The following is an 86,344-nucleotide window of genomic DNA, read 5'->3' as shown; positions in this document are numbered from 1 at the left end:
TACCCGGAGGTCGCGGTGAGCCCGATGCCGAGCACTGGTGCGACGGACTCCTTCCCGGAGGTCGCGGTGAGCCCGATGCCGAGCACTGGTGCGACGGACTCCTTCCCGGAGGTCGCGGTGAGCCCGATGCCGAGCACTGGTGCGACGGCCTCTTCCCGGAGGTCGCGGTGAGCCCGATGCCGAGCGCGGAACCCGAAACCCGACCGCAGCGGGCGCGGTCGCCACAGCCGGAGCCGAGGCCGCAACCGGAGCTGGGACTGGCGCGGAGGCAGGAGCCGGAGGCGGCGGCGTGGTGGGGCTGGGGTCACCGTCGTGATCGAAGCCGCAGTCGAAGCTGACGCCTCGGCGGCTGCGGGGACCGCGATCCGAGCAGAGGTGGGGGCAGTCGTCCCGCCCGCAGCGGGCGGCGCAGCCCCAGCCGCAGCCAGCGCCACAGCCCGAGGTGCAGCTGGCGGCACAACCCGAGCGGCAGCCAGCGCCACAGCCCGAGGTGCGACCGGCGGCGCAACCCGACTCGCAGTCAGCGACGCAGTCCGAGGGACGGGTGGGGGCGGAGCAGTGGCGGGGTGCGGTACCGACGCCGCAGCGGGATGTGAGAGTGCTGCCGTGGACGGAGGTGGGGCTGTGGGGGCGGCGGCAAGGATGCGGGCGTTGCGGAGGCGGGTCAGTTTCGTGGCGTGGCGGGTGGTCAGGCCGTGGGCGCGGGCTTCGGCGAACTCCGACCTGGCGCGGGAGCGGGCCTCGCGGCGGCGGGCGAACTCGGCTGCGGTGGCGGCGCGGCGGGCGGTGCAGTCCAGCTCGGCGATGGGCAAAGGCGGGCGTGGATCTGGTGCGGACAACGAGAAGTACAGGCGTGGCATTGGCGGCCTCCCCCTGGCCGATGCTTGCCTCAATTCTCCCGGCCGCCCAACCCGGCGTCCAGCGCCCACCGCCACCATGCACGCGTTGTGACGGTCGAAGCACCGACCGTCAGAGGCGGGAGCGGAGGCGGCGGAGCATGCGGGCGTCCTCGAAGCCGGCGGCGCGGGCGGCGGACTCGACGGTGGCGCCGTGGCCGATGAGGTGTTCGGCGCGTTCGACCCGCAGGAGCTGCTGGTAGCGCAGCGGGGTCAGGCCGGTGGCGTCGCCGAAGAGGCGGGTGAGGGTGCGTTCGCTGACGCCGGCCGTGGAGGCGAGGTCGCGGAGCGGGAGGCGGTCGGTGAAGCGGGCGTCGATGACGTCCTGGACGCGGTGGACGACGTCGGAGAGGTGGGCGCGGTGGCGGAGCATGGCGCTGTCCTGCGGGTCGTCGCCGTTGCGCCGGGCGTACACGACCATCTCGCGGGCGATCTGGGCGGCGGTGCCCGGGCCGTGGCGCGTGGCGACGAGGTGGAGCGCGAGGTCGATGCCGCTCGCGATGCCGGCGGAGGTGACGACGCGGTCGTCGATGACGAAGAGGACGTCCTTGAGGACCTTGGCGCGTGGGTACCGCGTAGCCAGCCGGTCCTGCAGCAGATGGTGCGTGGTGCACCGGCGGCCGTCCAGGAGACCGGCCTGGCCGAGGGCGTCGGCGCCGGAGCAGACGCTGGCGCAGGTGCCGCCGGCCGCGTGGTGGGCGGCGAGCCAGGTACGGACGGAAACGCTGAGACGGCCGTTCTGCGGGAAGCCGTGGCTGCGCCAGCCGGGCACCACGACCAGGTCGGACGGTGCCAGCGACGGCAGGCCCGTGGTCCGGCGGACCGGCAGGCCCTGGGCGGAGGGGACGTCGTCCTGCTCGGCCGCGTAGTCCAGCTCGTAGTCCAGGCCGAGGTCGCGGGCCGTGGAGAAGACCTGCGCGGGGCCCGCCAGGTCGAGCAGGTGCAGCTGCGGCACGAGCAGGAACACGACCTTCATCAGCCGATGAGCTCCTTCACCGCCGCGATGGTGGCGAAGCGGCCGGCGAGGGCGTACTCGGTGCGGGCGATGACCTCGTCGGTCCGCAGGGTGCGGGGGCTGGCGAGGATCTCGTCGTAGGGCAGGTCGCGCTCGTCGCGGTGCGGGATCGGGAACGTGGCGGTGGCCTCGGTGACGAACGTGACGTCGTAGCCCAGGTCGCCGGCGACGCGGGTGGTGGTCTCGCAGCACAGCTCGGTCTGGATGCCGGTGACGACGAGGTGGCGGATGCCTTCGGTGGTGAGCAGCTGCTGCAGGCCGGTGGTGGTGAACGCGTTCGCGGACGTCTTGGTGAGGACCGGCTCGTCCGGCAGCGGCTGCAGGCCCTCGATCGGGCGGACGTGGCCGTTGCGCGGGTCGAACACGTTGCCGACCTCGTGGTGCAGGATCCAGATGACGAGGTCGCCGCGGGTACGGGCGGCGTCGATCAACGGGTTGACCGTCGCGACGATGTCGGGGTTGGAGACGGCGGCCCAGCTGGGGCGCTGGCGGAAGGACTCCTGGATGTCGATGACGAGCAGCGCGCTTCTCATGACGACGATCCTGCGCCGCCGGGCGGCTCCGCGACAGGCACGGCCACGCCGGCAACCGGAACGATCTGGTCACGCGAGGAACCGCGCGGAACGGCACCGGACGCTCCGGGCGACGAGAGTCGCAGGGTCAGCCAGTACAGGAGCAGCAACAGCAATGCGAGGGCCAGCAGCGCCGACCCGAGGACGTTGACCCCGGCACGCGCGAGCAGGACGCCGATCGCGGTCGGGACGAGGGCGCCACCGAGCCCGGCGCCGGCGATCTGCAGCCCGATCGCCCGGTCGGCGTGCGCGGCCCCGACGCGGTCGGCGGTGGTGAGCGTGAGCAGCGGGAACACGGGGGCGGCGGCGAAGCCGATGATGCCGAGGCCGGTCGCGGCGAGCCAGCCGGGGCCGGGCAGCGCGACCAGGAACGCACCGGCCGCCATGCCGGCCATGCACCCCACGATGACGCGGTTGACGCCGATCCGGTCGGCGACGGCGCCCTGCACGACGCGGCCGAGGAAGAGCATGGCCCAATAGCCCGACACGCACACGCCGGCGACCGCGTCGCTCACGCCACGGCCCTCGGTGAGCAGCAGGAACGCCCACAGGCCGGCGCCGGCCTCGACCGCGACGTAGACCCCGAACGCGACCACCTGCACCCACACCACTGGCATCCTGAGGGTGTCCCGGCCGCGTTGTGGCGTCTCGTGTACCGGCACCGGGGCCCTCCCCCAGCTGCGGGCCTTGACGACGAACGAGACCGACAGTGCCAGCTGGGCGGTGGCGACCAGTGCGTACCCGAGGCGCCACGGCGAGCCGCCGCTGATCACGGACGTCATGATGAGCGGTCCGATCGCGACACCGAGGCCGAAGCAGGCGTGCAGCCAGTTCATGTGGCGGGCGTTGAAGTTCGCGGCCGCGTAGGCGTTGAGCCCGGCGTCGATCGCACCGCCGCCGAACCCGCCGAGCAGCGCGCACGGCACGACGAACCAGAGGCTGGGGGCGAGGGCGTACCCGGCGAGGGCGAGGCTCGTCGCGGCGGTGCTGCCGGCGAGCAGCCAGCCGACGCCGACCCGCCCGAGCAGGAACCCGGCGGCGACGCTGGAGGTGAGGTAGCCGGTGGTCGCGGCGACGAGCAGGTAGCCGACGGACTCGGTCGACACGTGGAAGGTGCCGGCCATGAACGGCCAGCCGACGCCGAGGAGGCCGTCGGGGAGCCCGAGGCTGATGAACGCGAAGTAGGCCAGCACGAGCAGCGACGTTCTCACTCCGGCGATCTTACGGTGTCCATTGAATGGGAATCGTCTCCCATTATTAGAGACGAGAATATTAGAGTCTGGGACATGGCCAACAACGTCTACACCCATGGACATCACGAGTCGGTCCTGCGCTCCCACCGCTGGCGCACCGCCGCGAACTCCGCCGCATACCTGCTGCCGGTGCTCCGGCCGGGCATGACCCTGCTGGACGTCGGCGCCGGCCCCGGCACGATCACCGCCGACCTGGCTTCGGCGGTGGCGCCCGGAGCGGTGACCGCGCTGGAGGCGACCGCGGAGGCACTGGAGGTCACGAAGGCGGGGGTGCGGGGCGTCTCGTACGTGGTCGGCGACGTCCACGCGCTGGACTTCCCCGACGACAGCTTCGACGTGGTGCACGCCCACCAGGTGCTGCAGCACGTCGCGGACCCCGTGCAGGCACTGCGCGAGATGCGCCGGGTGTGCAAGCCCGGCGGTTACGTGGCCGCCCGGGACAGCGACTACGCGGCGTTCACCTGGTTTCCGCAGCTGCCGGAGCTGGACGAGTGGATGGCGCTGTACCAGCGGATGGCCCGCGCCAACAGCGGCGAGCCCGACGCCGGCCGCCGCCTGCTGTCATGGGCGCGCGCGGCGGGCTTCACCGACGTGACGGCGACAGCTTCGACGTGGTGCTTCGCCGACGACGAGGACCGCTCGTGGTGGGGCGGCATGTGGGCGGACCGGGTCCGCGCCTCGGCGATGGCGACGCAGGCCCTGGCCAGCGGCTCGACCCCATCAGACCTGCAGCGCCTCTCGGACGGCTGGCGCACCTGGGCCGCCTCCCCCGACGGCTGGCTCTCCATCCTGCACGGCGAGATCCTGGCCCGGCCGTAAGCTCTACGGGTGGATCGACCCCTCGTCACCGTGTGCCGCGACTGCTGCTGCGGCTCGCCGCGCAAGCACCCGGACGTCGACCACGCCGGCCAGGTGGCGCGGCTCCGCCAGGCACTCGGGGCGGCGGGGGTCCGGGTCAGCGGCTGCCTGGACGCGTGCGCCCGCTCCAACATCGTCGTCGTGCACCCCACCCCGTCCGCCCGGCGGGCGGGTGCCCGGCCGGTGTGGCTCGGCTACCTGCTCGACGACGCCGTCATCGACGACCTGACCGCCTGGGTCGAGGCCGGCGGCCCGGGGGTGGCCCCGCTGCCCGCGATCCTGGAGCTGTACCTGACGAAGGCACCCGCGGGTCAGGGGTAGCGGCGGGGGGTGAAGACGACGGGGGCGCCGTCGCCGCGGGTCAGGGTGCGGGTCTGGGACGAGCCGACGATGAGCAGGGTTCGCATGTCCACTTCGGACGGGTCCAGGTCAGCGAGGCGCACCACGCGGACGCGCTCCTGCGGGCCGCCGACGTCGCGGCCCAGGACGACCGGGGTTTCCGGGGAGCGGTGGCGCAGCAGCAGGTCGCGGGCGGCCTCGACCTGCCAGGTGCGGCTCTTCGAGCCCGGGTTGTAGATGGCGATGACGAGGTCGGCGCCGGCCGCGGCCTCGAGGCGGGCGGCGATGACGTCCCACGGCTTCAGGCGGTCGGACAGCGACAGCACGCAGAAGTCGTGGCCGAGGGGGGCGCCCGCGCGGCTCGCCACCGCCTGGGCGGCGGTCAGGCCGGGCAGGACGCGCACCGGGACGTCCTTCCAGCGGGGTTCGGCGGCGATCTCCAGTACCGCGGCCGCCATCGCGAACACGCCCGGATCGCCGGACGACACGACGGCGACGCGGCGGCCTTCCTTCGCGAGGGACAGGGCGAACTCGGCGCGCTCCGACTCGACCTTGTTGTCGGAGGCGTGCCGGCGCTGGCGGGGGTTGGACGGGATCCGGGCCAGGTACGGGGCGTAGCCGACGAGGTCGGAGGCGGCCTCGACCGCGGCCAGGGCCTCGGGGGTGAGCCAGTCCCGGCCGGCCGGGCCGAGCCCGACGACGACGACCTCGCCGGCGGCGACCGCGGGCGGCGTGGACCGCAGCGCCGACGCCGTCTCCTCGTGCATGCGGCTCGGCAGCAGGGCGAGGGAGAAGTACGGGACCTCGGCCGGGTCCACAGTGGACAGAGGGGCGACGCGCTCGTTGGCGGTGGTGGCGCGCTCGACGTACCAGGCGTCATCGAGGCGGCCGGCGCGCTCCAGGGCGTCCCGGACGGCCCCGAACGTGCGGCCGAGCTTCATGACGGCGGCGGAGTCGGTGCTGGCGAGCCGCGCGGCCAGGTCGTCGACGGGCAGCGTGCCGGGCAGCACGGTGAGCACCTCGTCGCGCTCGACGAGGGGGCGGCCGAGCACCGCGGACGCGCCCGAGACGGAGGTGACGCCCGGCACGACCTCCGTCGCGTAGGCGTGCGACAGGCGCTTGTGCATGTGCATGTACGAGCCGTAGAAGAACGGGTCGCCCTCACAGAGCACGACCACGTCACGGCCGGCGTCGAGGTGCGCGGCGAGCCGGGCCGCCCACGCGTCGTAGTGCTCCTCGATGAGGGCCCGGTAGTCGCGGACCTCCTCGGTGGTGACCGGGTAGACGAGCGCCTCTTCGATCTGGCCGTCGCGCAGGTACGGCGCGGCGATCGAACGGGCGATGCTGCGCCCGTGGCGGGCGCTGTGGAACGCGACGACGGGTGCGGCGGCGATGAGCCGGGCCGCCTTGACCGTCACGAGCTCCGGGTCGCCGGGGCCGAGTCCTACGCCGTACAACCGACCGGTGTCCACTGTGGTCATTCCTTCTCGTCCGCGATGGCGTTGACGGCGGCGGCCGTCATCGCGCTGCCGCCCCGGCGGCCGTGCACGACCAGGTGCGGCAGGTCCGACGCCGCGAGCGCGACCTTCGACTCGGCCGCGCCGATGAACCCGACGGGGATGCCCAGCACGGCCGCGGGCCGGGGCGCGCCGGCCGCGATCATCTCCAGGAGCCGGAACAGCGCCGTCGGCGCGTTGCCGATGGCGACGACCGCGCCGTCGAGGCGCGGACCCCACAGGTCGAGGGCGGCGGCGCTGCGGGTGGTGCCCAGCTCGTGGGCGAGCGCCGGGACCCGTGGGTCGCGCAGCGTGCACAGGACCTCGTTGTCGCGGGGCAGCCGGGCGCGGGTCACGCCGGAGGCGACCATCTCCGCATCGCACAGGATCGGGGCGCCGTCGCGCAGGGCGGCGCGGGCGAGGCGCACGACGTCCGCGCTGTACCCGACGTCACCGGCGAGGTCGACCATGCCGCACGCGTGGATCATGCGGACGGTGACCTGGGCGACGTCGGCGGGCAGCGCGGACAGGTCGGCCTCGGCGCGGATCGTCGCGAACGACCGCCGGTAGATCTCCGCGCCGTCCTTGACGTAGTCGAAGCCACCGTCCTGGACGGAACCGGAGGCGCCATCAGCGACGGTCTCCTGAGCCGTCATGACAGCACCCGGTAGCCGTCGGCGGTCGCGAGCATCTCCACGTGCCTTCCCTTCGGTGCGCCGCAGCGCCGTTCGCAGCCGACCCAGTGCACCGGCAACGCATGGTCGAGACCGCTGAGGACGGCCGCGCGGGCGTCGGCGCGCACGTCGGCGAGGGCCTTCGCGCAGCCGGGCCGGCCGGCGCACGCCGTGACTCCGGCCCACGGCGTCGCGGGGTCGGTGCCGAGGCCGGCGGTCGTCAGCAGTGACTCGAGACGTCCAGCTTCTTCGACCGGCACGTCGGGCACGACGACGGTCCGCCACGGCGTGACGATGATCTCCCCCGGCGCCGCCGCGACGAGCGCCGCCGACTGCTCCGGTGTCAGCAGCCCGAGTGGTACGACCACCGTCAGCGCGACCAGTCCCCCGACCTGCGGGGCCCGTCCGACCGCCGGCGCAGGCGAGCCTACGAATTGGTCAACGTCTGTACCGGGGGCGAACCCCAGGCGGGCCGCCACCCGGGCCGGGCCGTCGGTCAGCTCGGCCAGCCGCCACGCGGTGCCGCCCTGCGCAGCGCGCTCGTCCAGGAACGCCCGGGACGCCCGGAGCAGCAGCTCAGCGGGGTTGTCACCGCCCCGGCCCGCGGTCGGGAGCCCGGCGAGGAGGAGGCGGTCGCCGTGCAGGCCGACGTCGCCGCCGAGCGGGGACACGTCGCCGCGCCCGTCGTCGATGGTCACCAGGAACCGGCCGGGCAGCGCCGCCAGCGCGGGGTCGGCGCACAGCCCGGCGTCGAACGCGGCCACCACCGGCCGCACGTCCAGCTCGCCGAGGCCGTCGCGGCCGCTGAGCGGGCTGGCGATGATGTTGCGGACCCGCTCGTGGGTGTCCGACGGCAGCAGTCCCGCGGCGGTGAGCCTGGCCGCCAGCTCCGGCGACGCGTCCGGCCGCAGCCCTCTGATCTGCACGTTTCCGCGCGAGGTGAGCTCCAGGGCGGGGTCGCCGAGGTCCGCGGCGGCGGCGCGGAGGACCGCGAGGGCTGGGACGGTCAGCCGCCCGCCGGGCAGTCGGACGCGGGCAAGACCGCCGTCGGCCGCCGCGTGGACCTGCACGGCACCCGGGCACCGGTCCGGAGCGTCACGTCCACTGGCAGCCTGCACGCGCCGGATACTACTGCGCAGCGCCGCCCCCGACCCAAGGAAGCCGACCAAGCGACCCGACCCAGCGGGCCGACCCGGCGGAGGCCGGCCCGGGCGAGCTTGACGCAGGGAAGCCGTGACCGGCAGAGTTGGCGGTGCTGTACGGCGACGTGTGGAGGAAGCCGGTGTGAATCCGGCGCGGTCCCGCCACTGTGACCGGGGAGTGGACCTCCGACGACGGCCACCGGGCCCAGCGCCCAGGGGGCCGGAGACGACGGCCACCGGGTGCGAGCCCGGGAAGGCCGGAGGCGAGCGCCGATCCGGGAGCCAGGAGACTCTCCGCCGCCGGAACCTTTCCCGACCGACTTGGGGCGCGGACCCCGAGGGAGGACCCCGGCGTGATCCTGCTGCTGTCGACGTCCGACACCGACCTGCTCAGCGCCCGTGCGAGCGGCGCGGCGTTCCGGCTGGCCAACCCGTCCCGCCTCACCGTGGAGGAGCTGCCGGCCCTGGCCGACGGCGCCGACCTGGTCGTGGTGCGGTTCCTGGGCGGCTACCGCGACTGGCAGGAGGGGTTCGACACGCTGCTGCGCCTGCCGGCGCCGGTGGTGCTGCTCGGCGGTGAGTCGCTGCCCGACGCGGAGCTGATGCGCCACTCGACGGTGCCCGCCGGCGTCGCCGCGGAGGCCCACGCCTACTTCACCGAGGGCGGCCCCGCCAACCTCGCCGAGCTGCACAACTTCCTCTCCGACACGGTCCTGCTGACCGGCCACGGGTTCGCGCCGCCGGTGCAGACCCCCGCGTGGGGAGAGCTGGACCGGGACTCCACGGCCGACGGCCCGACCGTCGGGATCATCTACTACCGGGCGCACCACCTGGCAGGAAACACCGCGTTCGTGGAGACGCTCTGCGAGGCCGTCGAGGACGCGGGCGGGCGGGCCCTGCCGGTGTTCGCCTCGTCGCTGCGCGCCGCCCCGGCTGAGCTGCTCGACACGCTGCGGCAGGCGGACGCGCTGGTCGTCACGGTCCTCGCCGCGGGCGGCACCCGGCCCGCCGACGCGCAGGCCGGCGGCGAGGACGGGGCGTGGGACGTCGGCGCCCTGGCCGCGCTCGACGTCCCGATCCTGCAGGGGCTGTGCCTCACGAGCTCCCGCGACACCTGGGACGCCAACGACGACGGGCTGTCGCCGCTGGACACCGCGACGCAGGTCGCGATCCCCGAGTTCGACGGCCGGATCATCACGGTGCCGTTCTCGTTCAAGGAGATCGACGCCGACGGCCTCACCGTGTACGTCGCCGACCGGGAGCGGGCCGGCCGGGTCGCCGGGACCGCGGTCGCGCACGCCCGGCTGCGGCACCTGCGGCCCGAGGACCGCAAGATCGTGCTGATGCTCAGCGCGTACCCGACGAAGCACGCGCGGATCGGCAACGCGGTCGGCCTCGACACGCCCGCGAGCGTCGTGCGGCTGCTCGATGCGATGCACGCGCAGGGGTACGTCGGCGCCGACGGCTTCCCGAAGGACGGCGACGCGCTGATGCACACGCTCATCGCCGCCGGCGGGCAGGACGTGAACTGGCTCACCGAGGACCAGCTGCGCGGCAACCCGATCCGGATCTCCGCCGCCCGGTACCGGAGCTGGTTCGACACGCTCCCCGCCGACCTGCGGGAGGACATGGAGCGGCACTGGGGGCCGGCGCCCGGTGAGCTGTTCGTCGACACGTCCCGCGACCCCGGCGGCGAGATCGTCCTCGCCGCGCTGCGCGAGGGCAACGTCGTGGTGATGGTGCAGCCGCCGCGCGGCTTCGGGGAGAACCCCGTCGCGATCTACCACGACCCCGACCTGCCGCCGAGCCACCACTACCTGGCCGCGTACCGGTGGCTCGCCGACGAGTTCGGCGCGCACGCGGTCGTGCACGTCGGCAAGCACGGCAACCTCGAGTGGCTGCCGGGCAAGACGGTCGGGATGTCCGCCTCGTGCGGTGCCGACGCGGCCCTCGGAAACCTGCCGCTGATCTACCCGTTCCTGGTCAACGACCCCGGCGAGGGCACCCAGGCGAAGCGGCGGGCGCACGCCACCCTGGTCGACCACCTGATCCCGCCGATGGCGCGCGCCGAGTCGTACGGTGACATCGCCCGCCTCGAGCAGCTCCTGGACGAGCACTCGACGATCGCGGCCCTCGACCCCGCGAAGCTGCCGGCGATCCGCGGGCAGATCTGGACGCTGCTGCAGGCGGCGCGGCTCGACCACGACCTGGGCCTGGCCGACCGGCCCGGCGACGACGGGTTCGACGAGCTGATCCTGCACATCGACGGCTGGCTCTGCGAGATCAAGGACGTCCAGATCCGCGACGGGCTGCACGTGCTCGGCGTCGCGCCGGCGGGCGAGGCGCGGGTCGACCTGGTCCTCGCCATGCTGCGGGCGCGGCAGCTGTGGGGCGGCACGGTCGCGCTGCCCGGCCTGCGCGAGGCCCTCGGCCTGACCGAGGGCTCGACCGCGCGCGTGTCGGTCGACGAGGCCGAGTCGCAGGCCCGCGCCCTCGTGGCGGAGATGGAGTCACGGGGCTGGCCCATCACCGACATCTCCGACATTTCGGATTTGCAGGATGTGGTACGGGTGCTGGAGTTCGCCGCACGGGAGATCGTGCCGCGGCTGTCCCGTACCGGCGACGAACTGACGATGGTCCTGCATGCGCTGGACGGAGGGTATGTCCCGGCGGGGCCGAGCGGGTCGCCGCTGCGCGGGCTGATCAACGTCCTGCCGACCGGGCGCAACTTCTACTCCGTCGACCCGAAGGCGATCCCGAGCCGGCTCGCGTGGGAGACGGGTCAGGCGATGGCCGACTCGCTGCTCGCCCGCTACAAGGCCGACCACGGTGCGTGGCCGCGCTCCGTCGGCCTGTCGATGTGGGGCACCAGCGCCATGCGCACCGCCGGCGACGACATCGCCGAGGCGCTCGCGCTGCTCGGTGTCCGGCCCGTCTGGGACGACGCGTCCCGCCGGGTGGTCAGCCTCGCCCCCGTCGACCTCGCCGAGCTGGGCCGCCCCCGCATCGACGTCACGATGCGCATCAGCGGCTTCTTCCGCGACGCGTTCCCGCACGTGGTCGCCCTGCTGGACGACGCGGTGCAGCTGGTCGCCGCGCTGGACGAGTCCCCCGACGACAACTACGTCCGCGCCCACGTCGCCGCCGACGTGGCCGCGCACGGCGACGAGCGGCGCGCCACGCTGCGCGTCTTCGGGTCCAAGCCGGGCGCGTACGGCGCCGGCATCCTCCCCCTCATCGACAGCCGCAACTGGCGCGACGACGCCGACCTGGCCGAGGTGTACGCGGTGTGGGGCGGCTACGCGTACGGCCGCGACCTGGACGGCCTGCCCGCCCGGGGCGACATGGAAGGCGCGTACAAGCGGATCAGCGTCGCGGTCAAGAACACCGACACCCGCGAGCACGACATCGCCGACTCCGACGACTACTTCCAGTACCACGGCGGCATGATCGCCACCGTCCGCGCGCTGACGGGCCGCGCCCCGGCCGCGTACGTCGGCGACAGCACCAACCCCGACGCCGTGCGCACCCGCACCCTGAGCGAGGAGACCGCCCGCGTCTTCCGCGCCCGTGTCGTCAACCCCCGCTGGCTCGCCGCCATGCGCCGCCACGGCTACAAGGGCGCCTTCGAGCTCGCCGCCACCGTCGACTACCTGTTCGGCTTCGACGCCACCGCCGGCGTCGTCGCAGACTGGATGTACGAGAAGCTCGCCGAGTCCTACGTCTTCGACCCCGAGAACCGCAAGTTCCTCGACGAGTCCAACCCGTGGGCCCTGCACGGCATCACCGAACGCCTCCTGGAAGCCGCCGACCGCAACCTCTGGGAACACCCGGAACAGTCCACCCTGGACGCCTTGCGCCAGGTGTACCTCGAAACCGAAGGCGACCTCGAGGACGACAACTAGCCCGGCACTGTGCTTCCGCCCCACCGCTGCCGCGGCGGGTCCCGGCGGGGATTCTCACCCGCACCCCAATGCGCCGCTCCGCGGCGCACTGCCTGCGCTCGCGCGGCAGGATGGCGCTCACGCGAGCATCCCGCGGCCAGCCCGACCCCTTCATTGATCCAAGGACGAATCCGGTCGTTCGGGTGACCGTTTCCGTCCTTCGATCATGACGCCGATGGTCTGTGTCGCCGACGTACGTAAGGCTGCGGCGCGAGGGTCAGGGCACGAGGACGGTCTTGCCGCGGATCAGGCCGGACTCGGCGGCGACGTGGACGGCGGGCAGGTCGGTGAGCGGGCGGGTGGCGGTGACGTCCAGGTGGACCGCGCCGGTGTCGATGAGGGCGACCAGCGCGGCGAGCTGCGTGGTGTCGTTGCGTGCGACGAACTGCACGGTGGTCAGCGAGGATCCGGCGGGGACGGGGATCGGCACCGTGGCGGACACCGCGATGCCGCCGGGGCGCAGGAGGGGCAGGAGCGTCGCGGCGGCGTGCTGCGGGTCGAGGGCGACGAGGTTGAGGACGGCGTCGACGGGTTCGTCGAGGGCGGCGGCGAGCGGCGTGGTCGTGTAGTCGATGACCTGGTGGGCGCCGAGGCGGCGGACGGTGGCCGCGCTGCGTGGCCCGGCCGTGGCGATCACGTGCGCGTCGGCGTGCCTGGCGAGCTGGACCGCGAACCCGCCGACGCCGCCGCCCGCGCCGTTGACCAGGACCCGCTGGCCGGGCGTGACGTTCGCGTGGTCGAACACGGCCTGCCAGGCGGTCAGGCCGGCGACGGGGACGGCGGCCGCGTGGGCGAGCGGGACGGTGGCGGGCGCGGCGACGAGCGTATCCGCCGCGGCGGTGACGAACTCCGCTGCCGTGCCGCCGCTGTCGACCCGGCCGATCACCGGGGCGCCGGGGGCGAGGGTGTGCACGCCGTGGCCTACCTCGACGACGGTGCCGGCGACCTCACTGCCGAGCGTGAGCGGCAGGTCGACCGGCAGGACGGACCGCAGCAGCCCGCGGCGCAGGCCCACGTCCGACGGGTTGAACGACGTCGCGGCGACCCGCAGCAGGACCTCACCCGGACCGGCGGACGGGCGGGGCACGTCCTCGGCGCGGATGACCGAAGCGTCGCCGTACACATGGATTCGCATGGCTCTCACCGGTCGAACCTATGGCGAGGAAGCGGGACGAGCCATGCTTGGAACGCCTTGTTTCATGCGTGATCGTCCCGCGCCGGTACGATCGGCGGGATGGACGTGCTCAGCGACGTGATCGCGGTGATGCGGACGGGGCAGCCGCGGTCGGCGCGGGTGGCGTGGCGCGCGCCGTGGGCGCAGGAGTTCGCGCCGGTGCCGGGGTCCGCGGGCTTCCAGGTGATCCTGCAGGGATCGTGCTGGCTCATCAGGCCGCAGGGCGAGCCGGTCGCCCTCGCGCCCGGGGATGTGGTGCTGCGCCCGCACGGGCACGGCCACACGCTCGCGGACGACCCGCGGACACCGCCGGCGCCCGCCTGCGACCCGGCCGACCCCAGGGCGCTCCAGCCGTATGTCGCCGACACCGTCGGCGGTGACGGCCCCGCCACGGTCACGCTGTGCGGCGGATACCAGCTGGACGGGACTCGCGTCCACCCGCTGCTGCGGGACCTGCCGGAGCTCATCCACCTGCCCGCGCACCTGGGCCGGCACCCCGAGCTGCGCGCGACCGTGGACCTGCTCGCCGGTGAGCTGGAGCGCCCCCGCCTCGGCACCGCCGCGATCGTCCCCGCCCTGCTCGACACGCTGCTGCTGCACGTCCTGCGGGCCTGGATCGAGCGGCAGCCCCTCCGTGAGGCCGCCGCCGGGTGGGCGGCGGCGCTCAACGACCCGGCCGTCGCCGCTGCCCTGCAGGCCATGCACCGCGACCCGGGCCGCCCGTGGACCGTCGCCACCCTGGCCGCCGAGGCCGGGCTGTCCCGGACCCCGTTCGCCCGCCGGTTCACCCAGCTCCTCGGCCAGCCGCCGCTGACGTACCTGACGTGGTGGCGGATGACCACCGCCGCGCGGCTGCTGCAGGAGTCCGGCGCGCCGCTGAGCGCCGTCGCGGCCCGCGTCGGCTACTCGTCGGAGTTCGCCTTCGCCGCCGCGTTCAAACGGCAGCACGGCGCCGCCCCCGGCCGGTACCGCAGAAGTCGTGCATGAGCGCACTGAACGGTGACATGTCGACGGCGTCGGGCTCGCACCGACCACCCCACGTCGCCGGCCGGGCTGCCCCGCCCTCATCCGCGACGGCGTGCTCGATCCTCGGCATTCTCTAGCTCTCCCAGGGCGGCCGGGACAGTATGGGACGCATGGAGCAAACCGACTGGCACGGCCCGCTCACCGAGGCGTACGAGCAGGCGACCCGCTTCCTGACCGGTCTCCCGTCCCGCCCGGTCGGCAGCGGCGCCGGCCCGGACGAGCTGCGGGCGGCGCTCGGCGGGCCGCTGCCCGACAAGGGCACCGACGCGCGTGAGGTGATCGCCCGGCTCGCCGCCGCGGCCGATGCCGGGATCGTCGCGTCGCCGAGCGGCCGGTTCTTCGGGTTCGTCATCGGCGGCGCGACACCGGCCGCGCTCGCCGCCGACTGGCTCACCGCGACCTGGGACCAGAACGCGGGCCTCTACGCCGCCGGCCCGTCCGCCGCGGTCGTCGAGGAGGTCGCCGGCGGTTGGCTCCGCGACCTGTTCGGCCTGCCGGCGCACACCTCGGTCGGCTTCGTCACCGGCGCGCAGATGAGCCACGTGACCGCGCTCGCCGCCGCCCGCCACGAGGTCCTGCGCCGCGCCGGCTGGGACGTCGAGGCCGGCGGCCTGCACGGCGCCCCGCGCATCACGGTCGTCGCCGGCGCCGACCGGCACTCGACCATCGACCGCGCGCTGCGGTTCCTCGGCATCGGCACCGCCGCGCTGGTGCCGGTGGACGTCGACGACCAGGGCCGCATGCAGCCGGACGCGCTGCGCACCGCGCTCGACGACATCGACGGCCCGGTCATCGTCTGCGCCCAGCTGGGCAACGTCAACACCGGCGCGTGCGACCCGATCGCCGCCATCTGCGACATCGCGCACGCGTCCGGCGCCTGGGTCCACGTCGACGGCGCCTTCGGCCTGTGGGCCGCGGCCAGCTCCCGCCACCGCCACCTCGTGACGGGCGTCGACCGGGCCGACTCCTGGACCACCGACGCCCACAAGTGGCTCAACGTCCCGTACGACTCCGGCCTCGTCTTCTGCGCCCACCCTCAGGCCCACCGTGCCGCCATGGGCGTCCGCGCCGCCTACCTCGTCCACGCGGGCGGCAACGAACGCGACGCCCTCGACCACAACCCGGAGTTCTCCCGCCGCGCGCGCGGTTTCCCCGTGTACGCGGCCCTGCGCACCCTCGGCCGGAACGGCGTCGAGGCCCTCATCGACCGCACCTGCGAGCTGGCCACCCGCTTCGCCACCCACATGGGCGACGCGGTCCTCAACGAGGTCGTCCTCAACCAGGTCCTGCTCACCTTCGGCCCGCAGACCTTCGACCTCATCACCCGCGTCCGCGAGGAAGGCACCTGCTGGGTCAGCGGCACCACCTGGCAGGGCAGTCCCGCCATGCGCTTCTCCGTCAGCAACCACACCACCGACGAGTCAGACATCGACCGCGCCGCCGAGGTCATCCTCCGCCTCGCCACCTCCTGACCAGCCGCCGCCTTGATCGAAGGACGGAAGCGGCCGTCCCCCGACAACCAGATCCATCCTTGGATCATGCGGTTCGGGGGAGGGTACGGCCTTTCCCCGTGTCAGGACGCACGTAGCGGTCGCATCACGCCGCGGAACCCGGATCGAGCACCTTGCCGCGGGTAGCGCGGTCGCGGGCGGTAGTGCGGGGAACGTCAGGGCTTGATCGAAGGATCGCAGTGGTCGTCATGGGCCGGATTCGTCCTTCGATCTTGCGCGGCGGCGGACAAGTGGGCGTTCCAACCGGAGTTGGACGGGCCGCGGATGCCCGCGCGAGCGGCATCCTGCCGCGCGAGCGCAGGCAGTGCGCCGCGGAGCGGCGCATTGGGGTGCGGGTGAGAATCCCCGCCGGGACCCGCCGCGAAGCGGTGGGGCGGAAACACAGCGCAGTGAGGTGGGACACGATGGTTGTCGGGTGGCATACATCCGGGATTCAACGGCCGGGTGGGGTGCGTAGGTTCATGGGCGTCGCAAGGAAACAACCCCCCGGACACCTTCCCCGCACCACATATATAAGGAAACGAATCCCCATGAAGCGTCTGCTGATCGCGTCCGTTGTCGCCGGTGCCACCCTGCTGCTGACCGCCGCCTGCGGGGGTGATGACAAGAAGGCCGACGACAAGAAGGACGCGCCGGCCGCCGCGGCCTCGACCGTTGCCAGCGGCGCGCCCGCCGGGAGTGGGCAGCCGTCCGGGAGCGCCAGCGCGAAGGCGAGCGGTGCGGCCGGGAAGGGGCTGCAGTACCAGACGGTGGCCAAGCTGACCGGTGACCTGTTCACCAAGGACCCGCTGTGCCCGGTCGGCCAGTGGGACACGAACTCGACGGGCGTGCCCTCGAAGTACCGGTCCGCGGTCGCGAACTTCAAGCAGTTCGACTGCTACAAGAAGAAGGGCGACTTCATGCCGTCGCGGGGGCAGCAGGCGATCTTCGTGGAGTTCAAGGCGGCCAACGCGGCCAAGGCGTACGCGCAGGACGAGGCGAAGATGTACCCGACGCTCATCGTCGGCAACACGGTCGTCGTGGCGGGCACGGGCCTGGAGAACACGGACATGAAGGCCTACCTGGAGGCCGTGAACGAGACGGTCGGCGGCGCGGGCGAGATCCTGGCGAAGGCCTAAATCCGCAGGCCAGCCCCTTAATTCAGGTCGCGTATTGACTAAGGTACCGGGGCGGGAATAGCCTCCGATGGATCTGTAAGGCAACTTCACAGATCTCGGCCTCCGTCGTCACCCACCGGCGTCGGAGGGCGGCTCCCCGCCCGCCCCGGACCTACCCCCGACATGGGTCCCGAGGGCGGGCGAACCGCCCAGAAGGGACCCCCGTGACCCGCATCTCACGACGCAGGATCGGTCTCGCCATCGGCGCGACCGTCCTTGCCGTCACCGGCACCACCGTGGTCGCCATGACCACCGCCTCGGCCGCCGCCACCGGCCAGATCACCGGCTACGGCGGCAAGTGCGTCGACGTCGCCGCCGCCAGCAACGCCAACGGCACCCAGGTCCAGCTGTACACCTGCAACGGCACCGGCGCCCAGCAGTGGACGGTCGGCGACGACGGCACGATCCGCGCCCTCGGCAAGTGCCTCGACGTCAACGCCGCCAGCAACGCCAACGGCACGAAGATCCAGATCTGGGACTGTAACGGGACCACCGCGCAGCAGTGGTCCAAGCAGAGCGACGGCACGCTGCGGTCGCTCGGCAAGTGCCTGGACGCGACCGGCCCCAGCTCCGCCGACGGGACCAAGCTCCAGCTGTGGGACTGCTTCGCGAGCGCCAACCAGCAGTGGACGCTCCCGGGAGGCACCACGAACCCGCCGACCAGCACGCCCCCGAACAACCCGAACAACCCCGACCTCGGCCCGAACGTGTCGGTGTTCGACTCCTCGATGTCGCAGGCGACGATCCAGAACCGGCTCAACACCGTGTTCAACCAGCAGGTGACGAACCAGTTCGGCGACGCCCGGTTCGCGCTGCTGTTCAAGCCCGGCACGTACAACGTCAACGCCAACGTCGGGTTCTTCACCCAGGTCGCCGGCCTCGGGCTGAGCCCGGACTCGGTGGTCATCAACGGCGCCGTGCACGCCGAGGCCGACTGGTGGCCGGACGGCTCGCAGAACGCGACGCAGAACTTCTGGCGCTCCGCGGAGAACCTGTCGGTCACCCCGACCGGCGGGCTCGACCGGTGGGCGGTGTCGCAGGCCGCGCCGTACCGGCGGATGCACGTGCGCGGGAACCTGGCGCTGTCCGACGGCGGCTGGTCCAGCGGTGGCTGGATCTCCGACAGCAAGATCGACGGCCAGATCCAGTCCGGCAGCCAGCAGCAGTGGATCACCCGTAACTCGCAGATCGGCAGCTGGTCCGGCTCCAACTGGAACCAGGTCTTCGTCGGTACCGCCGGCGCGCCCGGCAACAGCTTCCCCAACCCGCCGTACACCACGGTCGGCACCGCGCCGGTCGTGCGGGAGAAGCCGTTCCTGTACGTCGACGGCGCCGGCGCCTACCAGGTGTTCGTGCCGTCGCTGCGGACCAACGCCAGCGGCAACAGCTGGTCCAGCGGCAGCACCGCCGGGTCGAGCCTGCCGATCAGCCAGTTCTACATCGTGAAGGCCGGCGCGACCGCGGCCAGCATCAACGCGGCCCTCGCCGCCGGGCAGAACCTGCTGTTCACCCCCGGCGTGTACCACGTGAACGACACCATCCGGATCACCCGCGCCAACACGGTCGTGCTCGGCCTGGGCCTGGCCACGATCGTGCCCGACAACGGCGTGACCGCGATGACCGTCGCCGACGTCGACGGCGTGAAGGTCGCCGGGGTCCTCTTCGACGCCGGCACCACCAACTCGCAGGTCCTCATGGAGGTCGGCCCGAACGGCTCGACCGCGGACCACTCGGCGAACCCGACGTCGCTGCACGACGTGTTCTTCCGCGTCGGCGGCTCGATCGCCGGCAAGGCGACCGTCAGCCTGCGGGTCAACAGCAACAACGTGATCGGCGACCACATGTGGATCTGGCGCGCCGACCACGGCAACGGCGGCACCGTCGGCTGGAACATCAACACCGGCGCGAACGGCCTCGTCGTCAACGGCAACAACGTCACCATGTACGGCCTGTTCGTCGAGCACTACCAGCAGTACCAGACGATCTGGAACGGCAACGGCGGCCGGACGTACTTCTACCAGAACGAGATCCCGTACGACGTGCCGAACCAGTCCAGCTGGTCCAGCGGCGGCGGGGCGCAGGGCTGGGCCGCGTACAAGGTCGGCGCGAACGTCACCAGTCACGAGGCGTGGGGGCTGGGCAGCTACTGCTTCTTCAGCACCAACCCGAGCGTCGTGCTGGGCCACTCGTTCGAGGTCCCGCAGACCCCGAACGTGAAGTTCCACAACATGGTCACCGTCTCCCTCGGCGGCACCGGCACCATCGCGCACATCATCAACAACACCGGCGGGCCGTCGAACTCCTCGACGAACGTCGCGAACTGGGTCAACTACCCGTAACCACTGCCGATCAGACCGGCGATGCTGTTCGTCGCCGGTCTGCTCGCGGTCTGCGCCGCGGCCCAGGTCGCGGTGGTCCTGGCGCCCACGGCCGGCACGATCGCGACCGTGGGCGCCGCCACGACGCTCCTCGCCCTCGCCACGAACGTGCGGCTCTTCCGCCGTTTCGCCGCCGGCACCGGCAGGGCCAGGGTCGCCTGGTTCTTCGCCGGGCTCGCGTCCAGCGGCTGGACCCTGGCCTGCCTGCTGTACGTCCTGGACGTCGTCGCCGGGCGGGACGGGCCGCCGCCACGGGCCGGGGACTGGGCGTCGCTGCTCGCGGTCGGGCTCGCGCCCGCGGTCCTGCTCAGCGCGCCCGCCGCCCCGCAGTCCCTGGAGCAGCGGGTCCGGCTGGCCCTCGACGGGGTGATGGTCGCGGCGGCGCTGTTCGTGCCGGCCTGGCCGCTGCTGCTGCGCGACACGATGCACGCCATCGGGAGCCTCGGCGGGGTCGTCGCGACCGGCGTGCCGAGCGTGCACATCGCCTGCATCGCGATCGCGATCGTCCTGCTGTCCCGCAGCCGGCTCGGCGGCACGACCGCCGTCACCGTCCTGACCGGCGGGTTCGCCGTGTTCGCCGTCGCCACGCTCGTCTACCTGTGGCTCGGCCGGCACGGCTGGACCTCGACGGGTTCAAGCAGGTCAACGACACGCTCGGGCACCCGGCCGGCGACCGGGTGCTGGTCGAGGCGGCCGGCGCGCTGCGGGCCGCGGTCCGCGCCGGCGACCTGCCCGCCCGGCTCGGCGGCGACGAGTTCGCGGTCCTGCTCGCCGACGTGCGCGACGAGCGGGAGGCGGTCGCGGTCGCCGACCGGATCATCGCCGGGATCGTGGCGCGGGTGGCGTCGTCGGGCTGCCCGGTGCGGGTCGGCGCGAGCGCCGGGGTGGTGGTCCGCACGCCGGGACTGGACGACGAGACGATGTTCCGCCTCGCCGACGCCGCGCTGTACCGCTCGAAGGCGGCCGGGAAGGGACGCGTCGAGCTGCACGTCGCCGCATGACATTCTTGCCGGCGTGCGCACTGTGCTCATCCTCGGCGGGACCGGTGAGGCGAGGCGGCTCGCGGAGGCGCTGACCGGCGGCTGCCGGGTGATCAGCTCCCTCGCCGGGCGGGTCGCGGACCCTGCCCTGCCGCCCGGCGAGGTCCGCGTCGGCGGGTTCGGCGGCCCCGCGGGGCTGGCCTCCTACGTGCGGGCCGAGGCGGTCGACGTGGTCGTCGACGCGACCCATCCGTTCGCGGCGGGGATGAGCGCGTCGGCGGCGGCGGCAGGTGTACCGCTGGTGGTGCTGCGACGCCCGGGTTGGATCGCCGGCGAGGGCGACGAGTGGCACCGGGTACAGGACCTCGATGCCGCGGCGGCGTTCATCGCGGCATCCCCCTACGAGCGGGTGTTCCTCACCACCGGCAGGCAGGGCCTCGGCGCGTTCGCCGCCCTGACGGACCGCTGGTTCCTCGTGCGCAGCGTCGACCCGGTGGCGCCGCCGCACCCGCCGCGGCTGGAGTCGATCCTCGACCGGGGGCCGTTCACCGTCGACGGGGAGACGGCGCTGCTCACCTCGTACGACATCCAGCTCCTCGTGACGAAGGACAGCGGCGGCCCGATGACGGCCGCGAAGCTGGACGCGGCCCGGTCGCTGCGGCTGCCGGTGCTCATGGTCGACCGGCCCCCCGTCACGCCCGGCGTGCCCGTGGTGGCGAGCGTCACCGACGCCCTCACACACCTGCGGGGCCTCGGCATCTCCTGACACGATCACCGGCATGCTCCCCGCGGACCTGCACACGCACACCGAGTTCTCCTGGGACACCGCGACCGGCGACATGGAGGGCTCCTGCGCGCGGGCCGTGGAGCTCGGGCTGCCGGCGATCGCGTTCACCGAGCACACCGACTTCGTCGTCTGGGACGTCGACGCCGTCCCGGGCCGCCGGTTCTCGCACATGACCGACGACAGGAACCTCGCCCCGCCGCCGCTGGACGTGCCCGGCTACCTGGCGGCGATCGACCGGTGCCGGTCGAAGTTCCCGACGTTGAAGATCATCACCGGGGTCGAGCTGGGCGAGCCGCACTGGTTCCCGGCACAGGCGTCCTCGCTGCTGGCCTCGGCGCCGTTCGAGCGGGTCATCGGGTCGCTGCACTCGCTGCGGGTGGACGGCCGGTTCCGCCTCGTCGAGGACGAGTACCCGCTGCGGGGCGTCGCGGACGTGCTGCGCGACTACTTCACCGAGGCGATCCTCATGATCGAGACGGGCCCGCCGTTCTCGGCCCTGACCCACCTCGACTACCCGGTCCGCTACCTGCCGGCCGGCACCACGTTCACCATCGCGGACTTCGAGGAGGAGATCCGGGCGGTGCTGCGCGCCCTCGCCGGCACCGGCCGCGCCCTGGAGGTCAACACCCGCCGCGGCCCCGAACCCGAGTTCGTCACCTGGTGGCGCGACTGCGGCGGGCGCGCCGTGTGCTTCGGCAGCGACGCGCACCGGCCCGACCTGGTCGCGACCGGCTTCGCCGAGGCGGCCGCGATGGTGGAGGCCGCCGGTTTCCGGCCGGGCCGCCACCCGCACGACCACTGGCTGCTCTAGGGTTTCGGGATGGGTTGGAACACGTCGGCGCTGTTCGTGCGGGGCGCCTCGGCGGCGGACGCCGTCGGGCTGCTCGCGTCCCCAGCGGTCGCGGAAGGCGCCCCGGTCCCCGCCGACGAGGCCACGAGCGGGCTCGCCGACGGGGTGCTGTTCGCCGCGGAGACGGGCGGCTGGGCGCAGGTGTGGGACCCGTCGATGGCGCTCGCCCCGGCCTGCGACCCGCCCGGCGACGCGCTGAGCGTCATCTTCTCCAGCGTCGCCAGCACCTACGCGTTCACGCTCTCCAGCGGCGGCGAGGTCGTGCGGCAGCTCGTCCACGCCGACGGGGAGGCGGTCGTCGACGTGGGCGCGCCGCTGCCCGTGGAGGCGACCGTGGAGATCCCGTCCTGGGGGCCCGACGAGGACTTCCTGTGGGCCGTCATCGAGGCCGTGACCGGCACCGGCTACCCGGCGTCGCTGGAGTTCCAGCCGTACTGGCACGGCTGAGGCCTTTCTTCAGTCCGCCGGCCAGCTGTACTCGAACGACAGCGAGAACGTCCGGTCGATCCAGTCGCCGCTCGTCTCGCCCGGCGCCGGCCCCGGGCGGCTGCACGCCTCGCTCAGCCGCCGGCGGACCTCGGCGAGCTCGGCGGAGCGGTCGTGCGCGGCGGTGCGCACCCCGCCGTCGAAGCGCAGCTCGGCGACCCGTTCGTACCCGTACGCCGGCCGGAACCCCATGTGGAGAAACCCGATACCGGCGATCCCGGCGCCGACCAGCAGCCGCCCGGTGAACGCGACCGGGGCGTCGACGTCCGAATAGGACCACCGGCCGCGCAGCCCCTTCGGAAACGCCGAATGCCCCGGCAGGACCCCGAACAGCGGCACCGGCGGCGCCGTCGCGGGCGCGCCGAGCTCGGCGTCCTGGAGCAGCAGGCGGCCGGCGTCCACCCGGTACCGGCACACGAACCCGCGCCAGCACGCCGTGCTCATCGCGGTGACCTCGATGCCGTGGCCGGCCGGGTCGAACAGCCCCGCACCGTCGACCGCGGTCACGGCGTGCCACTCGCCGTCGTGCAGCACCTCGTCAGGCAGCTGTCCCGTCACGCCGCGAGTCTCGCACCCCCGGGACGCGGTCAGGGGGCGCAGACCGCGTAGGCGGTCGCGGACCAGACGCCGGCGTAGCCGTCCTCGTCCTCGGTCGCGGTGATGCGGACCCCGCTGACCTTGTCGTCCTCCTTGACCGCGACGATGCGCACCTGACCGCCGCCGCCGGTGATCTCGCCGCCGACGCCGTGGACCCGCCCGGCCCCCTGGCACGACGCGACGACCGTCTTCGTCGCCGCCGAGTCGACGGCGGTCGTGGCGGACCTGCGGGTCTGCCCGGCGTGCGGCGTGCCGCAGATCGCCTGCGCGGTGACCGCCCACGGTCCGGCGAACCCGTCGTCGTCCTCGGACCCGGCGACGGTCACGGAGCCGAGGTCCGGCGCGATGCGCAGCCGCTCCAGCATGACGTTGCCCAGCCCGCCGGAGACGCCGCCGCCGGCGGTGTAGACCTTCATGCCGGGCCGGCAGGTGGCGGTCGCGGACCGCTGCGCCGAGGAGCTCGCCACGACCTCCCAGTCGACCGGCGGCAGGTGGCAGGCCGAGCTGGTGGTGACCTGCCAGCCGCCGCTGAAGCCGGTGTCGTCCTCGGTCGCCACGACCGTCACCTCCCCGAACGGCGACAAGATCAGGTTGGTGCGGCCGACCTGGGCCCCGCCGTCCTTGACCTCGGCGCTCACCGCGAGCGGGTATTCGTCCGGGCTGTCGCAGCCGCCCGGCTGCGCCTTGTTCAGGCAGTTGGTGTCGGACGTGCGGGCGAAGTGCGACGGCGTGTCCGCGTGCGCAGGCCCGGCGACGAGGGTCACCGCCGCCGCGACCGCGACCGTTGTCCAGGCCGCCTTCACTTCGCGCACACCGCCTGCCCCGCCAGGGTCCAGCTGCCGCCGTAGCCGTTGCCGTCCTCGGTCGCGGTGACCAGCATCGCCGGCCCCTGATCGGTGGCCGCCATGATGGTGGTCAGCCGGCCTGCCCACCCCCACCGGTGATCGCCGCGCCCATGCCCTGCAGGTGCTTGCTCTCCGGGCACCGCACGCCGAGCGCCTTCATCGTGCGGAGCTGGCGGTGACGGTCGCGGTGACCAGCTCGAGCCCGCTCAGCGTCGCGGTGCACACCGCTCTGGCGACGACCCGCCAGCCGCCGCCGAAGCCGTCCTCGTCCTCCACCGCCGTGACGCTGACAGCCTTCAGATCCGCGGTGATCCTCAGGTCGTCGAGCCCCACCTGGGCCTTCCCGCCGACGATCACGGCACCGCCGCTCATCACCCGGCTGCTGCCCGGACAGGTCGCCGTCGCCGCCTGTGTACTGCTGGAGCTCAGCGCCGACTGGCCGGTGACGACCTTCCGGTCGACGGGCGCGACCCCACAGATGAACGACGCGTACAGGCGCCACTGCCCGGCAACCCGTCCTGATCCTCGACCGCGGCGGTGTCGACCCCACTCAGGTCGGCCTTGGGCCCGACCGCCGTCAGGAACACGTCGTCCCCACCCCCGGTGATCGCCGCCCCCGCCCCGATGACGTCCGACGACGAACAGTGGTGGTCCCGCGCCTTCACCGCCGCGCTGTCGAGCGCCGTCGCCACAAACCCGGCCCCGGTGAACCCCGCCCTCGCCGGCGCCGGCACACCCACCAGCTGGGCGGGTCCGCGTCGAACATCAGCCGGATCGAGGTCGGCGACCTGGGCATCAAGAACCGCGACCTGGAGCGGCTGCTCGACTTTCCGCGGCAATCTAGGTCCGGAGTCGGCCGCGGAAGCATCCGGACCTACGAGCTGCGGTTCGTGCCGGGGCTGCTGCAGACGCCGGCGTACGCGAAGGAAATGCGCCGGCTGCGTTCCATCACGAGCCGGAGGAGGCCGAGCGGCGGCTGGCGCTGCGGATGCTCCGGCGGCGGATGCTGTTCGCGCGGGGCACGCCGCTGCTGTGGACGGTCATCGACGAGGCCGCGCTACGCGGTGAGGGTGACCGATCCCGGCCGGCACCGGCAGCGGGCAGCGGCCGTCAGCCGGTGACGTCGCACAGTTGGGGCGGGCCGGCGCCCCCGCAGGTCCACGCAAATGTGGGCACGTCCGATGCGCGGTCCGTTCAGGGGCGGGCCGGTTGAGTGGGCTGGGTGGTCGGGTCGGGGCTGGGCAGGAAGTGCTGGGCGGCGGCGATCGCGGGGTACAGGAGGACGGCGAGCAGAAAGGTCAGCGGGGTCCAGCCGGCGAGGGCGTCGATGGTGAAGGTGGCGAGGACCAGGGCCGTGCCGAGGAGGGCGCCGCCGAGGGCGACGGTCGTGCCGCGGCGGCGGGGGCCGGGGCGGGGTGGGCCGGCGTGGCGGTCCAGGGCGGCGGCGAGGGCGGCGGCGCCGAGGAGGGCCGGGGTGGCGAGGAAGAGCGCGGCGAGGGGGCCGAGGAAGAGGTACAGCGCCAGGCCCAGGCCGGTCACGACAAACGTGAGGGCGAGGCCGAGCAGCAGGGCGAGCCACAGGTGCACGGCGCGGCTGCCGGACGGGGGTGGGGCGGGGACGGCGTCGCGGCGCAGCCAGGTCGTGGCGAGGAGGGCGGCGCCCGCCAGGACCAGCGCCGCCGACACGGCGAGGAGGACCGTTGAGGTGAGGGTCGTGGTCGAGGAGAGGTACTCGAAGGTCTGGCCGTCGTCGCGGACGCAGGTGACGCGGGGCGGGAAGGAGCGCTCGACGGCCGTGAACGTGCGGCTCTCGTCGAAGCGGTAGTGGCACGAGCGCGCCGGGTCGAACTTGGACGGGCCGATGGCCCAGAGCGTGAGCGTGGTGCCGAGTCCGAGCAGGGCGCCCGTGCCGGTGAGCGCCCATCCGCCTGCCAGTGCCTTCATGCGGGACATGATGGCAAGGGGGCGCGAGGCGAACTGTATCGATCTTCGCAGGTCGCGACGCGAGTTTCGGCAAACGGCGGTCAGAAGTGCGACACAGGTCAGGGGCGGGACGCGCGGCGCAGCAGCTCGGCCATCGGCAGGGTGGCCGCGCCGAACGCAACGGCGTCGGGGCCGAGCTCGCACAGCTCGATCGACACCTGGCCGAACGGGTGCTCCAGGGCCTGCTCCCCCGCCGCCGCGCGGATCTGCGGCAGGAAGCGGGCGCCGAGGGCGAGGCCGGCCCAGCCGCCGAGGACGACGCGCTCGGGGTTGAACAGGTTGACCAGGTTGCCGATGCCGGCGCCGAGCATGCCGGCGGTCTCGGCGAGGATGCCCTCGGCCTCGGGCGTGCCGGCCGCGATGAGGGCCGCGACGTCGGCGAGCTCGTCGGCGCTGCGGACCAGGCCGGGGTTGACCTGCTGGTACCGGTCGAGGATGCCCTCGGCGCCGACATAGGCCTCCAGGCAGCCGCGGGCGCCGCACCGGCACTGCCGGCCGCGGTAGACGACCGTGGTGTGGCCCCACTCGCCGGCGCTGCTGCTCGCGCCGCGGTAGAGGGTGCCGTTGGTGATGACGGCGGCGCCGACGCCGGAGCCGACGAGGACGATGACGGCGTCGGCGGCGCCGCGGCCCGCGCCGAACCACATCTCGGCCTGGCCGAGGGACTTCGCGCCGTTCTCGAAGAAGAGCGGGGCGGTGACGCCGCCGTCGCGCAGCAGCCCGTCGAGGGACGTGCCGCGCCAGCCGATGGTCGGGGCGTGCACCCGCACGGGGTCGGACTGCTCGACGGTGCCGGGCACGCCGATGCCGACGCCGATGACGTCGGCCGGGTCGGTGTCGCCGAGGACCTCACGGATGCCGGCGAGCAGCTGCCCGGCGACGGCCTCCGGGGCGGGCCGCGACGACGGCAGCGGCTCGTCGACGGCCGCGAGGCGGGTCATGGACAGGTCGAACAGCTCGACCTTGACGCCGGTCTCGCCGACGTCGGCGCCGACGAGCCGGCCGAAGTCGGGGTTGACGCGCAGCAGCACGCGCGGGCGGCCGCCGTCGGACTCGATCTGGCCGGCCTCGACGATGAGGTGCTCCTGGAGCAGCTCGCCGGTGACGCTGCTGGCGGTCGCGGCGCTCAGGCCGGTGATGCGGCTCAGGTCGTGGCGGCTGAGCGGCCCCCGGAAGAACAGCTCCGAGAGCAGCGTTGACCGGTTGCGCCGGCGCATGTCACGGGTCGTGGCCCGCTCGACCTCGATGCGCACCACCGCCGCGTGCCCCTCCCCCGACTGCTGTTTGTCGGTGAATCGTGTCATGTGAGCGCTCCCGCGTCGACACCGTGGGTGCTCATCGTCGCCTGGCGCGTCGTGCTACGGCCGCGACCAGCATCAACGCGACCACCGTGAAGGCGCCCAGCAGCAGCGGGGCGCGGGTGGACCGCTTCGAGTCGGGCGCCGTCCGGGCCTGCGCCTGGGCCTGGGCCTGGGCGGGCGGGGGCGGTGCGGCGCTGCTCGGCGGGGCCAGTTTCAGGCCGCTCGGGTACCGCAGGATCACGGCCGGACCGTCCTGGTCGGAGACGGTCAGCAGGCTCGCGCCGTCGGCGGTGTAGGCGATCGCCTCCCCCTGCGGCTCGTCGGGCAGCGCGGTCACGGTGGCCTTGCCGGAGGCGATCGCCGCGGCGACGTCGCCGCCCTTGACCTCGAACTCGTAGGCGTCGGCGTAGGTGCGCACCACCGCCTTGGTGCCGTCGGCGGACACGGCGGCGCCGGTGACCCAGGCGATGCCGAGGAACCCCAACGGGTTGGACGTGCCGGTGCGCCGCGGCTCGAACGCGCCGACCTTGGTGAGCCTCGCGCCCTCGGTGTTGTCGGTCGGCAGCGGCGTGTCGAGGCGGAACACCTCACCGTTGGGGTCCTTGGTGACGATCACCGGCCGGCCCTGCCCGTCGATGAGCAGCGCCTCGGCGTCGCGGGGCACCCCGTCCGGATACACCAGGCGGTGGATCTTCAGCTGCTTCGAGCCGGCGGCCATGGTCCACAGCGCGATCGTGCTGCGGCGGTTGCCGGAGCCGCCGGTCAAGGGGCTGTTGTCGCCGATGTCGGCGATCCACAGCGTGCCCTTCCGGTCGACGGCGAGGTCCTCAGGGTCCCGGGCGGTCGTGGGGTACTGGACGTCGCCGGTCACCCTGCACGCCTTGTCGAGCATGAAGACGCGGGTCTTGGCGGGGTCGGGGTTGCTGTCGTTCTCCACGAGGTAGCCCGTGGGGGTGACGGCGAGCCCGGACACCTCGGTCACGGCTGGGTCGGTGATCCGGCACATCTCGACGGGTGCCGCCGGCGCCCTCGCCGGCACGGCGGCGTGACCGGCGGAGGGCATCAGCACGATCAGCACAGCAACCACCGCCGCCCACCGCATGGTTCGAGTTTCCCAGAACCTTGACGATCATGTCCGGACATCCGGTTTGGGTGACCCTGCGTCAACCGTTCGGTTACGGAATGCGGCCGACACGTTGGGGGAAATGCTCGGAGGTTACGGCGTCAATATGACACATTTCGGGCATGAACACATGGGGGAACACGTATGGCGGACGGATGAGCGCCATCCGGCCGGCGGTGCTGGCGGCCGCGGCTATCTGCGCGCTCGGCGGCGCCGGCCCCGCGTCCGCCGCCCCGAGCCGGCCCGCACCCGAGCCGGCCGCCGCCACAGCCGAGACAGCCGCACCGGTCATCGTCGCCCGGTACACCTTCGACACCGCGAGCAAGAGAGCCGGTGGCGCCGTCGTCGAGGACGACTCCGGGCACGGGCACACGCTCACCTCGTCGGCCGGGCACGGCGGCAAGGTCCGGCTCGCCGAGCTGCCCGGAAAGATCACCACCGGCCTGGCGGCAGACTTCCCGACCCGGTGCGCCGGCAAGAAGTGCCCGCACGCGGTGCTGCAGACGCCCGACTCGCCGGAGCTGAACCCCGGCACCGGCCCGATCCGCTACGGCGCGACCGTGCGCCTGCCGAAGAAGGAGACCGGCTCCGGGCAGAACATCGTGCAGAAGGGCTACTCTGCCTCCGGCACCCAGTACAAGCTGCAGATCGACGGCGCGGCGGGCCGGCCGAGCTGCGTCTTCGCCGACGCGGCCGGGCCCGCGATCCACGTGGCCCTGTCGGACGTGTCGGTGTCCGACGGCGCCTGGCACCGCCTGGAGTGCCGCCGCGACGGCACCTCCCTCACCCTGCTCGTCGACGACGTGGTCCACGGCACGGCCACTCTGCCGGCGACACTGTCGGTCGTCAACACCGTGCCGCTCAGCATCGGCGGCAAGGGCAACGGCAAGGACAACGACCAGTTCCACGGCATGCTCGACGACGTCTGGATCGCCCGCGGCTGAGCGGTTCCCGGGTCCCTCAGGCCTTCCGGGCCCGAGGGACCACGGTCGCGATCACCGCGGCGGTGGCGAGCATCGCGGTCAGCACGGCGAAGGCGTACGTGTAGCCCGACTCCAGCGGCAGGCCCGCGGGCGTCGTGTGGGCCGTGATCACGGCGCTGGCCACGGCCGCGCCGAGCGAGCCGCCGATGGTGCGGATGTTGGCGTTCATGCCGCTGGCCACGGCCGTCTGCCCGGCGGGGACGGTCGCCACGATGAGGTTGACCATCGCCGTGAACGTCAGCCCGAGCCCCACCCCGAACGCGCCCGTCGCGACGGCGACCTGCCAGTACGCGTCGTGGAACAGCGTCAGCCCCGCGCACGACACCGCCGCGGTCGCGGTGCCGATCAGCAGCTGGACCTTCGTCGGCACGTACGCGGTCAGCGGGCCGCTCGCAGACCCGGCCACGGCCATCGTGACCAGCATCGGCAGCATGGCGAGACCGGCGCCGGTGACCGTGGTGCCGAACCCGTAGCCGGTCGACCGCGGCGTCTGCAGGAACTGGGGCAGGAACGCGTAGGTCGCGAACATCCCGGCGCCGAACAGCAGCGACACCAGGTTCGTCGTCCACACCGCGGGCAGCCGCATCATCTGCATGTCGATCAGCGGCTCCGCCGAGCGCAGCTCCACCAGTACCCATGCGGCGGCGAGGACGAGGGCGAGCAGCAGCAGCCCGACGACCCGCGCGGACGTCCACCCCCACACCGGGGCCTTGCTCAGCGGCAGGATCAGGGCGACCAGCCACGCGGACAGCAGCACCCCGGCCGGCCAGTTGATCCGGCCCCGGCCCTGACCCGGGTCGCCGACCGGCGACTCGCGGACGAACCGCAGCGTCAGCAGCGCGGTGCCCGCCACGACGACGGCGGGGATCCAGAACAGCGCCCGCCAGTCCAGCGCGCCGACGACCGGGCCGGCGAGGACCACGCCGAGGCCACCGCCGACGGCGATCACCGCGGACAGCCCGCCGATCGCGGACGGGACCCGGGCCGGCGGCAGCTCGTCGCGGAGGATGCCGAACGAGATCGGGAACACCGCCCCGCCGAGGCCCTGCACGACCCGCCCGATGATCAGGACGCCGACGTTGGGCGCCGCGGCGGCGATCAGGCACCCGACCGCGATGGCGGCGAGCGCGACGAGGAGGGTGCGGCGTTTGCCGTACATGTCGCCGATGCGCCCCATGATCGGCGTCGCCACGGCGGCGGACAGCAGCCACGCGGTGAGCACCCAGGTGACCGTGCCCTGGCTGGTGTGCAGGTCGTGCTGGATCTTCGGCAGCACCGGCGTGACCAGCGACTGCAACAGGGAGAACGACGCGGCCGCGGTGGCGAGCGCGACGAAGAGGAACCGGCTCGCCCGCGGCTGGACGGTGGCGAGCGACGGCGGGCTGAGGGTGAGTGCGCGTGTCATCGGATCTTTCCCCCGGACGCGGTACAGTAGTGGAGGTACGCCTCCACATTAGCGGAGGGGTGCCTCCGCTTCTACCTGGTTCCACTATTTCGTTGCGTGCTGGAGATCACCCATGTCGGCCGAGTCCCCTGTCGCCGTCCGGCGCCCGCAGCGCGCCGACGCCCGGCGCAACTTCGACGCGCTCCTCGCCGCGGCCCGTGACGCGTTCGCCGAGCACGGCACCGACGCGTCCCTGGAGGACGTCGCCCGGCGCGCCGGCGTCGGGATCGGGACGCTGTACCGCAACTTCCCCACCCGCCAGGACCTCTTCGAGACCGTCTACCTCGGCGAGATCGAGCAGCTGTGCCAGACCGCCGAGGACGTCGCCGGCCTCCCGCCGTGGGACGCCCTGGAGTCCTGGTTGCGCAGGTTCGTGTCGTACGCGGCGACGAAGCGCGCCATCTACGAGGCGCTCAACCGCGACTCGGCGATGTTCCGCAGCTGCCGCGAGGAGATCTACCGCGTCGGCGAGCCCCTGATGACCCACGCCCAGTCCGCCGGCGCCGTCCGGCCCGACGTCACGTTCGACGACACCGTCCGCATGCTCAGCGGCCTCACCTCGGCCGGCTTCCGCGACGACGCCCAGCGCGACCGGGTGCTGCAGATCGCCCTGGACGGCCTGCGCCCCCGCTGACCGGCGCGGAGATGGACTCCGGGGCTCAACCCACGGGTGGAGACGCGGCCGCTAGGGTCGACCCCGTGACCGACATCGAGCCGCGCCTCGCCAGGATCCGGCGGCTGTTCGCCCGCCTGCACGACCTCGGCTGGACCGAGGCCGCACCCGCCCCGCTGGACCCGTCCACAGTGGAGGGTTTCGAGTCCCGGCACGGGATCCGCCTGCCGGAGAACTACCGCCGCTACCTGCTCGAGTTCGGCGACGCCGACACGGGGCTGCTGGCCCTGGCCGCGTACGGCACGCCACTGTCCAAGCAGGACGAGGCCGAGGACTACTTCCGGTGCAACACGGAGCCGTTCCCGCTGGACCGCGCCTGGGCCGGCACGCCGGATCAGCTGGAGGAGTACCAGGAGGAGATGGGCGAGGACGCGGACCATCTGGACCCGGACGACTTCTACGACATCGACGGCGACCCCCGCGACGGGATGCTGCACCTCGGCGGCACCCGCAGCCAGCTGTACGCGTGGCTGGTCCTCAACGGCCCGTTCGCGGGCACGGTCTGGGTCGACAGCACCGGCTATGCGCCGGACGGCTGGCTCGCCCCGGCGGTGGACATGCTGCAGGAGTTCGTCCCCGAGCAATGGTGGGAGCCGCTGCGCGACGAGCCGTGGTTCCCGGCCGCCGAGGAGCCCGTCGGCGGCCCGGACTTCCTCGACCTGACCGGCGACTGCCTGGCCCGCGTCGTGCTGCGCGCCGAGCTGCGCCGGGCGGTGCCCGCCGACCGCGTCCGCGCCGTCGACGAGCAGCTCACCGGCCTCAGGTACGGCTACCAGTACGACTTCCGGAAGCTCATGCGCATCGACGCCTGACATCCGCCGACTGTCCAATGTAGATGTCCGCTAGCCGACAACCACGCGGCCCTCGGAGACGACAGGATTCCGCGTGTGATGACACGAGCGTTGCTCCCGATCGCCGTCGCGGCGATCGCCCTCGCCGGCTGCTCCTCCGAGGACCCGGCCGACACCACCGCGGCACCCGCATCCACCAGCACCGCTCCGGCCGCCGGCACGTCCAGCGCGGCGGCACCGTCCAGCGCGGCACCGGCCGCGTCCAGCGCGGCGGCGACCGGCGGGGGCTGCCCCGTCGACGCGGCCACGCTGCAGAAGGCGTTCCAGGCCAACGCCGAGGTCGCCGGGGCGATCATCCTCGGCAAGGGCTTCAAGGACATCAGCTGCTACCAGGGGTACGCGACGGCCCTGACGCAGCCGGAGGCGATGGACACGGCCGTCGTCGTGTTCAAGTACGACGGCACGAACAAGGTCTGGAAGGCGCTCATCGGCGGCACCGACAACGTCTGCCAGGACACGGTGCCGGCGTCGATCCGCCCGAAGCTCAAGCACTGCACCTGATTCCATTCCGGGACGCGCAGGGCAACGGGCCGGCCGCGCCTCAGCCGGCCCGTTCGCGGGCCGCGTAGACGCCCGGGGTCTGGCCGGTCGCGCGGCGGAACGTGTCGACGAAGCTGCTCGGCGTCGCGAACCCGCACCGGTGCGCGACCGCCGTGACCGGCAGCCCGCCCGCGAGGAGGATCATCGCGCGGTACACGCGGACGTTGGTGCGCCACTGCGGATACGTCATCCCGAACTCGGCGCGGAACAGCCTTGCCAGGGTCCGCTCGCTCGCGCCGGCCTCCCGGGCCAGCGAGGCCAGGGTCCGCGGCTCGTCGAGGCGGTCCGCGGCGGCCGCGCACGCGGCGGCGAGCCTCCCGTCGCGGGCGGTGGGCAGCGCGACCGGCTCCTGCGGCGCGCGGTGCAGCCGGTCCCGGATCACCGCCCTCAGCCGCGTCTCCTCATCGGCCGGCAGGTCCGCGTCGGTACAGGCGACGAGCAGCTCTCGAAGAAGCGGGCCGACCGCGACGACGGTCGGCGCGCCGGCCGGCAGCGGCGGGTCGTCCTCGTCGGCGAACCCGACGGTGTGGAACGCGCTCGCGCCGTGGAACCGGTGCTCGTGCCAGCAGCCGGCGGGAATCCACACGGCCCGGTCCGCCGCCGCGACCCACCCGCCGGCCTCCGTCTGCACGGCGATGACCCCGCGGCTCACGTACACCAGCTGATGCTGGTCGTGGCGGTGCCGGTCGATGTGGAAGCCGGAGCCGTGCTCGGTGGCTTTCGTCGGCGCGACCGGCATGTGGCGGATGTTCGACATCGATCGGCAGAATACCGGAAGCCCGCACCGTACACCCGCTGCGATCTTGAACGGGTGACTGTTGCAACTGCGATCGCCTCCCCGTGGCGGCGCATGCGGGTGTGGGCGGCGGCGCACGCCGTCGACGACTTCTACCAGGGGCTCGTGCCCGCCGCGGTGCCGTACTTCGTCCTCGACCGCCACTACGGCTACGTCGCCGCCGCGGGGCTCGCCATGGCCGCCGCGCTCGGCAGCTCCCTGCCGCAGCTCGTCTTCGGCGTGCTCGCCGACCGGCGCCGCCTGCCGTGGATGTCGCCGGTGGGGGTGGCCCTGGCCGGCACCGGCGCGGGCCTCGCCGGGGTGGCGCCGTCGTACCCCATGGTCTGGACCCTCCTGCTGCTGTCCGGCCTCGGCGTGGCGATGTTCCACCCGGCGGCGGGGCGCGACGCGCGGCTCGCCGCGGGGTCGAGCGCGACCGCGATGAGCTACTTCGCCGCGGGCGGCAGCGTCGGCTTCTTCGTCGCCCCCGCCCTGGCGACCCCGGCGCTGGACGCGTGGGGCGTCGGCGCCACCGCCCTGTTCATCCCGCCGGCCGTGCTCATGGGCTTCGTCCTGCTCCGCCACCAGCGCCGCACCACGGGCGCCGTCGCCGCGCGGGCCACCGCCGAGGGGCGGGACCGGCCCGCGCAGTTCGCCGTCCTCGCGTCGGTGGAGATCGTCCGCTCGGCCGTGTCGTTCGGCGTCAACACGTTCGTCGCCCTCTACTGGATCGACACCCTCGGCGCCTCCCCCACCCTCGGCGGCGCCGCCCTCGCCCTGCAGCTCGGCGGCGGCGTCCTGGGCACCCTCGCCGGCGGCCGGATCGCCGACCGGATCGGCCTCGTGCGCACCGTTCGCCTGGGGAACCTGCTGCTCGGCCCGGCGATCGCGGTCATGCTCCTGTGCCCGTCGCCCTACCTGGCGCTGCCGCTGGTGCTGCTGGTCGGCCTGGTCACGAACATCCCGTTCGCCGTGCTGGTCAAGCTGGGCCAGGACTACCTGCCGACCCGCCCCGGCACCGCGGCCGGCGTCACCCTGGGCCTGGCCGTCAGCGCCGGCGGCCTGGCGATGCCGCTGCTCGGCCTCATCGCCGACCACCACGGTCCCCGCGGCGCCTTCATCGCCCTCGCCGTCGTGCCCGTGCTGGCGGCCGCCCTGTCCGCCGCCCTGCGCGAACCCGTTCCCGCGCCGGAACCGCACCCGGCGGCGGTCTTGCAGGAGCCGCGCGTCTGACGGCCCGTCAGGCGACGCCGCCGATGACGGTGCGACCCTCGTCGGCGGCGGCGCGGTAGAACGCGGCGATCGCGTGGGAGACGAGCGTGACCGCCTGGCCCGGCCTCCACCAGCCTTCCTCCGCCAGCCCGTCGGCGATCGCCGCGGCCTCCGGTGCCGTCACCACGAACCCGTTGCCGTTGCCGAAGTCGAAGCCGACCACGGCACCGGTGCCGTCGAGCCGGGAGAATGGCGGTGGTCCGCGGCATCGAGGTGCCGTAGGTCAGTGGCCGCTCAGGGAGGCGGGCAGGCCCGCGGCGCACAGGGCGAGGACGTCGGTGGTGGAGCGCAGGGCGGCCAGGACGCCCGGGTCGGGGGTCGCGAACACGGGCTCGTAGTCGCACTCCCCCGCCGCCGGGTCGACGGTGAAGGCCAGCCGCGGGCCGGCGAGCGAGAACTGCGCGTCGACGCCCGGCTTGTTGCCGCGCGGGTCCTGCCGGTGCCACCGGCCGTCGAGGTGCACGGCGACGAGGCCGTGCAGCACGAAGCCGCCGTCGCCGGTCGCGAGGCGCTGGTAGCAGAGGCCGGCCGGCACGCCCTCGGCCCGCAGCAGGGCGGCGAGCAGGTGCGACTTGGCGTAGCACAGCCCGACGCGCTGCTCGAGCACCTCCGCCGCGGTGACCGTCACCCGCGGATCCCCGGCGTCGACCGGGTGCCGCACCTCGTCCCGTACGAACTCGAACGCCACCCGCGCGAAGCCGGTCTCGTCACGCCCACCCCGCAGCGCCGCCGCGGCCGCACGGACGGCCGGGTGGTCCGCCTGCACGACCTCGTCGCCGGCGAGTTACGGGTCGAGGCTCATGAGCGGTGGCGGGTGGTGGAGTACAGGTGGCTGTCGGGGAACTCCTCGGCGGTGAGGACGCGGCCGACGACGATGACGGCGGTGCGCAGGATGCCCGCCTCCTGGACCTTCTGGGCGATGTCGGCGAGGGTACCGCGGAGGATGACCTCGTCGGGGCGGCTGGCGCGGGCGACGACGGCGGCGGGGCAGTCCTCGCCGTACCAGGGGACCAGCTCCTCGACGAGGACGGCGATGCGCTGCACGGCCAGGTGGAGCACGATCGTGGCGCGGCTGGCGGCCAGTGTGGACAGTTCCTCGCCCGGGGGCATCGGGGTGGCGCGGGCGGCGGTGCGGGTGAGGATGAGGGTCTGCGCGACGCCCGGCACGGTCAGCTCGCGGCCCAGGGAGGCGGCCGCGGCGGCGAACGCCGGGACGCCCGGCACGATCTCGTAGGGCACGCCCGCGGCATCGAGGCGGCGCAGCTGCTCGGCCATCGCACTGAAGACCGACGGGTCGCCGGAGTGCAGCCGGGCGACGTCGAGGCCGGCGGCGTGCGCGGTGGTCAGCTCGGCGAGAATCTGGTCGAGGTCGAGGTTCGCGGTGTCGACGAGCCGGGCGCCGGGCGGGCACACGTCGAGGAGCTCGACCGGCACGAGGCTGCCCGCGTACAGGCAGACCGGGGTCCGGGCGAGGACGTCGCGGCCGCGGACCGTGATGAGGTCCGCGGCGCCCGGTCCGGCACCGATGAAGTACACCGTCATTTCCACACCACCCATTGCGTCACCGGCATCATCGGCCGCCAGGCGAGGAACCCGCCGACGGGTGCGGCACGCTGGACCGCGATCCGGGTCAGGGAGCCGCCGTGCGTCTCGTGGAGCTCGGCGACGAGCCGCTCCGAGGCGACGGTGACCGCGTTGACGACGAGCCGGCCGCCGGGGCGCAGCGCCGACCAGCAGCGCTCGAACACCCCTGCCGCGGTGAAGCCGCCGCCGATGAAGACGGCGTCCGGTGCCGCTTCGGACGGGGCGAGGCCGTCGAGCGCGCCGGGCGCGGCACCGACCACTGTGGACAGGTGCGGGACGCCGAGGGTACGGGCGTTGGCGGTGACCCGCTCGGCCCGGACGGGGTCGCGTTCGACGGCGACGGCGCGGCACGAGCGGTGCGCGCGCAGCCACTCGATCGCGATGCTGCCCGAGCCGGCGCCGACGTCCCACAGCAGCTCGCCGGGGCGGGGGCCGAGGGCGGCGAGGGTGACGGCGCGGATCTCGCGCTTGGTGAGCTGGCCGTCGCTGCTGTACGTGTCGTCCGCGAGTCCCGGCGTCAGGGCGGCACCGCTGCCGCGGCAGTCGACGGCGACGACGTTCAGCGGGCCGGCGGCCGTGACGTCGTGGTGGATCCGCTCGTCCGGGCCGCCGAGCGACTCCAGGACGGTGACGGTGCTGTCGCCGAACCCGGTCTCGGCGAGGATCGCGGCCACCGACGGCGGGGTGGCGGTGCCGGAGCTGAGGACGAGCACCCGGCGTCCATTGTGGAGGACGCGGCGCAGCGCGTTGACGGACCGGCCGACGGCGCTGACGACCTCGACGTCGTCCTGGGCCCAGCCGAGCCGCGCGCACGCGAGGGACACCGACGACGGGTGCGGCACCACGTGCACGTGCGCCGCGCCGAGCAGCCTGACGAGGGTGCTGCCGATGCCGTAGTACGTGGGGTCGCCGCTGGCGAGGACCACGACCCGGTCGGCGTGGTGCTCGGCGAGCAGCCGCGGCAGGGCGGGCACGAGCGGCGACGGCCACTCGACCCGCTTCGCGGTGACGGCGGCGAGGTCGAGCTGCCGGCCGCTGCCGAACACGACGGTGGCCTCGGCGATCGCGGCACGCCCGGCCGGCGACACGGACTCCAGGCCGTCGGCGCCGATCCCGACGACGGTCACCTCGGGCGCGACCGCCGCGACGGCGAGGGTCGCGACCGCGGACGACCGCCTGGCGACGACGAGCACCGCCGGTCCATCGAGCGAGGTCGTAGTGACCAACGTCTGTGCGTGGGGTGGCACGTCAGGCCGGCCGGGGACCGTCGCGGCGGACCCAGCCAAGGCCGGTGCGGCGGACCCAGCCGACGGCGGCGCGGCGGACCCAGCCGACGGCGGCGCGGCGGACCCAGCCGACGGCGGCGCGGTGGACCGGCCGGGGAGGGGCTTGGATGCGGCGGCGCGGGCGGTGAGCAGTGCGGCGGCCTCGGCGACGCTCGGGGTGCCGGTGTGGGCGGCGACCCGCGGCGACGGGTTCGGCACCTCGACGGCGGCGAGCGCGGACGCCGGGTGGGTGACGACCTCCCAGCCGTGCCGGGACGCCAGCTCCTCCGCCAGGCCCGCCCGGGTGTCCACGGTGGACAGGGCGAGCACCACGTCGCCGGTGAAGGCGGGCAGGAGGGCCTCGACGTCGGCGGCGGTGGCGGTGGAGCGGGCGCCGAACCCGAGCACTACGCGCATGCCGAGACCAGCCTGTGCGCGAGGTGCGGGGCGCCGGCCCAGTGCAGGTGCAGGTACGACCCGTGCACCGACCCAGCCGCGAACCCCTCCCGGACCGTCCCGCGCTCGCCGTGCCAGGCCCACGCGGGCGTGGCGCCGGAGGACGGGGTGACGGCGGTGCGGTGGAACTCGTGGCCGCTGACCCGGGTGCCGGCGGCGGCGAGGACGCTGTCCGCGACGGCGACGGCGTCGCGGTAGCCGAGGGTCAGCTTCGGGGTCATGGCGGCGTCGACGGGCAGCACCCCGCACATCGGCCGGCCGTCCAGGGTCCGCGCCAGCCACAGCAGCCCGGCGCACTCGGCCGCGATCGGGGCGCCGCGGGCGGCCAGCGCGGCGACCGCCTCGCGGAGCGGCGTGTTGTCGGACAGCTGCTGGGCGTACACCTCGGGGAAACCGCCACCGACGACGAGCCCGCGCGTGCCGGGCGGCAGCGCCTCGTCCCGCAACGGGTCCACGATGGACACCTCGGCGCCGGCGGCGGTGAGCAGCTCGACCGTCTCGGCGTAGCTGAAGGAGAACGCGGGCCCGCCGGCGACCGCGACCACGGGCCGCCCGGCGACGGGCTCACCCACCGACGGCGTCCACGGCGCAGCGGCGAACGAGGGCGCCGAGCGGGCGACGGCGAGGACCGCGTCCAGGTCCACGCCGGAGGCGACCACGGCGGCGAGGGCCCGCACGGACTCGAGGGCCTCGGCGTGGCGTTCGACGACGGGGACGAGGCCGAGGTGCCGGGACGGGGCGGCGACCGCGTCGTGGCGGCGCAGCACCCCGAGGACGGGCGTGCCGACCTCGGCGCACGCGTCGCGGAGGATCTGCTCGTGCCGGTCGGAGCCGACCCGGTTGAGCACCACCCCGGCGATGCGCACGCCGGACCCGAACGACCGGAACCCGTGCACGACCGCGGCGATCGACCGGGCCTGCGCGGTCGCGTCGACCACGAGGACGACGGGCGCGTCGAGCAGCTTCGCGACGTGCGCGGTGGAGCCGAGCTCGCCCGCGCCGGTGCGCCCGTCGAACAGGCCCATGACCCCCTCGACGACCGCGACGTCGGCGCCGGATGAGCCGTGCGCGAACAGCGGGCCGATCCGTTCCTCGCCGACGAGGACCGGGTCGAGGTTGCGGCCGGGGCGGCCGGCGGCGAGCGCGTGGTAGCCGGGGTCGATGTAGTCCGGGCCGACCTTGAACGGCGCCACGCGCAGGCCACGGGCCGCGAACGCGGCGAGGAGCCCGGTCGCCACGGTCGTCTTGCCGTGGCCGGAGGCCGGCGCCGCGACGACGATGCGTGCTACCACTCGATGCCCTGCTGGCCTTTACGCCCCGCGTCCATGGGGTGCTTGACCTTCGTCATGTCGGTGACGAGGTCGGCGATCGCGACGAGGTCGGGGTGCGCGTCGCGGCCGGTGATGACGACGTGCTGGTTGCCGGGCCGGTCCCGCAGGGTGGCGACGACGTCGGCGACGTCGACCCAGCCCCACTTCATCGGGTACGTGAACTCGTCGAGCACGTAGAACCGGTGCGCCTCCGCGGCCAGGTCGCGCTTGATCTGCTCCCAGCCCTCGGCGGCCTCGGCGGCGTGGTCGCGTTCGGTGCCGGGACGCTGGATCCAGGACCAGCCCTCGCCCATCTTCTGCCACACGACGGGGCCGCCTTTGCCGGTCTCACCGAGGGCCTTGAGGGCGGTCTCCTCGCCGACGCGCCACTTGGGGCTCTTCACGAACTGGTAGACGGCGATCGGCCAGCCGGCGCTCCAGGCGCGCAGCGCCATCCCGAACGCGGCCGTCGACTTGCCCTTGCCCTGTCCGGTGTGGACGGCCAGGATGTGCTGCCGGCGGCGCTGGCGGGTGGTGAGCCCGTCGTCCGGCACGCTCTCGACCTTGCCCTGCGGCATGTTCAGCTCCCCGTGTGGATCGCGGCGGTGGACAGTGCCGACAGCGGCAGGCAGTCGGCGGACAGGGCCCGGGCGAGGCGGCCGGCGAGGCCGAGCCGCACGGGGCCGGACTCGCAGTCGACGACGACCGCGGGGATGCCGGCGAGCGCGGGCGCGACGGTCATCGGGTCGGGCCCGCTGGTCGCGCGGCCGTCGGTGACGACGACGAGCAGCGGGCGGCGGTGGGCGTCGCGGCGCTTCTCGCCGTGCAGCGTGCGGGCGGCCTGGCGCAGTCCCGCGGCGAGGGGGGTCCGGCCGCCGGTGCGCAGCTCGGCGAGGCGCAGCACGCCGACCTCGTGGCTGGCGGTCGGCTCGAGGACCGTGGTGGCCTCCGCGCCGCGGAAGGTGATCATGCCGACCTTGTCCCGGCGCTGGTACGCGTCGCGCAGCAGCGACAGCACGGCCGTCTTCACGACGGTCATCCGCTGCCGGGCCGCCATCGACCCGGACGCGTCGACGACGAACAGCACGAGGTTGGCCTCCCGGCCCACCTTGACCGCCTCGCGCAGGTCGCGGGCGTGGACGCGGCGGGACCCGCGCAGCGCGGCGGCGCGCACGGTGTCGGGCAGGTGCAGGCTGACGAGCTTGCCGCTGGGCTGCCGGGACCGCACGACGCGGCCGTGCCGGCCGTGCGCGGGTGAGCGCCGCCCGGCGTGGGAGCCCTGCTGCCGGTTGGCCCTCCCACCGATCTTCAAGAGCCGCGTCTTGTACGGGGCCTGCGCGAACGCGAGGTCCCCGGCCGGGCCCGTGGCGGGACCGGTGTCCCCATCGACGTCCGACGTATTGACCATCGTTTGTTCGAGGGTCGGGCGGCCACCCGGATCGTCGACCGGACCCGACGAGCCGGAAATGTCGGACGAGCCGGTAGAAGCGCTCGGCGGAGGCGGGCCACCGCCGTCAGGGCCGCCGTCGCCAGGGCCGCCGTCGTCAGGGCCGACAGGGCCGCCGCCATCGGGGCCGTCGGTGTCAGGGCCGTCGGTGTCGGAGCCGCCGTCGTCGGAAGCGTCGTCGGGGCCGTTGAGCTCCTGGTCGAGGATCTCCTCCAGGCGCTCCTGGTCCGCGCCCGGCGGGTCCAGAGGGTCGCGGCGGCGCCGGTGCGGCAGCGCGAGCCGGGCCGCGTCCCGCAGGTCGTCCTTCGTCACGACGGTCCGGCCGTGCCAGGCGGCGACGGCGACCGCCGTGCGGGCCACGACGATGTCGGCGCGCAGGCCGTCCACCCGGTACGCGATGCAGATCCGCGCGATCCGGTCCAGCTGCGCGTCCGGCAGCGTGACCCGGGGCAGGATCTGCCTGGCGGCGTCGATCCTGCCCGCCAGGGCCGCGTCCTGCTCGACGTAGCGGGCGGCGAACCCAGCCGGGTCGTTCTCGTACTGCAGCCGCCGCCGCACCACCTCGGCCCGCGGCTCGACCGTGGCGGGCGCGGCCACGCCGACGACCAGGCCGAACCGGTCGACGAGCTGCGGCCGCGGCTCGCCCTCCTCCGGGTTCATGGTGCCGACGAGCAGGAAGCGGGCGGCGTGCTTGACGGAGACCCCGTCGCGCTCGACGTGGGCGCGGCCCATCGCGGCGGCGTCGAGGAGCAGGTCGACGAGGTGGTCGGGCAGCAGGTTGACCTCGTCGACGTAGAGGACGCCCCGGTGCGCGGCGGCGAGCAGGCCGGGCTCATAGGCCTTCACGCCCTCGCCGAGGGCCCGCTGCAGGTCGAGGGTGCCGACGACCCGGTCCTCGGTGGCGCCGACGGGCAGCTCGACCAGCGCGGAGCGGCGCCGGGCGGCGGGCGTGCCGGCGGTGTGCGGGCCGTCGGGGCACGAAGGGTCGGCAGACAGAGGGTCGCAGGCGAAGCGGCAGCCGGCGACGACGTCGACCTCCGGCAGGAGCGCGGCGAGGCCACGCACGACGGTCGACTTGGCGGTGCCCTTCTCACCCCGGACGAGGACCCCACCGATCGCCGGTGACACGGCGGTGAGCAGCAGGGCCAGGCGCAGGTCGGGCAGGCCGACCACGGCCGAGAACGGATACGGCGACGTCACGGGCACATTCCCTTCGGCGGGTCCGCGCCCGCTGGGTCATCACGCACGAGCGGCTGGAGTCTCTGACTCCCGGGTCGCGCCCGCCCCACGAAGGGTGACCGCCCCGGTCACAGTGGCGGGACCGTCCCAGATTCGCACTGGGTTCCTCCCTATGACCGCTCGGGGTTCATCGTGTCCCACGGCTCCCAGTGACGTCAACGTGACCCAAATCCTTCGGGCCGGGCACGACCGGCCGAACAGATGACATGTGGAGGAGCGTCGCGCACGCCGTCCTGTGCGTCGTGTTGACCATGGGTCTGCTCGTCGCGTCGGTACGGCCGCGCCTGCCGCCCCTGGCGCCGGAGACGAGCGTGGCGCCGCCGGGCACCCGGGCCATGTGGCTGTGGGAGCGGGAGCGGCCGGAGGCCGTCGTCGACTGGGCGAAGGCACGCTCGGTGACGACGATCTTCGCGTACTACGACCCGCGCGCCGACGTGACGGAGCTGACCCGGTTGCGTGCGCTGTGTGACGACGCCGGGATCGCCCTCGACGCGCTCGGCGGCGAACCGGCCTGGACGACCGACCACGCGACCGCGCTCGCCTGGGCGCGGGCCGCCGCGGCGTCCGGCCTGTTCCGGGGGCTGCACGTCGACGTCGAGCCCTACCTGCTGCCGGCCTGGGAGGAGCGGCAGGCGGCGCTCGTACCGCAGCTGCTGCGGCTGCTGGACGAGCTGGTGCTGATCGGCCCGCCGGTCGAGCTCGACGTGCCCTTCTGGCTGCCGACGGTCCAGGTCGGCGGGGAGAACCTGGCCGACGCCGTGCTCGCCCGGGTCGACGGCGTCACGGTGATGAGCTACCGCAACACCGCGACCGGCGGCAACTCGATGCTCGGCGTCGCCGACGACCTGCTGCGGCGGGCCGGGAAGGCGGCGAAACCGGCCCGGCTGGGCGCGGAGACGCAGGCGCTCGGTGACTGCGCGTACTGCACGTTCCACGGCGGCACGGACAGCGCCATGCGGGCCACGCTCAGCGACGTCGACCGGGCCGCGCAGCGCTATGCCGCGTTCGAGGGAATCGCGGTGCACCAGTACGACACCTGGATAGCGCTCACCGGCTAGCTCAACCGGCCGCCGGCCCGGCCGATCTGGAATTCGTCATCAGGCAGCCATCATCAACAGAGAAGGACCTCTACCGATGCGCCGTTCAGCCTCGATCGCCCTCGCCTGCGCCGCGGGCGCGGCCGCCATCGTTCCCGCCGCGGCGCCGGCCAGCGCCGCGACCCCGGACCTGGGCCTGGTGGTGCCGCTGCTCGCGCCGATGCTGCCGGGGCAGTCGGGCTGGGTGGGCACACTGTGGGGTGCGGCCGGCGACGTCTGCGACGTGCGGGTCACCGCCTCCGGGGCGGGCCTCACCATCACGTACCCGTCGAACACGCAGAGCTACTCGTCGCTGTCGAAGGGTGACTCGCTCGCCGCCGGGCGCGTGGACTACATCGCGTTCAACATCAGCGTCGCCACGAACAAGCTCGTGTCGCTGAACCCGGTGACGCTGAACTACTCGTACACCGAGAAGGCCGACGGCGCGACCACCTGCACCGGCACGAAGCGCACCGGCTCGCAGGTCGCGACCCTGCCGGTCGTGTCGGTCACCGGGGACGCCGTCACCCAGAAGACCTCGACGGTGACGGTGCCGAAGAAGACCCCGGTCTGGTCGCAGCTGGTGTTCCAGGCGCGCAAGGGCGGCGTCGACGACCTGCGCATCACCGTCTCCGGCGGCCCGACCGGCCTGGTCGTCAGCTACCCGCAGGAGCGCGCGTACACCCAGCCCAACCAGGCCGCGGCGCTGGCCGTCGGCACCGACGACTTCGCCGCCGTGAAGTTCGACGCCACGAACGTGGCGGTGGGCACCTACAAGCTGACGGTCAAGCAGACGTACGGCGGCATCACCGACACCAACGACCTCACGCTGGTCGTCGTCTGAGGAGGACGCTGACATGATCCGCTCGCGTGTGCTGCTCACCATCGCCGCCCTCGCGGTCACCGCCGGCCTGGCGGGCTGCGGCGACGAGGGCTCGAAGACCCCGGCGAAGATCTCCGCACCGTCGACGGCCGGACCGTCCGCCAGTGCGTCGTTGACACCCGAACGGATGGAGACGATCTTCCTGGACACGACCGCGGCGCACCTGTGCTCGGTCCAGTCGCGGGTCTACACCGACCCGGCGGCGATGGCCGACGCGTACGCCAGCAAACCCCTGTACACGGGGCTGGCCGACACGCAGGTCGAGCAGTACCAGCAGCGGGTCATCGCCGACCCGGCCTTCGCCGAGCGGCTCACCGCGCAGATCCAGGCGACCTGCGGCACCACCACCGGCTGACCGGTGCCGTCGCGGCCGTCCTCCTCAGCGGAGGGCGGCCTTGCGGCGTTTCTTCTCCGGCTGCACCGGCGCGCGCCGGGCCGCGAGCCCGATCATGAGGCCGACACCCACGATGAGCAGCGCCGGGATCAGCCAGTCGGTGAGCACGAACGGCGTCTTCACCGGCGCCGGCGCCGACACCGGCGGCTGCGCCTGCTGCGGGCCCTGGGTCGGCCCGACCGCCGCCGGCGGGGTGCCCTCCTTGTTGAGCGCGCGGGTCAGCGCCTCGGACGGGCCGGCGGTCGGCGCGGTCCAGCCCGCCGGCGCCGGCGTCACCGGGCCGCTGTAGGTGAACCGCAGCTGCCCCTTCACGGCCTCCCCGTCGGAGGCGACCGTCTGGTAGGCGGCCGTGTAAAGGCCCTGCTCAGGCCAGTGCGACACCGGGACGAGCGCCGGGAAGCCGGTGTTGTACGACCTGGGCTCGAACTTCCCGTCGACCATGAAGTACTCCTGGACGGGCTTGTCGAGCCGCTTCGGCTCCCCGGTCCGCCAGCCGCCCTCGACCCGCAGCCCGGACGGCGCGGTGACCGTGAACCAGGCGAACGAGGCGGGCTGCTCGGTGAAGTACAGCGCCACCTCGGCGCGCGGCTTGTCGACGGTGCTGTCCTGCACCGGGTCGGACATGGCCAGCTGGCCGTGGGCCGAGGCAGGATGTGCGGGCAGCACGACGCCGAGCACGGCGACGAGCGCCAGCACCGCGATCTTCGACGCACCTACACGGACCGATCGCATCGGCACATGATGCCGGGTTCCCCCATGAGCGACAAGACGCTAAATTCACAGCCCTGACAAACCCCCCGTCGCCTCGGGAGCCTTTCCGTGCCTGCAGCTCGTGCCACCGTCCTCGCCGCCGCGCTCGTCCTGGCCCTCACGGGGTGCTCCGCCGACCCTGCAACACCTGCGCCGGCGCCGTCCACCACGACCGCGACGGCCGCCGCCGCCGGTACCGACGCGCCGTCACCAACGGCGGGAACCTCCTCGGCACCGCCGTCGCCGGTCGCGACCTTCGACAAGGAGATCGTCGTCACCGTCGCGAAGAAGAAGGTGACGCCGCCGACCGGCCGGGTCGAGGTCGCCAAGGGCAACCTGGTGCGGATCACCGTCACCTCCGACGTCGCCGACGAGCTGCACGTCCACGGCTACGACAAGAGCCTGGCGCTGCCGGCCGGGGCGCCCGCGTCGCTCGAGCTGCGGGTCGACCGGACCGGGCTGTTCGAGGTGGAGACGCACGCGTCGCACCTGGTGCTCTTCCAGCTCGTGGTCCGTTGAACACCGACCTCGCGCCGGTCCTGGCCCACGGTGTCGGCGGCCGCCAGGACCTGCCGCTCACGCTGGGCCAGCTGCTCGTCGGCGCCGCCGCCGCGTTGATCGTGTCGTTCGTGGTGCTCGGCGTCGCGTGGCGCGCCCCGCGGCTCGACCCCGCCGCCGGCCGCCCCGTGCGGACCATCCCGGTGCCCGCCGTCATCCCCCGGCTCGTGGGCATCCTGCTGCTGGCCGTCCTGGCGTGGACGTTCACGCTGCCCGACACGGCCGACAACCCGGCGGCCGGCATCGTGTACGTGCTGTTCTGGGTCGGGCTGGTGCCGCTGTCGCTCCTGCTCGGCCCCGTCTGGCGGGCCCTGAACCCGCTGCGCACGCTGTCGCTGGGCTTCAAGCCCCGCCGCCCGCTGCCCGAGGGCCTCGGCTACTGGCCCGCCGCCGCGGGGCTCTTCGCGTTCGCGTGGCTGGAGCTCGTCGCCCCCGACCGGGCGACCCTGCCCGTCATCGGCACCTGGCTGGCCGTGTACGCCGTGGCCATGCTCGCCGGCGCCTTCGTCTACGGCCCCGACTGGCACACCCGTGGCGACGCGTTCGAGGTGCTCAGCGACCTCGCCGGCCGGCTCGCCGTCATCGGCCGCCGCCCCGACGGCACGCTCGCCTGGCGCAACCCCCTCGACGGCATCGCCGGCCTGCGCCCCGCGCCCGGGCTCGTCGCCGTCGCCGTCGTGCTGCTCGGCGCCACCTTCTACGACGCGATGTCCGGCGCGCTCTTCTGGCTGCGGTTCACCCAGGAGAACGGGCTGCCCGCCCCCGTCACCGGCACCCTCGGCCTGCTGGCGGTCATCGGTGCGGTGGCGCTCGCGTACACCGTGGCGACCCGCACCTCGGGCCGGCGCGGCCACACGTCGGCGGAGCGCATGCCGGGCGAGCTGGCCCACTCGATCGTGCCGATCGTCGTCGGCTACGTCGTGGCGCACTACTACTCGCTGTTCGTCCTGGAGGGCCAGCGCACCGTCGCGCTCCTGTTCGACCGGCCGGACTTCGACCCGTGGACCGGCGTGATCACCCCGACGGGCGTCGCCAACGTCCAGATCACCGCGATCATCCTCGGCCACCTCGTCGGCACCGTCCTCGCCCACGACCGGGCCCTGAAGGTCTTCCCCCGCGCCCAGGCCATGACCGGCCAGGTGCCGCTGCTGGGATTGATGGTCGCCTACACCGTCGCGGGCCTGCTGCTGCTCTTCACCGGCTGAACCCCGCGCCGGAATGCTTGGTAGAGCGGCGCGAGGGAGGAGCGCCGCTCTACCGGTCCAGCGATATATGTGTATCGAAGGGGGGCCTTCGAGCTAGTCCGTACGAGGGTCCCGGGGGGTTGGGACCCTTTCGGTTGCCGCTGAGAAGAGCATGCAGGTCGCCACTTGGCGCGGACTTGGCGAACACTTGCGCTGACCTGTCACCCACCCGACACCGTTGCCCGGTATCTCCCACCTTGATCCACCCCTCCGCGGAGGTGTTCAGGCGGACGCCTGCTCGCTGGTGGGCTCCTTGGCGCCGGCGGCGGGATCGCCGGGCTCGATGGGATCGGTGGGCTTGGTGGCGCCGGTGGTGACGAGGAGGAGGGCCGCGGCGGCGGCCATCGTGGTCAGGCCGGCGGTGATGAGGGCGCCGCCGCCGCCGAGCCAGGCGACCAGCGGGGCCGCGGCCGCGGTGCCGCCGCCGATCGCGGTCTGGTTGACGGCGCTGACGGTGGCGAAGAGGCGGCCGTGGCGTTCGGGTGGGGTGCGGGCGGTGATCAGGGCGTTCTGGGCGACGTTGAGGATGCCGTTGCCGGCGCCGCCGAGGGCCGCGGCGGCGTAGGCGAGCAGCAGGCCGGGGGCGAGGCCGATGCCCGCGATGCCGGCGCCCATGGCGAGGCACGCGACGGCGACCGCGACCCGGTGGCTGAGGTGCAGCAGGGGCAGCAGCTGCGAGCCCACGAGGACGCCGACGCCCCAGACGGTGAGGTAGAGGCCGTACTGCGCGGAGGAGGCGCCGAGCTGGTCGACGAACCGGAACGGCGCCGCGACGTTGTCGACGATGGCGGCGCCGACGCTGATCGCGACGCCGAGGACCGCGACGGTCAGGACCCGGTCGGCGAGCAGCAGCCGCAGCCCGCCGGACCGGTCGTCGGCCGCGGCCGAGGGGTCGGGGCGGCGGCGGACGGTGAGCAGCGCGCACGCGCCGGCGAGCAGCGCGAACGTGGCCGCGTCGGCGAGCACCGCGGCCCGCACGCCGAACCAGCCGGTGAACAGCCCGCCGACGGCGGGGCCGAAGATCCAGCCGAGGCCGAAGCCCAGCGACAGCCGGGCGTAGCCGCGCTCCCGCCCGCTGGGCCCGGTGATGGCCGGCACCAGCGAGCTCGTCGCCGGCCGGACGAACGCTGCCAGCGCCGCGAGCGCGGCGAACAGCAGCACCGTCGGCAGCGGGCCGTCCAGCAGCGCGAGCGGCACCGCGACCAGCGCCTGGCCGAGCAGCGCGACGATCAGCACGCCCCGCGTCTCGAGCCGGTCGACGACGCGGCCCACCACCGGGGCCAGCACCACGACCGGCACCAGCTCCGCGGCGAGGAGCGCGGCGACCCACCCGCTGCCCTGCGGCTGGAGGCGCAGCAGCAGCGCGATGAACGCGGCGGCGTCGCCGGCGACCGACACGGCGAGCCCGGCCGTGAGGATCCCGAGGTCCGCACGCCCGCGCCCCGCATCGACGGTCCTCATGGTCGCCATGTCCGCCACCGTACCGCCGCCGCATCCGACCGCAGGGCCCCTGATCCCGTATCCTTCGCGGGTTCAAGGGTGGTGACGGGGGGTTCGCTGTGGTGGTACCGGAGTCCGGGCACGGCTGGCACCCGCCCGACGGACCGCCGCCGGGCGACCCGGAGGAGCGGGGCGCGCCGGCCGACGGGTTCCCGACGCCGCCGGTGTACGGGCCACCGCCGCAGCCGGCACCCGCGCCGTCCTTCGCCCAGGGGGCCCGGCCGTCCGCCGTGGTGGCCCTCGTCCTCGCCGGCGTGGTCAGCCTGGTCGCGTGCGTCTGTGTGTCCGCCTACCTGAACGACAAGCCGGAGCTGCCCCGGTCCGCCGCGCCCACCTACTCCCGGCCCGCCGCGCCGGCCGCCCCGTCGCTGTCGTCGCGGCCGCCCAGCAGCGCTCCGGCGGGTCCGCCGCGGGTGTGGGCGCTCAAGGCCCCGGCGAAGGCGGGCACGATGCGGCGGTCGGACGATCCCCCGCCGGTCCCGGATCCGTACTCGGCGACCTACGAGGATCCGCTCGACCCTCAGTACATGGTGATGCTGACCGGGCAGGTCGGCGCGCGCTTCACGCAGGACGGCCCGCAGGCGGCGGTCGACGCGTGGCTCGCCGCGCAGGACCCGGCCCGCGCGCAGACCACGCTGTGGGCCGAGGAGATGGTGCGGCGCGGCCCGCTCACGATCGGCGGCGTCGCGCTGTGCCGGGACTCCGTCGGGCTCCCCACGCCCGAGGCCTGGTGCGCGTGGGCGTCCGACGGCGTGGTGGTCGAGTTCGTGTTCGTGCGGGTGCCGGCGCCGGTGGCGTGGGACCGGATGGCGGAGATGCTGCCGGCCATCGCCACGTACTCCTGACGCCCGGTCCTGCCCTGCGGGCTCCCGGAACCGCGGAACGCCGGCCGGCCCGAAGGCCGACCGGCGTTCCTAGCGCAGTCGAGACGCACCCGGCGGGTGGTCAGGCGCTGCTGTCGGAGATCTCGTAGTTCGGGCCGTCCATGACGTTCCCGAGGAAGCTCTCGAAGCGCTCCGTGAGCGACATGACGTGCGCGTCCGACGCCTCGGCACCCTCGATCTCGGCCGCACCGAACCCGGCGGAGCCCTCCTGGCCGTACGCGGCGAAGGTGTGCTCCTGCTCGATCTCGGTGTGCTCGTACCGCGTGTACTCGGTCACCTCGTAGTGGTTGCCCGCGGCGTCCGTGTACTCGATGTGCTTGACGTTCTCGTACTCGGTGTGCTCGATGCTCTGGTGGTCGGTCTCGAGGATGCCGTACTGCGAGTTGTAGTCCTGCTCGCCGACACTCGCCTCGTGCGCCTCCGCGAGGCCGCTGTGGCCTTCGCTGGTCTCGATCTCGCCGTACTCGCTCATGGGGGTGGTCCTCTCGGATGCGTCATCTCGGTGTTGCGCTGTTGGACCTAACGGTACGGGCGTCCGCCAGACCCAAAATCCCGGAAACGTGCCACCCGCACATCCCCGGATCGGCCCGTTCTTCAGATGACGTCGCGTTGGGGTAGGGCTCCAGGGTCAGCGTCGCGAACACCTCGGGGGCGCCGCGGGGGTGTCGATGTCCACCGGCTCCATGACACCAACCCACCGGTGTCAATTTCTTGCATTTCACCAATTATTTCTTGCATGTGCGAGTCCGTCCGGGTTCTGGCACACTGCCGCACCATGCTGGAGGAACTGGTGCAGCCCAACGAGACCACCGTGCCGCTGCTGCCGTGCGTGGCCCCCGAGGAGACCGTGGCGTTCTGGCGTTCGCTGGGGTTCGCGGTCACGTACGAGCAGCGCCGGCCCTACCTGTACCTGGCCTTCCAGTGGCGCGGGGTCGGGCTGCACTACAAGCAGCCGCCGGGCGGCATCGACGCGGCACGGGAGGACATCGGCGGCTGCCTGGTGATGGTCGACCTGGTCGCGCCGTATCACGCGGCGTTCACGGAAGCGATGCGGCGCTCGTACGGCAAGATCCTCGCGAAGGGTCTGCCCCGGATCACCCGCTTCCGCCCCGGCGCGTCGCGCTTCACGGTCGTGGACCCGTCCGGCAACTCGATCGTCTTCATCCAGCGCGACGAGCCGGCCGAGCTGGAGTACGGCGGCGCCAAGCACCTGCAGGGCCTGGCCAAGGTCCTCGACAACGCCCGAATCCTGCGCGAGTTCAAGCACGACGACCTGGCCGCGTTCCGCGCCCTGAACTCCGGCCTCCGCCGCCACGCCGACGGCGCCACCACCCTCGAACGCGCGGTGGCCCTGGCCTCGCTCATCGAGCTGGCGACGGCCCTCGACGACCCCGGCCGCGTCCCGGAGTGGGGCGCCCAGCTGCGCAGCCTCCCGCTCACCGCCGAGGAACGCGCCACGGTGCGGGCCGCCGTCGCCGACCCCGCCGTGCTCGAGCCCTGGCTGCCCGCGGACTGACGCGTGAAGCGCGGACAACCCGGTGGATCCGTCGATCCACCGGGTTGTCGAGCGGACGGGTCAGTGCGTCGGGGCGGTCACCTTCCCCGAAGGCTGCGTCGAAGGCGAAGTCTCGGGGGCGGGAGTGTCCAGGTCCAGGGTGGTGCGCAGCGCGGTCGGGCGCATCAGGGCCGCGGCGGCCACGCCGACGAGCGCGATGCCGGCCGAGATGAGGAAGATGTGGCCGGTCGCGTCGCCGTAAGCGGCCCGGACGATGTGCTGCAGGGCGGGCGGGAGGGCGCCGAGGTTGAGGTTGCTGGCGCCGCCGCCGGAGCCGGCGGGGACACCCGCCGCGGCCAGGGAGTGCGTGATGTTGTCGGTGACGCGGCGGGCGAGGACGGCGCCGAGGACGGAGACGCCGATGGTGCCGCCGAGCGAGCGAAAGAAGGCGATCGTCGAGCTCGCCGCGCCGATGTCCTTCAGGGGCACGGTGTTCTGCACGGCGAGGACGAGGTTCTGCATGGAGGAGCCGACGCCGACGCCGACCAGCAGCATGGCCGCGCCGACGAAGACGAGCGACGTCTCGTGGTCGATGGTGGCCAGGGCTGCGAACCCGAGCACGAGGATGACGGTGCCGGCCACGATGTACGGCTTGATGTTGCCCGAGCGGGTGATCAGCCGGCCGACGATGATCGAGGCGCCCAGGACGCCGGCCATCATCGGGATGGTGAGCAGGCCGGCCTCGGTCGGGGTGTAGCCCCGGCCGATCTGGAAGTACTGGCCGAGGAAGACGGCGCCGCCGAACATGGCCATGCCGACGGAGAGGCTCGCGACGATCGACAGGGCGGTGGTGCGCTGCCGGACGATCTGCAGCGGCACGACCGGCTCGGCCGCGCGGGCCTCCACCAGTACCGCGGTGGCGAGAAGGACGAGTCCGGCGCCGACCATCGCGAAGGTCTGCCACGACAGCCACGCGAACGAGCCGTCGACGAACGAGACCCAGATGAGCAGGACGCTGACGCCCGCGGCGATGAGCGAGGCGCCCAGGTAGTCGATCTTGACAGAGCGCTTGACCGTGACCAGGTGCAGGGTCTTCTGCAGCACGAACAGCGCGATCACGGCGATCGGCACGCCGACGAAGAAGCACCAGCGCCAGCCGAGCCACGACGTGTCCACGATGACGCCGCCGAGGAGGGGGCCGCCGACGGTCGCGACGGCCATCACGCCGCCGAGGTAGCCGTTGTACCGTCCGCGCTCCCGCGGCGGGATCATCGCCGCGATGACGACCTGGACGAGCGCCTGCAGGCCGCCCACGCCGATGCCCTGGAAGGCGCGCGCGGCGATCAGCTCACCGGCGTTCTGCGACAGGCCGGACAGGATCGAGCCCACGACGAAGATGACGATGGAGATCTGGACGAGCAGCTTCTTGCTGTACAGGTCGGACAGCTTGCCCCAGATGGGGGTGGAGGCGGTCGCGGTGAGCAGGGTGGCGGTGACGACCCACGTGTACTGGCCCTGGGTGCCGTTGAGCGCCCCGATGATCTTCGGCAGGGCGGTGGAGACGATGGTGGAGCTCACCAGCGCCACGAACAACACGAGCAGCAGCCCGCTCAACGCTTCGAGAATCTGCCGATGCGACATCGGCTTGGCGTGACTCATCGTGTTGCCTCCAGGTGCAGGTCGTTCGCGAAGCGGCGCAGGTAGCCGCTGAAGTGCTCGAGGTCTTCTGGGCTCCAGTCGCGCAGCGCGCCGGCGAGCAGGCCGTCATACCAGGCGACCGCGTCGGCGAGGGTCTGCCGGCCGGCGGGCGTGAGCTCGAGGAGGGTGGCCCGCCCGTCGTGCGGGTCGGGGACGCGCCGGACGAGGCCGGCCTGCGAGACGGCGCTGACCGCCCGGCTGGTCGTCGACTGGTCGAGGGCGCACCGCGCCGCGACCTCCTTCAGGTGCCGGCCGCCGTCCGAGCGGTCGATCGCCTGCAGCAGCCCGACCGTGCCCGACGGCAGGACCGGATGCCGGCGGCGGTGCTTGAGCACGCGAAGGACCTTCATCAGCTCGTACAGATCGTCGCGCAGCATGGACACCTCCCCAATTACTTGCCTTCTACAAGCATCAGAAAAAGTTGCCCAGTGCGCAAGTTTTCTCAGTGAGAAGTGGGTAACATTCGGAACGTGAGCACCGGGCTGCGGGAACGCAAGAAATCCGCCACCCGGCAGGCCCTGCACGAGGCCGCCGTCCGGCTGGCGATCGAGCACGGCCTCGACCGGGTCACCGTCGAGGCGATCGCCGACGCGGCGGACGTGTCCAGGCGGACGTTCTCCAACTACTTCGCCAGCAAGGAGGAGGCGTTCCTCTACGGCGACCACGCCCGCATGTGCGTGCTCATCGACGCGGTGCGGGCCCGGCCCGCCGGCGAGGCGCCGTGGCAGGTGCTGACCGCCGCCGCCGTCGAGGTGTTCCAGGTGCTCGGCGCCCGGGACCCGCGCTGGATCGCCCAGGTGCGGCTCGTCCGCCGGCACCCGGCGCTCGCGGCGCAGCAGGTCACCACGTACACCTCGATGGAGGACGGCCTCACCGCCGAGCTGGTCGCCCGCGGGGTCGAGGGGCCGATCCGCGCCCGTCTGATGGCGGCGGCGTTCATGGCGTCGGTGCGGGTCGCGGTCCAGGCATACCCGGACCGCACCGGGGGCGCCGCGCTGATCGACGTCATGCGAGAAGCCCTCGCCGTGACGGGCGAGGGCTTCCGCGGGTAGGGGGAATCGGGGTCAGCGGCTCCCGTGCGGCGGGGGTCAGCGGCTCCGATGCGGCAGCTGGGTGGCGGGGGTCAGCGGGCGCCGGTCAGCTGCGGGCGGAGCATCAGCAGGACGCCGAGCGTCATGTAGCCGATGAGCAGGTGGCCGCCGCCGACGTAGTCCGCGAGCGGCGAGCCGAAGGTGGCGAAGACCGGGACGGTGACGACGGCCCAGCTCTCCGCGACCACCGGCCAGATCCGCACGACGCCCTTCCACCGGCCGGTGATCGCCAGCTTCACGCCGATGACGGCCATACCGAGCATCGACAGCGGCCAGAAGATGTCCATCGGGACGAGCCAGGCCGCGTCGCGCAGCGCCGGGACGGCGTGCAGGACGCTCCACAGCGTGGCGATCGCCAGCAGCACGTGCTCGACCACGAGCATGCCGCGGGCCACCTTCGTGAGGCCCGTCGCGCGGGTCCGGACCTGGACGGCGAGCAGCGCGAACAGCCCCAGCTGGAACAGTCCGCCGGTGGCGTCGGTGATGGTGAGGCCGAGGGAGTCGGTCGGGTTGTTGCCGACGGTGAACATGCTGGCCGCCCACGCCGCCGTGCCGGCGGTCAGGGCCAGGCCCAGCTTGCGGACGCCACCGACGGTGATGGCGGCGGCGGGCTGCTGGCCGGTGAGGACGTCGGTGCGGGCGGGGACGGGCTCGGTGCGGATCGTCATGGCAGGTTCCTTTATGTGAGGCGGCGGGGCTCGCCGGGTATGCCGAGAATCCTGCGTCCCACCGCGACCCGGGCGGCAGGGCCGCGCGCCCCCGATGGCGTCCCTTCCCGTGTCCCGGCCCGGACGGGACTGCTGTCCCCGGGACCGCGGGACTGCCGGGCTGACACGATGGCCGCATGCGCACGCGGCTCCCCACCATCGCCGGCGGGCTCTTCGTCCTGCTGGCACTCGCCTCGACGATCATCTCGATCGTCCTGGAGACCGCGATCGGCGCCGAGCGCCGCGCCACCGACGGCATCGAGGCGGGCTGGATCTCCGGCCTCGCCGGCCTGGCCCTCGCCGTGCCGGGCGCGCTGCTGGCCCGCAAGGTCCCGCGCAACGCGGTCGCCTGGATCCTGTGCGTCACCGGCCTGCACTGGTCCAGCGACGGCACGTTCGCGTCGTGGGTCGCGTACGCCACCGCCCACGACCCCTGGCTGCCCGGCGTCACCATCTCCTGGTGGCTCTACCAGCGGCTCGGCGCGGCGCTGCTGTTCTCGCTGCCGCTGCTGCTGATCTTCTACCCGGACGGCCGGCCGCCGGAGGGGCGCTGGCGCTGGGCCTCGTTCGTCAGCCTCGGGTTCACCGCGGTCCTGCCGGTCACGCTGCTGTTCGTCCCGACCCGCATCGCCGAGGCGCAGGGCGGCGGCGACGACCCCTCCGCGGCGCTGAAGCTCTCGATCGACCTGCTCACGCTCCCGCTGCCCGACGGCGTCTGGGCCGTCCTGCTCCGCCTCGGCTATGCGGCGCTGCCGTTGAGCTTGCTGGTGCCCTTCGCGGTGGTGTTCCGCCGGTACCGGCAGGCGGAGGGCCTCGCCAAGACCCGCATGCGCTGGCTGGTCTGGGCCGGCGTCGTCGACGTGCTGGTCATGCTCTCCGCGCTGCTGCTGCCCCAGTCGGCGCTGTCGTTCGGCCTGTTCGTGGCGATCGTCGTCACCGGCGGCGCGATCGCGGTCGGCATCCTGCGCCCGCGTCTCGTGGACATCGACCGGCTCCTCGGCGGCACCGTGCTCTACGGCGCCCTGGCCACGCTCGTCGTCGCCGTCGACGCGATCCTGCTCGCCGCGGCGACGACCCTCCTCGGCGAGCAGGGTGCCGCCCTCGCCGGCCTGCTCGTCGTGATGCTCGTGTACGGCCCGCTGCGGCACCGCCTCTGGCAGCTGGTCCAGCGCGTGGTGCTCGGGCGGCGACACGACCCGTACCGTGTCGTCTCCGGCCTCGCCGAGCAGCTCGAACGCACCGACAGCCCCGAGGACCAGCTGCTCGCCGTCGCGCGCAGCGTCGCCGAGGCGTTCAACGCCCCCTACGTCGCCGTCGAGGTCCACCGCGGCGGCGACTCGACCCTGCTCGCCGAGCACGGGCAGCCGGTCCCGGACTGTTCTACGCTGCCCATCACGTACCGCGGCGAAACCGTCGGCAGGCTGATCCTGCCCGCCGGCGGACCCCGCACCGACCTCTCCCCGCGCGACGAGCGGCTCCTCGCCGACGTGGTCCGGCAGGCGGCGGCCGCGGCGCGCTCCAGCCACCTCGCCGCCGAGCTGCAGCTGAGCCGGGAACGCCTGGTCGGGGCCCGCGAGGAGGAGCGCCGCCGGGTGCGCCGCGACCTGCACGACGGGCTCGGCCCGGCGCTCGGCGGGGTGGCGCTGCGCATCGACACCGCCCGCAACCTGCTCAAGTCCTCGCCGTCCAGGGCCGACGACATCCTGCGGCAGGCCCGGGAGGACGTGTCGACCGCGCTCGCCGACGTACGCCGCCTCGTGCACGACCTGCGCCCACCGGCCCTCGACGACGTGGGCCTGATCGGCGCCGTCGACCAGATCGCCGACCGCCTCCGCACGCCCGCCCTCGCGATCCGCGTCGAGGGCGCCCTGCCCTCGGGGCTGCCCGCGGCGGTGGAGGTGGCCGCTTACCGGATCGCCTCGGAGGCCTTGACGAACGTGTCGAAGCACGCGCGGGCGTCGTCGGTTTCCGCTGATTTTTCCGTTGCTTCGGACAGGTTGGTGGTGACGGTGACCGACGACGGCGCCGGGATCGCCGCCGGCACGCCGTCCGGGGTCGGGCTCATCTCGCTGCGGGAACGCGCCTCGGAGCTCGGCGGCAACTGCGAGATCGAGTGCCCGCCGGACGGCGGCACGACCGTGCGCGCCACACTGCCTCTAGGATCTTCACGTCAGGAGGTGGCCGATGGCCGATGAACCGGTCCGGGTCCTGGTCGCCGACGACCACCCGATCTTCCGCGACGGCCTCGCCGTCCTCCTCGGCTCCGTCGACGGCATCGACGTCGTCGGCACCGCCGCCACCGGCGCGGAGGCCGTCGCCCTCGCCGTCGACCTGCTCCCCGACGTGGTCGTCATGGACGTACAGATGCCCGACCTCAACGGCATCGAGGCTACCCGCCGCCTCTCCGCCGAGGCCCCGTCCGTCGGCGTCGTCGTGCTCACCATGTCCGAGGACGACGGCACGGTCTTCAGCGCCGTCCGGGCCGGCGCCCGCGGGTACCTCGTGAAGGGCGCCGAACAGGAGGAGATCGTCCGCGCCATCAACACGGTCGCCTCCGGCGGCGCGGTCTTCGGCGCCACCCTCGCCCGCCGCATCGCCGAGTTCTTCGCCGCCGGCCCCCCGACCGCGACGACGGCCTTCCCCGAGCTCACCGCCCGCGAGCGCGAGATCCTCGAGCTCCTCGCCGCGGGCCGCTCCAACGCACAGATCGCCCAGACCCTCTACCTGTCCCAGAAGACGGTCCGCAACAACGTCTCGAACGTCTTCGCCAAGCTCCAGGTCGCCGACCGCTCCGAGGCCATCGTCCGCGCCCGCGAGGCCGGCCTCGGCCGCCCCCAGTAGCCACACTCCATCAGCACGAATGCCGCAAGCCGAGCATTGACCAACGCCTGTCCCGGGCCGCGCGGGAGCAGCCACGCGGGAGCAGCCACGGAAGACCCGGGGACCAGCGCCACCCGGGAGCACTTCGCGATGGAGCGTCTGAGGCGAGCACGCCTCGGGCGGGACGGGTGGGTCAGCGGGAGGTGATGGAGGAGATCAGGCCGTACTCGACGGCGTCCTCGGCGGACAGGACGCGGCCGGTGGACAGGTCGTCCTCGATGCGGGAGCGGGGCTGGCCGGTCGCGGCGGCGATGCGCAGGACCAGGTCCTCCAGGTCGCGCAGGTAGCGCCCGGCCTCGGCGACGACCTGATCGGCGGTGCCGCCCGGGCTGGTCACCTTCGGCTCCGACAGGCGGAACCTGGCGTGCGCGAACGCCGTGCGGGTCGCCGCGGCGCAGAACACCCCGAGGGCGGCGCCGCCGACCTGGCCGACGGCGGTCGCGTGGACCGGGGCGTGCACGGCATCAAGCGCGTCGACGAGTGTGAACACCGCCGCCAGCTGTCCCTCCTCCGCCGACAGGTGCAGCGTGATCGGATCGGCGCCGATCGCGTCGAGTGCGAGGAGCGTCGCCGCCGCCCTGCCCGCCATCTCGGGCTCGATCACCCCGCGCAGAAACACCATGCGCCGACCGAACAGCTGCTCGTCGAGCCACGGCGCGTGCTGCGCCTGCGGCGGCTGCGGGTCTTCGTCGGGCCGCCACTCGGGCCGGAACCGCAAACTGTGCTCCATACGCCGACCCTAGGCGACCTCGCCCCCACCCGCCGCACCCCGTGTCCCCATTCCGCTGCGGGCGGAAGCCGGGCTCGCCGACCAACCCAGGCAGACCGCGAGATCCCCGCCGTAGGTGGGGAACGGGTGCCGGCCCGCGGCGGCGAGCTCGTGGCCCAGGCGGAGGCGGTCGCCCCAGGTGGGGTTTCTCCGCAGACAGCGCTCCAGGTACGGCTCGACGAGGTCGGGCCGGTCGCGGGCGGCCAGCCACTCGACCAGCGACGACGGCGAGTTGGTGCGGTCGCCGGGCACCGTGACCACGGCCCGGTCCGGGTTGCCCGCCTCGTCGAACCACGGCAGCACCGCGTCGCGCACCACGGCCGCGAAGGTGGCGAGTGCCGCGGGGCGGCGGGCGGGGTCGGTCAGGTCGATCTCGCCGTCGGGGAAGTCGCCGTACACGTAGCCGTTGGCGCGACCGGCCGCGTACCCGAGCGGGTGACCGATCGCCCAGCCGCCCTGGTCCGGGAGCAGGCAGCGGCCGGGGTTGGCCCGCCGCCAGGTGGTCAGGGCCGCGTCGTGCAGGATCAGGACCGTCTGCACGGTGATGGTGCCGGCCGCGCGGTTCATCGACGACGGCTGGAGGGAGACCTCGTGCGTGACGCTTTCGACGGTACGGGTGAGGTTGCGCCGGCGGGTCGACCATGCGAAACCGGTGCCGGTCAGCAGGTCACCCAGATGGTGGCCCGCCGCGGTGACGACGTCCGCCGGCCGCCGCGCCGAAACCAAAGCCGCAACCGAGGTCGGAGCCGGGTGCGCAGGGTCGGTCATGTCACGAGTGGGGGCGGTCGAGGCCGAGGTGGTCGAGCCAGTCGTCGACGGGGTGGCCCAGGTCCTCGGCGGTGTCGAACCAGTGGGCGGCGGTGGCGGCGTCCTCGGGGACGCCCTCGCCGGTCAGGTGCATGTAGCCGAGCATGGCGGCGGCGCGCGGGTTGCCGGCGTCGGCGGCGCGGCGGTAGTAGGCGGCGGCGAGGGTCAGGTCGGCGGGGAAGCCGTCGCCGGTGGCGTGGGCGGCGCCGAGGTTGTACAGCGCCCGTGGCTGGCCGAGGTCGGCGGCGCGCAGCAGCCAGCGGCGGCCGAGGTCCTCGTCGCGGGGGACGCCTTCGCCGGTCGCGTGCAGCACGTACAGCTCGAAGGCGGCGTCGGCGTCGCCCTGCGCGGCGGCCCACTCGTGGTGCGGCACGGCGGCGGCCGGGTCGCCGAGCCACTGCTCCAGCAGGCCCAGCCGGTAGCGGGCGGCGGGGTCGGTGGCGGCGTGCGGGCGCAGGTGCTCGCGGGCCGCCCGCTGCGCGTCGGCCGGGCCGTCGGCGCACGAACGGGCGAAGAGCAGCGCCCCGTCGCGGTCGCCGAGCGCGGCGGCCTCGGCGAAGCACTGCCGGGCCTGGTCCAGCGTGGTCCCGCCGGAGGGGAAGGTGGGGGCGAGCACGGCACCGCTCACGCCGAGGTAGCAGTGGCCGAGCTCGGTCCAGGCGCGGGCGCTGCCCGACCGGCCGGCGGCGCTGAGCCCCGCGACGACCTCCTCGGCCGCCGTGAGCGGCAGGATCCCGATCATCATGTCGCCGCGGTTGATGCGGCCCGCGAGGTCGATGCAGCGTGACTCGTCGAACTCCACCCGCGCAACCTAGCAGCCGCCGGCCCGTGACCGTCCGCGATCGTCTCAGAGTGATTTTCCCGTTTCCCCGGGGCTGCTACTTCCGGCTGTCACCATGCGGGTAACGGGTACAGCTTCCGATGACCTCTGGAGTGCGCATGGTGGACGCCTCGCTCAACGAGTCCGGCCTCGCCGACACAGACCTCGTCGAGATCGTCAACGAGGTCTGGGACGCGTACCTGCAGCAGCCGGACGCCCAGGCGACCGATCACGAGCCGGTGCTGGACATGCGTCCGATCACCGCCGCCGTCTCGATCACCGGTGCCTGGGAGGGTCACGTGCGGGTGCTCGTACCGGCGGCGGCGGCGAACGACATCACCGGCCTGATGCTCGCCATGGAGCCCGACGAGGTCACGGACCAGGACGTCACCGACGCGATGGGTGAGCTGATCAACGTCGTCGGCGGCAACCTGAAGAACCGCGGCGCGCAGCCGGCGAAGCTGGGGCTGCCCGTCGTCGCGACCGGCAAGATGCTGTTCCCGTCGACCCGCGAGACGCACCGGCTCGCCGTCGGCTGGCAGGGCAAGCCGGACGAGCCGATCACGTTCAGCGTGCTGCACGTGCACCGGGACCGGCCGGTCACCACCCGCATGGCGTGACCGTGGCGGTCACCAGGTTCGCTGCCGCACCAGCGCGGCCTCGATGCGTTCCGCCGGTGCCGGCGTGCCGTAGTAGTGGCCCTGGCCGTAGCGGCAGCCCGCGGTCCGCACGACCTGCAGGTGCCGCTCCGCCTCCAGACCGTGGGCGACGACCGTCACGTTGAGCCGCTGCGCGAGGCTCACGACGACGTCGATGATCGGCGCCGCGGCCCCGCCGCCGGCCGGCTGCGCCGCGAAGAGGGCGCCGTCGACCTTCAGCACGTCCGTCGGCAGCCGCCGCAGGTGCGCCAGTGACGTGGCGCCCGTGCCGAAGCCGTCCAGCGCGGTCCGCACCCCGATGGCCCGCACCGTGGCCAGGGGCTCGACGGCCCGGTCGAGGTCCACCCCGAGCTCCCGCTCCGACAGCTCCACGACCAGGTCCGGCGGGTCGATCTGGTGGCTGTCGAGGGCGAGGCTGAGCCGGCCGGCGAACCCTTCGGCGACGAGGTCGTCGATCGCCACGTTGACCGACATCCACAGCTGGTACCCCTCGTGCTGCCACGACGACAGCTGCCGGCACGCCTGGTTGAGCACCCAGTCGTGGATCTCGCCGGTGATCCCGAGCTCCCGCGCCACCTCCAGGGTCTCCCGCGGCGGGACCGTGCCGAGGGTGGGGTGCCGCCAGCGCAGCAGCGCCTCCACGCCGATCGGGTGGCCTTCGACGAGGTCGTAGACCGGGTGGTACGCGAGGTCGAGCTCGCCGCGCTCCGCCGCCTGCGGCAGGTGCTGCTCGAGCGTGGCCCGCCGCACGAAGGCGTCCTCGACGGCGGCGTCGTGCCACTCGACCTTGCCGCGCCCGCCGCGTTTCGCCCGGCGCAGCGCCAGCCCGGCCCGGCGCAGCGACTCCTCGGCGCCGCCGCCGGCCGGGGCGAGCCCGATCCCGGCGGACAGCTGCAGGTCGGCGCCGGGCAGCGGGTACGGCTCGCCGAGGTCGCCGAGCAGCCGCGTCGCGAGCGTGAACGCGTGGACCTTGTCGACCCCGGTGTACACCGCGAACTCGTCGCCGTTGAGCCGCGCCGCGACGTCGCCCTTGCCGATCGCGGCGCGGATGCGGGCGGCGGCCTCGACCAGCATCGCGTCGCCGACGTCGGAGCCGTGCAGGTCGTTGACGCCCGCGAAGCCGTCCAGGCCGATCATCATCAGGTGGCCGGTCTTGTCTTCGAGGTGGGCCAGCAGCGTCCCGCGGTTGGCCAGCCCGGTCAGCGGGTCGGTCCGCTGCGTGCGCTGCAGGCTGCGCTCCAGGTCCTGTTCGGCGGTGACGTCGCGCAGGTGCACGACGACGCCGTCGACCTCGGGGTTGCCGCGTTCGTCGGTGACGCTGACCTCGACCGGCCGCCACGCCCCGAACCCGTCCTGGATCCTGGCCCGCACCGGCTGCGGCGACGTCCGGTCCAGGGCCAGCTCATCGGCGTCGCCGGGATGTACCAGCTGCAGGAACGGCCGGCCGACCACGTCCTGGTCCGACAGCCCGAACCGGCGCGCCGCGGCCGCCGACTGCCACCGCACCGACAGGTCCCGGTCCAGCACCACGATGACGTCGGAGGATCCGGCGACCAGCGTGCGGAAGGTCGCCTCCTGCGCGTCGAGCTGGCCGCTGTACCGGCGTAGCGCGACCGCCTCGAGCAGCTCGCGTACCGCGACGGCCAGCACGGCGAGCGTGCCGATGACCATCGCGGGCGTGCCGAGCTGCCCGCGGCTGACGAGCGCGTACAGCACCGCGGCGGCGCCGGCGAGGACGGGCGCGACGAGCAGCGGGTCGCCGATCAGCGTGCCGTCGGTGGCGGGCCGGACGGGCCGGCGGTCGACGTACACCGACCGGCACGCCCCGGCCCAGACCAGCACCGACCCGAGGACGAGCAGGCCGCCCGCGACGAGCAGCCAGGTGCCGCCGCCGGCGGGCCGCAGCGGCAGCACCGCCAGGCCGAGGACCAGGAGCGCGACGCCCCCGGCGGCGGTGACGGCGGCCCAGCGCGGGAACGGCGCCCGTACGCCGCTGACGACCGCGACCGTGATGCCGACGATCGCGAGCAGGCAGGTGGTGAAGACGGTGGGGCTGGGGTCGCCGTGCTGTTCGAGCACGAGGACGAGCAGGGTCAGGAACTTCCACAGTGCGACGCAGATCCCGTCGAGCGCCCGCCGGAACGCGCCGGGCGTGTCGACGGTGACCCCGGGCAGCTTCAGCAGGCCGGCCACGAGCGCCGCCCCCGCGACCGGCGCGACGTACCCGGCGACGGGCGTGGCCACGGCGGAGACCCCGGCGCCGAAGACTCCCAGAGCGAGCGCCACGAGACTGAACACGGTGCCGCGCGGCAGCGCCTTCGGCGCGGCGGCGACGGCCTCGTCCGCGTGCGGGTGCTGCCGGCCGGCACCGATCGCGAGGCGCAGCAGCCAGGCGGCGTGCAGGGTCACCGCGGCCGCGGCGGCGACGAGGACGGCGACCTCGGCCGGCAGCCCGAGCGGCGGCCCGCCGACGAGGACGGCCGCCGCGACGGTCAGCGTGAGCGGTGCCGAGGCCATGAGCATCCGGCCTCGTGATCTGTGCGCGCCACCGATACCCGGTTTCATCGCGTCGGTCCGTTCGCTCGCTCGGCAGGGGGTCCTAGCTGCCCCCAGCAACGACGAGCGCGGCCCGGGGTGACGTCAAGGTCACCCGATCGGACGAAACTTCGCCCGTTTTGCGATGCTTTGATGGCATACGCCTCGGGGGCGATGTGAGCGGCGCGCCAGGACGGGTAACAGGGCGGGTTTGCCCGCCGCTCGCAGGGGCCCTGCGGGGCGGGTCCGGCATGCCAGGATGAGCCGATGGGGAGCGTCGACGAGGTACGCGCGGTGGCGCTGAGCCTGCCGCGGACGACGGAGCACCTGATCCGCGACCGGGTCAAGTTCCGGGTGGGCAGCATCGTCTATCTGGCGCTGTCACAGGACGAGACGACGCTGGGGTTCGCGTTCCCGAAGGAGGAGCGCGACGCCCTCGTGGCGACCGACCCCGGCCGGTTCTTCCTGCCGCCGCTGTCGGACCTGCGGTTCAACTGGGTCTGCGGCCACCTCGCCGAGCTCGGCGGCGAGGAGCTGCGCGACCTGATCGTCGACGCGTGGCGGATGGTGGTCCCGAAGCGCGTCTACGCCGCCTGGCACCAGAGCCTGTCTTGAGCCTGGCCGTGCCGCCGCTGTTCGCGGCGCTCGCCGGGGCGCGCAGCGTCCTGGTCGCCGGGGCGGGCGGCGGCTTCGACGTGTACGCCGGGCTGCCGCTGGCGCTCGCACTGCGCGCCCAGGGGAAGGTCGGCCTGGCGAGCCGGGTGCTGTACCTGGACACGCTCGAGGACACGGTCAGCATGGAGCAGGTGGTGGCCCGCATCGGGCAGTTCCGCGCCGGCGTCACGCCGCGGCCCGCGCGGCCTTTTCCACACTGACGGGTGCCGGACAGCTGGTAGCCTTGCGGATTCGGCGAGCGGGGTGGAGGTGAGGCGTGAGGACCGCACTGCGCACGACCGCGGTCAGCCTCGCGCTGAGCATCTGCGCCATGCTGCTCGGCCTGACCCAGGCCCACCACACGCTGCCCGGCGACACGTTCCAGGTCGCGCGGACGGCGAGCGTCGCGTCGGCGGCACCGGGCGCGGAGGCGCCCCAGGGGCGCAAGCTCCCCCGCACCGGCGACACCGGCGCCGACGGGGCGCACTGGCTCGTGGTGCTGCCCGCCACCGTCGACGTCACGCCGCCGGCGGCCCGCTGGTCCGCGGCGGCCGGCCCATCCCACGTCCACAGTGGACGATGCGGTGCCACCCCGGGCTGCCGGGGCCCGCCCACTTCCTGAGGTTCCACGCCTTCCACAGCCGTGACCCCGCCGGGGTCGACGGTTTCGTCGCGTTGTCCCTCAGGAGGTTCCGTCATGTACCGCATACCGCAACGCCCGCGTCAGTTCGTCACGCCGCACGGCCCGCCGGGCCGCCGGTGAGCGCCATCGCCGCGATCGTCATCTTCACGGTCGCGTTCGCCCTCATCGCCACCGAAAAGGTCCACCGGGTCGCCGTCGCCCTGTTCGCCGCCGGCATGATGGCCCTGCTGGGCCTGGTGCCCGGCAAGGACGTGTTCTTCTCCGAGCACGCCGGCATCGACTGGAACGTTATCTTCCTGCTGCTCGGCATGATGATCATCGTCGGGGTCATCAAGCAGACCGGCGTCTTCGAGTTCCTCGCCATCTGGGCGGCGAAGCGCTCCGGCGGCCGGCCGTACAAACTCCTCGTGATGCTCATGGTCATCACCGCGGTCGCGTCGCCGTTCCTCGACAACGTCACCACGATCATGCTGGTCGCGCCGGTGACCGTGCTGGTGTGCCGCAAGCTGGGCATCCCGGCCGCGCCGTACCTGATCGCGGAGGCCCTCGCCTCCAACATCGGCGGCGCCGCCACGCTCATCGGCGACCCGCCGAACATCATCATCGGCAGCCGCGCCGGCCTGACGTTCAACGACTTCGTCGTGCACATGGCACCGATCGTCGTCGTCCTGTTCGTGCTGTTCGTGCTGCTGGCGTGGGTCATGTTCCGCAAGCGCTTCGAGTACCACCCGGAGCGCGTCGCCGAGGTCATGGCCATGGACGAGCGCGCGTCGATCACCGACCGGCGGCTGCTGATCCGGTGCCTGGCGGTCCTCGGGCTGGTCGTCACCGGCTTCGCGCTGCACGCCGTCATCCACGTCGAGCCGGCCATCATCGCGCTGCTCGGCGCCGGGCTGATGGTGCTCGTGTCCCAGGTCCCCACCGCCGCCTACCTGGAGGAGGTGGAGTGGTCGACGCTGGTGTTCTTCATGGGCCTGTTCGTGATGGTCGGCGGGCTCGTCGAGACCGGCGTCATCCACCGCATCGGCACCTGGGCGACCGGCCAGGTCGGCGACGACTGGTTCCTCGCCGCGACCGGGCTGCTGTTCGGATCCGCCGTGCTCGGCGCGTTCTTCGACAACATCCCGTACGTGGCGACGATGGCCCCGATCGTGGAGGACATCGTGGCGACCACCCCCGACCCGGCCACCGGCCAGTCGCTGTGGTGGGCGTTCGCCCTCGGCGCCGACTTCGGCGGCAACGGCACCGCCGTCGCCGCCAGCGCCAACGTCGTCGTGCTGGGCATCGCCGCCCGCTCCGGCGAGCCGATCAGCTTCTGGCAGTTCACCCGCTACGGCATCGTCACCACCGTGATGACCACCGTCATCGCCTGGGGTTACGTCTGGTTGCGCTACTTCTCCTGACCCACGCCCCACCGGCCCACACAGGGTGACCGCCCCAGCCACCGGGGCGGTCACCCGCGGCGCGACCAGGTCCGGTCCGGTCCACCGCGCTTCACATTTCTGGGGTTTGTCGGAGCGGCGAAGCGGACGAAACGATGAGATATTCGACGGGTGGACCATTTCACAACGGCTGCGGGGTCGCCGTCGCGGGCCCTTAACATCCGGTCATGAGTGAGGCTGTGCGCCTCGGCGCCGACTTCGCCGACGGTGACCTGGAGCAGTGGCAGCGGCTGGCCCTGGCGGTGCTGCGCAAGACCGGTGCCGCCGACGACGGCACGCCGCCGGAGGCGGTCGCGGAGCTGCTGGGCAGCGCCACCTATGACGGGATCGCGGTCGCGCCGCTGTACACCGCCGCCGACGCGGCCGGGTTGCCGGCGGCCGGGTGGCCGGGTCAGGCGCCGTTCATCCGCGGCGGCAGCGCGCAGCCGCGGCCGTGGGACGTGCGGCAACGGCACGCGGACCCCGACGCGAAGGCGACCCGCGAGGCGATCCTCGCCGACCTGGAGAACGGGGCGACCTCGATCTGGCTCGACGGGATCGCGCCCGGCAGCATCCCCGACGTCCTCGACGGCGTGTACCTCGACCTCGCCCCCGTCGTGCTCGACTGCGGCGCCGCGACGGAGGACGCCGCGCGCGTGTTCCTCGGGCTGCCGGGTGACGACAAGCGCGGCAACCTCGGCGCCGACCCGCTCGGGTGGCAGGCGAAGACCGGGGAGCCCGCCGACCTCGGCCTGCTGGGCCGGCTCGCGAAGCAGGCCCCGCGGCACGTGCCGGTGGCGACGGTCGACGCGACGCCCTACCACGAGGCCGGCGGCAGCGACGCCGAGGAGCTCGGCTTCGCCGCCGCGACCGGGGTCGCGTACCTGCGGGCGTTCGTCGACGCGGGGATGAGCGCCGGCATGGCGCTGCGCCAGCTGGAGTTCCGCTATGCGGCCGGCCAGGACCAGTTCGCGACGATCGCGAAGCTACGGGCGGCGCGGCGGATCTGGTCGAGGATCGCGACCGTCTGCGACGTGCCGCACCTCGGCGCGCAGGTGCAGCACGCGGTGACGAGCGCGGCGATGATGACGGCCCGCGACCCGTGGGTGAACCTGCTGCGCACCACCGTCGCCTGCTTCGCCGCCGGGGTCGGCGGCGCCGACGCGGTGACGGTGCTGCCGTTCGACGCGCGGCTCGGGCTGCCCGACGGCTTCGCCCGGCGGATCGCGCGCAACACCTCGACGCTGCTGGTCGAGGAGGCGCACGTGGCGCGGGTCCTCGACCCGGCCGGCGGCTCATGGTTCGTGGAGTCGCTGACCGACGCGCTCGCGCACGCCGCCTGGGACGTGTTCGTCGAGGTGGAGCGGGCCGGCGGGATGGGCGCCGCGCTCGGCGGCGGGCTCGTCGCCGACCGGGTCGCCGCGACCTGGCAGCGCCGCGCCGACCGGATCGCGCACCGCCTCGACCCGATCACCGGCGTCAGCGAGTTCGCGTCCCTGGAGGAGCGGCGGCCGGTCCGCTCCCCCGCGCCGCAGGCACCTTCGGGTGGGCTGCCGCGGCACCGGTACGCCGAGGCGTTCGAGTCCCTGCGTGACGCCGCCGACGGCTCGGACCAGGTCGTCAGCCTGGTCACGCTCGGCCCGGTCGCGGCGCACACCGCGCGGGCGTCGTTCGCGGCCAACCTGTTCGCCGCCGGCGGCATCCGGACGGTCCACAATGGACCGTCTACGACCGTGGCGTGCATCTGCGGCTCCGACCGTTCCTACGCCGAGGAGGCCGAGGACACCGCCCGCCGGTTGAAGGCCGAGGGCGTCAAGACCGTCTGGCTGGCGGGGAAACCCGCCGGCTACGAGCACGTCGACGACTACCTGTACACCGGCTGCGACGCACTCGCCGTGCTCCGCCGCACACATCTGGACCTGGGACTGGTGGCGCCGTGATCCCCGACTTCACCGAGGTCGCCCTCGGCACCCCCCGCGTCGACGCCACCCCGCCGGAGCCCGCCGAGGCGTGGCCGACCCCGGAGGGCATCGACGTCGCCGGCGTGCACGGCGCACCCGACCTCGACGGGCTCGACTTCCTCGACACGTACCCGGGGATCGCCCCGTTCCTGCGCGGGCCCTACCCGACGATGTACACCACGCAGCCGTGGACGGTCCGCCAGTACGCCGGGTTCTCCACCGCCGAGGAGTCCAACGCCTTCTACCGCCGCAACCTCGCCGGCGGGCAGAAGGGCCTGTCCGTCGCCTTCGACCTCGCCACCCACCGCGGCTACGACTCCGACCACCCGCGGGTCGCCGGCGACGTCGGCATGGCCGGCGTCGCGATCGACTCCATCCTCGACATGCGGCAGCTCTTCGACGGCATCCCGCTGGACAAGATGAGCGTGTCGATGACGATGAACGGGGCGGTGCTCCCCGTGCTCGCCCTCTACATCGTCGCCGCCGAGGAGCAGGGCGTCGCGCCGGAGCAGCTGTCCGGCACGATCCAGAACGACATCCTCAAAGAGTTCATGGTCCGCAACACCTACATCTACCCGCCCGCGCCGTCGATGCGGATCATCAGCGACATCTTCCGGTACACCTCGGAGAAGATGCCGAAGTTCAACTCGATCTCCATCTCCGGCTACCACATCCAGGAGGCCGGCGCGACCGCCGACCTGGAGCTCGCCTACACCCTGGCCGACGGCGTCGAATACCTGCGGGCCGGCCGCGACGCCGGCCTCGACGTCGACGTGTTCGCGCCGCGGCTGTCGTTCTTCTGGGCCATCGGCATGAACTTCTTCATGGAGGTCGCGAAGCTGCGCGCCGGCCGGCTGCTGTGGGCGAAGCTCGTGCGCGAGTTCGGCGCGAAGAACCCCAAGTCGCTGAGCCTGCGCACGCACTGCCAGACGTCCGGCTGGTCGCTGACCGCGCAGGACGTGTTCAACAACGTGGTCCGTACCTGCGTCGAGGCGATGGCCGCCACCCAGGGCCACACCCAGTCGCTGCACACCAACGCCCTCGACGAGGCCCTGGCGCTGCCGACCGACTTCTCCGCCCGCATCGCCCGCAACACGCAGCTGCTGCTGCAGCAGGAGTCCGGCACGAACCGGGTCATCGACCCGTGGGGCGGCAGCGCATACGTGGAGCGCCTCACCCACGACCTCGCGGCCCGCGCCTGGCAGCACATCCAGGAGGTCGAGGCGGCCGGCGGCATGGCCCGCGCCATCGACGAGGGCATCCCGAAGCTGCGCATCGAGGAGGCGGCGGCCCGCACCCAGGCCCGCATCGACTCCGGCCGGCAGCCGGTGATCGGGGTCAACAAGTACCGGCCCGACGCCGACGAGCCGATCGAGGTCCTGAAGGTCGACAACTCCTCCGTCCGCGCCCAGCAGCTGGCGAAGCTCGCGCGCCTGCGCGCCTCCCGCGACTCCGCCGCGACGCAGGCCGCCCTGGACGCGTTGTCGGCCGGCGCCGCGTCGGACGGCAACCTCCTGGAGCTGTCGGTCGCGGCGGCCCGCGCGCACGCCACCGTCGGGGAGATCTCCGACGCCCTGGAGAAGGTGTTCGGGCGGCACACGGCGCAGATCCGTACCATCTCCGGGGTGTACCGCGACGAAGCCGGCAACGACGAGCTCATCGACCGGGTCCGCGCCGCCACCGCCGAGTTCGCCGAGGAGGAGGGGCGCCGCCCCCGTATCCTCGTCGCGAAGATGGGCCAGGACGGCCACGACCGCGGCCAGAAGGTCGTCGCGACCGCGTTCGCCGACCTCGGCTTCGACGTCGACGTCGGCCCGCTCTTCCAGACGCCGGACGAGGTGGCCCGCCAGGCGGTCGAGGCCGACGTGCACATCGTCGGCGTCAACTCCCTCGCCGCCGGGCACCTTACCCTCGTCCCCGCGCTGCGCGACGCCCTCGCCGCCCTCGGCCGCGACGACATCCTCGTCATCGTCGGCGGCGTCATCCCCCAGCAGGACTTCGACGAGCTGCGCGCCGCCGGCGCCGCCGCGATCTTCCCGCCGGGCACGGTGATCGCCTCCGCGGCCCTGGACCTGCTCGCCCAACTGCGCCGGTGACCGCTCTCCTCGAGGGGGTGCTCGCCGGGCACCGCGCGTCGATCGGGCGGGCGATCACCCTCGTGGAGTCGACCCGCCCCGACCACCGCACCCAGGCGCAGGAGCTGCTCGTCGCGCTGACCCCGCACGCGGGCCGGGCCCGCCGCGTCGGCGTCACGGGCGTCCCCGGCGTCGGCAAGTCCACGTTCATCGACACGCTCGGCACGTTCCTCACCGGCGCCGGGCACCGGGTCGCGGTCCTCGCCGTCGACCCGTCCTCGACCCGCACCGGCGGCAGCATCCTCGGCGACAAGACCAGGATGGCCCGCCTCGCCGTCGACGACGCCGCCTTTGTACGGCCGTCGCCCACGTCGGGCACCCTCGGCGGCGTGGCCCGCGCGACCCGCGAGGCGATGACCGTCGTCGAGGCGGCGGGCTACGACGTCGTCCTCGTCGAGACCGTCGGCGTCGGCCAGTCCGAGACCGCCGTCGCCGGGATGGTCGACACGTTCCTGTTGCTGGCGCTCGCCCGTACCGGCGACCAACTGCAGGGCATCAAGAAGGGCGTCCTGGAACTCGCCGACGTCATCGCCGTCAACAAGGCCGACGGCCCGCACGAGCCCGACGCCCGCAAGGCCGCCCGCGAGCTGGCCGGCGCGCTGCGCCTGCTGCACACGTCCGGCGCCCGCGACTGGCAGGTGCCGGTCGTCACCTGCAGCGGCCTCACCGGCGCCGGCCTGCCCGACCTCTGGTCCCGCCTCGAGGCCCACCACGACCACCTGTCGTCGTCGGGCGCCCTCGACCGCCACCGCGAGGCCCAGCGGGTCGCGTGGATCTGGGAGACCGCCCGCGCGACCCTCCTGGACCGGCTGCGCACCGACGCCGACGTGCGGGCCCTCGCCCCCGACCTGGAGGCCCAGGTCCGCGCCGGCACCATGACCCCCGGCCAGGCGGCCGACGCCATCCTCGCCGCCTTCCACCGCTCGGCGTAGCGAACCTCAGGCGGCGCCCTGGTCGGGAGCGCGCTCAGCTCGGCGGAGCCGTGGCGGGCGCCGGCGGCGACCCGGGCGCCCGGGCGACCGCCAGGCCGATGCCCTTGCTCGCGCCGGTCACGACGGCTCGCCGGCCGGTGCGGCCGAGGTTCACAGGGACTGCTGCTTCAGCCAGGCCAGGCAGGTGTCCGCCACCTCGCGCCAGCCGGAGTCGATGGTCAGCGAGTGCGCCCGGTCCGGGAACGTGACGAGGTCGGTGACGGCCTCGGAGTGGCGGTACTGCTTGAGGGTCGCCCGGGTCACCGACTCGGGGACGGTGTGGTCCTTGCCGCTGGCGATCAGCAGCAGCGGGCCGCGGGTCTGGTTGTCGGTGGCGACCTTCGCCGGGGAGTGCGGGTCGAAGTTCGCGGTGGCCGCCTCGAACAGCGGCTTGCCCGGCGCGGGGATCGTCCAGCGCTCGTGGAGCTCGTCGGACTCCTGCTCGGAGACGGTGTTGGCGAAGGCGAACCGGAACTGCTCCGCGGTCAGGGAGACGGCCCGGTGCAGGTTCGCCGGGTTCCTGAAGACCGGCAGCGTGGCCCGCAGCGCCGACAGCGGCACCGGCAGCACGCCCTTGATCTGGGCGGCGTCGATCGCGATGGCGGCGAGGGCACGGTCCTGGCCCAGCAGCTTCTGGGCGATCATCCCGCCGAACGAGTGCCCGATCAGGATCGGCGGCGAGGGCAGCCGATCGATGACGCCGGCGAAGTGCTCGACGACGTCGTCGATGCCGTGGTCGCCGATCGCGTCGGGGTGCTGCCGCGACGCCTCGACCGTGGCGCCGTCACCGGGCCAGCCGGGGGCGTGCGGGTCGTAGCCGGCGTCCCGGAACAGCTGGATCCACGGGTCCCACGACGAGGCGTGCAGCCAGAGGCCATGGATGAAGAGCACGGGCGTGGTCACGGTTCGTCTCCACTCGACGCGGGCAGGTGCAGCGGTCGTGAGCACGGTACGCCGGCGGGCTTCAGTCGCGGCTAGCGTCAGACGACTGAACCTGGTGGGACAGCGCGGCGGCGAGCTGACCGCGGGAGCCGACGCCGAGCTTCGGGAAGATGCGGTACAGGTGTGAGCTGACCGTGCGGTGCGACAGGAACAGCCGCTGGCCGATCTCGCGGTTCGACAGGCCCTGCGCGGCCAGCTCGGCGATCTGGGTCTCCTGCGGCGACAGCCGGTCCCGCGGGTGCGGGGTCGGCTGCCACCCGCGCTCGCCGGTCGCCCGCAGCTCCTGGTCGGCCCGCTGCGCCCACGCGCGGGCGCCGACGGCCTCGAAGGCGGCCCGCGCCGCGCGCAGCGGCTCGCGGGACTCGACGACCCGCCGCCGCCGGCGCAGCCACGAGCCGTAGGCCAGCTCGGCGCGGGCCCGGTGCCAGGGCAGCCGGCGGCTCGCACCGTCCACGGCGAGCTGGAACAGCGTCTCGGCCGACCCGTGGTCCGCCAGCACCGCCCTGGCGTACTCCAGGGCGATCGTCGATCCGGTCGCCGGCGACGACCCCGCGATCCGCTCCATCGCGGCCAGCGCCGACCTCGCCTCGGCGTGCCGGCCGGTGTGGACGGCCGCGTCGGCCAGATAGCCCAGCGTCCACACCTGCTGCACCCGCTGGAAGGCCTGATCCGCGGGCTCGAACACACGGAGCAGCTCGCGGTACGCCGGCTCGGGCCGGTTCGCGCCCAGCTCGGCGATCCCGCGGGCCAGCTGCACACCGGCGAGCAGCGACGACGCCGCGTTCGGGGTCCGCAGCGCCGTGTGCTCGGCCTCCGCGAGCAGGACGTGGTGCGTGTCCCAGCCGCGGCCCACGCCGTCGATCAGGGCCACGGCGATGCGGGCGGTCGCGGCCCACAGCGACTGGCCCGTCTCGTCCGCGAGCCGCATCGCCTCGTCCGCCGAGCTCGCCGCGTCGAACGTGCCCAGGTAGATCTCGGCCCACGCCCGGATCGCGAGCGCCTCGGCGAGCAGGCTCATGCGGCCCTGCGCGCGCAGCTCGTGCACGGGGGTGGACAGGAACGTCACGGCCCGGGGGAAGTCACCGGTGCAGAACGCCGCGATGCCCAGCAGGCCCGCCAGGTCGGGGCGGCCGCCGGCGTCCGCGGGCCACCGCGCGAGCTGCTCGATGACCGCCGGTCCCTGCTCGTGCGACTCCGACAGCGCGTGGATGGCCAGCAGCCGCGGGTCGCCGGCCGGCACGTCCGCCTCCCGGGCGGCCTCGACGATCGCGTGCCGGAGCCGCTCCCCCGGGTCGCGCCACCAGACCCGGCGGGCCGCGCCGACCAGCAGCTGCATGGCGAGCTCGACGTCCCCGCCGGCGGTGGCGTGCCGGGCCTCGTCGACGAGGTGCCGCACCTCTGCCGGCTCGCCCGTGGACCCGTCGTGGAAGACGCCCTCGAGCCAGATCAGCCGCGACCGGTCCCGGGGCCGCAGCGTCACCCCCGCGACCTGCGCCTTGATCTGCTCGACCTGGTCGAAGCGGCCCAGCTGGTAGCCGAGCTCCGCGGCGCTGAGCAGGCGCGCGGCCTGCGCCTGCGGGTCCGGGCTCAGCGCCGCCGCCCGCTCCAGCCACGCCGCCGCGGACGCGATCGCGCCGCGGCGCTGGGCGTTCCCGGCCGCCTGCTCCAGCTCGGCCGCGATCCGTTCGTCGCGCCCGGAGACCGCGGCGGCCCGGTGCCACACCGCCCGGTCCGGCTGCGCGGCCAGCACCCGGGCGAGCGCCTCGTGCGCCTGCTGGCGCGTCGCCGGCGGCATGGCCTGCCGCAGCGCCGAGCCGACCAGGGGGTGGGTGATGCGGTACCGGTCCCCGGCCACCGTCAGCAGCCCGTGCTCGAACGCCGGCTGCGCCGCGACCCGGTCGACCGGCGCACCGTGGAGGATCCGCGCCGCCGCGAGCACGTCGTTGACGTCGTCACCGTCGTCGACCGCGGCCACGGTCAGCACCGCGCGCACGGCCGGGCCCAGGTGCTCGGCCCGCGCGGCGAAGGCCCGCTCCAGGCGGGTGGTCATGGGCAGGTCGTCGTCGAGCTCGGTCCACGCGTGCTCCCCCGACTCCAGCGTGGTCGCGAACTCGATCAGGGCGAGCGGGTTGCCGCCGGCCTGCCGCAGCACCCGGTCACGCACCGCCGGGGCGAGCCGCGGCGCCCGCGCCTCCAGCAACGCCGCCGCGGCGGCCTCGTCGATGCCGCCGAGCTCCATCCACTCGACCGTGCCGGGGTCGGCGAACGGCAGCGGCCCGGTCCGCGACGTGCACAGCACGACCACCCGCTCACTGTCGATCCGGCGGGCGACGAAGGCGAGCGCGTCGATCGACGGCCGGTCCATCCAGTGCAGGTCGTCCAGGCACACCAGCACCGGTGTCCGCCGCGCCAGGTCGACGAGCAGCTCCAGCACGGCCAGGAACGCGAAGAACGGGTTCACCTCGGCCGAGTCGCCCATGGCGAAGCAGGCGAGCAGGGCGTCGCGCTGCATGGCCGGCAGCCGCTCGGCCCGCGGCAGCAGCGGCCGCAGCACCTGGTGCAGGCTCGCGAACGGCAGATGCGTCTCCGACTGGCTCCCCCGCGCCGCCAGCACCGTGAACCCACGGGCCCGCGCGTGCCCCACGACCTCCGCCTGCAGCGCGCTCTTGCCCACTCCGGGCTCGCCGAGCAACCCGACCGCACACCCCCGGACGTCGACCGCGTCCAGATGCCCGGACAGTGTGCGCACCTCATCGTCACGCCCGAGAAGACGCTGACCGGTCGACCTGCTCACACCGACGAGCATTCAACCTCCGCCGCCCCCGTGTCCAACCGGGCCGGCCCTCACCGACACTCAGATGTCGACGGGCTTCCCGGTGGTGAGGTCGACGACGCTGATCGCCTCCATGGGGCAGGAAGCCATCGCGTCGAGGACGGCCTCGTCGTCGGGGGCCACGTCCTGGTCGACCGGGTGAGCCCGGCCCTCGACGTCGTCCAGCTCGAAGCGGTCCGGGGCGATGCCCTGACAGCTGCCCGAGCCGATGCACGTGTGGTCCACGGTGATCCGCCACATACACACCAACCTATCGAACTGCGCCATTGTTTGCCGACCCGAGCCAGGTTGGCAAGATTCGTACGGACGATTGAAAAAGTTCAACTTCGGTCGTAGCTTTTGAGGCGCTCACCCCCTGACCCGGTCGGAAGGTGGCTCCATGTCTGCATACCCCGCCAGCGTGCACTTCAGCTCCGGACGCACCGCCGAAGGACCGCTCATCTGGGCGCAGACAGCGATCTGGGACGTGCTGCGCTGGCTGCCGCCGCGCGACTCGACCCTCAACCTGCTCACCCGGTGCCCCGTCCCACCGCACAACGACCTCGGCGGCGTGCTCGCGGCCCTCCGGCGGCTCGTCGAGCGGCACGACTCGCTGCACACCCTGTACGCCGACACCCCCGAAGGCCCCCGGCAGCGGGTCGTCGGCGAGGGCGACATCCCGCTGCGGGTCCACGACATCGGCGACCGCGGCACCGACGAGGCCGCCGCGGAGCTCGGGGAGGCGCTGCGCGCCCCGTGGTTCGACATCGGCGCCGACCTGCCGCTCCGGGTCGCGATCCTGGTCCGCGACGACGCCCCGGTCACCGTCCTGCTCGCCGCCAGCCACATGGCCGTCGACGGCGGGAGCTTCGCGATCGTGCGCGGCGACCTGCTCAACCTGCTGCAGGACCCACCGGTCGCGGTCGAGCCGGGCCAGCAGCCGTTGCAGCGCGTCGAGTACGAGACGTCCGCCGTCGGCCTGCGCAGAGAGGCGAAGGCGCTCGCCTACTGGGCGAAACACCTCACCGGCGTCCCCACCCGCATGATCGAGAGCGTCCGCGACGGCCGGCCGCCCAACCTCGACTGGGGGCTGATCCAGTCCCCCGCCCTGGCGCTCGCCGCGAACGGGCTCGCCGCCCGGGCCGGCGTCCCACCGGCGACGGTGCTCCTGGCCGGGACGGCGCTGCAGCTCGCGGCGTACACCGGCGAGACCGAGGCCCTGCTCCGCATGATCGTGGCGACCCGCTTCCGGCCGGCGAGCCGCGCGCTGGTCGGCGCCTTCAACCAGAACGCGCTCTTCCGGCTCGACTTCACCGGCCGGCCCGCCGAGACCGTCGGCGACCTGCTGCACCGCGCCTCGGACGCCGCGCTGCTGGCGTACGCCCACTGCGAGTACGACCCACGCCGGCTCGAGTCGCTGTTCGCCGAGATCGCCGCCCGCAGCGGGATCACACCCGACGGCTACTGCTTCTTCAACGACACCCGCTTCGTCGCGCAGGACCAGCCGCCGCCGGCGCCGCCGGCCGACCTCGCCGACGCGATCCACGCGGCGCTGCCGGCGACGAAGCTGCGCGCCCCCGTCATCGACCGCCTGCCCAAGGGCGCCAACTTCTTCATGTTCCTCACCGACCTGAGCGACACCGCCGAGCTGATGCTGTGCGCCGAGCACGGGTTCCTCGGCGAGCGCGGCCCCCTCGGCTTCCTCGACGGCCTGGAGCGCCTCGTCGTGAAGGCCGCGCTCGACGAGCACGTCACGACCGGCACGCTGTACCGCGACGCCGCCTGCCCGTGACGGCCCCGCACCACCATGCTCAAAGGCCCGTGACGCGACGATGACGGCGGCGGCCCGGTCACCGGAAAGCCGGTGGCCGGGCCGCGAGACACCGCACGCTCAGGTGCTGGGGCGCGGGATCAGCTCGGGGGAGATGACGTCAGCGATCGTGCTCTCGCGGAGGTGACGGTTGTGGCGCGGCACCTGCCGGGTCTTGGCTTCGGCCAGGCGCCGGCGCAGGTCGTCGCGGACCTCCAGGATGGCGGCGTGCAGGTCCTCCTCCGTCGATGTGGTCACCGCCTTCGGGTGGCCGGGGGTCCAGCACTCGAGGGTGACCTTCTGGCCGCGGGCGTTGCGGTCCTTCACCGACACCTCGATCTCCGTCGCGTCGACCGGGAACGCGGCCAGGTGGGTGTCGAGCGTGGCGAACTGCTCGGCGATCCAGACTCTGTCGCCCTGGGAGAAGCCGGCGCCGACGCGCAGGCAGTCCTCGACGGTGGCCGGTGTGCTCGTAGCACTTCTCGACATGTCCGAGACCCCTTCCGTTGCTTGCCTTGACTTTGACCGCTTACCCCTCAATGACCCGGTTCATGTCCCCCAATCCTTCCTAGGAGGCTAGTCCACCACCCTTGGCGATGATTCCGGCCCGAATCCGTCAGCTCGCCCGGTCGGCGGCCGATGAAGGGGACAGTATGTCCAGACCTCCGTGGATCGTCGCCGTCGTGACAGCGCTCGCGATCCTGCTCACCCCGACCGTGGTGCTCGGCACGGCCTCGCCCGCGAACGCCGGCGAGGGGGGCGACCCTGCCCTGATGCAGAAGCTCGACGAGGCGAACCGCGCCTACATCGACGCGCAGAACGCCCTGACCGCGTCCCTGCAACGGCAGAAGGCCCTCGAGGAACAGCAGCAGAAGCTGGAGCCGGAGTACGCGAAGCTGCGCGACGAGACCCAGACGATGACGGTCGCCGCGTACCAGAACGGCGGCGGGCTGCGCAGCGCGGCGACGCTGCTGGACAGCCGGACGCCGGGGGTCTTCGCCGACCGGGTGAGCACACTGGAGGTCATCGCCCGGCGCAACGCCGCCCGGCTCACCCGGCTGACGGCGATGCGGACCGAGCTGATCAGGACGAAGGCGACGATCGACGCCGAGGTCGGCACGCAGCAGGCGAGCATGGCGGTGATGGCGAAGCAGAAGGCCGACCTGGAGGAGGCGCTCGCCCAGTCGATGGCCGCCGTCGACGTGTCCACCACGTGGAGCGGCAAGACCACGACCAAGGTGGCCGAGCCCGCGCCGCGCCTGGCCGACGGCTCCTGGGCGGCGGAGTCGTGCGGCACCGACGACCCGACGACCGGCGGCTGCCTCACGCCGCGGACCCTGCACGCGCTGCAGGAGGTGCGCAGGGCCGGGTTCCTGCACTTCGTGTCGTGCTGGCGGGCACCGGGCGAGCCCTACGAGCACCCGAAGGGCCGGGCCTGCGACTTCGCCGCCGACGTGAAGGGCTTCGGCGGGGTGGCGGCGGGCGCGTCGAAGGAGTACGGCACCCAGCTCGCCGCGTGGCTGATCAAGAACGCGCAGGCACTGGGCGTGATGTACGTGATCTGGTTCAAGCAGATCTGGACGCCGGCGGGCGGCTGGCACGCCTACAACAGCGGCCAGGGCGACCCGAGCAGCGACCACACCAACCACGTGCACATGTCAATCTACTAGCACCGACAGCAGCGCCGTCACCGCCGGCAGCGCCGCTCTGCCCGCCGTGACCAGCGCGTCCAGCCGCCGGGCGCCCGCGACGGGCAGGTCGGTCACCCGTACACCCGCCGCCAACGCGTCACGGAGCGCCAGGTCCGGCACGATGGTGGCGCCGTGCCCCGCGGCGACGAGCGCGAGCACGACCGGGTAGTCGACGCACGCGTGCACCCGCCGCGGGGTGAAGCCGCGCTCGCGGCCGAGCCGGTCCAGGACCTGCCCGGTCGTCGACGTCGGCGGCCCGGCGATCCACGGGCAGTCGGCGAGGTCGCCGTAGGAGAGCACGGGCGGCCAGCCCGCGGGCACCACGACCCGGTACGGGTCCTCGCCGAGCGGCACCACGCTCACCTGCCGCCGCGACTCCAGGCCCAGCGAGGCGTCGCGCTCGGTGATGGTCACGTCGAGGCCGCCGAGGCGCAGCTCGCGCAGCGCGGGCGGGCCGTCGAGCTCGGTGATCGAGCAGGTCACGTCGGGGTGGTCGCGGGCGAGGCGGGCCATCGCGGGGATCAGCAGGTGCCGGATCACGGTCGCGAACGCGCCGACACGCACGAGCCCGGCGGCGCGGCCCGACATGGCGACCAGCTCCCGCTCCGCCTCGGCCAGCTCCCGCTCGATCGCCTCGGCGCGGACGGCGAGGACCCGGCCGGCGGCGGTGAGCACGGCGCGCCGCCCGGACCGGTCCACCAGCGGCCGGCCGACGGTGTGCTCCAGCTGCGCGAGCTGCTGCGACACCGCCGACGGGGTGACGTGCAGCGCCGCGGCGGCGCCGGCGAGGGTGCCGCGGCGGGCGATCGCGGCGAGCACCGCGAGGCGGCGCGGGTCCAGGTTCATGCAGTCCTGCTTCAGTGCAACTGTAGGAATTCTCGCTCACACGTTAGCTGCGCTGTCTGCCACGATCGCAGGTGTGCGACGCTTCATCGAACTGAGCCACCCCGTCCACGCCGGCCTGGTCACCTATCCGGGCATGCCCGGGCCCGTGATCAGCGACTACCTGTCCCGCGAGGACGCCCGCGGCAGGTACGCGCCCGGGACCGACTTCCAGATCGGCCGCATCGACCTGATCGCCAACACCGGCACCTACCTGGACACGCCCGCGCACCGCTTCGAGGGCCGCGGCGACCTCACCGACGTCCCCCTCGAACGGGTCGCGGACCTGCCCGGCGTCCTCGTCGACGCGACCGGTGTCCGCGCGGTCGACGCGGCGCTGCTGGAGCGGCAGGCCGGCACGTACGGCGACGTCACGGACTGCGCCGTCCTCGTGTGCACCGGCTGGTCGAAGCACTTCGGGAAGCCCGCCTACGGCGACCCGGACGCGCCGTTCCTGACCCGCGACGCCGTCGAGTGGCTGGTGCGCAGAGGCCCGGCGCTGGTCGGCATCGACTCGGTCAACATCGACGACGTCGCCGACCTGACCCGCCCCGCGCACACCGGCCTGCTCGACGCCGGCATCTACGTCGTGGAGCACCTCAACGACCTGGACCGGCTGCCGGTCGACGGGTTCCGGTTCACGGCGGTGCCGCCGCGGATCGCCGGCATGGGCACGTTCACCGTCCGCGCCTACGCGGTGCTGTCGTGATCGCCCTGATCGGCTGGGCGGGCGCGGCCGGGCTGCTCGCCGCGTACGCCCTCGTCTCCACGAAACGGATCACCGGCGACGGTGCCGTGTTCCAGGGCCTCAACATCACCGGCGGCGCGGCTCTCGCGCTCAACTCGGCCGTCAACGGCGCGTGGCCGTCCGCGGTGCTCAACGTCGTGTGGGTGGCGATCGGCGCGGTCGCGATCTTCCGGCTGGCGCGGCGCCGGGCCGTCAGAGCCGCCCCGAGTACCAGGGCGTCCTGACCCGGTAGAAGACGAACCGTCCGGGCGCCGCCGCGCAGGCCAGGTACGTGTGGCTCCACGTGCACGTGTCGACCGGCACGTCCAGGGCGCCGAGGTCGCGGGTCGCGCCGTTGTCGGCCTGCACGCCGAGCCAGGTGTACGGGCCGGCCGGCACGTCGACCGGCAGCAGCAGGTAGCTGCCGTCGTCGAGGCGGGCGGCGCGCCGGCCGGGCCAGCGCCGCACGACCTGCCCCGCGTCGTCGAGCAGCACCGCGCCGTCGGCGTCGCGGAGCATCAGCCGCTCGCCGACGGGCAGCAGGGTGCGGGGCGCGTCGACGTCGACGCGGAACGCGACCTCGCCGGTGCGGATGTCCAGCGCGGTCACCCGGTGCCCCTCGACCGCGCAGACCCGCCGCTCCCCGCAGGCGGCGAGCGACCGCACCCGCACCTGCGGGTCCGGTGACGTCCACGTCCACTGCACCTTGTCGAGCTTCAACCGGTCGCGGGCCTGGATCCGGTACCCGGGGCCGGATCCGGCGACGAAGACCTGCTCCTCGTACGGGTACACGAGGTCCTCGGGCGCGGCGACGGCCGGCGCGGCGTCGTCCGGCTTGCCGCTGGACAGGCTGATCACCTCGATGCCACCGCCGGCGACGGCGCGGACCAGGTGCGGGTCGACGGTCAGCGGCTCGTCGAGGGCGGCGCCGTCCGGCGACGTCGGGACCTGCTGGTGGCTCCAGTTGTCGGTCAGCCAGAAGCTGCCGGCGCCACCCGGCTGGTCGAGGGTCGCGATCTCCTTCTGCGTGCCGACGTCGGTGACGACGAGCTTGTGGTCGGCGCCGCGGTACCGCACGAAGTACTTGCCGACGAGCTCCCAGCGGTCCCCGGCGACGACGTCGAACCTGATGAACGGCACCCCGTTGTTCGCGTTGAGCAGGGTGATCGTGCGGTGTCCGGCGGTGTCCGGGGCGCCGGTGACGATCACGGAGCCGCGGGCGAAGCTGAACGACTCGACGGCGGTGAGGGCCGAGTTGGTCCAGATCGGGGGCTCGCCGGGCTTGTCGACGTCGACCGCGCGCAGGTGGAAGCGCCCAGTGGCTCCCGGACCGGCCTGATAGCCGACGAACGCCCGGCCGCTGTCCAGGAACGCGCGCAGGCCGGGCCCCTCGACGGCGCCCGGGAAGGCGGCCTCGCCGGTGCGGGTCAGCCGGTCGAACGCATACGGCCGCTGGTTGAGCCGGTAGACGAACGCGCCGGCGACCACGGCGACGACGAGGACCGCGACGACCGCGGCGGACCAGCGGGCGCGCCGCGAGAGCCACAGCGACCGACGCGACGTCTGCACCCGCCGACCCTATCGCGACCGTTCTACGAGAAGCTGTTGGGGCCGAGCAGCGCTTTCAGGTCGCCCTTCAGGGCGGTGGTCGGCTCGACCCGGTACGGGCCGAGGCGCAGCAGGGTGATCCGCGAGCCGTGGCTGAGCTTCACGTGCACCTCGGCCTTGCCGGGGTGGTTGAGCAGGATCTCCTTGAGCCGGTCGACCAGCGGCGGCGTGCACCGGTTCGCCGGCAGCGACAGCACCACCGGCCGGTTCTCGTCCGCGGTGGTGACGTCAGGCATCGACAGGTCCATCGCCATGAGCCGCGGCGTCTCGTCCCGCCGGTCGACGCGGCCCTTGACCACGACGATCGCGTCCTCGGCGATGTACTGGCCAACGAGCTCGTACGTGTTGGGGAAGAACAACGCCTCGACGGCGCCGCCGAGGTCCTCCAGGCTCGCCGACGCCCACGGCTTGCCCTGCTTGGTGATGCGCCGCTGCACGCCGGTCAGCATCCCGGCGAGGGTGATGACGGCGCCGTCCGGCACCGAGCCCTCCTCCGACAGGCTGCTGATCGCCGTGTCCGCGGCCTTGGCGAGCACCGACTCGAGGCCGAACAGGGGGTGGTCGGACACGTACAGGCCGAGCATCTCCCGCTCGAACGTGAGCAGCTCCCGCTTGTCCCACTCGATCTGCGGGATCGCGGCGGTCATGGCGGGGGCGCCGCCGCCGGTGTCGTCGCTGCCGAACGCGTCGCCGAAGAGGTCGAACTGGCCGATCGCCTCGTTCTTCTTGATGTCGGCGTACGCGTCGATCGCGTCGGCGTGGACCGCCAGGAGCCCGCGGCGCGGGTGGTCCATCGAGTCGAACGCGCCGGCCTTGATCAGCGACTCGATCGTCTTCTTGTTGCAGGCGACGGCGTCGACCTTCGACAGGAAGTCGTGGAAGTCCTTGTACGGCGCGGCCTGCCGGCAGCGCACGATCGCGTCGACGACGTTGTGGCCGACGTTGCGCACGGCGGCGAGGCCGAAGCGGATGTCCTTGCCGACCGGCGTGAACGGCCCCGCGGACGTGTTGACGTCCGGCGGCAGCACGTCGATGCCCATCCGCCGGCACTCCGACAGGTACAGGGCCATCTTGTCCTTGTCGTCGCCGACGCTGGTCAGCAGCCCGGCCATGTACTCCGCCGGGTAGTTCGCCTTGAGGTACGCCGTCCAGTACGAGACGAGCCCGTAGCCGGCCGTGTGCGCCTTGTTGAACGCGTAGTCGGCGAACGGGACGAGCACGTCCCACAGCTTCTTGATCGCGTCGGCGCTGTAGCCGTTGGCCTTCATGCCGTCGCTGAACGGCACGAACTCCTTCTCCAGGACCTCTTTCTTCTTCTTGCCCATGGCCCGGCGCAGCAGGTCGGCCTGGCCGAGGGTGTAGCCGGCGAGCTTCTGCGCGGCGCGCTGCACCTGCTCCTGGTAGACGATCAGCCCGTACGTGGGGCCCAGGATCTCCTGGAGCGGCTCCTCCAGCTCCGGGTGGATCGGCGTCATCTCCTGCTGCCCGTTCTTGCGCAGCGCGTAGTTGGTGTGCGAGTTCGCACCCATCGGGCCCGGCCGGTACAGCGCCAGGACCGCGGAGATGTCCTCGAAGTTGTCGGGCTTCATCAGCCGCAGCAGCGAGCGCATCGGCCCGCCGTCGAGCTGGAACACGCCGAGGGTGTCGCCGCGGGCGAGCAGCTCGTAGGCGGCCTTGTCGTCCAGCGACAGGCTGAGCAGGTCGAGCTTGATGCCGTGGTTGCGCTCGATGTTCTTGACCGCGTCGTCGATGATCGTCAGGTTGCGCAGGCCGAGGAAGTCCATCTTCAGCAGCCCGAGCGTCTCGCACGTCGGGTAGTCGAACTGCGTGATGATCGCGCCGTCGGCGTCGCGGCGCATCAGCGGCACGTGCTCGATCAGCGGCTCGGCGGACATGATGACGCCGGCGGCGTGGACACCCGTCTGGCGGATCAGCCCCTCGATGCCCTTCGCCGTGTCGACGACCTTCTTGACGTCGGGGTCGCTCTCGTACAGCGCGCGGAACTCGACCGCCTCGGAGTAGCGCGGGTGGTTCGGGTCGAAGATGCCGGTGAGCGGGATGTCCTTGCCCATCACCGCGGGCGGCATCGCCTTGGTGATCCGGTCGCCGACCGCGAACGGGTAGCCCAGGACCCGCGCCGAGTCCTTGATGGCGGCCTTGGCCTTGATCGTGCCGAAGGTGGCGATCTGCGCGACCCGGTCCTCGCCCCACTTGTCCGTCACGTACCGGATGACGTCGCCGCGCCGGCGCTCGTCGAAGTCGATGTCGATGTCGGGCATCGAGATACGGTCGGGGTTCAGGAACCGTTCGAAGATCAGGCCGTGCGGCAGCGGGTCGAGGTCGGTGATGCCCATCGCGTACGCCACCAGGCTGCCGGCGGCCGAGCCACGCCCCGGGCCGACGGCGATGCCCTGGTTCTTCGCCCACAGGATGAAGTCGGACACGACGAGGAAGTAGGCCGGGAAGCCCATCTTCACGATCATGTCGGTCTCGTAGTCGGCCTGCCGCTGGTGCTCCTCGTCGATGCCCTCGGGGAACCGGCGCGCCATCCCTCGGGCGACCTCGGCCCGGAAGAACGACTCCTCGGTCTCCCCCTCCGGCACCGGGAAGCGCGGCATCAGGTTGCGCTCCTTGAACATGCCGTCGGTGTCGACCTTCTCGGCCACCAGCAGCGTGTTGCGGCAGCCCTGCTGCCACAGGTCGGAGCCGTCGACGGCGCGCATCTCGTCGGCGGACTTCAGGTAGTAGCCCGACCCGCCGAACCGGAACCGGTTCGGGTCGTTGATGTTGGCCGCCGTCTGCACGCACAGCAGCACGTCGTGCGCCTCGGCCTGGGCCTGGTGCGTGTAGTGCGAGTCGTTGGTGACGACCGGCGGGATGTCGAGCCGCTTGCTGATCTCGGTCAGGCCCTCGCGGACGCGCCGCTCGATGTCGAGGCCGTGGTCCATGACCTCGAGGAAGTAGTTGTCCTTGCCGAAGATCTCCTGGTACTTGGCGGCGGCCTTCAGCGCCTCGTCGAACTGGTCGAGCCGCAGCCGCGTCTGGACCTCGCCGGACGGGCAGCCGGTCGTGGCCATCAGGCCCTCGGCGTGCTCGGCGATGATCTCCATGTCCATCCGGGGCCACTTCACGAAGTGCCCCTCGATCGACGCCCGCGAGTTGAGCCGGAACAGGTTGTGCAGGCCGGTCCTGTTCTTCGCCCAGATGGTCTTGTGCGTGTACCCGCCGGAGCCGGACACGTCGTCGTCCTTCTGGTCGGGGCGGCCCCACTTGACGCGCTGCTTGTGCAGCCGCGACTCGGGCGCGACGTAGGCCTCGACGCCGAGGATCGGGGTGACGCCCGCGGCGGTCGCCTGCTTGTAGAAGTCGTACGCGCCGTGCATGTTGCCGTGGTCGGTGATCGCGACGGCGGGCATGCCGAGACGGTTCGCCTCCTTGAACATGTCCTTCAGTCGCGCCGCTCCGTCGAGCATGGAGTACTCGGTGTGCACATGGAGATGCACGAACGAGTCGGCCATGCTGCGCCCCCCTGTTCAGCTGTCCTTCACTTCCGGCGCGTCAGCCTAGCCACGGTTCATGATCGACACGCCGTCGGGCGGATGTGATCCCTCTTGCGGCCCAGAATCGGCACACGCAGACCGGACAAAACCGCCGCCGCCTCGACGGTCCGTCACGGCCGGGTCACTGCAGCTCGGCGGTGACCAGCAGCCGCACGTACGCGTCGACCCAGAGGCGCACGGTCGCGTCGTCCGGGTCGGGTCCCAGCCCTTCCCGCAGGGCGCCGACCGAGGCGGCCGCGCGGCGCAGCCCGACCCGCAGCAACGTCTGCTCCGCGTCGCGCAGCCGGCCGGCGAACGTCGGCGGCAGCATCCGCAGGCCCCGGTGGGGCACCTCGGCGAGCAGCGCCGAGGCCGCGCCGACCGCGTGCCGGAGCGGGTCCTCGTCGAGCACCGGCCCGCCGTCGACCCGGAACCCGCCCGCCGGCGCCAGGTCGGGGACCACGACGGCGTCGTCGCCGACCGCGAACCCGAGCGGCTCGACGGTGATCATGCCGCGGGTCCTGCCGACGATGCCGGCGACGGCCCGGACCGGACCCCGCAGCGCCGCGGCGATCGCGTCGAGGGCGCCGGGCGCGGCCGCGGTGTGGGTCGCGGTGATCGTCGCCACCCCGCCGGCCGGGGCCGCGACGACGGCGTCGAGCCGCTGGGCGCCCGGGGAGTAGTGCACGGACCGGACCTCCGCGACCTCCACGACGCGCACCAGCTCCGCCTCGACCCTGGGCCGCACGACCCGCGGCGGGAGCCCGTCGAGGTGCGCGGCGAGGTCCCGCAGGTCCCGCACGACGAGCGCGTCCGGCAGGGCCGTCCACATGCCCTGCGACGGGGTGACCGTGGTCTTCGCGACGCGGCTGGTGGCGAGGCGCACGGTGCGGCTGGCGCTGCGGACCGCCGACTCGGTCACGACGGTGCCGCCGGCGAGCTGGGCGGCGGTGGCTCCGGCGACCCGGCCGCCTTCCCGGTACGGCCGGCGCAGCACCAGCACGGTGGCGCTGTCCGCGTGGGCGAAGTAGATCTCGACCTGCGTCTCGTCGCCGACGGTCCTGAGCCGGCAGCCGAGCCCGTCGAGCCGGGCGCGGCGCATCGGGGTCTCCGCGGCCTCCCGCGTGCCGAGGATCCTGGCCCGCAGGCCGGCGCCGGGAGCTGCCGGAAGGGCGTGACACCGGCTGGTGACCGCGCGGTGCCTGGCGTGCAGCTCGGCGACCAGCCCGGCGAGCCGTTCGTGGCTGTAGGAGGTGGCGCGCTGCCCGTACGCCGCGAGCTGCTCCTCGAGGTCGCCGACGGCCAGCAGCGGCCAGCGCAGCCCGGCCCGGTCCAGGCGCTGCCGCACCTCGGCGACCGTGGCCGCCAGCCCGGGGCCGACGTGGGTCGCGCCGGTGAGCAGGATCTCGCCGGCGAGGTGTACGGCGGCGTCGAGGGATGCGTCGGTCCCGGTGTCGGCGGTGGCGGGCCCTCCGACGTCGACCTGCACGTCCTGCCCGTCGGTTTTTGCACCTTTCGCGGCTTCTGTGTCAGCTGCTTCTGCGGCGGCTTTCGCGTCTTTTGTATCGGCGG

General features: G+C 73.5%; 79 protein-coding genes, 2 pseudogenes and 2 riboswitches. Of the genes and pseudogenes, 40 read left to right on the top strand and 41 right to left on the bottom strand.

Translation table 11 applies throughout. The features are described from left to right. Nucleotides 1-969: 969 nt before the first annotated feature. Genes ABZ321_RS20930 through ABZ321_RS20920 form a run of 3 tightly spaced genes read right to left on the bottom strand, consistent with a single transcriptional unit; the run spans nucleotide 970 to nucleotide 3,694 of the window. Nucleotides 970-1,872, bottom strand: a complete 903-nt coding sequence (locus ABZ321_RS20930; protein WP_344502463.1) for a DJ-1/PfpI family protein — start codon at nucleotides 1,870-1,872, stop codon at nucleotides 970-972. Continuing rightward, nucleotides 1,872-2,444: an isochorismatase family protein gene (locus ABZ321_RS20925; protein WP_354893498.1), complete on the bottom strand. Its 573-nt coding sequence runs from the start codon at nucleotides 2,442-2,444 to the stop codon at nucleotides 1,872-1,874. Before ABZ321_RS20925 ends, ABZ321_RS20930 begins: the two co-directional genes overlap by 1 nt. Then, nucleotides 2,441-3,694: an MFS transporter gene (locus ABZ321_RS20920; protein ID WP_344502465.1), complete on the bottom strand. Its 1,254-nt coding sequence runs from the start codon at nucleotides 3,692-3,694 to the stop codon at nucleotides 2,441-2,443. The genes ABZ321_RS20925 and ABZ321_RS20920 overlap by 4 nt, the downstream gene beginning before the upstream one ends. A gap of 75 nt (nucleotides 3,695-3,769) precedes the next feature. Between ABZ321_RS20920 and ABZ321_RS20915 the strand changes: the two genes are divergently transcribed. After that, on the top strand, nucleotides 3,770-4,555 hold the full coding sequence (locus tag ABZ321_RS20915) for a methyltransferase domain-containing protein (RefSeq protein ID WP_354893496.1): 786 nt from the start codon (nucleotides 3,770-3,772) through the stop codon (nucleotides 4,553-4,555). A 9-nt stretch (nucleotides 4,556-4,564) separates the two neighbouring features. Continuing rightward, nucleotides 4,565-4,915, top strand: coding sequence for a hypothetical protein (locus tag ABZ321_RS20910; protein ID WP_354893494.1), 351 nt, complete (start codon nucleotides 4,565-4,567; stop codon nucleotides 4,913-4,915). Here the strand turns inward: ABZ321_RS20910 and ABZ321_RS20905 are convergent. The 3 genes from ABZ321_RS20905 to ABZ321_RS20895 are packed head-to-tail and all read right to left on the bottom strand — an operon-like array spanning nucleotide 4,906 to nucleotide 8,221. Further along, nucleotides 4,906-6,414 carry a precorrin-2 C(20)-methyltransferase gene (locus ABZ321_RS20905; protein ID WP_354893491.1) on the bottom strand — a complete coding sequence of 503 codons (1,509 nt, stop codon included), beginning with the start codon at nucleotides 6,412-6,414 and terminating at the stop codon, nucleotides 4,906-4,908. The genes ABZ321_RS20910 and ABZ321_RS20905 overlap by 10 nt on opposite strands. Further along, nucleotides 6,411-7,085, bottom strand: coding sequence for a precorrin-8X methylmutase (locus tag ABZ321_RS20900; RefSeq protein ID WP_344502470.1), 675 nt, complete (start codon nucleotides 7,083-7,085; stop codon nucleotides 6,411-6,413). Before ABZ321_RS20900 ends, ABZ321_RS20905 begins: the two co-directional genes overlap by 4 nt. Then, nucleotides 7,082-8,221, bottom strand: a complete 1,140-nt coding sequence (locus ABZ321_RS20895; protein ID WP_354893487.1) for a precorrin-3B synthase — start codon at nucleotides 8,219-8,221, stop codon at nucleotides 7,082-7,084. The genes ABZ321_RS20900 and ABZ321_RS20895 overlap by 4 nt, the downstream gene beginning before the upstream one ends. 115 nt (nucleotides 8,222-8,336) lie before the next feature. After that, a riboswitch (cobalamin riboswitch) is annotated at nucleotides 8,337-8,559 on the top strand. A gap of 39 nt (nucleotides 8,560-8,598) precedes the next feature. Here ABZ321_RS20895 and cobN point away from each other — a divergent pair. Next, nucleotides 8,599-12,150 (top strand): cobaltochelatase subunit CobN, encoded by a 3,552-nt coding sequence (gene cobN / locus ABZ321_RS20890; RefSeq protein WP_354893484.1) that lies wholly within the window; start codon nucleotides 8,599-8,601, stop codon nucleotides 12,148-12,150. A 256-nt stretch (nucleotides 12,151-12,406) separates the two neighbouring features. Here cobN and ABZ321_RS20885 read toward each other — a convergent pair whose 3' ends face one another. After that, nucleotides 12,407-13,324: an NADP-dependent oxidoreductase gene (locus ABZ321_RS20885; RefSeq protein WP_354893481.1), complete on the bottom strand. Its 918-nt coding sequence runs from the start codon at nucleotides 13,322-13,324 to the stop codon at nucleotides 12,407-12,409. Nucleotides 13,325-13,423: 99 nt separating this feature from the next. Here ABZ321_RS20885 and ABZ321_RS20880 point away from each other — a divergent pair, with 99 nt between their 5' ends. The 4 genes from ABZ321_RS20880 (at nucleotide 13,424) to ABZ321_RS20865 (ending at nucleotide 19,396) form a co-directional block, all read left to right on the top strand. Beyond that, nucleotides 13,424-14,350, top strand: coding sequence for an AraC family transcriptional regulator (locus tag ABZ321_RS20880; RefSeq protein WP_354893478.1), 927 nt, complete (start codon nucleotides 13,424-13,426; stop codon nucleotides 14,348-14,350). A gap of 149 nt (nucleotides 14,351-14,499) precedes the next feature. Continuing rightward, the gene (locus tag ABZ321_RS20875) at nucleotides 14,500-15,861 is read left to right on the top strand and encodes an aminotransferase class V-fold PLP-dependent enzyme (protein WP_354893475.1); all 1,362 of its coding nucleotides are present in this window, start codon (nucleotides 14,500-14,502) and stop codon (nucleotides 15,859-15,861) included. 569 nt (nucleotides 15,862-16,430) lie between these two features. Continuing rightward, nucleotides 16,431-17,018 carry a hypothetical protein gene (locus ABZ321_RS20870; protein ID WP_344502477.1) on the top strand — a complete coding sequence of 196 codons (588 nt, stop codon included), beginning with the start codon at nucleotides 16,431-16,433 and terminating at the stop codon, nucleotides 17,016-17,018. A gap of 212 nt (nucleotides 17,019-17,230) precedes the next feature. Beyond that, the gene (locus ABZ321_RS20865; protein WP_344502801.1) at nucleotides 17,231-19,396 is read left to right on the top strand and encodes a ricin-type beta-trefoil lectin domain protein; all 2,166 of its coding nucleotides are present in this window, start codon (nucleotides 17,231-17,233) and stop codon (nucleotides 19,394-19,396) included. Here ABZ321_RS20865 and ABZ321_RS20860 read toward each other — a convergent pair. After that, nucleotides 19,387-20,022, bottom strand: coding sequence for a hypothetical protein (locus ABZ321_RS20860; protein ID WP_354893472.1), 636 nt, complete (start codon nucleotides 20,020-20,022; stop codon nucleotides 19,387-19,389). The genes ABZ321_RS20865 and ABZ321_RS20860 overlap by 10 nt on opposite strands. Nucleotides 20,023-20,034: 12 nt before the next feature. Between ABZ321_RS20860 and ABZ321_RS20855 the strand changes: the two genes are divergently transcribed. From ABZ321_RS20855 to ABZ321_RS20840, 4 genes are read left to right on the top strand one after another with little or no spacing between them, the layout of a single operon-like run. Next, nucleotides 20,035-20,436 (top strand): GGDEF domain-containing protein, encoded by a 402-nt coding sequence (locus ABZ321_RS20855; RefSeq protein WP_344502479.1) that lies wholly within the window; start codon nucleotides 20,035-20,037, stop codon nucleotides 20,434-20,436. 13 nt (nucleotides 20,437-20,449) lie between these two features. After that, on the top strand, nucleotides 20,450-21,181 hold the full coding sequence (locus ABZ321_RS20850; protein WP_354893468.1) for a cobalt-precorrin-6A reductase: 732 nt from the start codon (nucleotides 20,450-20,452) through the stop codon (nucleotides 21,179-21,181). Between the two features lie 13 nt (nucleotides 21,182-21,194). Beyond that, nucleotides 21,195-22,013, top strand: a complete 819-nt coding sequence (locus ABZ321_RS20845) for a PHP domain-containing protein (RefSeq protein WP_354893465.1) — start codon at nucleotides 21,195-21,197, stop codon at nucleotides 22,011-22,013. A gap of 9 nt (nucleotides 22,014-22,022) precedes the next feature. Beyond that, a complete protein-coding gene (locus ABZ321_RS20840; protein ID WP_354893462.1) occupies nucleotides 22,023-22,499 on the top strand; it encodes a hypothetical protein in 477 nt (158 codons plus the stop codon). A gap of 9 nt (nucleotides 22,500-22,508) precedes the next feature. On the opposite strand, the gene ABZ321_RS20835 is transcribed toward ABZ321_RS20840, so the two are convergent. The 3 genes from ABZ321_RS20835 to ABZ321_RS20825 all read right to left on the bottom strand — a co-directional run bounded on the left by ABZ321_RS20835 (nucleotide 22,509) and on the right by ABZ321_RS20825 (nucleotide 24,352). Next, nucleotides 22,509-23,096: a hypothetical protein gene (locus tag ABZ321_RS20835; protein WP_354893459.1), complete on the bottom strand. Its 588-nt coding sequence runs from the start codon at nucleotides 23,094-23,096 to the stop codon at nucleotides 22,509-22,511. Nucleotides 23,097-23,125: 29 nt separating this feature from the next. After that, nucleotides 23,126-23,947: a hypothetical protein gene (locus tag ABZ321_RS20830; protein ID WP_354893456.1), complete on the bottom strand. Its 822-nt coding sequence runs from the start codon at nucleotides 23,945-23,947 to the stop codon at nucleotides 23,126-23,128. Between the two features lie 189 nt (nucleotides 23,948-24,136). Then, the gene (locus ABZ321_RS20825) at nucleotides 24,137-24,352 is read right to left on the bottom strand and encodes a hypothetical protein (protein ID WP_354893453.1); all 216 of its coding nucleotides are present in this window, start codon (nucleotides 24,350-24,352) and stop codon (nucleotides 24,137-24,139) included. Between the two features lie 272 nt (nucleotides 24,353-24,624). On the opposite strand from ABZ321_RS20825, the pseudogene ABZ321_RS20820 reads away from it, so the two are divergent. Both ABZ321_RS20820 and ABZ321_RS20815 read left to right on the top strand, forming a co-directional pair. Next, nucleotides 24,625-24,909 (top strand): annotated as a pseudogene (locus ABZ321_RS20820) (Scr1 family TA system antitoxin-like transcriptional regulator); the annotation flags it as partial. Nucleotides 24,910-24,938: 29 nt separating this feature from the next. Further along, a pseudogene (locus ABZ321_RS20815) lies at nucleotides 24,939-25,193 on the top strand (Scr1 family TA system antitoxin-like transcriptional regulator); the annotation flags it as partial. Here ABZ321_RS20815 and ABZ321_RS20810 read toward each other — a convergent pair. From ABZ321_RS20810 to ABZ321_RS20800, 3 genes are all read right to left on the bottom strand, one after another. Further along, nucleotides 25,175-25,924, bottom strand: a complete 750-nt coding sequence (locus ABZ321_RS20810; RefSeq protein ID WP_354893450.1) for a hypothetical protein — start codon at nucleotides 25,922-25,924, stop codon at nucleotides 25,175-25,177. The pseudogene ABZ321_RS20815 and the gene ABZ321_RS20810 sit on opposite strands and share 19 nt — an antisense overlap. A gap of 98 nt (nucleotides 25,925-26,022) precedes the next feature. Continuing rightward, entirely contained in the window at nucleotides 26,023-27,267 is a 1,245-nt protein-coding gene (locus tag ABZ321_RS20805) for an ROK family protein (protein ID WP_354893447.1), read from the bottom strand. A 31-nt stretch (nucleotides 27,268-27,298) separates the two neighbouring features. Next, nucleotides 27,299-28,342, bottom strand: coding sequence for a hypothetical protein (locus ABZ321_RS20800; protein ID WP_354893444.1), 1,044 nt, complete (start codon nucleotides 28,340-28,342; stop codon nucleotides 27,299-27,301). Between the two features lie 167 nt (nucleotides 28,343-28,509). Here ABZ321_RS20800 and ABZ321_RS20795 point away from each other — a divergent pair, with 167 nt between their 5' ends. Next, entirely contained in the window at nucleotides 28,510-29,331 is an 822-nt protein-coding gene (locus ABZ321_RS20795) for a LamG-like jellyroll fold domain-containing protein (protein WP_354893441.1), read from the top strand. 16 nt (nucleotides 29,332-29,347) lie between these two features. On the opposite strand, the gene ABZ321_RS20790 is transcribed toward ABZ321_RS20795, so the two are convergent. Beyond that, the gene (locus ABZ321_RS20790; RefSeq protein WP_354893438.1) at nucleotides 29,348-30,775 is read right to left on the bottom strand and encodes an MFS transporter; all 1,428 of its coding nucleotides are present in this window, start codon (nucleotides 30,773-30,775) and stop codon (nucleotides 29,348-29,350) included. 112 nt (nucleotides 30,776-30,887) lie between these two features. On the opposite strand from ABZ321_RS20790, the gene ABZ321_RS20785 reads away from it, so the two are divergent. The 3 genes from ABZ321_RS20785 (at nucleotide 30,888) to ABZ321_RS20775 (ending at nucleotide 32,839) form a co-directional block, all read left to right on the top strand. Continuing rightward, a complete protein-coding gene (locus ABZ321_RS20785) occupies nucleotides 30,888-31,448 on the top strand; it encodes a helix-turn-helix domain-containing protein (protein ID WP_344502491.1) in 561 nt (186 codons plus the stop codon). Nucleotides 31,449-31,513: 65 nt separating this feature from the next. Then, nucleotides 31,514-32,299 carry an SMI1/KNR4 family protein gene (locus tag ABZ321_RS20780; protein WP_354893433.1) on the top strand — a complete coding sequence of 262 codons (786 nt, stop codon included), beginning with the start codon at nucleotides 31,514-31,516 and terminating at the stop codon, nucleotides 32,297-32,299. Nucleotides 32,300-32,377: 78 nt separating this feature from the next. After that, complete coding sequence (locus ABZ321_RS20775) at nucleotides 32,378-32,839, top strand: hypothetical protein (RefSeq protein ID WP_354893431.1); 462 nt, start codon at nucleotides 32,378-32,380, stop codon at nucleotides 32,837-32,839. Between the two features lie 40 nt (nucleotides 32,840-32,879). Here the strand turns inward: ABZ321_RS20775 and ABZ321_RS20770 are convergent, their stop codons facing one another. Then, a complete protein-coding gene (locus ABZ321_RS20770; RefSeq protein WP_354893428.1) occupies nucleotides 32,880-33,635 on the bottom strand; it encodes a helix-turn-helix transcriptional regulator in 756 nt (251 codons plus the stop codon). Between the two features lie 54 nt (nucleotides 33,636-33,689). Here ABZ321_RS20770 and ABZ321_RS20765 point away from each other — a divergent pair, with 54 nt between their 5' ends. Then, nucleotides 33,690-34,886 carry an MFS transporter gene (locus tag ABZ321_RS20765; protein WP_354893425.1) on the top strand — a complete coding sequence of 399 codons (1,197 nt, stop codon included), beginning with the start codon at nucleotides 33,690-33,692 and terminating at the stop codon, nucleotides 34,884-34,886. Between the two features lie 7 nt (nucleotides 34,887-34,893). On the opposite strand, the gene ABZ321_RS20760 is transcribed toward ABZ321_RS20765, so the two are convergent. From ABZ321_RS20760 to ABZ321_RS20730, 7 genes are read right to left on the bottom strand one after another with little or no spacing between them, the layout of a single operon-like run. After that, nucleotides 34,894-35,088, bottom strand: coding sequence for a hypothetical protein (locus ABZ321_RS20760; protein WP_344502497.1), 195 nt, complete (start codon nucleotides 35,086-35,088; stop codon nucleotides 34,894-34,896). A gap of 60 nt (nucleotides 35,089-35,148) precedes the next feature. After that, the gene (locus tag ABZ321_RS20755) at nucleotides 35,149-35,691 is read right to left on the bottom strand and encodes a transglutaminase family protein (RefSeq protein ID WP_354893422.1); all 543 of its coding nucleotides are present in this window, start codon (nucleotides 35,689-35,691) and stop codon (nucleotides 35,149-35,151) included. A gap of 32 nt (nucleotides 35,692-35,723) precedes the next feature. After that, a complete protein-coding gene (gene cobM / locus ABZ321_RS20750) occupies nucleotides 35,724-36,467 on the bottom strand; it encodes a precorrin-4 C(11)-methyltransferase (protein WP_354893419.1) in 744 nt (247 codons plus the stop codon). After that, nucleotides 36,464-38,191, bottom strand: a complete 1,728-nt coding sequence (gene cbiE, locus ABZ321_RS20745; RefSeq protein WP_354893416.1) for a precorrin-6y C5,15-methyltransferase (decarboxylating) subunit CbiE — start codon at nucleotides 38,189-38,191, stop codon at nucleotides 36,464-36,466. Before cbiE ends, cobM begins: the two co-directional genes overlap by 4 nt. Next, complete coding sequence (locus tag ABZ321_RS20740; protein WP_354893413.1) at nucleotides 38,182-39,522, bottom strand: cobyrinate a,c-diamide synthase; 1,341 nt, start codon at nucleotides 39,520-39,522, stop codon at nucleotides 38,182-38,184. Before ABZ321_RS20740 ends, cbiE begins: the two co-directional genes overlap by 10 nt. Beyond that, nucleotides 39,516-40,118, bottom strand: a complete 603-nt coding sequence (gene cobO / locus ABZ321_RS20735; RefSeq protein ID WP_344502501.1) for a cob(I)yrinic acid a,c-diamide adenosyltransferase — start codon at nucleotides 40,116-40,118, stop codon at nucleotides 39,516-39,518. Before cobO ends, ABZ321_RS20740 begins: the two co-directional genes overlap by 7 nt. Nucleotides 40,119-40,120: 2 nt before the next feature. Continuing rightward, complete coding sequence (locus ABZ321_RS20730) at nucleotides 40,121-42,187, bottom strand: VWA domain-containing protein (protein ID WP_354893410.1); 2,067 nt, start codon at nucleotides 42,185-42,187, stop codon at nucleotides 40,121-40,123. Between the two features lie 33 nt (nucleotides 42,188-42,220). Next, nucleotides 42,221-42,362, bottom strand: a riboswitch (cobalamin riboswitch). Nucleotides 42,363-42,432: 70 nt separating this feature from the next. Between ABZ321_RS20730 and ABZ321_RS20725 the strand changes: the two genes are divergently transcribed. The 3 genes from ABZ321_RS20725 to ABZ321_RS20715 all read left to right on the top strand — a co-directional run bounded on the left by ABZ321_RS20725 (nucleotide 42,433) and on the right by ABZ321_RS20715 (nucleotide 44,540). Further along, on the top strand, nucleotides 42,433-43,284 hold the full coding sequence (locus ABZ321_RS20725) for a hypothetical protein (RefSeq protein WP_344502503.1): 852 nt from the start codon (nucleotides 42,433-42,435) through the stop codon (nucleotides 43,282-43,284). 76 nt (nucleotides 43,285-43,360) lie between these two features. Then, nucleotides 43,361-44,146 carry a hypothetical protein gene (locus tag ABZ321_RS20720; protein WP_354893406.1) on the top strand — a complete coding sequence of 262 codons (786 nt, stop codon included), beginning with the start codon at nucleotides 43,361-43,363 and terminating at the stop codon, nucleotides 44,144-44,146. Between the two features lie 13 nt (nucleotides 44,147-44,159). Continuing rightward, a complete protein-coding gene (locus ABZ321_RS20715; protein WP_354893403.1) occupies nucleotides 44,160-44,540 on the top strand; it encodes a hypothetical protein in 381 nt (126 codons plus the stop codon). Between the two features lie 24 nt (nucleotides 44,541-44,564). Here ABZ321_RS20715 and ABZ321_RS20710 read toward each other — a convergent pair whose 3' ends face one another. Further along, nucleotides 44,565-45,311, bottom strand: a complete 747-nt coding sequence (locus ABZ321_RS20710; RefSeq protein WP_344502507.1) for a copper resistance protein CopC — start codon at nucleotides 45,309-45,311, stop codon at nucleotides 44,565-44,567. An 87-nt stretch (nucleotides 45,312-45,398) separates the two neighbouring features. Here ABZ321_RS20710 and ABZ321_RS20705 point away from each other — a divergent pair, with 87 nt between their 5' ends. Beyond that, nucleotides 45,399-45,848, top strand: coding sequence for a hypothetical protein (locus ABZ321_RS20705; RefSeq protein WP_344502508.1), 450 nt, complete (start codon nucleotides 45,399-45,401; stop codon nucleotides 45,846-45,848). Continuing rightward, nucleotides 45,845-47,092 carry a hypothetical protein gene (locus tag ABZ321_RS20700; protein ID WP_344502509.1) on the top strand — a complete coding sequence of 416 codons (1,248 nt, stop codon included), beginning with the start codon at nucleotides 45,845-45,847 and terminating at the stop codon, nucleotides 47,090-47,092. The genes ABZ321_RS20705 and ABZ321_RS20700 overlap by 4 nt, the downstream gene beginning before the upstream one ends. A 261-nt stretch (nucleotides 47,093-47,353) precedes the next feature. On the opposite strand, the gene ABZ321_RS20695 is transcribed toward ABZ321_RS20700, so the two are convergent. Then, the gene (locus tag ABZ321_RS20695; protein WP_354893398.1) at nucleotides 47,354-48,601 is read right to left on the bottom strand and encodes an MFS transporter; all 1,248 of its coding nucleotides are present in this window, start codon (nucleotides 48,599-48,601) and stop codon (nucleotides 47,354-47,356) included. Between the two features lie 89 nt (nucleotides 48,602-48,690). Here ABZ321_RS20695 and ABZ321_RS20690 point away from each other — a divergent pair, with 89 nt between their 5' ends. Beyond that, nucleotides 48,691-49,476 carry a hypothetical protein gene (locus ABZ321_RS20690; protein ID WP_354893395.1) on the top strand — a complete coding sequence of 262 codons (786 nt, stop codon included), beginning with the start codon at nucleotides 48,691-48,693 and terminating at the stop codon, nucleotides 49,474-49,476. A gap of 100 nt (nucleotides 49,477-49,576) precedes the next feature. Here the strand turns inward: ABZ321_RS20690 and ABZ321_RS20685 are convergent, their stop codons facing one another. Continuing rightward, nucleotides 49,577-49,987 carry a hypothetical protein gene (locus ABZ321_RS20685; protein WP_344502512.1) on the bottom strand — a complete coding sequence of 137 codons (411 nt, stop codon included), beginning with the start codon at nucleotides 49,985-49,987 and terminating at the stop codon, nucleotides 49,577-49,579. A 303-nt stretch (nucleotides 49,988-50,290) separates the two neighbouring features. On the opposite strand from ABZ321_RS20685, the gene ABZ321_RS20680 reads away from it, so the two are divergent. Further along, entirely contained in the window at nucleotides 50,291-51,031 is a 741-nt protein-coding gene (locus tag ABZ321_RS20680; RefSeq protein WP_354893392.1) for a glyoxalase, read from the top strand. A 60-nt stretch (nucleotides 51,032-51,091) separates the two neighbouring features. Here the strand turns inward: ABZ321_RS20680 and ABZ321_RS20675 are convergent, their stop codons facing one another. Together ABZ321_RS20675 and ABZ321_RS20670 are read right to left on the bottom strand one after the other, a co-directional pair. Then, complete coding sequence (locus tag ABZ321_RS20675; RefSeq protein ID WP_354893389.1) at nucleotides 51,092-52,651, bottom strand: MDR family MFS transporter; 1,560 nt, start codon at nucleotides 52,649-52,651, stop codon at nucleotides 51,092-51,094. A 14-nt stretch (nucleotides 52,652-52,665) separates the two neighbouring features. Then, entirely contained in the window at nucleotides 52,666-53,085 is a 420-nt protein-coding gene (locus ABZ321_RS20670; RefSeq protein ID WP_354893386.1) for a MarR family winged helix-turn-helix transcriptional regulator, read from the bottom strand. Nucleotides 53,086-53,178: 93 nt separating this feature from the next. Between ABZ321_RS20670 and ABZ321_RS20665 the strand changes: the two genes are divergently transcribed. Next, nucleotides 53,179-53,760, top strand: a complete 582-nt coding sequence (locus tag ABZ321_RS20665; RefSeq protein ID WP_344502516.1) for a TetR family transcriptional regulator — start codon at nucleotides 53,179-53,181, stop codon at nucleotides 53,758-53,760. A 71-nt stretch (nucleotides 53,761-53,831) separates the two neighbouring features. Here ABZ321_RS20665 and ABZ321_RS20660 read toward each other — a convergent pair whose 3' ends face one another. Continuing rightward, a complete protein-coding gene (locus tag ABZ321_RS20660) occupies nucleotides 53,832-54,467 on the bottom strand; it encodes a hypothetical protein (protein ID WP_354893383.1) in 636 nt (211 codons plus the stop codon). Nucleotides 54,468-54,643: 176 nt separating this feature from the next. Between ABZ321_RS20660 and ABZ321_RS20655 the strand changes: the two genes are divergently transcribed. Both ABZ321_RS20655 and ABZ321_RS20650 read left to right on the top strand, forming a co-directional pair. Then, nucleotides 54,644-56,701 (top strand): sensor histidine kinase, encoded by a 2,058-nt coding sequence (locus tag ABZ321_RS20655; RefSeq protein WP_354893380.1) that lies wholly within the window; start codon nucleotides 54,644-54,646, stop codon nucleotides 56,699-56,701. Beyond that, nucleotides 56,691-57,347 carry a response regulator transcription factor gene (locus ABZ321_RS20650; protein ID WP_344502519.1) on the top strand — a complete coding sequence of 219 codons (657 nt, stop codon included), beginning with the start codon at nucleotides 56,691-56,693 and terminating at the stop codon, nucleotides 57,345-57,347. The genes ABZ321_RS20655 and ABZ321_RS20650 overlap by 11 nt, the downstream gene beginning before the upstream one ends. A gap of 172 nt (nucleotides 57,348-57,519) precedes the next feature. Here the strand turns inward: ABZ321_RS20650 and ABZ321_RS20645 are convergent, their stop codons facing one another. The 3 genes from ABZ321_RS20645 to ABZ321_RS20635 are packed head-to-tail and all read right to left on the bottom strand — an operon-like array spanning nucleotide 57,520 to nucleotide 59,764. Further along, on the bottom strand, nucleotides 57,520-58,116 hold the full coding sequence (locus ABZ321_RS20645) for an ATP-dependent Clp protease proteolytic subunit (protein WP_344502520.1): 597 nt from the start codon (nucleotides 58,114-58,116) through the stop codon (nucleotides 57,520-57,522). Between the two features lie 9 nt (nucleotides 58,117-58,125). Further along, nucleotides 58,126-58,923 carry a hypothetical protein gene (locus tag ABZ321_RS20640; RefSeq protein ID WP_354893377.1) on the bottom strand — a complete coding sequence of 266 codons (798 nt, stop codon included), beginning with the start codon at nucleotides 58,921-58,923 and terminating at the stop codon, nucleotides 58,126-58,128. 1 nt (nucleotide 58,924) lies between these two features. Beyond that, nucleotides 58,925-59,764, bottom strand: a complete 840-nt coding sequence (locus ABZ321_RS20635) for a tetratricopeptide repeat protein (RefSeq protein ID WP_354893374.1) — start codon at nucleotides 59,762-59,764, stop codon at nucleotides 58,925-58,927. A gap of 137 nt (nucleotides 59,765-59,901) precedes the next feature. On the opposite strand from ABZ321_RS20635, the gene ABZ321_RS20630 reads away from it, so the two are divergent. Continuing rightward, entirely contained in the window at nucleotides 59,902-60,402 is a 501-nt protein-coding gene (locus tag ABZ321_RS20630) for a chemotaxis protein CheX (RefSeq protein WP_354893371.1), read from the top strand. A gap of 9 nt (nucleotides 60,403-60,411) precedes the next feature. On the opposite strand, the gene ABZ321_RS20625 is transcribed toward ABZ321_RS20630, so the two are convergent. After that, entirely contained in the window at nucleotides 60,412-62,964 is a 2,553-nt protein-coding gene (locus ABZ321_RS20625) for an EAL domain-containing protein (RefSeq protein WP_344502524.1), read from the bottom strand. Nucleotides 62,965-63,243: 279 nt separating this feature from the next. Here ABZ321_RS20625 and ABZ321_RS20620 point away from each other — a divergent pair, with 279 nt between their 5' ends. From ABZ321_RS20620 to meaB, 7 genes are all read left to right on the top strand, one after another. Continuing rightward, nucleotides 63,244-63,591 carry an MmcQ/YjbR family DNA-binding protein gene (locus tag ABZ321_RS20620; RefSeq protein ID WP_344502525.1) on the top strand — a complete coding sequence of 116 codons (348 nt, stop codon included), beginning with the start codon at nucleotides 63,244-63,246 and terminating at the stop codon, nucleotides 63,589-63,591. Further along, on the top strand, nucleotides 63,588-63,851 hold the full coding sequence (locus tag ABZ321_RS20615) for a hypothetical protein (protein WP_354893367.1): 264 nt from the start codon (nucleotides 63,588-63,590) through the stop codon (nucleotides 63,849-63,851). Before ABZ321_RS20620 ends, ABZ321_RS20615 begins: the two co-directional genes overlap by 4 nt. 56 nt (nucleotides 63,852-63,907) lie before the next feature. Beyond that, nucleotides 63,908-64,252 (top strand): hypothetical protein, encoded by a 345-nt coding sequence (locus ABZ321_RS20610; protein WP_344502527.1) that lies wholly within the window; start codon nucleotides 63,908-63,910, stop codon nucleotides 64,250-64,252. Between the two features lie 137 nt (nucleotides 64,253-64,389). After that, nucleotides 64,390-65,676, top strand: coding sequence for an ArsB/NhaD family transporter (locus tag ABZ321_RS20605; protein WP_354893363.1), 1,287 nt, complete (start codon nucleotides 64,390-64,392; stop codon nucleotides 65,674-65,676). Nucleotides 65,677-65,882: 206 nt separating this feature from the next. Beyond that, nucleotides 65,883-67,634 carry a methylmalonyl-CoA mutase subunit beta gene (locus ABZ321_RS20600; RefSeq protein ID WP_354893360.1) on the top strand — a complete coding sequence of 584 codons (1,752 nt, stop codon included), beginning with the start codon at nucleotides 65,883-65,885 and terminating at the stop codon, nucleotides 67,632-67,634. Continuing rightward, on the top strand, nucleotides 67,631-69,751 hold the full coding sequence (scpA, locus tag ABZ321_RS20595; protein ID WP_344502530.1) for a methylmalonyl-CoA mutase: 2,121 nt from the start codon (nucleotides 67,631-67,633) through the stop codon (nucleotides 69,749-69,751). Before ABZ321_RS20600 ends, scpA begins: the two co-directional genes overlap by 4 nt. Continuing rightward, nucleotides 69,748-70,722 (top strand): methylmalonyl Co-A mutase-associated GTPase MeaB, encoded by a 975-nt coding sequence (meaB, locus tag ABZ321_RS20590; RefSeq protein WP_354893356.1) that lies wholly within the window; start codon nucleotides 69,748-69,750, stop codon nucleotides 70,720-70,722. The genes scpA and meaB overlap by 4 nt, the downstream gene beginning before the upstream one ends. Nucleotides 70,723-70,872: 150 nt before the next feature. Here the strand turns inward: meaB and ABZ321_RS20585 are convergent, their stop codons facing one another. The 3 genes from ABZ321_RS20585 to ABZ321_RS20575 all read right to left on the bottom strand — a co-directional run bounded on the left by ABZ321_RS20585 (nucleotide 70,873) and on the right by ABZ321_RS20575 (nucleotide 74,776). After that, a complete protein-coding gene (locus tag ABZ321_RS20585; RefSeq protein WP_354893353.1) occupies nucleotides 70,873-71,664 on the bottom strand; it encodes an alpha/beta hydrolase in 792 nt (263 codons plus the stop codon). A gap of 61 nt (nucleotides 71,665-71,725) precedes the next feature. After that, nucleotides 71,726-74,509 (bottom strand): AAA family ATPase, encoded by a 2,784-nt coding sequence (locus ABZ321_RS20580; protein WP_354893350.1) that lies wholly within the window; start codon nucleotides 74,507-74,509, stop codon nucleotides 71,726-71,728. A 48-nt stretch (nucleotides 74,510-74,557) separates the two neighbouring features. Next, entirely contained in the window at nucleotides 74,558-74,776 is a 219-nt protein-coding gene (locus ABZ321_RS20575; protein WP_354893347.1) for a ferredoxin, read from the bottom strand. A 139-nt stretch (nucleotides 74,777-74,915) separates the two neighbouring features. On the opposite strand from ABZ321_RS20575, the gene ABZ321_RS20570 reads away from it, so the two are divergent. Further along, nucleotides 74,916-76,307 (top strand): condensation domain-containing protein, encoded by a 1,392-nt coding sequence (locus tag ABZ321_RS20570; RefSeq protein WP_354893344.1) that lies wholly within the window; start codon nucleotides 74,916-74,918, stop codon nucleotides 76,305-76,307. Between the two features lie 99 nt (nucleotides 76,308-76,406). Here ABZ321_RS20570 and ABZ321_RS20565 read toward each other — a convergent pair whose 3' ends face one another. Then, nucleotides 76,407-76,814 (bottom strand): HPF/RaiA family ribosome-associated protein, encoded by a 408-nt coding sequence (locus ABZ321_RS20565; protein ID WP_344502536.1) that lies wholly within the window; start codon nucleotides 76,812-76,814, stop codon nucleotides 76,407-76,409. Nucleotides 76,815-76,978: 164 nt separating this feature from the next. Between ABZ321_RS20565 and ABZ321_RS20560 the strand changes: the two genes are divergently transcribed. Beyond that, nucleotides 76,979-77,995, top strand: coding sequence for a hypothetical protein (locus tag ABZ321_RS20560; protein WP_344502537.1), 1,017 nt, complete (start codon nucleotides 76,979-76,981; stop codon nucleotides 77,993-77,995). On the opposite strand, the gene ABZ321_RS20555 is transcribed toward ABZ321_RS20560, so the two are convergent. Continuing rightward, nucleotides 77,984-78,862: a LysR family transcriptional regulator gene (locus tag ABZ321_RS20555; RefSeq protein ID WP_344502538.1), complete on the bottom strand. Its 879-nt coding sequence runs from the start codon at nucleotides 78,860-78,862 to the stop codon at nucleotides 77,984-77,986. The two genes, ABZ321_RS20560 and ABZ321_RS20555, sit on opposite strands and share 12 nt — an antisense overlap. Nucleotides 78,863-78,935: 73 nt before the next feature. Here ABZ321_RS20555 and ABZ321_RS20550 point away from each other — a divergent pair, with 73 nt between their 5' ends. After that, complete coding sequence (locus tag ABZ321_RS20550) at nucleotides 78,936-79,607, top strand: cyclase family protein (RefSeq protein WP_354893340.1); 672 nt, start codon at nucleotides 78,936-78,938, stop codon at nucleotides 79,605-79,607. Then, nucleotides 79,604-79,870 (top strand): hypothetical protein, encoded by a 267-nt coding sequence (locus ABZ321_RS20545; RefSeq protein ID WP_344502540.1) that lies wholly within the window; start codon nucleotides 79,604-79,606, stop codon nucleotides 79,868-79,870. The genes ABZ321_RS20550 and ABZ321_RS20545 overlap by 4 nt, the downstream gene beginning before the upstream one ends. Here ABZ321_RS20545 and ABZ321_RS20540 read toward each other — a convergent pair. The 3 genes from ABZ321_RS20540 to ABZ321_RS20530 all read right to left on the bottom strand — a co-directional run bounded on the left by ABZ321_RS20540 (nucleotide 79,839) and on the right by ABZ321_RS20530 (nucleotide 86,261). Continuing rightward, nucleotides 79,839-81,194 (bottom strand): hypothetical protein, encoded by a 1,356-nt coding sequence (locus tag ABZ321_RS20540; RefSeq protein WP_354893337.1) that lies wholly within the window; start codon nucleotides 81,192-81,194, stop codon nucleotides 79,839-79,841. The two genes, ABZ321_RS20545 and ABZ321_RS20540, sit on opposite strands and share 32 nt — an antisense overlap. Before the next feature lie 23 nt (nucleotides 81,195-81,217). Next, the gene (gene dnaE, locus ABZ321_RS20535) at nucleotides 81,218-84,751 is read right to left on the bottom strand and encodes a DNA polymerase III subunit alpha (protein ID WP_354893334.1); all 3,534 of its coding nucleotides are present in this window, start codon (nucleotides 84,749-84,751) and stop codon (nucleotides 81,218-81,220) included. A 163-nt stretch (nucleotides 84,752-84,914) separates the two neighbouring features. Continuing rightward, nucleotides 84,915-86,261, bottom strand: coding sequence for a hypothetical protein (locus ABZ321_RS20530; protein ID WP_354893331.1), 1,347 nt, complete (start codon nucleotides 86,259-86,261; stop codon nucleotides 84,915-84,917). Between the last annotated feature and the right edge of the window lie 83 nt (nucleotides 86,262-86,344).

Origin of the sequence: Dactylosporangium sp. NPDC006015, from assembly GCF_040614215.1 — a bacterium.
GTDB classification, from domain to species: domain Bacteria; phylum Actinomycetota; class Actinomycetes; order Mycobacteriales; family Micromonosporaceae; genus Dactylosporangium; species Dactylosporangium maewongense.
The sequence above is the reverse complement of the archived record's forward strand: the minus strand, read 5'-3'. Positions and strand labels throughout refer to the sequence as shown.

Coding starts and splice junctions, on each gene's coding strand:
- ABZ321_RS20785 (WP_344502491.1), top strand. CDS start 30,888: ATGTCGGCCGAGTCCCCTGTCGCCGTCCGGCGCCCGCAGCGCGCCGAC.
- dnaE (WP_354893334.1), bottom strand. CDS start 84,751: ATGGCCGACTCGTTCGTGCATCTCCATGTGCACACCGAGTACTCCATG.
- ABZ321_RS20570 (WP_354893344.1), top strand. CDS start 74,916: ATGTCTGCATACCCCGCCAGCGTGCACTTCAGCTCCGGACGCACCGCC.
- ABZ321_RS20720 (WP_354893406.1), top strand. CDS start 43,361: ATGCGCCGTTCAGCCTCGATCGCCCTCGCCTGCGCCGCGGGCGCGGCC.
- ABZ321_RS20880 (WP_354893478.1), top strand. CDS start 13,424: ATGGACGTGCTCAGCGACGTGATCGCGGTGATGCGGACGGGGCAGCCG.
- ABZ321_RS20600 (WP_354893360.1), top strand. CDS start 65,883: ATGAGTGAGGCTGTGCGCCTCGGCGCCGACTTCGCCGACGGTGACCTG.
- ABZ321_RS20620 (WP_344502525.1), top strand. CDS start 63,244: ATGGGGAGCGTCGACGAGGTACGCGCGGTGGCGCTGAGCCTGCCGCGG.
- ABZ321_RS20680 (WP_354893392.1), top strand. CDS start 50,291: ATGCTGGAGGAACTGGTGCAGCCCAACGAGACCACCGTGCCGCTGCTG.
- ABZ321_RS20695 (WP_354893398.1), bottom strand. CDS start 48,601: ATGGCGACCATGAGGACCGTCGATGCGGGGCGCGGGCGTGCGGACCTC.
- ABZ321_RS20725 (WP_344502503.1), top strand. CDS start 42,433: ATGTGGAGGAGCGTCGCGCACGCCGTCCTGTGCGTCGTGTTGACCATG.
- ABZ321_RS20930 (WP_344502463.1), bottom strand. CDS start 1,872: ATGAAGGTCGTGTTCCTGCTCGTGCCGCAGCTGCACCTGCTCGACCTG.
- ABZ321_RS20630 (WP_354893371.1), top strand. CDS start 59,902: ATGGTGGACGCCTCGCTCAACGAGTCCGGCCTCGCCGACACAGACCTC.
- ABZ321_RS20810 (WP_354893450.1), bottom strand. CDS start 25,924: ATGAAGGCACTGGCAGGCGGATGGGCGCTCACCGGCACGGGCGCCCTG.
- ABZ321_RS20580 (WP_354893350.1), bottom strand. CDS start 74,509: ATGCTCGTCGGTGTGAGCAGGTCGACCGGTCAGCGTCTTCTCGGGCGT.
- cobO (WP_344502501.1), bottom strand. CDS start 40,118: ATGCCGCAGGGCAAGGTCGAGAGCGTGCCGGACGACGGGCTCACCACC.
- ABZ321_RS20660 (WP_354893383.1), bottom strand. CDS start 54,467: ATGACGATCCGCACCGAGCCCGTCCCCGCCCGCACCGACGTCCTCACC.
- ABZ321_RS20885 (WP_354893481.1), bottom strand. CDS start 13,324: ATGCGAATCCATGTGTACGGCGACGCTTCGGTCATCCGCGCCGAGGAC.
- ABZ321_RS20790 (WP_354893438.1), bottom strand. CDS start 30,775: ATGACACGCGCACTCACCCTCAGCCCGCCGTCGCTCGCCACCGTCCAG.
- ABZ321_RS20905 (WP_354893491.1), bottom strand. CDS start 6,414: ATGACCACAGTGGACACCGGTCGGTTGTACGGCGTAGGACTCGGCCCC.
- ABZ321_RS20560 (WP_344502537.1), top strand. CDS start 76,979: ATGTCCAGACCTCCGTGGATCGTCGCCGTCGTGACAGCGCTCGCGATC.
- ABZ321_RS20845 (WP_354893465.1), top strand. CDS start 21,195: ATGCTCCCCGCGGACCTGCACACGCACACCGAGTTCTCCTGGGACACC.
- ABZ321_RS20575 (WP_354893347.1), bottom strand. CDS start 74,776: ATGTGGCGGATCACCGTGGACCACACGTGCATCGGCTCGGGCAGCTGT.
- ABZ321_RS20640 (WP_354893377.1), bottom strand. CDS start 58,923: ATGACCGACCCTGCGCACCCGGCTCCGACCTCGGTTGCGGCTTTGGTT.
- ABZ321_RS20710 (WP_344502507.1), bottom strand. CDS start 45,311: ATGCGATCGGTCCGTGTAGGTGCGTCGAAGATCGCGGTGCTGGCGCTC.
- ABZ321_RS20795 (WP_354893441.1), top strand. CDS start 28,510: ATGAACACATGGGGGAACACGTATGGCGGACGGATGAGCGCCATCCGG.
- cobM (WP_354893419.1), bottom strand. CDS start 36,467: ATGACGGTGTACTTCATCGGTGCCGGACCGGGCGCCGCGGACCTCATC.
- ABZ321_RS20900 (WP_344502470.1), bottom strand. CDS start 7,085: ATGACGGCTCAGGAGACCGTCGCTGATGGCGCCTCCGGTTCCGTCCAG.
- ABZ321_RS20715 (WP_354893403.1), top strand. CDS start 44,160: ATGATCCGCTCGCGTGTGCTGCTCACCATCGCCGCCCTCGCGGTCACC.
- ABZ321_RS20770 (WP_354893428.1), bottom strand. CDS start 33,635: ATGTCGAACATCCGCCACATGCCGGTCGCGCCGACGAAAGCCACCGAG.
- ABZ321_RS20645 (WP_344502520.1), bottom strand. CDS start 58,116: ATGGAGCACAGTTTGCGGTTCCGGCCCGAGTGGCGGCCCGACGAAGAC.
- ABZ321_RS20825 (WP_354893453.1), bottom strand. CDS start 24,352: ATGAGCGGCGGTGCCGTGATCGTCGGCGGGAAGGCCCAGGTGGGGCTC.
- ABZ321_RS20925 (WP_354893498.1), bottom strand. CDS start 2,444: ATGAGAAGCGCGCTGCTCGTCATCGACATCCAGGAGTCCTTCCGCCAG.
- ABZ321_RS20915 (WP_354893496.1), top strand. CDS start 3,770: ATGGCCAACAACGTCTACACCCATGGACATCACGAGTCGGTCCTGCGC.
- ABZ321_RS20625 (WP_344502524.1), bottom strand. CDS start 62,964: ATGCTCATGGCCTCGGCACCGCTCACGCTGACCGTCGCGGCGGCCGTC.
- ABZ321_RS20650 (WP_344502519.1), top strand. CDS start 56,691: ATGGCCGATGAACCGGTCCGGGTCCTGGTCGCCGACGACCACCCGATC.
- ABZ321_RS20870 (WP_344502477.1), top strand. CDS start 16,431: ATGAAGCGTCTGCTGATCGCGTCCGTTGTCGCCGGTGCCACCCTGCTG.
- cbiE (WP_354893416.1), bottom strand. CDS start 38,191: ATGCGCGTAGTGCTCGGGTTCGGCGCCCGCTCCACCGCCACCGCCGCC.
- ABZ321_RS20775 (WP_354893431.1), top strand. CDS start 32,378: ATGACACGAGCGTTGCTCCCGATCGCCGTCGCGGCGATCGCCCTCGCC.
- ABZ321_RS20555 (WP_344502538.1), bottom strand. CDS start 78,862: ATGAACCTGGACCCGCGCCGCCTCGCGGTGCTCGCCGCGATCGCCCGC.
- ABZ321_RS20840 (WP_354893462.1), top strand. CDS start 22,023: ATGGGTTGGAACACGTCGGCGCTGTTCGTGCGGGGCGCCTCGGCGGCG.
- ABZ321_RS20875 (WP_354893475.1), top strand. CDS start 14,500: ATGGAGCAAACCGACTGGCACGGCCCGCTCACCGAGGCGTACGAGCAG.
- ABZ321_RS20565 (WP_344502536.1), bottom strand. CDS start 76,814: ATGTCGAGAAGTGCTACGAGCACACCGGCCACCGTCGAGGACTGCCTG.
- ABZ321_RS20670 (WP_354893386.1), bottom strand. CDS start 53,085: ATGCTGCGCGACGATCTGTACGAGCTGATGAAGGTCCTTCGCGTGCTC.
- ABZ321_RS20685 (WP_344502512.1), bottom strand. CDS start 49,987: ATGAGCGAGTACGGCGAGATCGAGACCAGCGAAGGCCACAGCGGCCTC.
- ABZ321_RS20675 (WP_354893389.1), bottom strand. CDS start 52,651: ATGTCGCATCGGCAGATTCTCGAAGCGTTGAGCGGGCTGCTGCTCGTG.
- ABZ321_RS20805 (WP_354893447.1), bottom strand. CDS start 27,267: ATGACACGATTCACCGACAAACAGCAGTCGGGGGAGGGGCACGCGGCG.
- ABZ321_RS20655 (WP_354893380.1), top strand. CDS start 54,644: ATGCGCACGCGGCTCCCCACCATCGCCGGCGGGCTCTTCGTCCTGCTG.